General features: G+C 70.2%; 104 protein-coding genes and 1 pseudogene (1 of these 105 only partly in view). 55 read left to right on the top strand and 50 right to left on the bottom strand.

Annotation, left to right across the window (positions count from 1 at the left end):
• Positions 1–72: 72 nt before the first annotated feature.
• The 9 genes from SSP29_RS08060 (at position 73) to SSP29_RS08020 (ending at position 8356) form a co-directional block, all read left to right on the top strand.
• Complete coding sequence (locus SSP29_RS08060; RefSeq protein WP_089099725.1) at positions 73–717, top strand: HAD family hydrolase; 645 nt, start codon at positions 73–75, stop codon at positions 715–717.
• Positions 718–810: 93 nt separating this feature from the next.
• Positions 811–1572, top strand: coding sequence for a VC0807 family protein (locus SSP29_RS08055; RefSeq protein WP_089099724.1), 762 nt, complete (start codon positions 811–813; stop codon positions 1570–1572).
• Between the two features lie 81 nt (positions 1573–1653).
• Positions 1654–2871: an MFS transporter gene (locus tag SSP29_RS08050; RefSeq protein WP_089099723.1), complete on the top strand. Its 1218-nt coding sequence runs from the start codon at positions 1654–1656 to the stop codon at positions 2869–2871.
• Positions 2822–3994: an acetoin utilization protein AcuC gene (locus SSP29_RS08045; protein WP_089099861.1), complete on the top strand. Its 1173-nt coding sequence runs from the start codon at positions 2822–2824 to the stop codon at positions 3992–3994. The genes SSP29_RS08050 and SSP29_RS08045 overlap by 50 nt, the downstream gene beginning before the upstream one ends.
• Before the next feature lie 595 nt (positions 3995–4589).
• On the top strand, positions 4590–5405 hold the full coding sequence (locus SSP29_RS08040) for a phosphatase (RefSeq protein WP_089099722.1): 816 nt from the start codon (positions 4590–4592) through the stop codon (positions 5403–5405).
• Positions 5406–5535: 130 nt separating this feature from the next.
• Positions 5536–5745, top strand: coding sequence for a helix-turn-helix domain-containing protein (locus tag SSP29_RS55130; RefSeq protein ID WP_067299677.1), 210 nt, complete (start codon positions 5536–5538; stop codon positions 5743–5745).
• 129 nt (positions 5746–5874) lie between these two features.
• The gene (locus SSP29_RS08030; protein WP_003948845.1) at positions 5875–5973 is read left to right on the top strand and encodes a 30S ribosomal protein bS22; all 99 of its coding nucleotides are present in this window, start codon (positions 5875–5877) and stop codon (positions 5971–5973) included.
• A gap of 170 nt (positions 5974–6143) precedes the next feature.
• The gene (locus SSP29_RS08025; RefSeq protein ID WP_089099721.1) at positions 6144–7241 is read left to right on the top strand and encodes an NAD-dependent epimerase/dehydratase family protein; all 1098 of its coding nucleotides are present in this window, start codon (positions 6144–6146) and stop codon (positions 7239–7241) included.
• Between the two features lie 14 nt (positions 7242–7255).
• Complete coding sequence (locus tag SSP29_RS08020; protein ID WP_089099720.1) at positions 7256–8356, top strand: lysophospholipid acyltransferase family protein; 1101 nt, start codon at positions 7256–7258, stop codon at positions 8354–8356.
• A gap of 129 nt (positions 8357–8485) precedes the next feature.
• On the opposite strand, the gene SSP29_RS08015 is transcribed toward SSP29_RS08020, so the two are convergent.
• The 3 genes from SSP29_RS08015 to SSP29_RS08005 all read right to left on the bottom strand — a co-directional run bounded on the left by SSP29_RS08015 (position 8486) and on the right by SSP29_RS08005 (position 12233).
• The gene (locus tag SSP29_RS08015; RefSeq protein ID WP_089099719.1) at positions 8486–9727 is read right to left on the bottom strand and encodes a DUF5667 domain-containing protein; all 1242 of its coding nucleotides are present in this window, start codon (positions 9725–9727) and stop codon (positions 8486–8488) included.
• 234 nt (positions 9728–9961) lie between these two features.
• A complete protein-coding gene (locus SSP29_RS08010) occupies positions 9962–10798 on the bottom strand; it encodes an ECF subfamily RNA polymerase sigma factor, BldN family (RefSeq protein ID WP_089099718.1) in 837 nt (278 codons plus the stop codon).
• A gap of 511 nt (positions 10799–11309) precedes the next feature.
• Positions 11310–12233 carry an HAD family hydrolase gene (locus tag SSP29_RS08005; protein WP_089099717.1) on the bottom strand — a complete coding sequence of 308 codons (924 nt, stop codon included), beginning with the start codon at positions 12231–12233 and terminating at the stop codon, positions 11310–11312.
• A 148-nt stretch (positions 12234–12381) separates the two neighbouring features.
• Here SSP29_RS08005 and SSP29_RS08000 point away from each other — a divergent pair, with 148 nt between their 5' ends.
• The 6 genes from SSP29_RS08000 (at position 12382) to SSP29_RS07975 (ending at position 19459) form a co-directional block, all read left to right on the top strand.
• Positions 12382–12657 (top strand): glutaredoxin family protein, encoded by a 276-nt coding sequence (locus SSP29_RS08000; protein WP_167449868.1) that lies wholly within the window; start codon positions 12382–12384, stop codon positions 12655–12657.
• Positions 12658–12937: 280 nt separating this feature from the next.
• Entirely contained in the window at positions 12938–13693 is a 756-nt protein-coding gene (locus tag SSP29_RS07995) for a redox-sensing transcriptional repressor Rex (RefSeq protein ID WP_089099715.1), read from the top strand.
• Complete coding sequence (locus SSP29_RS07990; protein WP_089099714.1) at positions 13690–15384, top strand: glutamyl-tRNA reductase; 1695 nt, start codon at positions 13690–13692, stop codon at positions 15382–15384. Before SSP29_RS07995 ends, SSP29_RS07990 begins: the two co-directional genes overlap by 4 nt.
• On the top strand, positions 15381–16340 hold the full coding sequence (hemC, locus tag SSP29_RS07985) for a hydroxymethylbilane synthase (RefSeq protein WP_089099713.1): 960 nt from the start codon (positions 15381–15383) through the stop codon (positions 16338–16340). The genes SSP29_RS07990 and hemC overlap by 4 nt, the downstream gene beginning before the upstream one ends.
• Positions 16337–18040, top strand: coding sequence for a bifunctional uroporphyrinogen-III C-methyltransferase/uroporphyrinogen-III synthase (locus SSP29_RS07980; RefSeq protein WP_089099712.1), 1704 nt, complete (start codon positions 16337–16339; stop codon positions 18038–18040). The genes hemC and SSP29_RS07980 overlap by 4 nt, the downstream gene beginning before the upstream one ends.
• Positions 18041–18199: 159 nt before the next feature.
• A complete protein-coding gene (locus tag SSP29_RS07975; RefSeq protein WP_089099711.1) occupies positions 18200–19459 on the top strand; it encodes a hypothetical protein in 1260 nt (419 codons plus the stop codon).
• Between the two features lie 34 nt (positions 19460–19493).
• On the opposite strand, the gene SSP29_RS60875 is transcribed toward SSP29_RS07975, so the two are convergent.
• Positions 19494–19616, bottom strand: coding sequence for a hypothetical protein (locus tag SSP29_RS60875; protein WP_275539749.1), 123 nt, complete (start codon positions 19614–19616; stop codon positions 19494–19496).
• Positions 19617–19720: 104 nt separating this feature from the next.
• On the opposite strand from SSP29_RS60875, the gene SSP29_RS07970 reads away from it, so the two are divergent.
• The 3 genes from SSP29_RS07970 to SSP29_RS07960 all read left to right on the top strand — a co-directional run bounded on the left by SSP29_RS07970 (position 19721) and on the right by SSP29_RS07960 (position 22049).
• Positions 19721–19933, top strand: coding sequence for a hypothetical protein (locus SSP29_RS07970; protein WP_145968867.1), 213 nt, complete (start codon positions 19721–19723; stop codon positions 19931–19933).
• Between the two features lie 95 nt (positions 19934–20028).
• On the top strand, positions 20029–21021 hold the full coding sequence (gene hemB, locus SSP29_RS07965; RefSeq protein ID WP_089099709.1) for a porphobilinogen synthase: 993 nt from the start codon (positions 20029–20031) through the stop codon (positions 21019–21021).
• A 125-nt stretch (positions 21022–21146) separates the two neighbouring features.
• Entirely contained in the window at positions 21147–22049 is a 903-nt protein-coding gene (locus tag SSP29_RS07960) for an SAM-dependent methyltransferase (RefSeq protein WP_089099708.1), read from the top strand.
• Here the strand turns inward: SSP29_RS07960 and SSP29_RS07955 are convergent.
• Positions 22022–22219 carry a hypothetical protein gene (locus SSP29_RS07955; RefSeq protein WP_089099707.1) on the bottom strand — a complete coding sequence of 66 codons (198 nt, stop codon included), beginning with the start codon at positions 22217–22219 and terminating at the stop codon, positions 22022–22024. The genes SSP29_RS07960 and SSP29_RS07955 overlap by 28 nt on opposite strands.
• Positions 22220–22542: 323 nt before the next feature.
• Between SSP29_RS07955 and SSP29_RS07950 the strand changes: the two genes are divergently transcribed.
• Positions 22543–23730 carry an aminotransferase-like domain-containing protein gene (locus SSP29_RS07950; protein ID WP_089099706.1) on the top strand — a complete coding sequence of 396 codons (1188 nt, stop codon included), beginning with the start codon at positions 22543–22545 and terminating at the stop codon, positions 23728–23730.
• Positions 23731–23874: 144 nt separating this feature from the next.
• Here the strand turns inward: SSP29_RS07950 and SSP29_RS07945 are convergent, their stop codons facing one another.
• Positions 23875–24648, bottom strand: a complete 774-nt coding sequence (locus SSP29_RS07945) for a DUF4253 domain-containing protein (protein WP_089099705.1) — start codon at positions 24646–24648, stop codon at positions 23875–23877.
• A gap of 84 nt (positions 24649–24732) precedes the next feature.
• On the bottom strand, positions 24733–26490 hold the full coding sequence (gene argS, locus SSP29_RS07940) for an arginine--tRNA ligase (RefSeq protein ID WP_089099704.1): 1758 nt from the start codon (positions 26488–26490) through the stop codon (positions 24733–24735).
• Positions 26491–27043: 553 nt separating this feature from the next.
• On the opposite strand from argS, the gene lysS reads away from it, so the two are divergent.
• Positions 27044–28777, top strand: a complete 1734-nt coding sequence (lysS, locus tag SSP29_RS07935; RefSeq protein ID WP_089099703.1) for a lysine--tRNA ligase — start codon at positions 27044–27046, stop codon at positions 28775–28777.
• Between the two features lie 62 nt (positions 28778–28839).
• On the opposite strand, the gene SSP29_RS07930 is transcribed toward lysS, so the two are convergent.
• The 3 genes from SSP29_RS07930 to SSP29_RS07920 all read right to left on the bottom strand — a co-directional run bounded on the left by SSP29_RS07930 (position 28840) and on the right by SSP29_RS07920 (position 32172).
• Complete coding sequence (locus SSP29_RS07930; protein ID WP_089099702.1) at positions 28840–30195, bottom strand: DUF2637 domain-containing protein; 1356 nt, start codon at positions 30193–30195, stop codon at positions 28840–28842.
• Between the two features lie 99 nt (positions 30196–30294).
• Complete coding sequence (locus SSP29_RS07925) at positions 30295–31179, bottom strand: DUF3558 family protein (RefSeq protein ID WP_089099701.1); 885 nt, start codon at positions 31177–31179, stop codon at positions 30295–30297.
• A 132-nt stretch (positions 31180–31311) separates the two neighbouring features.
• Positions 31312–32172, bottom strand: coding sequence for a hypothetical protein (locus tag SSP29_RS07920; RefSeq protein ID WP_089099700.1), 861 nt, complete (start codon positions 32170–32172; stop codon positions 31312–31314).
• 227 nt (positions 32173–32399) lie between these two features.
• On the opposite strand from SSP29_RS07920, the gene SSP29_RS07915 reads away from it, so the two are divergent.
• The gene (locus SSP29_RS07915) at positions 32400–33593 is read left to right on the top strand and encodes an RtcB family protein (protein ID WP_089099699.1); all 1194 of its coding nucleotides are present in this window, start codon (positions 32400–32402) and stop codon (positions 33591–33593) included.
• A gap of 222 nt (positions 33594–33815) precedes the next feature.
• Here the strand turns inward: SSP29_RS07915 and SSP29_RS07905 are convergent, their stop codons facing one another.
• From SSP29_RS07905 to SSP29_RS07885, 5 genes are all read right to left on the bottom strand, one after another.
• The gene (locus SSP29_RS07905; RefSeq protein ID WP_107436147.1) at positions 33816–34610 is read right to left on the bottom strand and encodes an LAGLIDADG family homing endonuclease; all 795 of its coding nucleotides are present in this window, start codon (positions 34608–34610) and stop codon (positions 33816–33818) included.
• Positions 34611–34784: 174 nt separating this feature from the next.
• Entirely contained in the window at positions 34785–36050 is a 1266-nt protein-coding gene (locus SSP29_RS07900; protein ID WP_089099697.1) for a tyrosine-protein phosphatase, read from the bottom strand.
• An 11-nt stretch (positions 36051–36061) separates the two neighbouring features.
• On the bottom strand, positions 36062–36244 hold the full coding sequence (locus tag SSP29_RS07895) for a hypothetical protein (RefSeq protein ID WP_089099696.1): 183 nt from the start codon (positions 36242–36244) through the stop codon (positions 36062–36064).
• Positions 36244–37002 carry an SDR family NAD(P)-dependent oxidoreductase gene (locus SSP29_RS07890; RefSeq protein WP_089099695.1) on the bottom strand — a complete coding sequence of 253 codons (759 nt, stop codon included), beginning with the start codon at positions 37000–37002 and terminating at the stop codon, positions 36244–36246. Before SSP29_RS07890 ends, SSP29_RS07895 begins: the two co-directional genes overlap by 1 nt.
• A gap of 166 nt (positions 37003–37168) precedes the next feature.
• On the bottom strand, positions 37169–37501 hold the full coding sequence (locus SSP29_RS07885; protein WP_089099694.1) for a YnfA family protein: 333 nt from the start codon (positions 37499–37501) through the stop codon (positions 37169–37171).
• A 95-nt stretch (positions 37502–37596) separates the two neighbouring features.
• On the opposite strand from SSP29_RS07885, the gene SSP29_RS07880 reads away from it, so the two are divergent.
• Entirely contained in the window at positions 37597–38094 is a 498-nt protein-coding gene (locus SSP29_RS07880; protein WP_150133738.1) for a hypothetical protein, read from the top strand.
• A 186-nt stretch (positions 38095–38280) separates the two neighbouring features.
• On the opposite strand, the gene SSP29_RS07875 is transcribed toward SSP29_RS07880, so the two are convergent.
• The gene (locus SSP29_RS07875; RefSeq protein ID WP_089099693.1) at positions 38281–39078 is read right to left on the bottom strand and encodes a maleylpyruvate isomerase N-terminal domain-containing protein; all 798 of its coding nucleotides are present in this window, start codon (positions 39076–39078) and stop codon (positions 38281–38283) included.
• A 31-nt stretch (positions 39079–39109) separates the two neighbouring features.
• Positions 39110–40495: an NADP-dependent succinic semialdehyde dehydrogenase gene (locus tag SSP29_RS07870; protein ID WP_089099692.1), complete on the bottom strand. Its 1386-nt coding sequence runs from the start codon at positions 40493–40495 to the stop codon at positions 39110–39112.
• Positions 40496–40705: 210 nt separating this feature from the next.
• Here SSP29_RS07870 and SSP29_RS07865 point away from each other — a divergent pair, with 210 nt between their 5' ends.
• Positions 40706–41782, top strand: coding sequence for an NAD(P)-dependent alcohol dehydrogenase (locus SSP29_RS07865; protein ID WP_150133737.1), 1077 nt, complete (start codon positions 40706–40708; stop codon positions 41780–41782).
• A 12-nt stretch (positions 41783–41794) separates the two neighbouring features.
• On the opposite strand, the gene SSP29_RS07860 is transcribed toward SSP29_RS07865, so the two are convergent.
• A complete protein-coding gene (locus tag SSP29_RS07860) occupies positions 41795–42490 on the bottom strand; it encodes a type 1 glutamine amidotransferase domain-containing protein (protein ID WP_089099691.1) in 696 nt (231 codons plus the stop codon).
• Positions 42491–42673: 183 nt separating this feature from the next.
• On the opposite strand from SSP29_RS07860, the gene SSP29_RS07855 reads away from it, so the two are divergent.
• A complete protein-coding gene (locus SSP29_RS07855) occupies positions 42674–43210 on the top strand; it encodes a YbhB/YbcL family Raf kinase inhibitor-like protein (RefSeq protein ID WP_089099690.1) in 537 nt (178 codons plus the stop codon).
• Positions 43211–43229: 19 nt separating this feature from the next.
• Here the strand turns inward: SSP29_RS07855 and SSP29_RS07850 are convergent, their stop codons facing one another.
• Together SSP29_RS07850 and SSP29_RS07845 are read right to left on the bottom strand one after the other, a co-directional pair.
• Positions 43230–44123 (bottom strand): alpha/beta fold hydrolase, encoded by an 894-nt coding sequence (locus SSP29_RS07850; protein WP_089099689.1) that lies wholly within the window; start codon positions 44121–44123, stop codon positions 43230–43232.
• Positions 44124–44258: 135 nt separating this feature from the next.
• Complete coding sequence (locus SSP29_RS07845) at positions 44259–45290, bottom strand: thaumatin family protein (RefSeq protein ID WP_245883023.1); 1032 nt, start codon at positions 45288–45290, stop codon at positions 44259–44261.
• 173 nt (positions 45291–45463) lie between these two features.
• On the opposite strand from SSP29_RS07845, the gene SSP29_RS07840 reads away from it, so the two are divergent.
• A complete protein-coding gene (locus SSP29_RS07840) occupies positions 45464–47434 on the top strand; it encodes a sigma-70 family RNA polymerase sigma factor (protein ID WP_089099687.1) in 1971 nt (656 codons plus the stop codon).
• A gap of 74 nt (positions 47435–47508) precedes the next feature.
• Here the strand turns inward: SSP29_RS07840 and SSP29_RS07835 are convergent, their stop codons facing one another.
• Positions 47509–48537, bottom strand: a complete 1029-nt coding sequence (locus tag SSP29_RS07835) for a thaumatin family protein (protein ID WP_089099686.1) — start codon at positions 48535–48537, stop codon at positions 47509–47511.
• 236 nt (positions 48538–48773) lie between these two features.
• Here SSP29_RS07835 and SSP29_RS07830 point away from each other — a divergent pair, with 236 nt between their 5' ends.
• The 9 genes and pseudogenes from SSP29_RS07830 to SSP29_RS61525 all read left to right on the top strand — a co-directional run bounded on the left by SSP29_RS07830 (position 48774) and on the right by SSP29_RS61525 (position 63677).
• The gene (locus tag SSP29_RS07830) at positions 48774–49895 is read left to right on the top strand and encodes an LLM class flavin-dependent oxidoreductase (RefSeq protein WP_089099685.1); all 1122 of its coding nucleotides are present in this window, start codon (positions 48774–48776) and stop codon (positions 49893–49895) included.
• Positions 49892–50488, top strand: a complete 597-nt coding sequence (locus tag SSP29_RS07825; RefSeq protein ID WP_089099684.1) for an FMN reductase — start codon at positions 49892–49894, stop codon at positions 50486–50488. Before SSP29_RS07830 ends, SSP29_RS07825 begins: the two co-directional genes overlap by 4 nt.
• Before the next feature lie 345 nt (positions 50489–50833).
• Positions 50834–51577 carry a response regulator transcription factor gene (locus SSP29_RS07820; protein ID WP_089099683.1) on the top strand — a complete coding sequence of 248 codons (744 nt, stop codon included), beginning with the start codon at positions 50834–50836 and terminating at the stop codon, positions 51575–51577.
• A gap of 84 nt (positions 51578–51661) precedes the next feature.
• Positions 51662–53080 carry a sensor histidine kinase gene (locus SSP29_RS07815; RefSeq protein WP_089099858.1) on the top strand — a complete coding sequence of 473 codons (1419 nt, stop codon included), beginning with the start codon at positions 51662–51664 and terminating at the stop codon, positions 53078–53080.
• Entirely contained in the window at positions 53077–53751 is a 675-nt protein-coding gene (locus tag SSP29_RS07810; RefSeq protein ID WP_089099682.1) for a GNAT family N-acetyltransferase, read from the top strand. The genes SSP29_RS07815 and SSP29_RS07810 overlap by 4 nt, the downstream gene beginning before the upstream one ends.
• A 36-nt stretch (positions 53752–53787) precedes the next feature.
• Positions 53788–55056, top strand: coding sequence for an ArgE/DapE family deacylase (locus tag SSP29_RS07805; protein WP_089099681.1), 1269 nt, complete (start codon positions 53788–53790; stop codon positions 55054–55056).
• Between the two features lie 137 nt (positions 55057–55193).
• Positions 55194–55436 (top strand): annotated as a pseudogene (locus SSP29_RS61530) (HD domain-containing protein); the annotation flags it as partial.
• Positions 55437–55549: 113 nt separating this feature from the next.
• Entirely contained in the window at positions 55550–63415 is a 7866-nt protein-coding gene (locus tag SSP29_RS07800) for an RHS repeat-associated core domain-containing protein (RefSeq protein ID WP_089099680.1), read from the top strand.
• Position 63416: 1 nt separating this feature from the next.
• A complete protein-coding gene (locus SSP29_RS61525) occupies positions 63417–63677 on the top strand; it encodes a DUF6959 family protein (RefSeq protein ID WP_438363777.1) in 261 nt (86 codons plus the stop codon).
• A 31-nt stretch (positions 63678–63708) separates the two neighbouring features.
• Here SSP29_RS61525 and SSP29_RS07795 read toward each other — a convergent pair whose 3' ends face one another.
• Both SSP29_RS07795 and SSP29_RS07790 read right to left on the bottom strand, forming a co-directional pair.
• Positions 63709–65508, bottom strand: a complete 1800-nt coding sequence (locus tag SSP29_RS07795; RefSeq protein WP_089099679.1) for a phosphatidylglycerol lysyltransferase domain-containing protein — start codon at positions 65506–65508, stop codon at positions 63709–63711.
• 131 nt (positions 65509–65639) lie between these two features.
• Positions 65640–65927 (bottom strand): hypothetical protein, encoded by a 288-nt coding sequence (locus SSP29_RS07790; protein WP_089099678.1) that lies wholly within the window; start codon positions 65925–65927, stop codon positions 65640–65642.
• Positions 65928–66005: 78 nt separating this feature from the next.
• Between SSP29_RS07790 and SSP29_RS07785 the strand changes: the two genes are divergently transcribed.
• Complete coding sequence (locus tag SSP29_RS07785; RefSeq protein WP_089099677.1) at positions 66006–66836, top strand: M55 family metallopeptidase; 831 nt, start codon at positions 66006–66008, stop codon at positions 66834–66836.
• 15 nt (positions 66837–66851) lie between these two features.
• Here SSP29_RS07785 and pstB read toward each other — a convergent pair whose 3' ends face one another.
• From pstB to SSP29_RS07740, 9 genes are all read right to left on the bottom strand, one after another.
• A complete protein-coding gene (pstB, locus tag SSP29_RS07780; protein ID WP_089099857.1) occupies positions 66852–67673 on the bottom strand; it encodes a phosphate ABC transporter ATP-binding protein PstB in 822 nt (273 codons plus the stop codon).
• Positions 67674–67768: 95 nt separating this feature from the next.
• Positions 67769–68683 carry a sortase gene (locus SSP29_RS07775; protein WP_089099676.1) on the bottom strand — a complete coding sequence of 305 codons (915 nt, stop codon included), beginning with the start codon at positions 68681–68683 and terminating at the stop codon, positions 67769–67771.
• A gap of 77 nt (positions 68684–68760) precedes the next feature.
• Positions 68761–70752 (bottom strand): Ig-like domain repeat protein, encoded by a 1992-nt coding sequence (locus tag SSP29_RS07770; protein ID WP_089099675.1) that lies wholly within the window; start codon positions 70750–70752, stop codon positions 68761–68763.
• A 176-nt stretch (positions 70753–70928) separates the two neighbouring features.
• A complete protein-coding gene (locus SSP29_RS07765) occupies positions 70929–73550 on the bottom strand; it encodes a hypothetical protein (protein WP_089099674.1) in 2622 nt (873 codons plus the stop codon).
• Complete coding sequence (locus SSP29_RS07760) at positions 73547–75253, bottom strand: substrate-binding domain-containing protein (protein WP_089099673.1); 1707 nt, start codon at positions 75251–75253, stop codon at positions 73547–73549. The genes SSP29_RS07765 and SSP29_RS07760 overlap by 4 nt, the downstream gene beginning before the upstream one ends.
• The gene (gene pstA, locus SSP29_RS07755) at positions 75253–76716 is read right to left on the bottom strand and encodes a phosphate ABC transporter permease PstA (protein WP_089099672.1); all 1464 of its coding nucleotides are present in this window, start codon (positions 76714–76716) and stop codon (positions 75253–75255) included. The genes SSP29_RS07760 and pstA overlap by 1 nt, the downstream gene beginning before the upstream one ends.
• Before the next feature lie 2 nt (positions 76717–76718).
• Positions 76719–77693 carry a phosphate ABC transporter permease subunit PstC gene (gene pstC / locus SSP29_RS07750; protein ID WP_167449866.1) on the bottom strand — a complete coding sequence of 325 codons (975 nt, stop codon included), beginning with the start codon at positions 77691–77693 and terminating at the stop codon, positions 76719–76721.
• A gap of 360 nt (positions 77694–78053) precedes the next feature.
• A complete protein-coding gene (locus tag SSP29_RS07745) occupies positions 78054–78716 on the bottom strand; it encodes a hypothetical protein (protein ID WP_150133733.1) in 663 nt (220 codons plus the stop codon).
• 171 nt (positions 78717–78887) lie between these two features.
• Positions 78888–79475, bottom strand: a complete 588-nt coding sequence (locus SSP29_RS07740) for a hypothetical protein (RefSeq protein WP_089099669.1) — start codon at positions 79473–79475, stop codon at positions 78888–78890.
• Between the two features lie 154 nt (positions 79476–79629).
• Here SSP29_RS07740 and SSP29_RS07735 point away from each other — a divergent pair, with 154 nt between their 5' ends.
• On the top strand, positions 79630–80631 hold the full coding sequence (locus SSP29_RS07735) for a cytochrome c oxidase assembly protein (RefSeq protein ID WP_089099668.1): 1002 nt from the start codon (positions 79630–79632) through the stop codon (positions 80629–80631).
• 191 nt (positions 80632–80822) lie between these two features.
• Here the strand turns inward: SSP29_RS07735 and SSP29_RS07730 are convergent, their stop codons facing one another.
• The gene (locus SSP29_RS07730; RefSeq protein ID WP_089099667.1) at positions 80823–81734 is read right to left on the bottom strand and encodes an AraC family transcriptional regulator; all 912 of its coding nucleotides are present in this window, start codon (positions 81732–81734) and stop codon (positions 80823–80825) included.
• 97 nt (positions 81735–81831) lie between these two features.
• Here SSP29_RS07730 and SSP29_RS07725 point away from each other — a divergent pair, with 97 nt between their 5' ends.
• The gene (locus SSP29_RS07725; protein ID WP_167449865.1) at positions 81832–82590 is read left to right on the top strand and encodes a nuclear transport factor 2 family protein; all 759 of its coding nucleotides are present in this window, start codon (positions 81832–81834) and stop codon (positions 82588–82590) included.
• A 24-nt stretch (positions 82591–82614) separates the two neighbouring features.
• Here the strand turns inward: SSP29_RS07725 and SSP29_RS07720 are convergent, their stop codons facing one another.
• Together SSP29_RS07720 and SSP29_RS07715 are read right to left on the bottom strand one after the other, a co-directional pair.
• On the bottom strand, positions 82615–83037 hold the full coding sequence (locus tag SSP29_RS07720) for a TOBE domain-containing protein (RefSeq protein ID WP_089099665.1): 423 nt from the start codon (positions 83035–83037) through the stop codon (positions 82615–82617).
• Positions 83038–83300: 263 nt separating this feature from the next.
• Entirely contained in the window at positions 83301–84149 is an 849-nt protein-coding gene (locus SSP29_RS07715) for an alpha/beta fold hydrolase (protein ID WP_089099664.1), read from the bottom strand.
• A 363-nt stretch (positions 84150–84512) separates the two neighbouring features.
• On the opposite strand from SSP29_RS07715, the gene SSP29_RS07710 reads away from it, so the two are divergent.
• Positions 84513–85202, top strand: a complete 690-nt coding sequence (locus SSP29_RS07710) for a M24 family metallopeptidase (protein ID WP_089099663.1) — start codon at positions 84513–84515, stop codon at positions 85200–85202.
• A 117-nt stretch (positions 85203–85319) separates the two neighbouring features.
• A complete protein-coding gene (locus tag SSP29_RS07705) occupies positions 85320–86108 on the top strand; it encodes an SAM-dependent methyltransferase (RefSeq protein WP_089099662.1) in 789 nt (262 codons plus the stop codon).
• Positions 86109–86180: 72 nt separating this feature from the next.
• Here SSP29_RS07705 and SSP29_RS07700 read toward each other — a convergent pair whose 3' ends face one another.
• Entirely contained in the window at positions 86181–86570 is a 390-nt protein-coding gene (locus SSP29_RS07700; RefSeq protein ID WP_089099661.1) for an ArsR/SmtB family transcription factor, read from the bottom strand.
• A 132-nt stretch (positions 86571–86702) separates the two neighbouring features.
• Here SSP29_RS07700 and SSP29_RS07695 point away from each other — a divergent pair, with 132 nt between their 5' ends.
• The 4 genes from SSP29_RS07695 (at position 86703) to SSP29_RS55120 (ending at position 91026) form a co-directional block, all read left to right on the top strand.
• A complete protein-coding gene (locus tag SSP29_RS07695) occupies positions 86703–88697 on the top strand; it encodes a heavy metal translocating P-type ATPase (RefSeq protein ID WP_089099660.1) in 1995 nt (664 codons plus the stop codon).
• Positions 88694–89092: a hypothetical protein gene (locus tag SSP29_RS07690; protein ID WP_089099659.1), complete on the top strand. Its 399-nt coding sequence runs from the start codon at positions 88694–88696 to the stop codon at positions 89090–89092. Before SSP29_RS07695 ends, SSP29_RS07690 begins: the two co-directional genes overlap by 4 nt.
• A gap of 130 nt (positions 89093–89222) precedes the next feature.
• Positions 89223–90068, top strand: coding sequence for an MOSC domain-containing protein (locus SSP29_RS07685; protein WP_089099658.1), 846 nt, complete (start codon positions 89223–89225; stop codon positions 90066–90068).
• Between the two features lie 268 nt (positions 90069–90336).
• Positions 90337–91026 (top strand): IclR family transcriptional regulator, encoded by a 690-nt coding sequence (locus SSP29_RS55120; protein ID WP_089099657.1) that lies wholly within the window; start codon positions 90337–90339, stop codon positions 91024–91026.
• Between the two features lie 33 nt (positions 91027–91059).
• Here SSP29_RS55120 and SSP29_RS07675 read toward each other — a convergent pair whose 3' ends face one another.
• Complete coding sequence (locus SSP29_RS07675) at positions 91060–91593, bottom strand: GNAT family N-acetyltransferase (protein ID WP_089099656.1); 534 nt, start codon at positions 91591–91593, stop codon at positions 91060–91062.
• A 41-nt stretch (positions 91594–91634) separates the two neighbouring features.
• On the opposite strand from SSP29_RS07675, the gene SSP29_RS60870 reads away from it, so the two are divergent.
• The 4 genes from SSP29_RS60870 to SSP29_RS07655 all read left to right on the top strand — a co-directional run bounded on the left by SSP29_RS60870 (position 91635) and on the right by SSP29_RS07655 (position 94566).
• Positions 91635–91757 carry a hypothetical protein gene (locus tag SSP29_RS60870; RefSeq protein ID WP_275539748.1) on the top strand — a complete coding sequence of 41 codons (123 nt, stop codon included), beginning with the start codon at positions 91635–91637 and terminating at the stop codon, positions 91755–91757.
• Between the two features lie 110 nt (positions 91758–91867).
• Positions 91868–92560: a sigma factor-like helix-turn-helix DNA-binding protein gene (locus SSP29_RS07670; protein ID WP_089099655.1), complete on the top strand. Its 693-nt coding sequence runs from the start codon at positions 91868–91870 to the stop codon at positions 92558–92560.
• Between the two features lie 691 nt (positions 92561–93251).
• The gene (locus SSP29_RS07660) at positions 93252–94019 is read left to right on the top strand and encodes a hypothetical protein (RefSeq protein ID WP_150133724.1); all 768 of its coding nucleotides are present in this window, start codon (positions 93252–93254) and stop codon (positions 94017–94019) included.
• A complete protein-coding gene (locus SSP29_RS07655; protein ID WP_089099654.1) occupies positions 94000–94566 on the top strand; it encodes a mobilome CxxCx(11)CxxC protein in 567 nt (188 codons plus the stop codon). Before SSP29_RS07660 ends, SSP29_RS07655 begins: the two co-directional genes overlap by 20 nt.
• 719 nt (positions 94567–95285) lie before the next feature.
• Here the strand turns inward: SSP29_RS07655 and SSP29_RS58340 are convergent.
• Positions 95286–95444 carry a hypothetical protein gene (locus SSP29_RS58340; RefSeq protein ID WP_167449864.1) on the bottom strand — a complete coding sequence of 53 codons (159 nt, stop codon included), beginning with the start codon at positions 95442–95444 and terminating at the stop codon, positions 95286–95288.
• 189 nt (positions 95445–95633) lie between these two features.
• Here SSP29_RS58340 and SSP29_RS52465 point away from each other — a divergent pair, with 189 nt between their 5' ends.
• Positions 95634–96755 (top strand): hypothetical protein, encoded by a 1122-nt coding sequence (locus tag SSP29_RS52465; protein WP_145968866.1) that lies wholly within the window; start codon positions 95634–95636, stop codon positions 96753–96755.
• An 84-nt stretch (positions 96756–96839) separates the two neighbouring features.
• Here SSP29_RS52465 and SSP29_RS07645 read toward each other — a convergent pair whose 3' ends face one another.
• From SSP29_RS07645 to SSP29_RS07615, 7 genes are all read right to left on the bottom strand, one after another.
• Positions 96840–97802: a DUF4238 domain-containing protein gene (locus tag SSP29_RS07645; protein WP_275539752.1), complete on the bottom strand. Its 963-nt coding sequence runs from the start codon at positions 97800–97802 to the stop codon at positions 96840–96842.
• Positions 97803–97992: 190 nt separating this feature from the next.
• Positions 97993–98793 carry a phosphotransferase family protein gene (locus SSP29_RS07640; RefSeq protein ID WP_245883046.1) on the bottom strand — a complete coding sequence of 267 codons (801 nt, stop codon included), beginning with the start codon at positions 98791–98793 and terminating at the stop codon, positions 97993–97995.
• Between the two features lie 107 nt (positions 98794–98900).
• Positions 98901–99113, bottom strand: coding sequence for a hypothetical protein (locus tag SSP29_RS07635; RefSeq protein ID WP_089099650.1), 213 nt, complete (start codon positions 99111–99113; stop codon positions 98901–98903).
• On the bottom strand, positions 99110–100270 hold the full coding sequence (locus tag SSP29_RS07630) for a radical SAM protein (RefSeq protein ID WP_150133723.1): 1161 nt from the start codon (positions 100268–100270) through the stop codon (positions 99110–99112). The genes SSP29_RS07635 and SSP29_RS07630 overlap by 4 nt, the downstream gene beginning before the upstream one ends.
• A 232-nt stretch (positions 100271–100502) precedes the next feature.
• A complete protein-coding gene (locus SSP29_RS07625; protein ID WP_089099649.1) occupies positions 100503–100739 on the bottom strand; it encodes a DUF7848 domain-containing protein in 237 nt (78 codons plus the stop codon).
• Positions 100736–101116, bottom strand: coding sequence for a hypothetical protein (locus tag SSP29_RS07620; protein ID WP_150133722.1), 381 nt, complete (start codon positions 101114–101116; stop codon positions 100736–100738). Before SSP29_RS07620 ends, SSP29_RS07625 begins: the two co-directional genes overlap by 4 nt.
• A gap of 32 nt (positions 101117–101148) precedes the next feature.
• The gene (locus SSP29_RS07615; RefSeq protein ID WP_150133721.1) at positions 101149–101565 is read right to left on the bottom strand and encodes a hypothetical protein; all 417 of its coding nucleotides are present in this window, start codon (positions 101563–101565) and stop codon (positions 101149–101151) included.
• A 119-nt stretch (positions 101566–101684) separates the two neighbouring features.
• Here SSP29_RS07615 and SSP29_RS07610 point away from each other — a divergent pair, with 119 nt between their 5' ends.
• The 4 genes from SSP29_RS07610 to SSP29_RS07595 are packed head-to-tail and all read left to right on the top strand — an operon-like array spanning position 101685 to position 104707.
• A complete protein-coding gene (locus SSP29_RS07610) occupies positions 101685–102728 on the top strand; it encodes a helix-turn-helix domain-containing protein (protein WP_089099646.1) in 1044 nt (347 codons plus the stop codon).
• Positions 102725–103414 carry a YdcF family protein gene (locus SSP29_RS07605; protein ID WP_089099645.1) on the top strand — a complete coding sequence of 230 codons (690 nt, stop codon included), beginning with the start codon at positions 102725–102727 and terminating at the stop codon, positions 103412–103414. The genes SSP29_RS07610 and SSP29_RS07605 overlap by 4 nt, the downstream gene beginning before the upstream one ends.
• Positions 103415–103442: 28 nt before the next feature.
• A complete protein-coding gene (locus tag SSP29_RS07600) occupies positions 103443–104150 on the top strand; it encodes a WbqC family protein (protein WP_089099854.1) in 708 nt (235 codons plus the stop codon).
• Positions 104147–104707: a flavoprotein gene (locus tag SSP29_RS07595; RefSeq protein ID WP_089099644.1), complete on the top strand. Its 561-nt coding sequence runs from the start codon at positions 104147–104149 to the stop codon at positions 104705–104707. The genes SSP29_RS07600 and SSP29_RS07595 overlap by 4 nt, the downstream gene beginning before the upstream one ends.
• On the opposite strand, the gene SSP29_RS07590 is transcribed toward SSP29_RS07595, so the two are convergent.
• The 4 genes from SSP29_RS07590 to SSP29_RS07575 form a co-directional block, all read right to left on the bottom strand.
• On the bottom strand, positions 104708–106381 hold the full coding sequence (locus SSP29_RS07590) for a relaxase family protein (RefSeq protein ID WP_089099643.1): 1674 nt from the start codon (positions 106379–106381) through the stop codon (positions 104708–104710).
• On the bottom strand, positions 106378–106827 hold the full coding sequence (locus SSP29_RS55110) for a plasmid mobilization protein (protein WP_245883021.1): 450 nt from the start codon (positions 106825–106827) through the stop codon (positions 106378–106380). Before SSP29_RS55110 ends, SSP29_RS07590 begins: the two co-directional genes overlap by 4 nt.
• A 356-nt stretch (positions 106828–107183) precedes the next feature.
• Entirely contained in the window at positions 107184–108350 is a 1167-nt protein-coding gene (locus tag SSP29_RS07580; protein ID WP_174855924.1) for a DUF3631 domain-containing protein, read from the bottom strand.
• A 679-nt stretch (positions 108351–109029) separates the two neighbouring features.
• Positions 109030–109263, bottom strand: a complete 234-nt coding sequence (locus SSP29_RS07575; RefSeq protein WP_150133716.1) for a helix-turn-helix transcriptional regulator — start codon at positions 109261–109263, stop codon at positions 109030–109032.
• 667 nt (positions 109264–109930) lie between these two features.
• Between SSP29_RS07575 and SSP29_RS07570 the strand changes: the two genes are divergently transcribed.
• Positions 109931–111268 (top strand): tyrosine-type recombinase/integrase, encoded by a 1338-nt coding sequence (locus SSP29_RS07570; RefSeq protein WP_089099641.1) that lies wholly within the window; start codon positions 109931–109933, stop codon positions 111266–111268.
• A gap of 67 nt (positions 111269–111335) precedes the next feature.
• On the opposite strand, the gene SSP29_RS07565 is transcribed toward SSP29_RS07570, so the two are convergent.
• A complete protein-coding gene (locus SSP29_RS07565) occupies positions 111336–112019 on the bottom strand; it encodes a hypothetical protein (RefSeq protein WP_174855923.1) in 684 nt (227 codons plus the stop codon).
• Positions 112020–112321: 302 nt separating this feature from the next.
• On the opposite strand from SSP29_RS07565, the gene hemL reads away from it, so the two are divergent.
• Positions 112322–113650, top strand: a complete 1329-nt coding sequence (hemL, locus tag SSP29_RS07555; RefSeq protein WP_089099639.1) for a glutamate-1-semialdehyde 2,1-aminomutase — start codon at positions 112322–112324, stop codon at positions 113648–113650.
• Positions 113647–113797, top strand: partial view of a histidine phosphatase family protein gene (locus SSP29_RS07550; protein ID WP_089099638.1) — the 5' end (the start) only. The gene runs 542 nt beyond the window's last position; only the first 151 of its 693 coding nucleotides appear in the window; the start codon lies at positions 113647–113649; its stop codon lies off the right edge, out of view. Before hemL ends, SSP29_RS07550 begins: the two co-directional genes overlap by 4 nt.

Genomic DNA, 113797 nt, shown 5'->3' with positions numbered 1-113797 from the left:
AAATATTGAGAAAGGCCCACGCCGTCATGGCGTGGGCCTTTCTGCGTTTACGGGTGCGTTTAAGCTCGGGGCATGCGCTACGACTTGGTTATCTTCGACAACGACGGCGTTCTCGTCGACAGTGAGCCCATCTCCAACCGGCTCCTGGCCGGCTATCTCACCGAGCTGGGGCACCGGACCTCCTACGAGGACGCCATACGGGACTACATGGGATCCGCGATGCACCGAATCCATGACCTCGTCCAGGAGCGCACGGGGCAGCGGCTGCCGGACGACTTCGACGATGTCTTCCATGCACGTGTCTTCGCCGCCTTCGAGGAGGAGTTGAAGCCCGTGGCGGGGGTCGCGGAGGTGCTGGAGCAGCTGGCGGCGGACGGGGTGCCGTACTGCGTGGCGTCGTCGGGGAGTCATGAGCGGATTCGGGTGGGGCACCGGACGACCGGGCTCGACCGGTGGTTCGACGAGTCGCGGATCTTCAGTTCGGAGGACGTGGGGCGCGGGAAGCCGGCGCCGGATCTGTTCCTCCACGCGGCTGCGCGGATGGGGGTCGCGCCGGGGCGGTGTGCCGTCGTGGAGGACAGCCCGCTGGGGGTGCAGGCGGCCGTGGCGGCCGGCATGGACGTGTACGGGTTCACGGCCATGACACCGGCCGAGCGGCTGCGGGGTGCCACCCAACTCTTCTCCGACATGGGCCAGTTGGCTGACCTGCTGGAATGACCCGGGGCACGGCGGCGGCGCTGACAATTGTCATGCCGAGCTCCGGACGATCGTTTCTACTGGGGGACCCCGCCCGGACGCGAAGCTGAGGGCATGACGAAGACGACGAACACCGGGTCCCGGAACAACGACGAAGGCAAGCAGCAGCAGCCCAGCGTGCTGGAGAACTTCAAGCCGCTGATCGTGGACGTGGCGGTTCCCCTCGGGTCGTACTACCTCTTCAAGGGCGCCTTCGGGATGAGCACCTTCGCGGCGCTCGCCTGGAGCAGTGTGGTACCGGCGGCGCGGACGGTGTGGAGTGTGGTCAAGGAGCGTCGGGGAAACGCGTTCGCAGGGCTCATCCTGCTGGTGAACGTGGTGTCCCTGGCGCTGAGCTTCGTCTCCGGCGACCCGCGGCTGATGCTCGCCAAGGACAGCGGGGTCAGCAGCGCCATCGGGATCGCGATCCTGGTGTCGGTGGTGATGGGCCGGCCGATGATGACCGAGGGGCTCAAGCCGTTCGTCGTGAAGGGCGACGCGGCCAGGGAGGCGGCCTTCGAGCGGCTGCGGTTCGGGTCCGCGGCGTTCCGGCGGGCGGAGCGGGTCTACTCGCTCGTGTGGGGCGTGCTGCTGCTCACCGAGTGCGTGGTGCGGGTCGTGGGGGCGTACACACTGCCCGTCGACACCATGGTGTGGCTCGGCACGGTCATCCTGGTCGGTGCGATCGGGATCGGGATGGTGGTCAGCGGTGGGCTCGCCGCGGAGCCGATGGCCCGCATGATCTCCGCCGAGGTCACGGCCGCGGAGGAGGCGACGGAGGAGACGGCGGAGGACGTCGAGGACGGTGCGCGGCGCGAGGCGGCTGTTGCCGCCTGAGACCGCCGGAGGTAAAGCTGAAGGAAATTCATCTTTGGCTGGATCTACCCACGAGTACGCCGGGGCCCTACGCTCGCCGCCATGACAGATGTGCTGCGGCGCGGTAGGGCCTCGCTGGCGTTCAGCTTCTTCACTCAGGGTGCCACCTTCGCGCTGCTGGTGACGCGCATCCCCGCGATCCAGGACCGGTACGGCGTCTCCGACGCGCTGCTGCCGGTCTTTCTCGCTGCCGTGCCGATCCTGGCCGGCGTCGGCAGCGTCACCACCGAGCAGTTGGTGAAGCGAATACGGCCGAGCCGGCTGCTGCGCTGGTCCCAGCCCGTGGTGATGCTGGCGCTGCTCGGGGCCGGGGCCGGCGGGAACATGGCAGAACTGGCGGTGTCGCTGGCCGCGTTCGGGCTGGCGGTGGGTGCGCTGGACGCCTCGATGAACATGCTCGGGGTGAGTCTGCAGCGGACGTACGGGCGCAGCATCATGCTCAGCTTCCATGCCGTGTACAGCCTGGGCGGGATCCTCGGGGCCTCGCTGGCCTGGGTGGGGGCGCACTGGCATCTCGCGCTGTGGGTGTCGTATCTGCCGGTCGTCGCGGTGCTGCTGCCGGCCGCGCTGGTGGGGAGCCGCTGGTATGTGGACGGTGATCCCGCGCCGGTGGAGGACGGGGCGGTCGGCGGGGCCGGGGGCGGTGTCGTCTTCAAGGTGCTGCTGCCGCTGTGCCTGGTGATGACCTTCGCCTATATCGGGGACTCGACCGTCTCCAACTGGAGTGCGAAGTACCTGAAGGACGTGCTGGGCAGCAGTGAGCAGCTCGCCACCGTGCCGTACAACGTGTACATGGTGACCACGCTGGTCGGGCGGGGCATCGGGGACTTCGGGGTACGTCGGTTCGGTGCCGTACCCGTCGTACGGCTGGGGGCGGTGGTGGCGGCCGTCGGGTTCGCGGTCGTGGCGGGGGCGCCGGGGGCCTGGGTCGGCATGGTCGGGTTCACTCTGCTGGGGCTGGGGTTGTGTGTCCTGGTGCCGCAGACCTTCGCGGCGGCGGGCAGGTTGTTCCCGGGAGCTTCGGACGCGGCCATCGCTCGGCTGAACATCTTCAACTACGTCGGGTTTCTGATCGGTTCGCCGTTGGTGGGTGCGCTGGGCGACGCGTGGAGTTATCGCGGGGCGATGCTGGTGCCGATGGTGTTGGTGCTGGTGACGCTGGTGTACGCCCGTTCGTTCGCGACCAGGTCGGACCGATACGGTGGCGGGCATGAGCGGCCGCGCACAGCTGATGTGGGACGAGGCAGTAACGGGCTATGACTTCGGTCCGGGCCATCCGATGGATCCGGTCCGGCTGTCGTTGACCCGGAGTCTGGTCAGTGCCTTCGGGCTTGATCGGGCGGTGGATGTGGTCGCGGCGAAGCCGGCCGGGGAGTCGACGCTGCGGCTGGTGCACCGGGAGGACTACATCGAGGCCGTGAAGGCGGCCTCGGCGGATCCGGCGGCGGCCGACCAGTCGTACGGGCTGGGGACGGAGGACGACCCCGCCTTCGCCGGGATGCACGAGGTGTCCGCGCTGATCGCCGGGCAGTCGGTGGGGGCGGCGGAGGCGGTGTGGCGGGGGGACGTCGATCACGCCGTGAACTTCGCGGGCGGGTTGCACCATGCGATGCCGGGGGCCGCGTCGGGGTTCTGCATCTACAACGACGCCTCGCTGGCGATTGCGCGGTTGCTGGAGCTGGGGGCCGAGCGGGTCGCCTATGTGGATGTGGACGTGCATCACGGGGACGGGGTGCAGGCCGCGTTCTGGGAGGATCCGCGGGTTCTGACGATCTCGCTGCACGAGCATCCGCGTACGTTGTTCCCGCAGACCGGGTGGCCGGAGGAGGTCGGTGCCGGGGCGGGGGAGGGTGCCGCGGTGAACGTGGCGCTGCCGGCGGGGACCGGGGACGCGGGGTGGCTGCGGGCGTTTCACGCCGTCGTGCCGGAGCTGGTCGCCGACTTCCGGCCGCAGGTGCTGGTGACGCAGCACGGCGCCGATACGCACTTCGAGGATCCGCTGGCCCATCTGGCCGTTTCGCTGGATGCGCAGCGGGCGGTGCAGGTGGCGTGTCATGAGCTGGCGCATGAGTACGCCGGGGGGAAGTGGGTCGCGTTGGGTGGGGGCGGGTACGAGGTGGTGGATGTCGTGCCGCGGTCGTGGACGCATCTGGTGGGGATTGCTGCGGGGCGGGAGGTTGCGCCTGAGGCGTTGGTGCCTGAGGGGTGGCGGCAGGAAGTGTTCGCTCGGACTCGGCAGTTGGGGCCTGGGCGGATGACGGATGGGCGGTGGCCGGTGGGGTGGGCGGGGTGGGAGGCCGGGTACGACCCCGCTGATCGCTTGGATCAGGCCGTGCTGGCTACGCGGCGGGCTGTGTTTCCGCTGCGGGGGTTGCTGGCGTAGGCGGGTTCTCGCCCCCGCCGCCCCTACCCGTCCCGTCCTCCAGGGGGTGGACCCCCTTCGACCGCCCGTTCCGGGGGCTGCCGCCCCCGCACCCCCGCTTCGGCCTGAACGGCCTCGTCCTCAAACGCCGGACGGGCTGGGAGGGGGGGCGCGGGCCGGATCTCGTCCTCGAATGCCGGGCGGGCTGGTGGGTGGGGGTGCGGGCCGGCTCTCGTCCGCGGACGCCGGGCGGGCTGGTGGGTGGGGGTGCGGACCGGGTCTCGTTCTCAGACGCCGGACGGGCTGGAGAGTGGTGCCCGCCGGTCTTCGTCCGCGGACGCAGGACGGGCTGGAGAGTGGGGGTGCGGACCGGGTCTCGTTCTCAGACGCCGGACGGGCTGGAGAGTGGTGCCCGCCGGTCTTCGTCCGCGGACGCAGGACGGGCTGGAGAGTGGGGGTGCGGACCGGGTCTCGTCCTCGGACGCCGGACGGGCTGACTTAGCCGGCGTTATGCCGGCAGACGCCGGACGGGCTGGCTTAGTCGGCGTTACGCCGACTGTGCGGTGTTCGGCTGTTCTGGGGGTGGGGTGGGGCGGGGGGCGTCAGGATTTCTGGTGTGTTGAGTGGTGGTGGGCTTCGGGGTTATTTGGTGGCTGCTGGGCTGGCGGGGGTGGTGGGGACCTCGCGGGAGCGGAGTCTTCGTAGTTATCGGCTGTTCGCTGCTCGGGATCCTCGGGTGTTGATCGGGATTGATCCGCAAGGGGGGTGGGGAGAGGCGGAGTTGGTTCGGTTGATGGCTGCCAAGTGTGGGGTTTCGGACGATCCGCGGTGTGTTTCAGGGCATGATGTGATCGATCCCGACTTGACGGTCGCGGGGCTGGATGCGTTCGCCGAGCGGGTGGGGGCCGTCGCCCGGCGGCGGGCGCCCGTGTTGTTCGGGACCGGGCATCCGCACCGGCTGATCGGGTTCTACGCCGGTCTCGCGGACGCGCTGTCGGCGGCGGGATGTGAGGTTCTCACCCCCGCGCAGGGTCGCTGTGTCGACATAACGACCCGGTTCGGCCTACGTACGTGCAGCCTGGATTACGTACGAGGCGTCGGGTTCATGAGAGAAGTGGGCCGTGAACGCCCCGGTTGTGCGCCGGGTGCGCATACGCATTCGCCGCTGCCGGTTCGGGTGGCGCTGGATGCGGCGGCGGGGGGTGGAGGGCCCTTGCCGGAGCTGGTGGTCGGGGACCATGGGTGGGTCTGCGGTGCAGGTCAGCTCGGGGTTGAGGCCATTGGGCTGGCGGATACGGATGACCCCGCGCTCTTTGTGGGGGAGGCCGAGGGGGCCGTGTCCGTCGCCGTTCCGGTTGATGACGGCGTGCGGTCTGATTACTACACGCCGCTTACCCGCTACGTACTCAATCGAGCGTGTCTGTCACAGTAGGCCGCCGATGGGTGCACCTCTTCCCCACTCGCATCACCCGCCCCTACATTGGGGAGTGAGCACGCAACGACGAAGAGTCACCGGAAGGGGAAGCCGGTGGCCCGTCGAGTGCGGAAGGTTCAGGTGTGTCATGGCAGCTGGCGAGAGGCCTCTGAACGAGGTTGTGTTCCTGACCGTGGCGGAGGTCGCCGCGGTGATGCGAGTGTCGAAGATGACCGTGTACCGGCTGGTGCACAGCGGTCATCTGCCCGCGATTCGGGTGGGGCGGTCCTTCCGCGTCCCCGAGCAAGCGGTACACGAGTACCTTCGCGAGAGCTATGTGGGGGTGGAGACCGCCTGACGACGGTTTCGGGATACCCGGAGCACCTCGATTACGAGCTCAGCGCTCGGGCGGGTAGGCTAGCCCCTCGTAGGTCGTATGGGCCCATGATGCCCAGCACCGAGTGATGAGAAGTGAGCGAGGGTAGTCGTGGGCTCTGTTATCAAGAAGCGGCGCAAGCGGATGGCCAAGAAGAAGCACCGCAAGCTGCTCAAGCGCACGCGTGTTCAGCGTCGTAACAAGAAGTAATTACGGCGCCGAGCCGCGAGAGCTTGTGTGTGGCCCCCCACCAGTACGGTGGGGGGCCACTGCATTTTCCGGCCGTTGCGGCCTGTCGTGGCCTGCTGGGGGTCATGCCAGCGCAACATCAACCCGCTAAGTTGGCCCGCATACGGGAACACGGAAGAAAGGCGCTGATCTTGGGGAAGGTCGTGCTCGTGACCGGAGTGGCCCGTCAACTCGGGGGCCGGTTCGTACGGCGGATCCAGCGTGATCCCGAAGTGGACCGGGTGGTCGCCGTGGACGCGGTGCCGCCCGAGCATCATCTGGGCGGGGCGGACTTCATCCAGACCGACATCCGGCAGCCGACCATCGCCCGGGTGCTGGCCGAGAGCGGCGCCGACACCGTCGTCCACATGGACGTGACCGGAACGCCGCTCGGCAGCGGGAGCCGGGCCACCGTCAAAGAGACCAACGTCATCGGGACGATGCAGCTGCTCGGCGCCTGCCAGAAGTCGCCGAACGTGAAGCGGCTGGTGATCAAGTCCAGTACGAACGTGTACGGCTCCGCGCCGAAGGATCCGGCCGTCTTCACCGAGACCACCCCGCCGAAATCGCTGCCCAGCGGCGGGTTCGCGAAGGACACGGTGGAGGTGGAGGGGTATGTGCGGGGGTTCGCCAGAAGGCGGCCCGACGTGGCGGTGTGCGTGCTGCGGTTCGCCAATATCCTCGGGGCGACCGCGGATACCCCGCTCGCTTCCTATTTCTCGCTGCCCGTGCTGCCCACCGTCTTCGGGTACGACCCGCGGCTGCAGTTCGTGCACGAGGACGATGTGATCGACGTGCTGCGGATCGCCTCGCACGAGCCGGAGCGGGGGACTCTGAACAGCGGCACGTTCAACATCGCGGGTGACGGGGTGCTGCTGCTCTCGCAGTGTTCGCGGCGGCTGGGGCGGCCTACCGTGCCGTTGCTGCTGCCGGCGGTCACCTGGGCCGGGTCCCTGGTACGGACGCTCGGCATGAGCGACTTCTCGCCCGAGCAGATCCGGCTGCTGACGCACGGCCGGGTGGTGGACACGGTCCAGATGCGCGAGACGCTGGGATTCCGGCCGAAGTACACGACGGCGCAGACCTTCGAGGACTTCGTGCGCGCCCAGGCCCCGGGGCTGCTGCCGCCCCAGGCCGTGGCCGCGGCGGTCGACCGGATCGCCGCGCTGCCCGCCCTGAGCGGTGGGAAGTCGCCGGCGCAGACCGCGGCGCGGACCCCGACGAAGAACCCGACCCAGAGCGCCAACTGAGGAGCGCAGCAACGATGGCGGACGCCAAGGTCATTCCGTTCGACGACGACCGGTCCCGCGGGGCTGCGGTGCAGCGGCCGGCCCGGCGCCGGGCCGCGGCAGGCCGGCGCAAGGGCGGTGGCGAGCAGGCGGGGGTGCGGGAGCCTGCGGCGGTGCGTGATCCCGCCGTGGTGCGTGAGGTCCAGCCTCTCGCCGGGCGGATCCCCGCGCAGGAAGATGTGCATGTGACCCGGGAGAACCCTGAGACGGGCGTGGAGCAGCCGCCGCACGACGAGGCCGGCCTGGAGCAGCGCGTCGCGCGCGGACTCGCGTTTCTGCGGCGGCGGCTGACCGGCGACTACGAGGTCGACGACTTCGGGTACGACGAGGAGCTGACCGACCAGGTCCTGATGTCCCTGCTGCGGCCGGTGTACGAGAAGTACTTCCGCGTGGACGTGAAGGGCATGGAGAACATCCCGGCCCAGGGCGGTGCGCTGATCGTCGCCAACCACTCCGGGACGCTGCCGATGGACGGGCTGATGATGCAGGTCGCCGTGCACGACCAGCATCCGGCGAATCGTCACCTCAGGCTGCTCGCGGCGGACCTGGTCTTCGTGCTGCCGGTGGTGAACGAGCTGGCGCGGAAGCTGGGGCACACGCTCGCGTGCGCCGAGGACGCCGAACGGCTGCTGGGGCAGGGCGAGCTGGTGGGGGTGATGCCGGAGGGGTTCAAGGGCATCGGGAAGCCCTTCAGCGAGCGGTACAAGCTCCAGCGGTTCGGGCGGGGTGGGTTCGTGTCCACCGCGCTGCGGCAGGGGGTGCCGATCATTCCCTGCTCGATCGTGGGGGCCGAGGAGATCTACCCGATGATCGGCAACGCGAAGACGCTGGCACGGGTGCTGGGGATTCCGTATTTTCCGCTGACGCCGACGTTTCCGTGGCTGGGGCCGCTGGGGGCGGTGCCGTTGCCGACGAAGTGGACGATTCAGTTCGGGGAGCCGATCCGTACGGACGGCTATCCGCCGGAGGCGGCCGAGGATCCGATGCTGATGTTCAACCTGACCGATCAGGTGCGGGAACAGATTCAGCACACGCTGTACAAGTTGCTGGTGCAGCGGCGGTCGGTTTTTTTCTGAGCCGCGATGCGTTGAGTGTTGCGTGCGGGTGGGTGGGGGCTGGTCGCGCCCACGCGGCGGAGCCGCATATCAGATACAGCCCCGCGCCCCCAAGGCGGCGGCTTCGCCGCCTTGGGGGCGCGGGGGGTGTTAGTTGCTGCTGTCCTCGCTGTCGATGCCCAGGCCTGGCAGGAGACCTGGTAGGAGCGGGGGCAGGGTGACGTCCGGTGCGCTGGATGCGCTCTTGGACGGGGACGGGGTGCTCGAACCGGTTTTCGGGGGGTCGAGGAGGCCGCCCGTGCTGCCGCCGATGAGGCCCTCGCCGATGTTGCCGGAGGCCGAGCCGCTCGGGCTGCTGGTGCCGGAGTCGTGGCCCGAGGCGGAGCTGCCGGAGGTGGACGGGGTCGTCGACCGATGGCTGCCGGAGGAGCCGGTGGACGCCGCGCCTGAGCCCTGCTTGCCGGTGCCGCCGGTGTTCTGGGACGGCTGGGGGAGCAGGGACTGCAGCGGGGCGACCTCCTGGTCTATGGCGTCGAAGACCGACGACACCTGCTGACTGACGTCCCCGAGCTGGACCGGGAGCTTCTCGCGCAGGGCGCCCCAGGCCTCGCGGTGGGACTGGGCGAAGGCGGACAGGGCCTGGATGGGGCCCAGTGAGTCCGGATCGCGCTCGTACGCCTCGTGCAGCAGCCGGTGGCCCTCGGTGACGTCCTGCTGCATGCCGGACAGGGTGCGGCGGATCTCACCGATGGACTCGTGGTCGAGGTGGCCGCCGCGACCGCGGTCCATCAGCCGGCGGGCCTCCATCAGCCTGGTCGAGGCCTGGTCGAGGTAGGTCTGGCCGCGCTGGTCGTTGCCGTCGGCCAGATAGTTGAGCTTGAAGTCCTCGATGCCGCGTTTGAGGCCGTACAGCGAGTCGCCGGGCAGGGCGTCGGAGCTGGCGGCGGCTACCCCGCCGAAGGCTCCGGCGGCCACGCCGACGCTCAGTCCGCCCGCGGCGAGCCCCTTGGTGAGCCGGGAACGCGGCCGCAGCTTGCCCAGCGGGCTGGCCCGGTGTGCGCCCTTGGAACGGGGCGCACGCTGCTCGGGAACCGAAGCGTCCGCCGCCCTGCCCAGGGTGCCCTCCGCCAGCATGGCCTCCATCGCGGCCACCAACTGGGCCCGCTGGACGACCTTGACCTTCGGGTCGAGCTCGGGCTTGGGCAGTGCGGCAAGCTCCGTCGCCAGGGCCAACAGCTCGCCCCGCTCGGTCCGTTCGGCCCGGTCCGGGGCGGCCGGTGGATCGCCCGCCGGTTCCCCGGACGGCTCGGCCGCCGGGTCCCGGTCGGGCTGCTCCTCCAGAGCCTGGGCGAAGGCGTTCGCCCGCCGGTGGGCCGATACGTTCGTGATCACTGGCGGCACCTCCTCTCGTCATGACGGTCGACTCCCCAGGGGGTCCTGAGGGTTGCACGCCCCCGACCAATCCACACGATCGGGTGATCAGGGACTGGTCGGACGTGACCACAGGGAGCCTGTATCCCGCACAACGAGCGGCTCGGCACTTGGGTTACGGACGACCGGTGATCGGCTGAGAAAGGCAACATGCTTTCACGGAACGTGAGTTGAATGTCGCCCAGGGTGGCCGGTTCAGCGCGCGTCGTCCGGGAGGAGCCGGGCGAGGGTGCGCACGGCCCGGTACTGGAGGGTCTTGATGGCACCCTCGTTCTTGCCCATCACCCGGGCGGTCTCGGCGACCGAGAGGCCCTGGAGGAAGCGGAGCGTCACGCACTCCTGCTGCTGGGGGTTGAGGCGCCGCACGGCGTCGAGCAGGGCCGCGTTGGAGAGGGACTCCAGGACGGAGTCCTCCGGGGAGCGCTCGACCTCGTTGGCGTCGAGCATCTCGCCGGTGGTGACCTCCAGGCGGAAGCGGCTCGACTTGAAGTGGTCGGCGACCAGGTTGCGGGCGATGGTGACCAGCCAGGCGCCGAAGTCGCGGCCCTGCCAGGTGAAGGTGCCGATCCTTCTGAGAGCGCGCAGGAACGTCTCGCTGGTGAGGTCCTCGGCGGTCGCCCTGCCGCCGACGCGGTAGTAGATGTAGCGGTAGACGGTGTCGCTGTACTGGTCGTAGAGGCGGCCGAAGGCGTCGGCCTCGCCGGCCTGGGCGCGCTCCACGAGGTCCATCATCCGGGCGCTGTCGCTGTCCGCGGCCGGGCGGCGGGCGGTGGTGGTGGGGCCGGTGGTGCGGCCGCGTCTGCCCACGCCGCGTCCGTCGCCGGACCGGCGGCCCTCGGCGACGGCGCTGCGGGCAGGCACCTGTTCCATGCCGTCGGCCAGTGCGTAGCACGGGCCGACGGGTGCGGCGGTGGCGAAGGCGGGGGCGGCGTACGCGGTCGGGACAAGGCCGCGCAGCGTCTCTTTGACCGTCGCGACTGTTGCGCGCAGCGTAGCCAGGCCCGAGGCGTCAACCCCGACGTGTGGGTACACGGGACTCCCAGAGGCAGAGCTTCCATCACGTGCAGTACGGAACCTTTCACCCGTCGTAGCGACGGAGGGGTACCGGTTTGCGTCTGAGGAGAATAACGCTTCGTGCAGGCACTGCTACACCGAGTTGCTCAAATCATCGATTGCGTCGCTTCTGTAACTGTTTGGCGGCGCCTCAAGGGCCCTAGAGTGATCGGTTGTTGAACGTAAACGTGCGGGTTTCGGCGATGTGCGGGGCGTGTTGGGGTGACCGCGCGATAATTCCGGGCGCGCGGCGGGTGGGGGCCGGGGGTGGGGACGCTTACCGGCGCTGGCAGGGTGCCGCTGCGCCCACCCGTGCCGCCCTGCGGCACGCCTGCCCGCAGCTATGTAGGGCACGGTTGAGCAGCGCCCCGTCAGGGGCGCGGGGCTGTATTTGATGTGCGGCTACCGCCGCGTGGGCGCGATCAGCCACATCGCGCCCGCAGCCGGGAACCGGGCCGCAGTCCTACGGCGATACTCCGCCGGCCGTGCCCTACCGGCGCCGTCGGCTCAACGCGATCGCGGCCGCAGTGCCACCGGCAACCGCGCCCACGCCCGCCGCCGCCGGGATGCCCACCTTCGCCGCCTTGCGGCCCGTGCGGTAGTCACGCAGGCGCCAGTCCAGTTCGCGGGCGTGTTTGCGCAGCTTCGTGTCCGGGTTGATGGCGTAGGGGTGGCCGACCAGGGAGAGCATCGGGATGTCGTTGTGGGAGTCGCTGTAGGCCGCGCAGCGGGAGAGGTCGAGGCCCTCGGCGGCGGCCAGGGCGCGTACCGCCTCCGCCTTGGCGGGGCCGTGCAGGGGCTCGCCGACCAGCTTGCCCGTGTAGACGCCGTCCACCGATTCGGCGACCGTGCCCAGCGCGCCGGTCAGGCCCAGCCGGCGGGCGATCACGCCGGCGATCTCCACCGGGGCCGCTGTGACGAGCCACACCTTCTGGCCCGCGTCCAGGTGGGCCTGGGCGAGGGCGCGGGTGCCGGGCCAGATGCGCTCGGCCATGTACTCGTCGTAGATCTCCTCGCCGATGGTCTGGAGCTCCGCGACCCGGTGGCCCTTCACGATGGACAGGGCGGAGTCCCGCGCCTCCTGCATGTGCTCGGGGTCCTCGACGCCGGCCAGCCGGAACCACGCCTGCTGCCAGGCGAACCTGGCGAGGTCGCGGGTCTCGAAGAACTTCCGTTTGTACAGGCCACGGCCGAAGTGGAAGATGGCGGCGCCCTGCATGACGGTGTTGTCCAGGTCGAAGAACGCGGCGGCCTTGTCGTCGCCGAGCACCGGAAAGTCCGGCTCCGCGGCCTCGTCGAGGGGCGCCGTCGCTTCCTGGTTCTTGCGCGCGGCCTCCGCCGAGGCCTCGCCTGCCAACACGCTCCGCGCCGTGGCGGAGCGCCTACGGGGAGTGAGCCATCCGAGAGCGGCCATGTCGTGAGCATAGCCAGTTTGTTCGGGGGTTCCGGAGTCACGGGAGTTGGATGGGTGTGAACTCTCCGCGACCAGGTCGTTAAACAAAGCGAAGAAGCCGTGCAGAAGGCGGCGGACATGCCCTGCCAGGGGCGGGACAATGGACGTCATGAGTCCCCTCTTTGGCCGGAAGGCGCCCGCGCCGAGTGCGCGATCGGTCACCCTCATCCGTAAACCCGGCTGCCATCTGTGTGATGACGCACAGGTCGTGGTCGAGAAGGTGTGCGGCGATCTCGGAGTGCCCTGGGAGCAGAAGGACATCACCCAGGATTCGCAACTGCACGATCTCTACTGGGAACAGATCCCGGTGGTACTCGTCGACGGCGAACAGCACACCTTCTGGCGCGTGAACGAGGAACGGCTCCGCAAGGCACTGACCGACTAGTCCAAACCGGCTGGAAAGTCGCTTAGGATCGACGGCGGTCTGGTCTCGGGGGCGGGATTTGTGAGGAGTGTGTACGATTTTGCCCCCATCGGAGAGGGAGCGCGAGCGGGTGTGCGCCGGTTCCGTACGGCCGCGCCAGGGGTGCGTGACCCCGGTCACGTTGGCCGGGCAAATCGGACACCATCTTTGTGCACGCGTTCACAAAGACATAGCCTGCTGTCGACGGGGCGGTCTGGGTACGTGTGACCGTCCGCAGCCCCGCTCAACCCGTTGGAGCACCGTGGCAACTGGCCGAACTCACCGACCGGCGACCCGCAGCCGAGGGATCCCCGAGGCCACCGTCGCCCGGCTTCCGCTGTACCTCCGCGCTCTGACCGCACTGTCGGAGCGCTCGGTCCCCACGGTCTCCTCGGAGGAGCTGGCCGCGGCCGCGGGGGTCAACTCCGCGAAGCTGCGCAAGGACTTCTCCTACCTGGGTTCGTACGGAACGCGCGGTGTCGGCTACGACGTCGAGTATCTCGTCTACCAGATCTCCCGTGAGCTGGGCCTGACCCAGGACTGGCCGGTTGTGATCGTCGGTATCGGAAACCTGGGTGCCGCCCTCGCCAACTACGGCGGGTTCGCCTCCCGCGGCTTCCGGGTCGCCGCGCTGATCGACGCCGATCCGGCGATGACCGGACGGCAGGTCGCCGGGATCGCCGTGCAGCACAGCGACGACCTGGAGAAGATCGTCTCCGACAACGGCGTCTCCATCGGCGTGATCACCACCCCGCCGGGCGTCGCCCAGCAGGTCTGCGACCGGCTGGTGGCCGCCGGGGTCACCTCCATCCTGAACTTCGCGCCGACCGTGCTGTCCGTCCCGGACGGCGTCGACGTACGCAAGGTCGACCTCTCCATCGAGCTGCAGATCCTCGCCTTCCACGAGCAGCGCAAGGCCGGCGAGGAGCACGAGGGGACGGTCCCGCCTGTCGCCGCGCACCAGGACTCCAGCGAGCAGGGGCCCGACGGGGACGTACCCGCCGTGATGCCGGCATGAGTCTCCTCGTCGTCGGGCTGAGCCACCGCAGCGCCCCGGTCAGCGTTCTGGAGCGGGCCGCGCTCAGCATGGACGCCCAGGTCAAGCTGGCCCAGGACACGGTCGCCGCCGAGCCGGCCACCGAGGCCGCGGTGCTCGCGACCTGCAACCGCATCGAGCTCTACGCCGACGTGGACAAGTTCCACGCCGGGGTCGCCGAGCTGTCCACGCTGCTCGCCCAGCACAGCGGGGTGGGACTGGACGAGCTCACCCCTTATCTCTACGTGCACTACGAGGACCGCGCGGTCCACCACCTGTTCTCGGTGGCCTGCGGGCTCGACTCGATGGTCGTCGGCGAGGGGCAGATCCTCGCGCAGCTCAAGGACTCCCTCGCCCGGGCGCAGGAGCTGCACAGCGCCGGGCGGCTGATGAACGACCTGTTCCAGCAGGGGCTGCGGGTCGGCAAGCGCGCCCACTCCGAGACCGGGATCGACCGGGCCGGACAGTCCCTGGTCACCTTCGGGCTGGAGCAGCTGGCCGCCGGCGGCGACGTGCAGGACTGGGCCAGGGGCAGGAAGGCGCTGGTCATCGGCGCCGGATCGATGTCCTCGCTGGCCGCCGCCACGCTCGCGCGGGCGGGGGTCGCGGAGATCGTCGTCGCGAACCGCACGTTCGACCGTGCCGAGCGGCTGGCGCAGATCCTGACCGAGAACGACGAGACGGACGTGACGGCCCGCGCGGTACCGATGGATGCGGTGCCGGGCGAGCTGACACGTGCCGACGTCGTGGTGTCGTGCACGGGGGCGACGGGGCTGGTGCTGACCGCCGAGGCGGTCGCGGCGGCGGTCGAGGGGCGGACGGGTGAGCCCGCCGCCGAGATCGACGTGGCGTCGGCGCCGAAGCAGCTGCCGGCCGCTACCGGTACCGGCCTCGGTACCGACGAGAACTGCCCCCTCGACCTCACCGCCGAGCAGAGCGGCTTCTCCGTGATGGGGGAGGCCGCCGTCGCTGGCATGGCCGCCGCCCAGCTGGAGCAGCACGCGGCCTGGGTGGACAACGGGACGGTGGACATCCGGGAGGCCGGCCGTCGTACCCCCGAGGCCGAGGCCGAGCTGATCGGGGCGCTGGCCGCGGCCGCCGCCCGGGTCGGCCGGATCCCGGAGCGGCGCAGGCCGGAGCCGGTCGCCGGGTTCGTCCGGCCCGCCCCCGAGCTCTTCCTCCTCGACCTCGCCATGCCCCGCGACATCGACGCGGCCGTGCACCGGCTGGCCGGGGTGCGGCTGGTGGACATCGAGTCGCTGGCGGAGGCGTCCGCGGACGCCCCGATGGCGGCCGACGTGGACGAGGTCCGGCGGATCGTTTCGGACGAGGTCGCCGCCTTCGGCGCGGCCCAGCGCGCGGCGCACATCACGCCCACCGTCGTGGCGCTGCGGACGATGGCCGCCGATGTCGTCGCGAACGAGATCGCGCGGCTCGACGGGCGCCTGCCCGGCCTGGACGAACGGCAGCGCGGAGAGATCCGGCAGGCCGTGCACCGGGTCGTGGACAAGCTGCTGCACGCGCCGACCGTACGGGTCAAGCAGCTCGCGGCCGAGCCCGGCGGCGCCGGGTACGCGGACGCGCTGCGGACCCTGTTCGACCTCGACCCCGAGACGGTTGCCGCCGTCTCCCGGGCCGTGGACAGCACAGACAAGAAGGACCGACCGGCATGAGTGACAATCCACTGAGGCTGGGGACCAGGCGATCCAGACTCGCCCTGGCCCAGTCCGGGCAGGTGGCGGAAGCCGTGAGCCGGGTGACCGGGCGGCCCGTCGAGCTGGTGGAGATCACCACCTACGGCGACACCTCCCGCGAGCACCTCGCACAGATCGGCGGCACGGGTGTCTTCGTGACCGCCCTGCGGGACGCGCTGCTGCGCGGCGAGGTCGACTTCGCGGTTCACTCGCTGAAGGACCTCCCGACCACCCAGCCCGCCGACCTGGTGCTGGCCGCCGTACCGGTGCGCGAGGACCCGCGCGACGTGATCGTCGCCCGGGACGCGCTGAAGTTCACCGACCTGCCCCGCGGGGCGCGCATCGGCACGGGTTCGCCGCGCCGGATGGCGCAGCTGAACGCGTACGCGCGGACCCACGGGCTGGACGTCGAGACGGTGCCGATACGCGGAAACGTCGACACCCGGATCGGGTACGTCCGCGACGGCGAGCTGGACGCCGTCATACTGGCGGCCGCCGGACTGAACCGGATCGGCCGCATCGACGAGGTGACCGACTTCCTGTCGGTCGACACGGTTCTGCCCGCCCCCGGCCAGGGGGCACTGGCGATCGAGTGCGCCGCGCACCACGCGGAGCTCGTCGCCCTGCTCGGGGAACTCGACGACCCGTTCACGCGGGTCGCCGTGACCGCCGAGCGATCACTGCTCGCCGCCCTGGAGGCCGGCTGCTCCGCCCCTGTGGGCGCGCTGGCCGACCTGCTGGCCGACGGGCAGATTGTCAAGGAAATGCGCCTGCGGGCAGTCGTCGGCACGACCGACGGCACCCGGATGGTGCAGTTGTCCACCACCGGTCCCGTGCCCGAGACATACGACCAGGCGACGGCGCTCGGTCGCGAACTCGCCGCCGAGATGCTTGCCCAGGGCGCGGCCGGTCTGATGGGGGAGCGAGCACAGTGAGCCCCACCAACCTTCCCGCCGGCCTCGATCACGGGCACGTCACCTTCCTGGGTGCCGGACCCGGGGATCCGGGACTGCTGACCTTGCGTGCCGTGGAGGCACTGTCCAGCGCGGACGTCCTGGTCGCCGAGCACGACGTGCTCGACGTGATCAGGGCCCACGCCAGGCAGGGCGTCTCCGTCGTGCCCACGAATCCGGATCCGTCGTCGGACCCGTATCCGGGCACAGGCGCGCCTCAACTGACGGTTGTTGACGGTGCGTCAACAACTGCTTCCCTCCCGCCCGTGCGGGATGCGGCTCATCTTGTCATGGAGGCCGCACGGGGTGGCAGGCGGGTCGTCCGTGCGGTGTCCGGGGACCCGGGACTTGATACGTACGCGACCGAGGAAATGCTCGCCTGCGCCGCAGCGGGTGTGCCGTTCGAGGTCGTGCCGGGTGTCGCGGCCGTGGTCGGGGTGCCGGCGTACGCCGGTGTGCCGCTGCGGGACGCGCAGGGCGCGGACGTCCGCTTCGTGGATGCCCGTACCGCCTCCGACCGGTGCTGGACCGAGGTGGGTGCCTCGGACGGGACGGTCGTCGTGTCGACGTCGCTCGACTCGGTGGCCGCGGCCGCCGGCGAGCTGGTCGCCGCCGGCCGCAAGCCGGACACCCCGCTGACCGTCACCGTCGCCGGTACGACGACCCGGCAGCGGACCTGGACCGCCACCCTCGGCACCATCGCGCAGACGCTGAAGCAGGCGAAGGTGCTGCCCTCGCCGGACGGCGGCCGGCCGGTGATAGCCGTGGTCGGTGAGCGGTCCGCCGCCGCGCAGCGCGACCAGTTGTCGTGGTTCGAGTCCAAGCCGCTGTTCGGCTGGAAGGTGCTCGTGCCGCGGACGAAGGAGCAGGCGGCGTCGCTCTCCGACCAGCTGCGGTCGTACGGGGCCGTGCCGCACGAGGTGCCGACGATCGCCGTCGAGCCGCCGCGCACGCCCCAGCAGATGGAGCGGGCCGTCAAGGGGCTCGTCACCGGGCGGTACGAGTGGATCGCGTTCACCTCGGTCAACGCGGTGAAGGCGGTCCGGGAGAAGTTCGAGGAGTACGGGCTCGATGCCCGGGCCTTCGCGGGGATCAAGGTCGCGGCGGTCGGGGAGCAGACCGCCAAGGCGCTGGTCGCCTTCGGCGTGAAGCCGGACCTGGTGCCGAGCGGCGAGCAGAGCGCTGCGGGGCTCCTGGAGGACTGGCCGCCGTACGACCCGGTCTTCGACCCGATCGACCGGGTGTTCCTGCCGCGGGCCGACATCGCCACCGAAACGCTGGTCGCCGGGCTCATCGAGCTGGGCTGGGAGGTGGACGACGTGACCGCCTACCGGACCGTGCGGGCGTCGCCGCCGCCGGCCGACACCCGGGAGGCGATCAAGGGCGGTGGCTTCGACGCGGTGCTCTTCACGTCGTCGTCGACCGTGCGGAACCTGGTGGGTATCGCCGGGAAGCCGCACAACGTGACGGTGATCGCCTGTATCGGGCCCGCCACGGCCAAGACGGCCGAGGAGCACGGGCTGCGGGTGGACGTGATGGCTCCGGAACCGTCCGCGGGCAAGCTGGCGGAGGCGCTGGCCGAGTTCGGGCTGCGCAGGCGCGCGAGCGCGCTGGAGGCCGGGGATCCGGTGACGCGGCCGAGTGAGCGGCGGCCGGGGGCCAGGCGGCGTCGTACCACCTGAGCGAGGTGAGGGTGCGTGGCTCGTCGGGCTGCGCACCCCTGTACCTCCGTCGGCCTATACCCCCGTCGGCCCGAAATTTGATCAGCCGTTCGGAGTCCCGCGAGTTATCTTCACATCATGTCCATGCCGTGACTGGCATGTGTGGTGATGGGGGAAAGCGTGAACGACGGGGGCGTGCCGCTTGACGGCATTGTCGCGGGCCATCGCGGTCGACGTGATCAACACCGCGACCGGCAAAGGGGATTCACCCTGCCGCTGCTGTGCGCGGCGGCGGCACTGCTGGCCTCCGGATGCGAGAGCGGCTCGGCCGCCGCCCAGGACACGGCCGCGTCCTCGTCGGCCCGCACCACCCTCACGCTCATGCCCGTCTCGCCGCTGCCCAAGGCGCTGAAGAAGCTCCGGCCCGACGGCAACCTCGGCATGCCCCGGGGCTGGAACATCGACGGCTCGGGCGTGGTCCGCTCCGGGAAGCGGCTGGTCTTCCTCGCCGTGCCGCCCGCCTCGGCCTCGACCGGCACCAGCACGGAAGAGACCTGGGTGGTGGACACCGGCACCGCGCGGGTCCGGAGGTTCGCCCAGGTCACGGCCGGCTGGTCGCCGGGCACGGCCGTGCTGGGCGGCGGCTGGCTGCTGCGGGTGGAGAGCCGGCAACTGGACGGTACGGCCTGCGGCGACAAGGCGTCACAGACCTCGGACTGTTACAGCTGGCGGCTGTACGGCCAGCAGGTGACGTCCGGCAGGCCGCGCCTGCTGGCCCAGTCCGCCCATGCCGGCCACCAGAGTCTGGTGCCCCACCCGCTGGCCGACGGCGGATCCTTCGTGTGGGAGCAGGGCCTGACCGGCGGCAAGGCCGGCCTGATGCGCTGGACGCCGGGCGCCGCCGGCCCGGCCCGTCTGCTGACCCGCTCCACCACGGGCCAACTCGACCTGGACGGCGGCACGTTGTACCTCACCGAGGGCAAGCTGTCGGCGGACGGCGGGACGAGCAGCCGGACCACCTACCGGGTCGGCCTGCGGCAGCGGTCGGCGGTCGCCGAGCGGGTGGCCGCCTTCACCGGAGGCGGCGGCTTCGCGATCCACGGCGGGCGCATCGCCTACTTCCCGCGCCCCGCCGACGAGACCGGGCGGATCCGTGTCCTGACGATCGGCGGCCGGTCCGCGCCGGTCGACGTCGGCAAGGCCGTCAACGGCTTCTACACCCTCGACTGGATCACCCCGAACCGCCTGGTCACCTGGTCCGTCAGCGGATACGCCCTGGACGACCTGCGCCACCCCGCCGCCTCGGCCGTCTTCAGCCCAGACGCGGTCGGGCTCGGCGTGCCGAGGGGGTCCGACGGCACGCTCTATGTCGCCTACCAGTTCGCGCCGTCCAGGGGAGTGAAGCCGACCGTTCTTGCCTGGCGGAACTTCGCTTCCTGAAGGCCACGTGAGGGGCGCCCCCGGCGGGCGCCCCTCACGCCGTGCCGTTGGCGAGGATCTTCTTCAGGTCCTCGACGACCGTGGGGATCTCGCGGTCGAAGGCCAGGCCGTCCACGCCCTCGTCGGTGACCACTGCCAGGAGGGCGCGGGTGCCCACCGCCGTCACTATGACGTGGCCCGCGCTGCACCGGGCCGTCAGCCGGCGGAGGGTGCCGGTGTCGGCCTGGTCGGCCGGGCGGTGGCCCAGGGACGGTGTTCTCGGTGACCAGGCGGTCGGGCGGCACCGAGGTGCCCGCGTCGAAGAGTGCCGCCCGGCCGATGACCGCCAGCTCCGCGGCGCCCAGCAGACCCTGGGCGACCAGCTCCAGGGCCAGTCGGGCCGGTTCGGTGCCGGTGGCGCGGGCGGCCGTCCGCAGCAACCTCGCGCTGGCCCGGCACAGCCTCAGGAAGCTGGAGAGCGAGCTGGAGGTCTGACCTCCCGGAGGCGTCGGCGCCCCGGCCGCGCACGGCCCGGGGCGCCGACGTCCAGTCGGTAAGCGCGCTCATGTGACGGGCGTAGCGTAGAGGCCATGACGCAATACGGCTCCTTCCCCGGCACGCGGCCGCGGCGGCTGCGGACCACCCCCGTCATGCGGCGCATGGTCGCCGAGACCCGGCTGCACCCCGCGGACTTCATCCTCCCGGCGTTCGTCCGGGAGGGCGTGAGCGAACCCGTGCCCATCAGTGCCATGCCCGGGGTCGTGCAGCACACCCGGGACAGCCTGAAGAAGGCGGCCGCGGAGGCCGTCGAGGCGGGCATCTCCGGGATCATGCTGTTCGGGGTGCCGGAGGAGAGCAAGAAGGACGCCCTCGGCACGCCCGGTACCGACCCCGACGGGATCCTCCAGGTCGCGCTGCGCGACGTGCGGGCCGAGGTCGGCGACGAACTGCTCGTGATGTCCGATCTGTGCCTCGACGAGACGACCGACCACGGGCACTGCGGGGTGCTGGACGCCGAGGGCCGCGTCGACAACGACGCCACCCTGGAGCGGTACGCCGAGATGGCGCAGGTGCAGGCCGACGCCGGCGCCCACATCGTCGGGCCCAGCGGGATGATGGACGGGCAGATCGGCGTCGTCCGCGACGCGCTCGACCAGATCGGACGCGAGGACGTCGCGATCCTCGCCTACACCGTCAAGTACGCCTCCGCCTTCTTCGGCCCCTTCCGCGAGGCCGTCGGGTCCTCCCTCAAGGGCGACCGCAAGACCTACCAGCAGGACCCCGCCAACGCGCGGGAGTCGCTGCGCGAGCTGGCCCTCGACCTGGAGGAGGGCGCCGACATGGTGATGGTCAAGCCGGCCGGGCCCTACCTCGACATCCTCGCGCGGGTCGCCGACTCCGTGGACGTGCCGGTCGCCGCCTACCAGATCTCCGGCGAGTACTCGATGGTCGAGGCCGCCGCCGAGAAGGGCTGGATCGACCGCGACCGGGCGATCCTGGAGACGCTGACCGGCATCAAGCGGGCCGGCGCGCAGAACATCCTCACCTACTGGGCGGTCGAGGCCGCCCGGATGCTGGGCTGAGCGACGGGAACGAGCGCCCCCGGCCTGTGAGTTCAGGCCGGGGGCACTTTCAAGTCGCCCGCGGCGTTAGGTTGTTGACCGTCCTTGACCGTCCTCGCCCTTCGCCGACCATCCGGGAGACGCCCATGTCCGGTGACGCCCTCAGCCAGGATCCCGCCGAGCTGAGAAAGAGGTTCGACAACACCAGGCCGCACCCGGCGCGGGTCTACGACGTCTTCCTCGGCGGCAAGGACAACTACCCCGCCGACCGCACCGCAGCGGCCGCCGCCCTCGCCACCAACCCGCGCGGCTACCTCGACGTACGGCACAACCGCGACTTCCTGCGCCGGGCGGTGACCCGGCTAACCCGGGAGGACGGCATCGGCCAGTTCCTCGACATCGGCACCGGGCTGCCCACCGCGGAGAACGTCCACCAGATCGCCCAGCGGATCAACTCCGGCTCCCGGGTCGTGTACGTCGACAACGACCCGATCGTCCTCGCCCACGCGCGCGCCCTGCTCACCAGCGGGCCCGAGGGCCGGACCGACTACATCGACGCCGACTTCGAGAACCCGGCGGAGATACTCGAACAGGCCGCGAAGACCCTGGACTTCGACCAGCCGATCGCCCTGTGCCTGGTGGCGATCCTGCACTTCATCGAGGACGACGTCGCCCACCCGGTCGTCCGCGAACTGGTCGAGGCGCTCCCCCCGGGCAGCCGGCTGGTCGTCAGCCACCTCACGGAGGACCTCAACGCCGAGAAGATCCGCGGAGTCCAGCGGTCGTACACCGAGCGGGGCCTGACCTTCGTCCTGCGGTCCAAGCCCGAGATCGAGCGCTTCTTCACGGAGAACTCCCTCGCCCTCGCCGACCCGGGCGTGGTCCCGGTCCACCACTGGCACCCCGACCACGCGGCCCCCGTCCCCGAGCAGCCGGACCCCGCGCTGCTGGCCACCCTCGACGCCATCGACCGGTCCCGGTACGCCGACATCAACGACGTCACCGACGCCGACATCAACGTCTACGCGGGCGTCGGCACCAAGGCCTGAGCCGGGTCGGCCGCGGGCCGGAGGCGGGCGGCGGCGGAGGGGCCCTCGTCGCGTACGCCCTCTCCGTCCCGGCACCCGCCGAGTGCGGTCGCGGCGACCAGCGCGAGGGCTGCCGCCGCCAGCAGACGGCGACGGCGGCCGGGGGCCGGGGTGCGGTGCGTGGCGGACATACGAGGGCTCCCTTGACGATCTCGGCGCGGTGGCGGTGGCGGTGGCGGTGGCGGCGAAGGCGGGGCTGGGCCGGGGCGGCGGGGTCGATGTGCCCTCAGCCTGTGGGCGGGGCCGCCCGGACCGCCAGACCTGACCGGGGATTCGGGACGCCTGGTCCCGGTCCACCCCTGTGACCTGCGCGTATCCCATCCCGTGGGACGCCGCTACGGGACGGCCCAGGCCCACCCGCACCCCGTCCGTCCGGATCGCGGAATTACGGGTGTAAGCGGCACGTACCTCTCTACGCTCCCGCCAAGACGAGGATCAGCCCAAGGAGCCGTCCATGACCCCCGCCCCCGCCCCGCTTCCCCCGCTCGCGGCCCGCGCCCGCACCGTCGGCGGGTCACCCGTGCGGGAGATCCTCGCGGTGACCGCCCGCCCCGAAGTGATCAACTTCGCGGGCGGACTGCCGGCCCCCGAACTGTTCGACCGGGACGGCATCGCCGCCGCCTTCCGGACGGTGCTGGAGGAGTCGCCCGAGCGGGCGCTGCAGTACTCGACGACCGAGGGCGAACCGGCCCTGCGGCAGCCACTGGCCGCGCGCATCTCCGCCCGGGGCCTGCCCACCGAGGCCGACGACCTCCTCGTCACCACCGGCTCCCAGCAGGCGCTCTCCCTCCTCGCGAGCGCCCTGATCGACCCCGGGGACACCATCCTCGTCGAAAGCCCCTGCTACCTGGCGGCACTTCAGGTCTTCGGGCTGGCCGGGGCGCGCGTGCTGCCCGTGCCCGGCGACGAGGACGGCGTGGACCCGGCCGCCCTGGAGGCACTGATCCGCGCCGAGCGGCCCAAACTCCTCTACCTCGTCCCCACCTTCCAGAACCCCACCGGCCGCACCATGCCCGCCGCCCGCCGCGCCGCCCTCGCCACGGCCGCCGCCCGGCACGGCCTGTGGATCGTCGAGGACGACCCCTACGGCGAACTGCGCTACGACGGCGCCCACGTCCCCTGGATCGCGTCCTTCCCCGGCGCCGAGGACCGGGCGGTCCTGCTCGGCTCCTTCTCCAAGGTCATGGCGCCCGGCCTGCGGCTCGGCTGGCTCCGCGCCCCGGCCGGACTGCGCCGCGCCTGCGCGGTGGCCAAGCAGGCGGCCGACCTGCACACCCCGACCCTCAACCAACTCGCCGCCGCCCGCTACCTGGACGTGCTGGACGCCCATGTCGCCAAGGTGCGCGCGGTCTACGGCGAACGCCGCGACGCCATGCTCGCGGGGCTGCCCGCCGCCCTCCCGGCCGGCTCCACCTGGAACCGGCCCGAGGGCGGCATGTTCCTCTGGGCCAGGCTCCCGAAGCCGTACGACACCACCGCCCTGCTCCGCCGGGTGGTGGAGCAGAACGTGGCCTACGTCCCCGGCGAGCCCTTCTACGCCGCCGACCCCGACCGCTCGACCCTGCGCCTGTGCTTCGTGACGCAGACACCGGAGGAGATCGGCGAGGGCCTGCGAAGGCTCGCCAAGGGCCTCAACGGCTGAACGCTCCGCCGGAAGTGCCGCGACAGGCCGTCTGCCGACTGCGGCGGCGTCGTGGCTGGTCGCGCAGTTCCTCCCCCAGCCTTCGGCTGGGGGTACCCCCAGCGCCCCTTCGGGGCGCTGCCGAACTTGGCCCGGCTGGTCAGCTCAGTCCCACCAGAAGTGCCACAGCCGCTCGCCGACCAGCTGCTCGGCGTACGACGACAGGGTGTCGTCGGCGCCGGGCAGCACGGTGTGCGGGCAGAACGCGAAGTGCTCGGCGGCGACCGCCTCCGCCTCGTCGAGGTCGGCGGGCGGGGCGGCGACGGAGAGCGCGAGGTGGTCGAAGCCCAGGGCCACCACGCGGATGCCGAACCGGTCCTCCCAGGAGCGCAGCACCGCGCACAGCCGGCCCGTGTCCTCCTCGTAGTTCACCGGGCCGCTCCAGCCGATGGCCGCCGGTATGTCCGCGCTGCGCCGGGCGGACACCAGCGCCAGATGCGGCTCCTTCAGCCAGGGCCGCCCCTGGCTGAGCGCGTCGGCGACGTCCGCGGCCCGCGTGTCCGGGTCGGCGACCAGGGCCGGCGCGGCGGCGAGCCCCGGGAACTCCTCACCGTCCGGCGGGTCCTCGTCCCAGTAGTCCTCCAGCACCTCGTCGGCGTCGTGGTCCCCCGGGTAGGACGTCTCCCCGGGGGCGAAGTCCCAGTCGTCGACCTCGGACACGTCGATGAGCACCGGCAGCAGCCCCGCACGGGCGGCCGGCACGCCCAGCGCGGTCCAGGTCCCGGGCCCGGCGGACTGCCCGGCGTACCACAGCAACGGCTCGTGCCACGAGCCGTCCAGCGTGTCGTCGAGCAGTGTCCCGGGCGGGAGTTGGAGCCCCAGGGACCGACCACTCGGGTCGGTCGCCAGCTTGGGCAGCGGGTTGGGAAGAGTCGCCATGGCGATGACTGTAAGGGCGCCCACTGACAACGACACAGCGGCCCGCCCCTTCACCAGGAGGGGACGGGCCGCCGCGCACCGCTCTCAGAGCCGCTCAGGCGTCCTGATGCCCAGCAGGGCCATGCCCTGGTGGAGGGTGCGGGCCGTCAGGTCGCACAGGAAGAGGCGGTTCTCCACCTGCTCCGTGGTGTCGGCCTTCAGGACCGGGCACTTGTCGTAGAACGACGTGTAGAGGGATGCCAGCTGGTACAGGTACGCGGCCAGCTTGTGCGGGGCGTACTCCGCCGCCGCCTCGAAGACCGTGTCGCCGAAGGCGTCCAGGTGCAGGCCCAACGCCCGCTCCGCCGCGTGCAGTTCCAGCTCCGGGTGGGCGGCCGGCCGGACCTCTCCCGCCTTGCGCAGGATCGACTGGATACGGGCGTACGCGTACTGGAGGTAGACGGACGTGTCGCCGTTCAGCGAGACCATCTGGTCCAGGTCGAACTTGTAGTCCCGGTTCGGCGACGTCGACAGGTCCGCGTACTTCACGGCACCGATGCCGACCTGCTGGGCCCGCTCCTGGATCTCGTCCTCGGTGAGATCCTGCGCCTTGTCCCGGACGACCTCGGCAGCCCGCTGCACCGCCTCGTCCAGCAGGTCCTCCAGCCGTACGGTCTCGCCCGCACGCGTCTTGAACGGCTTGCCGTCCGCGCCCAGCACCGTGCCGTAGCCCATGTTGTGCGCGGTGACGTCGTCGGTGAGCCAGCCCGCCCGCCGCGCCGTCTCGAAGACCATCTTGAAGTGCAGCGACTGCCGCACGTCCACGACGTAGAGCAGCGAGGTGGCGTGCAGGTCGGCGACCCGGTTGCGGATCGCGGTCAGGTCGGAGGCCGCGTACCCGAAGCCGCCGTCCGCCTTCTGCACGATCAGCGGGACCGGCTGGTCGTCCTTGCCCCGGATGTCGTCGAAGAAGACGACGAGCGCGCCCTCGGAGCGGACCGCGACGCCGCTCTCCTCCAGGAGCCGGGCGGTCTCCGGCATGCCGTCGTTGTACGCCGACTCGCCGACGATCTCGTCGTCCCGGATCTCCATGTCGAGCTTCTCGAAGACCGAGTAGAAGTACACCTTCGACTCGTCCACGAACCGCTGCCACAGGTCCAGGGTCTCCTTGTCGCCGGACTGGAGGGCGACCACCCGCTTGCGGGCCCGCTCCTTGAAGTCCTCGTCCGCGTCGAAGACCGCCCGGGACGCCTTGTAGACCCGGTTCAGGTTCGACATGGCCTGCTCGCCGTCCGTGTCGGTCTCCGGGGACAGCTGGTCCGGGTTCTCGATCAGGTACTGGATGAGCATGCCGAACTGGGTGCCCCAGTCGCCGATGTGGTGCCGGCCGATCGTCTGCTCGCCGGTGAAGTCGAGCATGCCGCGCAGGGCGTCACCGATCACCGCGGACCGCAGGTGGCCGACGTGCATCTCCTTGGCGACGTTCGGCTGGGCGTAGTCGATGACCGTGATACCCGGGTTCGCCTTGGCGGCCACGCCGAGACGGTCGCCGTCCGTGTACCGGGCGGCCAGGTTCTCGGTGATCGCCTTGTCGGAGAGGGTGAGGTTGAGGAAGCCGGGGCCGGAGACCTCGACGTCCTGGATCAGGTCCGCGCCGGTGGTGATGTTCGAGACGACCTGCGTCGCCAGCTCCCGGGGGTTGGCCTTGGCCTTCTTGGCGGCGGCGAGGATGCCGTTCGCCTGGTAGTCGGCCCGGTCGCTGCGTCGCAGCAGCGGATCGACAGAGGCCTCCGGCAGGGTTGCCGAGAGGGCGCTCGCGAGGCGCTGATTGACGAGATCCGTGAGCGACGTGACCGAGGCCATGGGGTGGGAGCCGTTCTCCTCGTGGGTGCGGGTAGACGGGACCAGTATTTCACGGGGGGTAAAGGGGTTTTCGCGGGCGAGAGCTCGGGGGGTGCGGCGCGTTGCCGGGTGCGGCGCCGTCGGGGCTGGTCGCGCAGTTCCCCGCGCCCCTGGGTCGGCTGCCCAGCCCGGTGCTGCCAGGCAGCGTCGGCGCCCCTGGGTCGGCTGCCCACCCGGCAACGATCCATCGCCTCGCGGTCGCGCCCGCGCGGCGGAGCCGCACATCGATACAGTCCCGCGCCCCTGGGTCGGCTGCCCAGCCCGGTGCTGCCAGGCAGCGTCGGCGCCCCTGGGTCGGCTGCCCACCCGGCAACGATCCATCGCCTCGCGGTCGCGCCCGCGCGGCGGAGCCGCACATCGATACAGTCCCGCGCCCCCCAAAAGGCGGCTGCGCCGCCTATGGGGCGCGCTTGCGTAAAGCCGTTTTCGTGGATGCCGTAGGGCCTGGGAGAATGGAGCGGTCAGCCGTGCGACCGTACCGGCTGCCCCGTGCCAGAAAGAAGGACGTGCCGACGTGGCTCAGAGCACCGAGACCACCGACTGGGTCTCCCGTTTCGCGGATGAGGTCATCGAGGAGTCGGAGCGTCGGGCCCCGGGCAAACCGGTCGTCGTCGCGTCCGGGCTCTCCCCGTCGGGGCCCATCCACCTCGGCAACCTGCGCGAGGTCATGACCCCGCACCTGGTCGCCGACGAGGTCCGGCGGCGCGGCCACCAGGTCCGGCACCTGATCTCCTGGGACGATTACGACCGCTACCGCAAGGTGCCCGCCGGCATCGCCGGGGTCGACGAGTCCTGGGCCGAGCACATCGGCAAGCCGCTCACCTCGGTGCCCGCCCCGCAGGGGTCCTCGTACCCGAACTGGGCCGAGCACTTCAAGGCCGCCATGGTCGAGTCGCTGGCCGAGCTGGGCGTGGAGTTCGACGGGATCAGCCAGACCGCCCAGTACACCTCCGGGGTGTACCGCGAGCAGGTCCTGCACGCCATGAAGCACCGCGGGGACATCGACGCGATCCTCGACCAGTACCGGACCAAGAAGGCCCCCGCGAAGAAGCAGCAGCAGAAGGCCGTCGACGAGGCCGAGCTGGAGGCCGAGGAGGGCTCGGGCGCGGCGAGCGAGGACGACGGCTCCTCCGGCTCCGCCGGGTACTTCCCGTACAAGCCGTACTGCGGCGGCTGCGGCAAGGACCTGACGACCGTCACGGCGTACGACGACGACAGCACCGAGCTGACGTACACCTGCAACGAGTGCGGGTTCTCCGAGACCGTCCGGCTGAGCGAGTTCAACCGGGGCAAGCTGGTCTGGAAGGTCGACTGGCCGATGCGGTGGGCCTACGAGGGCGTGATCTTCGAGCCGAGTGGTGTGGATCATTCGTCGCCGGGGTCGTCGTTCCAGGTGGGCGGGCAGATCGTCGGGATCTTCGGCGGGCAGCAGCCCATCGGGCCCATGTACGCCTTCGTGGGCATCAGCGGGATGGCGAAGATGTCGTCGTCGAGGGGTGGCGTGCCCACGCCTGCCGACGCGCTGAAGATCATGGAGCCGCAGATCCTGCGCTGGCTCTACGCCCGGCGCCGGCCCAACCAGTCCTTCAAGATCGCCTTCGACCAGGAGATCCAGCGGCTCTACGACGAGTGGGACAAGCTGGACGGCAAGGTGGCGGAGGGTTCCGCGCTGCCCGGTGACATCGCCGCGCACGCGCGTGCCGTCCGTACGGCCGGCGGCGAGCTGCCGCGGACGCCGCACCCGCTGCCGTACCGCACGCTGGCCTCGGTCGCCGACATCACCGCCGGGCACGAGGACCAGGCGCTGCGCATCCTCAGCGAGCTGGACCCGGCGAACCCGCTGGGCTCGGTGGACGAGGCACGGCCGCGGTACGACAAGGCCGAGGCCTGGATCAACACCCAGGTACCGGCCGACCAGCGGACCATCGTCCGCGACGAGCCCGACGCCGAACTGCTGAAGTCCCTCGACGAGGCTTCCCAGCAGTCCGTACGACTGCTGCTCGACGGGCTTGCCGAGCACTGGTCGCTGGACGGGCTCACCCACCTCGTCTACGGCGTGCCCAAGGTCCAGGCCGGATTCTCCGCCGACGCGACACCCAAGGAACTGCCGGCCGAGATCAAGACGGCCCAGCGGACGTTCTTCGCGCTCCTGTACCACCTGCTGGTGGGCCGGGACACCGGCCCCCGGCTGCCCACCCTGCTCCTCGCCGTGGGCCAGGAGCGGGTACGGCTGCTGCTCGGCGAGTAGGCCGACACGGAGAAGGGGCCCTCTGGTTTCCAGAGGGCCCCTTCTCCGTGTGCCTGTGCCTGTCAGGCGATGTGCTCTTCCGCCAGCTCCGCGTTGAGACGGTTCGAGAAACGGGCCACCATGCGCTTGGACTCGGCCTCGTCGAGGGCGACCCCGTAGGTCGCCTCCACATCGGCGATGAACCCGCGCGGGGTGGGTGCTCCGTTGCCGGTCTTTATCGACTCACGGAAGACCAGGTAGTAGTCCTCCTCCGACGGCGCCGGGGGCTCCGGAGGGCCACCGCCCTCGCCCAGCTCACGGGTGCGGCCCGGGCCGGAGGGGATGGGGAAGCTGCCGGTGGTCTCCGACGGGGATTCGCCGGGGAGAGACTGCTGCTCCTGCGGGAACTGGTCCTGGGGGAACTGGTCCTGCGGAAACTGTTCCTGCGGAAACTGTTCCTGCGGGAACTGCTGCTGCTGGTACTGCTGGTACTGCTGTTGCTCCTGCTGGTACTGCTGCTCTGCCAGCCAGGCGGCGTACCGCGGGTCGTACGTCGGGTCGTAGCCGCCCTGGTACTCGATCTGCTGGGGGTCCCTGGCATGCAGCCAGGGGTTCAGCTCCGGATCGGACGCCGGCACCGGCTGCTGCGGGATCTCCGGCTGCCCGGCACGGGGGCCGGGGACCAGCTCGGCGCGCTGCTCGCCGGACTGCGCCGCGTCGGCGGCACGACCGCCCACGGCCACGGCATCCCGCGCCGCCGGCAGCAGGACCGGGATCTCGATGCCCGCCGCCGCCAGGCCCTCCGGGGCCGTCTCCGCCAGCGGGACGCCGTACCGGGCCAGCCGCAGCGGCATCAGCGACTCCACCGGCGCCTTCCTGCGCCAGGCCCGCCCGAAGCGGGACCGCAGCCGCGCCTGATAGACGAGACGTTCCTGCTCCAGCTTGATCACCTGGTCGTAGGAGCGGAGCTCCCACAGCTTCATCCGGCGCCACAGCAGGAAGGTCGGAACCGGCGAGAGCAGCCAGCGGGTGAGGCGGACCCCCTCCATGTGCTTGTCCGCCGTGATGTCGGCGATCCGGCCGATCGCGTGCCGTGCCGCCTCCACCGACACCACGAACAGGATCGGGATCACCGCGTGCATGCCCACACCCAGCGGGTCCGGCCAGGCCGCCGCGCCGTTGAAGGCGATCGTCGCCACGGTCAGCAGCCAGGCCGTCTGCCGCAGCAGCGGGAAGGGGATGCGGATCCAGGTCAGCAACAGGTCCAGGGCGAGCAGGACGCAGATGCCCGCGTCGATACCGATCGGGAACACATAGGAGAAGTTCCCGAAGCCCTTCTTGATGGCCAGCTCACGGACGGCCGCGTACGAGCCGGCGAAGCCGATACCGGCGATGATCATCGCGCCGGTCACGACCACACCGATGAGAACGCGGTGCATCCGAGTCAGCTGTATTCGCTCGGCCACCCGTACTCCCCTCCCCTTGCGTGTTGTTGCGCGCAACAGGGTGGCACATCAGTGCGGCGCACGTACGGCCGGTCAGCTCTTCTTGGATGACGACTTGGACGCAGAGGCACTCGCCGAGGGCGACCCGGACGCCGACTTCGAGGGTGTCGCCGCAGGTGAACTCGGCGCCGTACCCGAGACGTTGGCCGTCGTGACCGACGCCACCGCCTCCTTGGCCGCCTTCTCCGCCGCCTTCGTCAGAGAATCCGCGTCCGGCGTCTTCTCACCCGCCAGACCCGCACCGTTGTAGTCGACGGTGACGACGACGTTCGCGACGCGCGCCACGACCGTCTGCTGCCTGAAGGCGCCCTCCTTCTTCTTCAGGTCGTAGCGCACCACCGTCGCCTGGTCACCCGTCCCGGCCACCGGCACCGTCTTGGTGTTCTTGGCGCCGCTCACCGACTGGGCACCCTGCACCTGGCTCGCGTAGTACGCCTCGGCCTGCTTCTCACCGGAACCACGGCTGGAGTCCGAGTCGAAGCGGAGGAAGGAGATGTTCAGCCAGCGGAACTGGGAGCCCTTCACACCGTTGTTGTCCAGGCTGCTCCAGGAACAGCTGCCCCGCGTGGCCACATCGTCCGACGTGCCCTCCTTGCCCGACTTCGCGCCCTTCGGTACCAGTGCGGTCAGCGTCTTCGTCGACAGCACCGCGCACGGCTCCGGCAGCTTCTGGTACTTGGCCGCCTGGACCGTGGGCGAAGGGGCCACGGAGCCGCCCGCAGCGGTGACGGGATCCGAACTGCCACCCGTCCCCTGCGCGGCACCGTCCGAGCCCGAGGAACAGGCCGTCGCGAACAGCGCCACGGCGGGGACGGCGGCCGCGCAGACCAGGACGCGGCGCAGGCGCCCTGCCCGTCGCTGTACGTTCCGATCGTTCCGGGCGCGCTGGTCGTCTGACTGGACTGCTACTCGCTGCATGGTTCCTTCACTCACACGTTCGGGGTTCCTGCGGTCGGATCGGGTCCGAGGGGCCACGGTACGCGGTGAGGAAGCTGTGCGGTTTCGGTTCGCGTGCTTTGCGGGCGGGGTGCGGAGGGTGTGCCGGAGGCCTCAGCCGTTGAGGGCCTCGGCCAGTTGGGCGGCCAGATTCTGCGCCCTGTCCTGCATTTCCTTGCTGTCCGGCACGGTCCCGGTGGCCATCGGCTGCTCCTCGTACACGATGGTCACGACGACGTTGGACGTGCGGAACACCACAGTCACCGTCCGCTGTTCGGCCGTCGAACCGGAGCCGCTGAGCTGGTCGTCGAGATACGCCTCGTCGCCGAGATCGGAGAGAGTGCGGGGCTGGAGACCCGACGGGGTGGTGGACGGCGAGGCGGAGGCGGAGCCGGAATCCGAGGAGGACGGGTCGCCGGAACCGGCGGGGGACGCGGACGTGGACACGGACGCGGACGCGGATGCCGACGGGGAGCCCGATACCGAATCGGACGGCGACGCCGACTCGGCGGGGCTCGGGGACGCGGACTCCGGGATGTCGGCCGCCGCCTCCAACCGCGTGTAGATCGTCTGCGCCTCGCTGTCGTCGCTGACCGCGTTGTCGTACGACACCACGCGCTCGAAGTCGACGGACAGCCGGTCCGTGGCGTCGGTGGACTCGATCTTCCAGTGGCAGCCGACCTTGCGGTCGGTGTCGTAGGTGAGCGTGGCATCACCCGCGTACGCCTTCGCGCGCTGCTCCTCGTCGGTGATCTGGGCGATGCCGGGGAGCAGCGAGTCGAGGGTGTCGTGGCTGACCGCGCCGCAGGCCTCCGGGAGGGTGCGGTACTTGCCGGGCTGGGCGGCGACGGTGGAGGTGCTGGTGTCCGCGTTCTTGTCGCTGATGTCGTCGCCACCGCTGGAACCGCTCGTGCAGCCGGCCAGCAGGGCCGCGAGAAGGGCGGCGATGCCGGTTGCGTACGCCTTCCGCTGCACGGTCAGGCTCCTTCCGTTCACTGGTCCGCTCGGTCCTGCTCCAGTGTCCCCGCTGGTTAATCGCTTGCCGCAGCGGGGCGCCCCCTGGAGACAATGTGTATCGCACGCACTGCTGTGAACGCCGGTCCGCTGTCTGGTTTCCGGGCCTCTGGCGCCGCATTTGCGTTTTGTTGGATTAAAGACCTTTGTCCTTTTTGGATTGTTGCCCGCGGGGGAATGAGGAAGACATGTCGTACGTGGAGATACCGGGCGCGAAGGTGCCCATCCGGATGTGGACCGACCCGGCGACCGTCGAGGACGTGGCGCTCCAGCAGCTGCGCAACGTCGCGACCCTGCCGTGGATCGAGGGCCTGGCGGTGATGCCGGACGTCCACTACGGGAAGGGGGCGACGGTCGGGTCGGTCATCGCGATGCGGGGTGCGGTGTGCCCGGCGGCGGTCGGGGTCGACATCGGGTGCGGCATGTCCGCGGTCAAGACGTCCCTGACGGCGAACGACCTGCCGGGGGACCTGTCCCGACTGCGGTCGAAGATCGAGCAGGCGATTCCGGTGGGGCGGGGGATGCACGCGGACCCGGTGGAGCCGGGGGACTTCCACGGGCTGGCCACGGCCGGGTGGGAGGGGTTCTGGGGGCGGTTCGACGGGGTGGCCGATGCGGTCAAATTCCGTCAGGGACGGGCTCATCAGCAGATGGGAACGCTCGGATCCGGAAATCACATGATCGAATTGTGTCTTGATCAGTCAAACTCGGTCTGGCTCATGCTGCACTCCGGTTCCCGCAACATCGGGAAGGAGCTGGCCGAATACCACATCGGTGTCGCGCAGAAGCTTCCGCACAACCAGGGACTGGTTGACCGGGATCTGGCGGTGTTCGTCTCGGACACTCCGCAGATGGCGGCTTACAGGAACGATCTCTACTGGGCTCAGGAGTACGCCAAGTACAACCGCATGCTCATGATGGCGCTCCTGAAGGACGTCGTCCGCAAGGAGTTCAAGAAGGCCAAGCCGACTTTCGAGCCGGAGATCTCCTGTCACCATAACTACGTCGCTGAGGAATGCTACGAGGGCATGGACCTGCTCGTCACCCGCAAGGGGGCGATCCGGGCCGGCTCCGGCGAGCTCGGGATCATTCCTGGCTCGATGGGCACCAGCTCGTACATCGTGAAGGGGCTCGGGAACGAGAAGGCCTTCAACTCGGCGTCGCATGGTGCCGGTCGGCGCATGAGTCGTAACGCGGCAAAGCGCCGCTTCACGACCAGGGACCTGGAGGAGCAGACGCGCGGTGTGGAGTGCCGTAAGGACTCCGGGGTGCTGGACGAGATTCCGGGCGCCTACAAGAACATCGACCAGGTGATGGAACAGCAGCGCGACCTGGTCGAGGTCGTGGCGAAGTTGAAGCAGTTCGTGTGCGTGAAGGGCTAGGGCCTGTCTGACAATTCCCGTCTGCCTCGCGACGCCATGCACGCACTCTCGCCGCACCGGGCACAGACCCAAGTACGTCCAGTACGAGGGCCTACGCCCGGCACGCCGAGAGCACGCACCTGACGCCGCGAGGCCGCCCTCCGGGCGACGACGGGAATTGTCAGACAGGCCCTAGGTCGGTGATGGGCGCGACGATTGCGCGCCGCGCCCATCATGTGCCGCTCAGTCCGGCAGCCGCACTACGCCGTGCAGCAGCTGCCAGCGGCGGTTCTGGCAAGGACTTTTGGAGTAGCCAAGTTCCGCTGCCGCGTGGGCGATGGTTGGTGCACTGAGCAGGATCCGGTCTATTTCGCGAGTCCACTCGATGCGTGGCGGCCTGCGATCCATGCCTGCCGGGCGCACCCAGGTCCCGAGTGAATGCGCGGCCGTTCGTTTCCGGTCCAGTGAGAGGCAGCCCGGGTAATAGAGGTCGGCTGCCGACTCCCGCGCACTTTCGTTTGCGTAGAGGACGTTGTAGATGCCGTCGCGCGCGTTGCGCTTGAGGCTGCGCTCGGCTCCCGTCACGTCCTTGCTGTACTCGCGCAGATAGGCCGCGATGGCGCTGCTGGCCGTGGTGAGCGAGACGAAGGGAAAACCCTTGCTGGTGAAGCCGACTGAACCGTCTGCGTCGATCAGGCCTCGCAGATAGTCGCGGCGGGAGAACTCGACGGTCGGCGGCGCGATCGTCTTGGACTTGCGGCCGTACGGAAGGCCGAGTTCGTTGATCCTGGTCCTGGCTTCCAGAGAGCACATGCTCCAGGCGGCGGCGGTGTGGGTCTCGGCGAAGTTGGTGGAGCGGGTGCGTTCGGTGATGCTGCTGTAGTACGGGGTCAGCTTCTGGAATGCGCGCAGGAGATCTGCATCTCGTGCGCTGATCTCGACAGTCAGGCGGCCCTTCTGGCCCACGCCCTTTGCCAGGTGCCCATCCGCCTGCAAGAAGCCGAAGATGTACGCGTACTCCGGGACCGTGAGGTCCATGAACCGCTGGGCGTTAGGCTCGCATTCAGCCACCGGGAAGCTCCACTTCCATGCTGGTCAGGCCCTCGGCTGGGGTGCATCCCTGCCGAGGGCCGTCGAGTTGATGGTGTGGTGCGAGCCTAGGTCTGGTGTTCAGGTGGCGTTCGGGTGATCGATCATGTTCACCCTTGTGAGTTACCGGAGCCGTTTCTCCATCAGCGTCACCGAATACGGGCTGCCCGATCCGCCGTCCTTTGCGGGCTGTTCGCCCACGACCTGGTAGCCCGCCGCCTCGTAGTACGCGCGCAGGCGGGGGTTGGAGGTGAGGCAGTCGAGGCGGGCGTAGGGGCGGCCCGTTGCCGCGATGCGGGATTCCGCTTGGGTCAGCAGGTGGCGGCCGGTGCCCGGCGGGGCCGTGTGCGGGGTCGTCATCAGGCGGTGGAGGTAGCCCGCGTCGGCGGGGCGGGGGCCCCAGGCCGCCGGGTCGTCCCACCAGAGTTCGTAGGCGCCGGCCAGGTGGGTGCCCGCGTGGGCCAGCCATACCTCGCCCTCCCGCATGCGGGTGCGGAAGTGCGTCTCGTCCTTCTCTCCCGGCTTCCACTGGTCGATCCCGCGGGCCAGTTGCCACAGGGCCGCGGAGTCGCGGAGGCGGACCAGGGTGCGGGCGTCGAGCGGGGTGGCCTTGCGGTAGGACAGCTGCGGCCAGGTGGCGGGGCGGGGTTCGAGGAGGGTCTTGCGGAGGGAGTCGCGCAGCGCGTCCGTGTCCAGGCCCAGTGCTCGCGTCACGTACTCCTCGATCGAGCCGTGGCGGGCCTTCAGCGAGGACAGGAACAGGCGCATCGCCGATTCCGGGGCGCGGCCGAAGCCCAGCCAGGTCGGCTCGCGGCCCTCGTTCCTCGCCTTCCAGCCGGCCAGCAGGGCGGGCGTGGCCAGTTCCGTGAGGGTGTAGTCCTCGACGACCGTCGGTTCGGGTACCCCGGCCAATGTCAGGACAAGCGCCGCCAGTTGGCCCGTGCGGTCCTTGCCGGACGCGCAGTGGAAGACCAGGGGGGTGTCCGATTCCGCCGACAGGGCCACCAGCTCCAGTGCCCTGCGGATCTCCTGCACCCCGTCTTCCGCCACCTCCATGTAGCGCTCCGCCAGGTACGGGCCGGGGTCGATGTCGGGGGCCAGGGCCGCCTGGTCGTAGGGGCGGTGCTCGATGCTGAGGTTGTGGTACCCGAAGGAGGCGTCGGACGGGATACGGCCCCGGCCCTCGGCCTCCCAGGGGTGGCGGAGGTCGATGACCGTGCGGATGCCCAGGGACAGGAAGCGGTCCCAGTCCCGCGTGCCCTTGTGCAGCTTTCCCAGCGAGTCCGCGCGGTAGAGCCGGCCGGGGCGGACTCGACGGCCGTCGGCGGCCGGGTAGCCGCCCAGGTCACGGAAGTTGTGCAGCCCGTCGAAGGATATGTGTCTGTCCACGGGCCGCGAGCCTACTTCGCGTGCCGTACCGCGTAGATCATCACGAAGGCGATGATGTGGATGCCGAACAGGAAGTAGGCCAGGAAGTACCAGACCTGGCGTTCGTTCTTGGTCTCCTGCTTCAGGCGGCGTTCTTCCAGTTGCCTTTCCAGGGTGGCCGCGGGGTCCTCGTCCGGCATCGCGGTGTCCGGCATCACAGGTCCCGGTGGACCTTGGTGTTGGAGGCCTGGGCGCGGGGGCGGACGACCAGGAGGTCGATGTTGACGTGGCTGGGGCGGGTCACGGTCCAGGCGATGGTGTCGGCGACGTCGTCGGCGGTCAGGGGCTCGGCGACGCCCTGGTAGACCTTCGCGGCCTTCTCCTCGTCGCCGCCGAAGCGGGTCAGCGCGAACTCGTCCGTCTTGACCATGCCGGGGGCGATCTCGATGACCCGGACCGGCTTGCCGACGATCTCCAGGCGGAGGGTCTCGGCGAGGACGTGGGCGCCGTGCTTGGCGGCGACATAGCCGGCGCCGCCCTCGTAGGTGCCGTGGCCGGCGGTGGAGGAGACGACGACCACCGTGCCGTCGCCGCTCGCCTCCAGCTTGGGGAGCAGGGCCTGGGTGAGGTTCAGGGTGCCGATGACGTTCGTCTCGTACATCGTGCGCCAGTCGGCGGGGTCGCCGGTGGCCACCGGGTCGGCGCCGAGGGCTCCGCCGGCGTTGTTCACGAGGACGGCGACCGCCTTGAAGGCCGTCGCGAACTCGTCGACCGCGGCGCGGTCCGTCACGTCGAGGGGGTAGGCGGTCGCCTGGTGGCCCGCCTCGTTGATCTCCTTGGCCAGTGCCTCGATGCGGTCCGCCCTGCGGGCGGTGAGGACGACGCGGTAGTCGGCCTCGGCGAGCCGGCGGGCGGTGGCGGCGCCGATGCCGCTGCTGGCGCCGGTGACTACCGCGATGCGGGACGGGGCCATGGGTTGCTCCTCAGCGGGGTTATACGTGCGGCTTGCTTTGGAGAGTCTAGGCGCCGTGGTCGGGGCGGAATCGGGCGGCTGCGGGCCGGTGGGGGTTGTTCGCGCCCACGCGGCGGAGCCGCATATCGATACAGCCCCGCGCCCCTTTCGGGGCGCGAACCTCAGGTCAGTTTCTTGGTGCCCACATGATCAGGGCCATTCCTGCCAGGCAGATCGCCGCTCCGGTGAGGTCCCAGCGGTCCGGGTGGTAGCCGTCGGCGACTACGCCCCACAGGATCGAGCCGGCGACGAAGATGCCGCCGTAGGCCGCCAGGATGCGGCCGAAGTGGGCGTCGGGCTGGAAGGTGGCGACGAAGCCGTAGGCGCCGAGGGAGAGGATGCCGCCGGCGACCCAGAGCCAGCCGCGGTGCTCGCGTACGCCCTGCCAGACCAGCCAGGCGCCGCCGATCTCGAAGAACGCGGCGACGACGAACAGGGCGGCGGAGCGGAGGATGAGCATGCGTGCAGCGTGCCATGGCCGGCGGGTGTCACCTGATGGGGGGCGCCTGCGGCGGGGACCGGGTGGCATACATCCGTATGGATGCCGGAGTGCGGATGCCGGACACGGACGGGACGGGTGGTGTGGCGATGCGTTGTGGTGGCCTGGCGGTGGTCGGTGCGGTGGCGGTGGGCGCGTTGGTCTTGGGGGGCGGCGGTACCGCCTGGGCCGGGAACGCCGATCTTGAGGTGCACGGGTCCGCCGTGCTGAGCGGGGACCTGGTGGAGGTCCGGGTGATCCCGCTCAACCACGGGCCGGACGGCGTGACGGCTGCCAGCGTGCGGCTGGCCTCGTCGGCGGCGCTGGCGGACACCCAGCAGCTGCCGGGCGGGTGCGCGCGCACCGGTGACCGGGAGGTGGTGTGCGACACCGGGCCGCTGGCGGTCGAGGTGCCCGGCGCGGAGCTGGTGGTTCCGGTACGGCTGCGGGATCAGCCGGAGGAGGTGCGGCTGGAGGTGGACGTGGCGTGGGGCGGGGGTGCGGTGGACCAGGACCGGACGAACGACAGGCATCGGGTGCTGGTGCTGGCGACCGGGGATTCGTACGCGTTCTGATCCGGGTCGAGCGAGCTGAACGGGTCGAACGGGTCGAACGGATCGAACAGGTCGAACGGGTTGAACGGGTCGAACGGGTTGAACGGGTCGAACGGGCTGAACGGGCTGAACGGGTCGAACAGGCCGTCCGGGCCGTCCGGGCCGTCCGGGCCGTCCGGGCCGTCCGGGCCGTCCGGGCCGTCCGGGTCAGATGATGTCGAGGCGGTCGAGGAACGGGACCGCGTCGGCCGGATCGCCCGTGATGCGGCAGTGGTCGCGCCAGGCTTTGCGGGTGGTGGCCCAGGCGATGAAGTCGAGCGCCGTGCTGTGGACCCGGGTGGGGGCGTCCGCGCCGGGTGTCATCGTCAGTCGAGCGTCCGGGCCGGTCGCGGGGTGGAGGGTGACGGTGGTCGCGCCTGGTCCGGTCAGGTCGAGGACGAGGGGCCGGCGGAGGGTGGCGGTGAGTTCGGGGCCCTGCATCTGGGGGAGGCCGGCGAGCATGAAGTCGATGGCGGGGGCGACCTGGTCGTCGGTCGGTTCGGGCAGGGCGAGCGGGAGCGGACCGTCCGGGGCGAGCAGGTCGTTTCGGAGGTGGCAGAAGACGTTGAACGCCATGGTGTTCGCGAGGAGGTGGCGGGGGTAGGTCCCGAGCCCGGGGACCTCGACGGGTTCGTCGGCTCCCGGGGGTTCCTGAGCCGCCGCCAGGAGGTCCAGTTGGCGGGGGGTGCTGTGCCGCCACTCGTCGAGGACCTCGGCGTGGCCGAGGCCGCGGCGTTCGTCGACGCGCAGGTCGTGGTAGCGCTCGCGGTTCCTCGGCAGCGCGGGGTCGGGCGGTGGCGGGGCGACGGCCTCGGTGGCGAGCGCCGCGAGGTGGGCCACCACGTCGATGACGCGCCAGCCGGCGCAGGCGGACGGCAGCTCCCACTGGCCGTCGTCCACCTGGGTGGCGATCTCGGCGAGTTGTGCCGTGCTGGAACGCGCGGCGGCCAGGCCGGCCCGGGTCATCGTGCCTCCCTCAGCGTTCGGGCCGTCCGTTTCAGGCGGCGTTCCGGCCGATCCAGACGGTCTTGGCGTTCATGAACTCCCGCATGCCGAGGTCGGACAACTCGCGTCCGTAGCCGCTGCGTTTGACGCCGCCGAAGGGGATCTCGGGGTAGCTGGTGGTGTTGCCGTTGATGAAGGCCATGCCGGACTGGATGTCGCGGACGAACAGCTCGCGTTCGGCCTCGTCCTCGCTCCACAGGTTCGATCCGAGGCCGTAGGGGTGGCCGTTGGCCTCCCGCAGGGCTTCCTCCAGGGAGGAGACCGTCCACACCTGTGCCACGGGGCCGAAGACCTCCTCGTGGTACATCCGCATCTCCGGTGTGATGCCGGTCAGGACGGTGGGCGGGTAGAACCAGCCGGGCCCGTCGGGGCGTTCGCCGCCCAGCAGTACCGTCGCGCCCTTGGCGACGGCGTCGTCGACGTAGGACTCCACGTCCTGCCGGCCGGACTCGGTGGCCAGCGGTCCGACGTCGGTGCCCTCGGACATCGGGTCGCCGATCACCAGTGCCCCCATCTTCGCCACGAACATCTCGATGAACGCGTCGCCGATGGCCTCGTGCACGTAGAAGCGTTTGCCGTTGATGCAGGACTGCCCGTTGTTCAGGGTCCGTGCCCTGACGGCGACATCGGTGGCCCGGTCCAGGTTCGTGGAGGGCATGACGATGAAGGGGTCGGAGCCGCCGAGTTCGAGGACCACCTTCTTGATCTCGTCACCGGCGATGGCGGCCACCGAGCGGCCGGCCGGTTCGCTGCCGGTCAGTGTCGCGGCGGCCACCCGCGGGTCGCGCAGCACCTGTTCGACCCGCCCCGAGGAGATCAGGAGGGTCTGGAACACGTCCTCCGGGAAGCCCGCCTCGCGGAAGAGCTCCTCCAGGTACAGGGCGCACTGCGGCACGTTCGAGGCGTGCTTGAGCAGTCCCACGTTCCCCGCCGTGAGCGCGGGTGCGGCGAACCGCATGGCCTGCCACAGCGGCAGGTTCCACGGCATCACCGCGAGTACGACGCCGATCGGCTGGTACGTGACGAACGTCTGCTGCGCGCCCACGCGTTCGCCGTCGCCCTCCAGGTCCCGCAGGAACGCGGGGCCCTCCGTGGCGTAGAAACGCAGCCCATGCACGCACTTGACCACTTCCTGCTCCGCCGCCCGGAAGGTCTTGCCCATCTCGGTGGTGATCATTTCGCTGACGCTCTCGACCTCCTTCTCCAGGCGGTCGGCGGCATGGTGCAGCCACTCCGCTCGCTGCTCGACGCTCGTCAGCCGGTACGAGGCGGCCGCTGCCGCCGCCCGGGCGAGCTTGTCCTCAAGTTCCTCGGGGGTCAGTTCGTCGAACCGCCTGAGGACCTCACCGGTCACCGGACTCGTCGTTGCGATAGCCATGAATCCACCGTATGGCCGGCCGACAAGTCGAGCAATTCACCCATTTGTACCACCAATGGATGCGGCGGCACCGGATGCGTGGCAGGCGCGGGCGCGCGACCATGGTGAGGTCCGAAGCGGCGGCCGCGGTGACCGGCGCCGGGACCTGTTTCCTGCCCGTGTCGCGCGCGCCGAGCCGCTTTTCCGCTGGTCGGCGAGAGCGAGACACCCATGACGCAGATGCGGGCAGCCCGGATGCACGGATACAAGGAACCCCTTCGGATCGAAGAGGTCCCGGTGCCCGAGCCCGGGCCGGAAGAGATACTCCTGAAGGTCGCCGCGACCGGCATGTGCCGAAGCGACTACCAGCTCCTCAACGGCTACTTCGAGGGGCCGTTCCCGGTGGACCTGCCCTACATCCCCGGTCACGAGGTCACGGGCCGGGTGGCGGGACTCGGCGGCGAGGTGCCCCCGACGGTGGGCTACTCCGAGGGCGACATGGTCGTGGTCAACCCCAGCTGGGGGGACGGCACGTGCCGGCAGTGCCGCGAAGGCAACGAACAGCTGTGCAGCGGCGACGGCCGGTGGGTGGGCTTCGGCCCGCCGGGCGGTTTCGCCGAGTACATGGCCGTGGAGTGCCGCCATGCGATCCCGGTCTCGGAGGAGGCCGCGCGGGCGCCGGAGCTCCTCGCCCCGATGACCGACGCGGGCATGACCCCGTACCGGGGGATGCGCAAGCTCCGCGACGCGGGCAAGCTCGGCCCCGGCCGGACCGTCGCGGTCACGGGCATCGGCGGGCTGGGCAGCTACGCGATCCAGTACGCGAAGCTGCTCGGCGGCGGTGCGACCGTGGTGGCGTTCGCGCGGACGGACAGCAAGCTGGACGTGGCGAAGGAGAACGGCGCGGACCACGGGATCAACGTGCGGCACAAGTCCACGGAGGCCATCCAGGACGAACTGGAGAGGCTGACCGGCCGCAGAACGGTCCACGCCATCCTGGACTGCGTCGGCAGTGAGTCGTCCGTCTCCATGGGCTTCGACCTGCTGGGCCCCGAGGGGGCGCTGGCGGCGGTCGGCCTGATGAGCCAGCGTGTCGAGCACCGGCAGTTCCCGTTCGTGGGCACCGAGCTGTCCTACCTCGGTTCGTTCTGGGGCAACCACCTGGACCTCGTCGAGGTGCTCTCACTCGCCGAGGCGGGCCTGGTCAGGCACAACGTGACCAAGGTGGCCCTGGAGGACATCAACGAGAACCTGGACGCCCTGGGCCGGGGTGACGTCGTCGGACGCCAGGTCATCGTCTTCCAGTGACTCACGGCTGACTCACGACAGTGCCGCTACGAGCTCCTGGGCGAGGGGGCCGGAGGACGCGGGGTTCTGCCCGGTGAAGAGGTTGCGGTCCACGACCGTGTAGGGCTCCCAGGCGGGACCCCGCGAATACTCGGTGGGCAGCTTCTTCAGCTCGTCCTCCAGCAGCCACTTGGCCTTGTCGGCGAAACCGACACCGGCTTCCTCCTCGTTGCAGAAGCCCGTCAGCCGGTAGTTCGCGAAGGGTGTGTCACCGTTCGCGTCACGGGTGGCGAGGATGGCGGCGGGGGCGTGGCAGACGATGCCGAGCGGACGGCCGGAGGCGAGCGCCTCCCGCAGCAGCGCGCCGGAGTCCGGGTCGGCCGAGAGGTCCTCCATCGGGCCGTGGCCGCCGGGGTAGTAGACCGCGTCGTAGTCCTCCAGGCGGATGTCGGTGAGGGGGACGGCGTACCGCAGCTCCTCCGCGTCCTCGATGACGGCCTCCTCGCGGAGGGCGTTCTCCTCGCCGCCCGCCATCCGGGGCCGCAGGCTCATCGTGTCCACCACGGGTACGACTCCGTGCGGGGTCGCCACGGTGACCTCGTGTCCGGCGTCGGTGAACACGCTGTACGGGGCCACGAACTCCTCGGCCCAGTAGCCGGTGGGATGTCGGTGCCCGTCCTTGAGGGTCCAGTAGCTCGCGCCGGTCACCACACACAGGATCCTGGCCATGGGACGCTCCTCCGGGACATGTTTCCGGGATACGTTCAAATGTGCCCATCAAGTCTGGGCGGGTATTCCGGGGGCCGCAACTCGTGGCCGCCGTGCGGGAAATGCGCCGGTCATTCCGGTGACGCGTATGGTTGTGACGTGTTTTCCTGAGGTGCGGCAAACCGACGGTGTCGAGGGATTGCCATGATCAGACCCTATGGTCCTTACGATTTCCTGCCGCCGATCAGGGCCTTCTCGGTGGCCTCGGAATCCGTGGCCAATGGTGGGGAACTGGCCCGCGAGCAGGTGAGCGGCATTCTCGGCGCCGGCGGGTCGGACGTCTCGCCGCAGCTGAGCTGGGCCGGTTTTCCCGAGGAGACGCGGAGTTTCACGGTGGCGATGTTCGATCCCGACGTGCCCACCGCCTCGGGATTCTGGCACTGGGCGGTGGCCAACCTGCCCGCCTCCGTGACCGGCCTTCCGGCCGGGGCGGGAGACGGCAGGCAGCTGCCCGGCGCGGCGGTGACGCTGGCCAACGACGCCGGCTACCGGAGATACCTCGGTCCGGCGACTCCGCCGGGCAACGGCCCGGACCGCTACTTCCTCGTGGTGCATGCCGTCGACGCCGAGGAACTGGGGGTGTCGGAGTCGACGACCCCTGCCTACCTCGACTTCCTCCTGTTCAGCCACGCGATCGCGCGGGCGACGATGTACGGCACATTCGAGCGCGCCCGAACGTGACGGCCCCGGGTGTCCTGCCCTATTTCCACATGTAGTCCTCGGCGGCGTTGACGATCAGGTCCTTGACCGCCTGCGGGTGGGAGACGAGGGACACGTGCGAGGAGTCGATCTCCACTGTCTTCCGGGCGTTCGCCCGCTTCGCCTCGAACAGTTCCAGGCTCGGGTTGACCGCCCGGTCCTTCTTGCCGACGAGGGCGTACACGGGTTTGGTCCGCCAGGCGGCGCCGGTGAGCTTGTCGGCGAACGCCGACATCGCGATCGGACGCTGGGTGGCCGCCATGATGTCGGCCTGGCTCCTGGGCAGGTCGGCGGCGAAGACCTGGCGCAGCCGGTCCGGCTGGATGTACACGTCCGTGCCGGTGGTGCCGTCGGCGTTGCGGAAGGGCACCTGCTTCAGTGCCTGGGCGAGCGGGGCGGGGGCGAACTTCGCGGCGAGGACGGCCTGCGACTCTCCCGCGTCGGGCATGATCGCGTTGATGTACACGAGGGCCTTGACGTTGGCGTTTCCGACGGCGGCCTGGGAGATCACCTCTCCGCCGTAGGAGTGGCCCGCCAGGATGATCGGTCCCGTGATGGACTTCAGGAAGCTCGCGAGGTAGGCCGAGTCCTGGGCGACACCGCGGAGCGGGTTGGCCGGTGCGGCCACCGTGTAGCCGTTCTGCTGGAGCCGCTGCACGACACCGCTCCAGCTCGACGCGTCGGCGAAGGCGCCGTGCACGAGCACGATGGTGGGCTTCGCCCGGCCCGGGTCGCCACTCGGACCGCCGGCCTGCGCGGTCACGGGGGCCAGGACGGAGGTCGTCCCCGACAGTGCCAGCAGGGCCGCGCCCCAGCGGGCGGCTTTCACGGTGCGGAGGGAGGCGCGGGAGGTGCGGGGCTTACGGGGCTCGCGGGAGACGCGGGATATGTGCATGCCGGTCCTTCGGTGCGGGGGCGTCGGGAGACACCCGGGATTCCAGCGTCCGGGGCGCCTGCCCGTGTGTCCCCGTGCACGGGCCGTCCGGGTGAACCGCCCCGGGGGCCCGTGCTCCGGTGCCGTCCGTGGTGATCAGCTGGAGCCGGCTGTCGTGCCGAAGGTCACCCGGTAGTAGCAGGCCCCCTTGCAGGGCATGGTCGCCCCGTCGTCGAAGGCGTAGGAGTAGGCGTAGGGCTCGGCGCGCTTGAAGACCTGGGTGTAGTCGACGGGCCACTTGGAGGGGACGCAGTTGTCGCGGCCCGCCCAGGCGCCGCGGCAGCAGTAGGTGTCGCCGCCGAACGCCGCACACGGCGGTTTGCAGCCGATCTCCTGGCCGTTGGAGAGAGCCTGCATGGCCTTGGGGCAGTCGACCTCCGTGGTGCAGGTGCCCTTGTAGCAGCCCGTGGAGCCGACCGGGTCGGTGGTCGTGGTGTGGGAGACGTTGATGTACATGGGCAGGTTGGAGCCGTCGACCATGCTCACGTCGTAGAAGTCCATGCCCGCGTAGGCGTCGAAGGTGAACTCGCCGAGGGTGGTGGGCGGGTTGCCGCCGCTGCACACGCTGGTGCAGTCGCCGGAGGCGCAGGGACCGGCGGCCGTGCCGGTGCATCCGGTACGGCCCCAGATGCGGCCGCCCCAGTTGTTGGCGACGGTCACCGAGAGGCTCTGGCCGGGGGCGAGCCTGCGGCCCGCCGGGTAGACGGAGGTGTTGGTGACGACCGCCCACACCGTCTTCTGGGTCCTGTTGACGACGGTGATCAGGCGTTTGCCGGCGGGGGCGGTGGTCGGTTGCGTGGTCTTGGCGGCCTGGTGGGAGGCGGCGGCCGTCGGCTTGCGGGTGGTCTTCGCCGACGCGGACGCCGAGGTCTTGGCGCTCGCGGAGACGGAGGCGGAGGGGGAGGTGCTGGGGCGGCTCGGTGACGGGGAGAGCGGGGTGCCGGACGGCGCGGACGGGAGGGCCGCGGCCGTCGGGCGGCGGTCCGGGTGCGCGGCCTGGGTTCCGGCCGGGGTCCACATCCCGTAGGTGATGAGTACGGTGGCCGTCGTCGCGAGGGCGGCCGCGCCGGCGTACCACCAGCGGCGTCGCGGTGGTCTCGCGCCGTGTCTCCTGCGTCCTCGTGCCATCCTTGTGCCTTCCTCGGGCTGTGCCAGATGTGTGCCTGCCTTTCGGTGACCTCCTCGACGGGGGCCGTACAACATAAATTGCGCAGCCGACTCGCCGGTTTTTCTGTTGTCCCCGCGTCTGGCGCGGGGTCTCCGTTCCGACAGCCGGACTCTGCGCGGAGGAACAGACCCACATGACCGAGAACCATCGGAGCGGACCCGACCCCGGCGTGGTGACGGCCGCTCGCGCGGGTGACAGAGCGGCCCTGGAGCACCTCGTGACCGCGTGTCTGCCGCTGGTCTACAACATCGTCGGCCGGGCCCTGAACGGTCATGCCGATGTCGACGACGTCGTACAGGAGACGCTGTTGCGCATGGTGCGCGGGCTGGAGAAGCTGCGGGATCCGTCCGCGTTCCGGTCGTGGCTCGTCGCCATCACGATCCGGCAGGTGCGCAACCGGGAGCAGTCGCGGGCCACGGACCGGGACCGCAGGGCGCGGCTGGACGACGCGGAGGCGATCACCGACCCGGCGCTCGACTTCGCCGGGCTGACCATCCTGCGGCTGGGCCTGACCGAGCAGCGCCGGGAGGTCGCCGAGGCGACGCGCTGGCTCGATGCGGACGACCAGGAGCTGCTGTCCCTGTGGTGGCTGGAGGAGACCGGCGACCTGGAGCGCGCGGACCTCGCCGGTGCGCTGGGGCTGTCCGACCGGCATGCCGCGGTGCGGGTGCAGCGGATGAAGAAGCAGATGGAGGTCTCGCGGTGTGTGGTGCGGGGGCTGGGGGCCGACCCGCGCTGTGCGGAGCTGGACGAGATCGCCGAGCCGTGGGACGGCACGCCGAGTTCGCTGTGGCGCAAGCGGTTCGGCCGTCACATACGTGGCTGCGGGGTGTGCGCGGGTCTGGAGCGGGGGCTGCTGCCGATGGACCGGTTGCTGAGCGGTCTGCCGCTGGTGGCCGTACCGGCCGGGCTCGATCCGGCGCGGGTGCTGGCCCATGTCACCGCGCACCATGTCACCGCGTCGCAGGTCGGCGGAGCTCATGCCAGCGGGGCGCATGGCGCCGCGTCCGCCGATGCGAGTGGCGGGGGCGGCGGGGGTGGCGGGGGCCGGGCCCTGCGGCGGCGGCACGGGCGGGCGGGCAGGCGGGCGAGCAGTCGTCTCGTGGGCAAGCAGGCCGTCGTGGGCGGTTCGGCTGCGGTCGCGGTCGTCGCGGCGGTCGCGCTGGTCGCGGCCCGGATGACGGCGGGCCCGTCGGTCCCGGCCGCGGAGACGCATGCGCCGCCGACGCCGGTCGCCGTGGCGTCCCCGAGCCCGAGCCCGAAGCACTCCGCCTCGCCGTCGCCGTCCCCCTCCCGCAGTGCGTCCCCGAAGCCGTCGGTCAGGCCGACCCCCTCGAAGCACACCGCGGCTCCGGTGCAGGTGGCCTCCGGTGCCAAGAAGGGCGTCGGCGTCTGGTCGTTCAACGGCGTGAGCCAGGCGCTCGCCGCGAGCGGGGCGAGCTGGTACTACACCTGGAACACCCAGCACCAGGGCGTGACGACCCCGTCCTCGGCCTCCTTCGTGCCGATGGTCTGGGGCGCCGCGTCCGTCACCGACGCGTCGCTGGCGCAGGCGCGTGCCGAGGGGCCGTACCTTCTGGGCTTCAACGAACCCGACATGGCGCAGCAGTCGAACATGACCGTCGACCAGGCACTGGGGCTGTGGCCCAAGCTGATGGCGGCGGGCAAGGTGCTGGGCAGCCCGGCGGTGGCGTACGGCGGGGACACGGCCGGCGGCTGGCTGGACCGGTTCATGTCCGGGGCGAAGGCGAAGGGGTACCGGGTCGACTTCATCACGCTGCACTGGTACGGCGGTGACTTCCGCACCCCGCAGGCCGTGGACCAGCTGAAGCAGTACCTGGCGGCGGTGTACGCGCGGTACCACAAGCCGATCTGGCTGACCGAGTACGCGCTGATCGACTTCTCGCAGGGGACGCGTTTCCCGTCGGCGCAGCAGCAGGCGGACTTCGTCACGGCGTCCACGAAGGCGCTCGACGCGCTGCCGTACGTGCAGCGTTACGCGTGGTTCGGGCTCGGTGCGGACCCGGCGAAGGCGAGCAGCGGGCTCTTCACCAGCGGTACGGCGGCCACGGCGGCGGGCCGGGCCTTCCAGACGGCGCGCTGAGCGGGGCGCTGAGCGGCGCGCTGAACGGAGGGGGGCCGGTGCGGCGGCTGCCGTCGACACCGGCCCCCCTCCGGCTATGGGCTCACGCCCCAGGTGACGCGGTAGCCGCACTCGCCGGAGCAGGTGAAGACGCTGGTCGCGTCGTCGTTGACGTAGGAGTAGGCGTTGGGGTCGGCCGCCTTGAACACCGCGGCGGAGTTCACGGGCCATGAAGAGGGCACGCACTGGGGGCGGGCGGCGTAGGCGCCGGTGCAGCAGGTCTGGTCCGTGTTGAACACCAGACAGGCGCTCAGGCAGGCGACGACATGGCCGTCCCGGACACGTTGCAGCTTCTTGGGGCAGGTCGCGATGGTGTCCTTGACGCAGCCGGCCGCGGTGCAGCCTTTGCTGTCGACCTTGTCGGTGGAGGTGCCGCCGTAACTGTTGATCCACATCGGCAGGTTGTAGCCCTCGACCTGGCTGACGTCGTAGAAGTCCATGCCGTTCCAGGCGTTCAGGTTGAACTCGGCGAGGGTGGAGGGGAATTCGCCCCAGGTCGAGCCGCACTGGAAGTGGCCGCAGCCGCCGCTCAGGCAGGTGCCGTCGCCTGCGGCGTCGAAGGAGCAGCCGGTGCGGGCCCAGAGGCGGACGTCCCAGTGGTCGGGGATGGAGAAGCTGAGGCTGGCGCCGGGGCGCAGGACCCAGCCGGTGGCCTCGACCGGGTGCTTGGGGTCGGCGGCGATGGCCGGCCAGATGGTCTGGTCGAGCCGGTTGACGAGGGTGATGGTGCGTTTGCCGGGGGCCTTGGCGGCGGCCGTCGGCTGCTGCGCCGCCCTGTGGGAGGGCGAGGCCTTGGCCGAGGGCGAGGTGCCGGCGTGTGGGGCCGCCGAGGCCGAGGCCGAGCCGGACGGTGACGGTTTCCGGGAGGGGCTCGCGAGGGGGGTGGCGGCGGCCGTCGTACGGGGTATGGCCGCCGGGCCGGCGGTGGTGGTCCGCCGGTCCGATGCCGGGCCCGACTGCATACGGGCCAGCACCACGCCGGTCACCAGGGCGAGGCACGTGAAGAGTACGGCGGCGGTGGCGGCCAGGCCGGAGTACCGGCGGCGTCGGCGTCGGCGGTGCATGTCACAAGACTCCTGTCCGTTCCCACGGGCGTGGGCTTTCGTAGCGGAGACCTGGACGGGGGCCGCGGATAACGGAAACGGGGTGGGCGAGGGCGGGGAAAGGGCGTGGGCGAGGGCGGGGAAAGGGCGTGGGCGAGGGCGGGGAAAGGGCGGCGGCGGGGTCGGGGAATAGGTGGCGGCGGGGTCTCGTTTTGTGGGTATAGTTGAATCGTAAACAACCTGGAGGGTGAGCGAGCATGCAGTTCGGGATCTTCACGGTCGGCGACGTCACGCCGGACCCCACCACGGGGCGGACGCCGAGCGAGCGGGAGCGCATCAAGGCGATGGTCGCGATCGCGCTGAAGGCCGAGGAGGTCGGTCTGGATGTGTTCGCGACGGGTGAGCACCACAACCCGCCGTTCGTGCCGTCGTCGCCGACCACCATGCTCGGCTACGTCGCCGCGCAGACGGAGAAGCTGATCCTCTCCACCTCCACCACCCTCATCACCACCAACGACCCGGTGAAGATCGCCGAGGACTTCGCGATGCTCCAGCACCTGGCCGACGGCCGGGTGGACCTGATGATGGGCCGCGGCAACACCGGGCCGGTCTACCCGTGGTTCGGGCAGGACATCCGCGAGGGCATCAACCTCGCCGTCGAGAACTACGCCCTGCTGCGCCGGCTGTGGCGCGAGGACGTCGTCGACTGGGAGGGCAAGTTCCGCACGCCGCTGCAGGGCTTCACCTCCACCCCGCGGCCGATGGACGACGTACCGCCGTTCGTCTGGCACGGCTCGATCCGCTCGCCCGAGATAGCGGAGCAGGCCGCCTACTACGGCGACGGCTTCTTCCACAACAACATCTTCTGGCCCGCCGACCACACGAAGCGGATGGTCGACTTCTACCGGAAGCGGTTCGCGCACTACGGGCACGGCACGCCCGAGCAGGCGATCGTCGGCCTCGGCGGCCAGGTGTTCATGCGGAAGAACTCGCAGGACGCGGTGCGCGAGTTCCGGCCGTACTTCGACAACGCGCCGGTCTACGGGCACGGGCCCTCGCTGGAGGACTTCACCGACCAGACGCCGCTGACGGTGGGCTCGCCGCAGCAGGTGATCGAGAAGACGCTGGGCTTCCGCGAGTACGCGGGCGACTACCAGCGCCAGCTGTTCCTGATGGACCACGCGGGGCTGCCGCTGAAGACGGTCCTGGAGCAGCTCGACATGCTCGGCGAGGAGGTCGTCCCCGTGCTGCGCAAGGAGTTCGCGAAGGGCCGTCCGGCGGACGTCCCGGAGGCACCGACGCACGCGTCGCTGCTGGCCGCCGCCGCTGAGGAGAAGGCCGCGGAGAAGGCTTCGGACAAGAAGGAGGTCGGGGCATGAAGCTCGTCGTCGTCTCGGCGGGGCTGAGCGTGCCGTCGTCCACGCGGCTGCTGGCGGACCGGCTGGCAGCGGCGGTGGGCCGGCAGGCCCAGGTCGAGGTCGAGATCGAGGTGGTGGAGCTGCGCGACCTCGCGGTCGAGATCGCACACAACTTCACGAACGGGTTCCCGGGGCGGAAGCTGGCGGCCGCGCAGGAGGCGGTGACCGGGGCGGACGGGCTGATTGCGGTCACGCCGGTGTTCACGGCCTCCTACAGCGGGCTGTTCAAGTCGTTCTTCGACGTGCTCGACAAGGACGCGCTGGCGGGGAAGCCGGTGCTGATCGCGGCGACCGGGGGTACGGCACGGCACTCGCTGGTGCTGGAGCACGCGCTGCGGCCGATGTTCGCGTACCTGCGGGCGGTGGTCGTGCCGACGGGCGTCTACGCGGCCTCCGAGGACTGGGGTGCGGAGGGGCTGGAGGGCCGGGTCGAGCGGGCGGCGGGGGAGCTGGCGGGGCTGATGCAGGGGCTGAGCCGGGCGGCGCACGAGGAGCCCGAGGCTCTGCCGGTCATCCCCTTCGCGGAGCAGCTGGCGAGGCTGGCCGCGAGCTGAGGGGGGCCGGGGCGGGGGGTGGGGACGCTTACCGGCGCTTGCGGGGTGCCTCCCCCAGAGGGGGGACCCCCAGCGCCCACCCGTGCCGCCTGGGGGCACCTCCCAGGCCCTTAAGGCACTGGGGGAGGCACGCCTGCCCGCAGCTACGACGTGCCCCGTAAGGGGCGCGGGGAACTGCGCGACCAGCCCCCACGCACCCGCAGCCGAACGACCACGGCCCCCCACTCACCCGGACCCGAATCGCGGCGCCCGGTTGCCTCTGTGACGGTGAGAGGCAGGTAAAAAGGGTGATCGTAGGCCCGCTCACCACGGCAGAACCGCCGGAGGCCTTGGCAGACTGGGGAGGTGCCCCAGACTGTGCTGCTCGCCGAAGACGACCGCGCCATCCGCCACGCCCTGGAGCGGGCCCTCACCCTGGAGGGTTATGAGGTGACGGCGGTCGCTGACGGTGTGGAGGCCTTGGCGCACGCCCACCGCACCAGCCCGGACGTCCTCGTCCTCGACGTGATGATGCCCGGCATCGACGGCCTCCAGGTCTGCCGCGTCCTGCGGGCGGAAGGGGACCGTACCCCGATCCTCATGCTGACCGCGCTGGTCGAGACCGCCGACCGGATCGCGGGACTGGACGCCGGCGCCGACGACTACGTCGTCAAGCCCTTCGACGTCGAAGAGGTCTTCGCCCGGCTGCGGGCGCTGCTGCGCCGTACCCTGCCGGTGACCACCGGCGGCGGCAGCGGCGGTGGCGGCGGTGTCGCCGCCGAGCCCGGCCGGGAGCCGCAGGTCTCCGACCGGCAGGTCGAGGCGGCCGGCCTGCGCATGGACCTCCAGGCCCGCCGGGCCTGGCGCGGCAAGCGTGAGCTGGAGCTGACCCGCACCGAGTTCGAGCTGCTTGAGCTGCTCGCGCGGAACGCGGGCATCGTCCTCGACCACTCCACGATCTACGACCGCATCTGGGGCTACGACTTCGGCCCCGGCTCCAAGAACCTCGCCGTCTACGTCGGCTACCTGCGCCGCAAGCTCGACGAGCCGGGCGCCCCGCAGCTGATCCACACCGTCCGGGGCGTGGGTTACGTGCTGCGGGAGGACTGAGTGGGCCTCCGCCTCAAGCGGCCGGGCCGGCCGGTTCGGCCCGGGCGGCCGGGGCGGGTCGGGCTGCCCGTGCGGCTCAGGCGGATGCTGGCCCGGCGCCGGCCCAAGCTCGTCTCCCTGCGTACCACCTTCGTCGTCTCCTTCGCGGCGATCACCGCCGCCGTCACGATCGTCGTCGGCATCCTGTCCTACAACGCCGCCGCCCGCCTGGTCCGCGTCGACGAGCAGTCGGTGTTCACGCAGGTCGTCTCCGACGTCCAGGACGAGGTGCGGCAGCACAGGATGGAGCCGATGGACTTCTCCTCCTCCCGGCGCGGCCACGACCTGCTCCGCCCGGCCCGCACCGACGTCCAGGTACTCGGCGCGCAGGGCGAGATCGTCGACCACGGCAGCCCGGTGCTGCCCGTCACGGACGCGGACCGGGCGGCCGCCACCGCCACGACGGCCGGGAAGTCGGTCCAGCACAAGGACGTACGGGCCGGCGAGGACCTGTTCCGGATCGCCACGGTCTCGCTCGGCGGCGGGCGGGGCGCGGTGCAGGTGGCGCAGGAGTTCAGCGACACCGAGGACCTGCTCAACGCGCTCCAGCAGCGCACCCTGCTGCTGATGTCGGCCGTGGTGGTGGCCGCCGGGCTGTTCGGCTGGTGGCTGGCGAGGCGGATCACCCGCCGGCTGGTGATCCTCACCTCGGCCGCGGAGAACGTGGCCCGCACCCGGCAGCTCGGCATCCAGGTGCCGGTGACGGGACTGGACGAGGTGGGCAGGCTGGGCCGCGCCTTCGACCGGATGCTCGGCCGCCTCGCCCAGTCGGAGGAGGACCAGCGGCGCCTGGTCCAGGACGCGGGCCACGAACTGCGCACCCCGCTGACCTCCCTCCGTACCAACATCTCCCTGCTCCGCCGGATCGACGAGCTCCCGCCCGCGACCCGTGATGAACTCGTCGCCGACCTCGGCCAGGAGGCGCGCGAGCTGACCGACCTGGTCAACGAGCTGGTCGACCTCGCGGCCGGGCAGTCCGACAACGAGCCCCCGCTCCACGTGGACCTGGCCGACATCGCGGAGGACGTGGCGGGGCTGGCCCGGCGCCGTACCGGCCGCGAGATCGTCCTCCGCGCCGCCGGCGACACGACCACCGACGGCCGCCCGGGGATGCTCCAGCGGGCCGTCTCCAACCTCGTCGAGAACGCGGCCAAGTTCGACCGGGACGGCAAGGCCCCCATCGAGATCAGCGTCACCGGCCCCGCCCGGCCCGGCACGGTCCGCGTCGAGGTCCTCGACCGCGGCCCCGGTATCGCCGAGGGCGACCTGATCCGTATCTTCGACCGCTTCTACCGTGCCGCCGACGCCCGCTCCCTCCCCGGCTCCGGCCTCGGTCTCTCCATCGTCCGCGAGGTCGCCATGGCCCACGGCGGCGCCCCCTTCGCCTTCCGACGCGAGGGCGGCGGCGCGGTGATCGGGTTCACGGTGGGCGGCGGCCTCGCCGGCGGGGTGCGGCGCGGGTGAACCACCTGGTGTGGGCCCGTACCCCGCACGCCCGTGTCTTCCGCCACGGCACGGCCACCGCCGTGGCCGCCCCCGCCCTCTCCGGGCGCGACCGGATCGCCGTGGCCGGGGCGCCGAAGGACGCGCTGCCCCTCGTACGGGACGTCCTGGCGGAGGTCGGCCCGGCCTACCGCCCCTTCGGGCGGTCCGAGCTGATCGACGAGCTGGTACGGGCGACACCCGGCCTGGTGCCCGGCGGGCGCCGCTTCCTGTGGATGGAGACGGCGCGCCGGCCGGCTGATCCGGCACCCGGGGTGGCGTGGCTCGACGAGCGGGGAGAGGCAGCGACGGCCGCGCTCTTCACCGGCCACTTCCCGGACTCCTACGCGCAGCCGGGCCGCGCGGGCGTCCGCCGCTGGGCCGGTGTGCACGACGACTCGGGCCGCCTTCTCGCCGTGGCCGCCGACGCCTGGTCGGCGGCCGGGTGCGGCTTCATGGCCGGGGTCGTGACCCGCCCCGAGGCCCGCGGGCGGGGACTGGCGGCGGCCGTCTCCCGCTTCGTCGTGGACGCGCTGGTACGGGACCACGGCCGGGCCGCGCTGATGGTGGACGCCGGCAACCCGGCCGCGATCGCGGTGTACGGGCGGGTCGGCATGCGCGGGTACCTGTTCGGGGCGGCCGCGGTCGGGTGATGATCGGGGCACCGGGTGACTTCTGGGGAGGAACTCATGCTGACCGATCAGGAGGCCGCGGCCCTCGGCTGCGTCGACGAGGCGGCCGTCGGCCGGACCCTGCTGGAGCTGATGGCGGTGCCGAGCGTGACCGGGAGCCCGGCCGAGTCGGAGCTCCAGCATCTGCTGGCCGGCCGGCTCGAACGCCTCGGCCTCGATGTCGACCTGTGGTCCATGGACCTGCCGGCGCTCCTCGCCGACCCCGGGTTCCCGGGCCTGGAGGTGGCGCGGGACGAGGCGTGGGGGCTGGTCGGGCGGACGCCCGGGGACGGCGACGGGCCGACGCTGATCCTCCAGGGGCACGTGGACGTCGTACCGCCGGGGGACCCGGCCGCCTGGCAGGGCGATCCGTTCGTGCCGAGGGTGACGGGCGATGTCGTGCACGGGCGCGGGGCCTGTGACATGAAGGCCGGGCTGGCCGCGCACCTCGCCGCCCTGGCCGCGATCCGGGCGGCGGGCGTCCGCCTGCGGGGCCGGGTGGCCGTGCACTTCGTCGTGGGCGAGGAGGACGGCGGTCTGGGGGCCTTCGGGACCCTGCGCAGGGGGTACGACGGCGACGCCTGCGTGATCACCGAGCCGACGGCGGGGACGCTGATCACGGCGAACGCGGGCGCGCTGACGTTCCGGCTCTCCGTGCCGGGCAGGGCGGCGCACGCCAGTTCGCGGGACGCCGGGGTGAGCGCGATCGACGGATACCTCGCGATCCACCGGGCGCTGGCCGACCTGGAGCGGGCCCGCAACCACGCCCCGTCGCCCCTGATGGCCGAGTACCCGATCCCGTACGCCCTCTCGGTCGGCACCCTGCACGCCGGCGACTGGGCGAGCAGCGTGCCGGACCTGCTGACCGCCGAGGGCCGGCTGGGGGTTCGGCTGGGCGAGGAACCGGCGGACGCGCGGGCCGAGCTGGAGCGGTGCGTGGCGGAGGTGTGCGCGGCCGACCCCTGGCTGCGGGAGCACCCGGCGACGGTGACCTGGCCGGGCGGGCAGTTCGCGAGCGGGCGGCTGAAGGACGGGCATCCGCTGCGGGAGACGGTGCGGGACGCGTGCACGGACGCCAACGGCTGGGCGTCCCGGCCCCGGGAGCGCGGGGCGCCCTACGGCAGCGATCTGCGGCTGTACGCCGGGGCCGGGATCCCGACGCTCCAGTACGGGCCGGGGGACGTGCGGGTGGCGCACAGCGCGCAGGAGCGGGTGTCGGTGCCGGAGGTGGTGGCGGTGGCCCGGACACTGGTGGTGACGGCGCTGCGGACGGTGGGGGTCGAGTAGAGGGGCAGGGCATAGCCGTCGCCCTACCGCTTGCCCCGCAGCGCCCGCACCGCCTCGGTGGACGGCGGTGAGGATCCTCGCCCTGTCCTTCGAGTCGACGTCGCCGCGCGCGGTATCCGTTCCCGGTCGAAGCCGGTGGCGGGGACTGGCCGGAGGTCCGGGAGAACCTGGTCGGACCGCTGTTCGCCATCGCCCATGCCATGGCCATGGAGGCGACCGACCTGCCGTCGACCGTTGTCGAACACGTGGGTATCCCGGACCCCTTGGCGGCCGAGCCGCTGCTGAGCGCTGAACGAGGCCAAGTGGAGGCTGAACGGGGACGCCCTCGGCCTCCGGGCGACCTTCGACCACTCGGCCCTCGATCCGGAGATCCTGTGTAAGAGCTGAGCAAAATCTGTTGCCAGTCTGTTTGCTTGCTGTTCATTCATTCTGGCCGAATTGGCATGGACATGGATGATCTGCTCTCTCGAGGTCCACACCACCTGGGGGAATCGTGCGCCCTGCCGCCGTACGGGTCCGGCTCGTCTTCGTTCTTGCGCTCGCACTGCTCACCGGCCTGCTGGGCCCGAACGTGGGGCACGCCGGTGCGTCTGCGGTGGTGTCCAAGCCGCTGCCGCCCGGTGTGGTCTCCGCGCCGGCCAAGCCCGACCCGAACCGGCCGACACAGAGCCGCGGCAAGCCGGGAGACGCCTGGCACAAGGCGCTCGCCCGCTTCGACGCCGCCGAAAAGGCCCAGAAGACCCGGCACGCACCGGTCCGCGTCCCGGCGTCCCCGGCCGACCGCAAGGCCCAGCGGAAGCTCGCCGCCCTGCGTGCCGCCCACCCGCTGCCCAAGCGGCCCCCCTATCTGAAGGGGCCGACCGGCAGCCGGAGTCCGTCGGCGCGTCGGAGCACGTTGAGCACGGCGACGACCAACGCGTGCCTCAACGAAGGCCCCGTGCCCCCGGACCCCACCCCCTACCGCGCCACTTACGCCCCCGAACAGCCCTTCGCGGTGCGGCCCGCATACGACGTCAACGGCGCCATGTGGGTCACCGTCAAGAACACCTCGACCAAGGACTGGGCGGCCAACTCCGTCATTCTGGGCTACCACCTTTACCGGGGGGACCAGAGCGCCTACGACTGCAACGGCTACGGCACCCAGATCACCGTGGCCGTGGCCCGAGGCCAGTCGGTCCGGGTCCTGGCCAATGTGGAGGAGCTGCCGGCGGGCGCGTTCAGCATCGTCTGGGACGCCAGACTGAACACCGACGCCTCCGACACCTGGTTCTCCACCCACGGCGTCCCGGTGAGCGCGGCCTACGCGTTCAACGTCCCCCACTCCGCGCCGAGCGGCGGCAGCCTGGTCTACCCGCGGTGGGGCGAGACCGTTGCCACGCTCACCCCGCAGATGGAGTTCGTTCTCGCGGCGGACAAGACCCAGCCGGTGCAGTCCGAGTTCGTGGTGTGCGAGGACCAGGAGGCAACCAAGGGCTGCCACGACTCGGGCTGGCAGGACGTCACCATGGGTGACGGCTTCCAGGCGGCCGCCCTGTGGACGGTGCCGCCGGGGTGGCTCAAGTGGAACACCACCTATTTTTGGCGGGCCCGGGCCAGGGACTCCCTCACCGGGCTCTGGTCGCCGACGAGTCCTTTCACCCCCGTGGTCACCCCGGCCGCCTCCCAAGGCTCCCACTACGGCGTGGACCCGGCCACCCTCGACCCGGCCGGGGTGAACCTCTTCGCGGGCAACTACACCCATGACGAGACCGACCTCAGCGTGCCGGTCCCGGACGGGGCGCAGCCGCTGGCCGTGGAGCGCGTCTACAACTCCGTCAACACCGTCAACGGCGCGTTCGGCACCGGCTGGTCCTCGATCCTGGACATGGCGATCGACCCCACCTCCGAGGGCTGGGTGCGGGCCTCCTTCAAGGACGGCAAGCAGATCCAGTTCGGCAAGAACCCGGACGGCAGCTGGGCAGCGTCGTACGGCGAGGGCGACTCGGTGAAGTACGAGGTGGAGCACGACACGGGCGTGCCCTGGCTGCGGTTCAAGGACGGCTCGTCGGCCGAGTTCTCGCCGACCGGCGGCCACCAGCCCGTGAAGCGGTTCTACGCACCCGACGGCAGCCAGCTGTACTTCGGTGTCAGCGGCGGCCACATCACGGAGATCGACGAGGGCCCCTCCCAGCGGTCGATCTTCCTGACCTGGACCGGCAGCCATGTCACCGCGGTGTCGGCGGGCCTGGCCTCCGGCGAGCGCTGGAACACCTGGAAGTACACCTACACCGGCAACCAGCTCACCCAGGTCTGCGACGCCGAGCCGACCCCGCGGTGCACCAGCTACGCGTATGGCGCCACCGACTCCTCCCACACGGTGCCCCGGCTGACCCAGATCACCCGACCCAACACGGCCGCCGTCACCAAGCTGACGTACAGCGGCGACCGCCTCTACACCATCGCCTATCCCTCGGACCTGGTGAGCGGCGGCTGGGACACCTGGTTCTACCGGCGTATCAACCCGCCGAGCGGCGACACGAACGCCTCGGACGTCATCCACACCACCGATCCGACCGGCGTCGACGTCTACTACGAGTTCGACGCCCACGGCAGCCTGCTCTCCCGGTGGACCGGCGGGACCACGCCCACCCACGGCGACATCCGCAGCTGGCAGTACGACAACATCGGACGGGTCGCCGCCCTGACAGACGAGAACGACAACATCACCGAGTACCACTGGGACAGCATCACCGGCCGGCTCCAGGACCAGAACCGCAACCGGGACACCACCGGCACGATCGTCAACACGCACTACGAGTACGACTCGACGCCGTACGCCAACACCCTCTCCGTCGCCGACGGCAACCACCACGCCGTCACCATGACCTACAGCGGCGAGCGCCTGAAGACCCGTACCACCCCGCCGACCAAGGCGGCGCCCAACGGCGCGACGACCACGTACGGCTACACCTGTGACTCCGGCACCCAGCCGCCGGTGGTCAACGACCCCGCCGCACCCGTCGGCAGCGTCCAGCCCTGCGGCCTGCTGGCCACCGTCACCGACCCGGACGGACACGTCACCCACTACGGCTACGACCGCTTCGGCGACCGCACCCTGGAACAGCTGCCCACCGGCGGCACGGTCAACAGCTACTTCGACAGCCACGGCCTGATGAACCACCAGACCGTCTCCGACACCCCGGGCGGCTCCGGGTACACGACCTCGTACACCTACGACACCCACGGGCGGGTGCTGTCCGCCATCGGCGACACGGTGCACAGCCCGACCTCGAACCAGGACCACCAGCTCCAGGTCTTCAACACCTACGACGCGGACGGAAACCTCGCCTCCGCCTCACGGGTCGACTACCTCGGCCTACCCGAGGAACCCAACGTCACTCGCTACCAGAGCTACGCCTACGACGCCCGGGATCACCTCACCAGCACTACCCAGGACGGCCACGTCCTGTCCCATCAGCTCTACGACGGGGTGGGCCACGTCGCGGACTCCTGGGACGCCAACAACATCCATTACCACTACACCTACGACTCGCGCGGCCAGCTCAGCTCCGTCGCCATCCCCGCGTACACGGACACGCCCGGCCAGAGCGGCGCCGCCACGCGCAGCGTGCGCTTGAAGGCCTACGACTACGACAACGCGGGCCGCCTCTCGGACTTCTGGGACGCCAAGGGCCACGTCGTGTCGTACACCTACACCCACGACGACCTGCTGAAGTCCGAGACGTACATCACGCACGCCGACCCGGACAACCCGGACTCCACCCGGGACGTCCCGCTGCACTCGTACACCTACGACCTGGCCGGCAACCTGCTCAAGGACGTGGAGGGCGGCGGCAGCGACGCCCGCACGACGACGTACGGCTACGACGACGCCAACGAGCGCACCTCGACGACCGTCGACCCGGACGGCTTGAACCGCACCACCGCCTACAGCTACGACAAGGCGGGCCTGCAGACGGGCACCACGGTCTCCGACGGCACCCGCACCGAGTCCACCAGCCAGTCCTACGACCCGGTGACCGGTGCCATGACGCAGTCGGTGGTCCACAACGACGTCACCGCCGACCTCGTCACCACGTACACCCGGGACGCCTTCGGCCGCGTCCTCACGGTCACTGACCCGCGCCAGAACACCACCTCGTACACGTACGACCCGATGGGCCGCACCTCGACCGTGACCGGACCCGCGGTGCCTGTCGAGGACGGTTCCGGCGCCGGGGCGACGATGACCAGGCCCGTCAGCAAGTACGGCTACGACGCCTTCGGCGAGTCCGAGGGTTTCCGCGATCCCAAGGGCGGTGGCACGGGCTTCACCTACGACACGCGCGGCAACCTGACCGACGTCATCAGCACCGACGGCTCGTTCGAGCACCGCACCTACGACTACGCCGGGAATGTGCTGTCCGAGACGAACAGCGAGTCCGGCCGCAGCGACTACACCTACGACGCCCGCAACCGGGTGCACACCGCGACCCGCTGGAACCGGGACACGAACAAGGCCGATGGCGCCCCCGCCACCTACGCCTACGACGACAACTCCAACCTGCTGTCGGCCATCTCCTTCACCGGTGCCCAGACGCTGAGCACCTACGACGACATGGACCGCCGCCAGACCCTGGACGAGGTCGTCCGCAACGGCACCGCCACCCCCGACCAGGAAATCACCCAGTACCGCTACGACGACTTCGGCGAGCCGACGCACAGCTGGCAGACGATCGACGGCAAGGTCTTCGAGTCCCGCTCCGGCTACAACGCCGCCGGTGAGCTGAGCTCCGAGTCCGAGACCGGCCGCGGCACCACGAACTACCTCCACGACGTCGCGGGTCGGCTCACCCTGGTCACCGATCCGCTGCAGCGCTCCACCGAGACCGACTACGACCTGGCCGGTCGCCGCACCGCGGTCATCGCCAAGGACGCCGACGGCAACGAGGTGGCCCGCACCGACTACACCGTGGACCCGGCGGGCAACGTCACGGCCGTCAAGGACCCCAACAGGAACGTCTGGCAGGCGAGTTACGACGCCGGCAACCGGCTCACCGCCCTGACCGACCCGGCCCCGACGGCCGCGGACGGCACGGTCGCCGCCAACCCGGTCACCACCATCGGCTACGACGTGCTCGGCGACGCCACTCGCGTCACCGACGCCGACCAGCACACGACGTACCAGACGTACGCTGGCAGTTGGCTGCAGACCCGGGTGGAACCCGCCACCAGCGCCCAGCCGGCCGCCGCCGACCGCACCTGGACCTACGAGCACAGCTCCGGCGTGGGCGGCCGCCTCACCAAGGTGACCGAACCCGGCGGCGTCTCCACGTCGTACACCTACGACACCTACTACCGGAACACCGGCCAGACCGGCACCGGCGGCGCAGGCGGCACGGTGAACCGGTCGTTCGGCTACGACCTGGACGACCGGCCGACCTCGATCGGCACCCCCGGCGGCACCGAGAACTTCACCTACGACGACCGCGGCCTGCTCACCGGCAGCAACGGCGCCCTGGGCACCTCGACATACCACTACGACTCACTGGGCCGGCTCACCTATCAGCAGGACCCGGCGACGTCGGTGTCCTACGGCTACAGCGGCCTGGAGGACGTCGGGAGCGTCTACGACGGGCTGACCGGCGCCAGCGTGTCCTACACCCGGGACACGGCCGGCCAGGTCAAGAAGATCACCGGCAGCGTGCCGGGCGAGGGCACCTACTACCCCGCCCAGGACCTCACCTACGACGGCCTCGGCCGCCTCACCTCCGAGACCGTCACCCCCGACGCCCCCTTCCAGGACCAGAAGAGCACGCTCTCCTACACCTGGGACAAGAACGGGAACCTGAAGACCGCCACCCGCACCGGCCGCTACATCGCCGCGGGCACCACCAGCTACGACTACGACGAGGACAACCGGCTCGTCCGCTCCTCGACGGACGGTGCCACACCGACCGGCACCGACTACACCTGGGACGCGGTGGGCAACCGCACCTGGACCACCCCGTGGTCGGGCAGCGCGCACACACCGACCGGTGCGACGACGGCGGCACAGTACGACGAACGCAACCGCCTGACCCGGTCCGCCGCCAACGGCGGCGACACCACCGGCTACGACTGGACCCCGCGCGGCACCCTGGCGAAGACCACCACGACCATGGCAGGCGGCGCGACCTCCGCCGCCGCGTCACTCTTCGACTCCTTCGACCGCCTGGTCGGCGACGGACAGCACACCTACTCCTACGACAGTCTGGACCGCCTCCTGTCGGTCTCCGACGGCATGACCACCCGTCAACTCGGCTACGGCGGGCTGTCGAAGGAGCCTGACAGCGACGGCAGCTGGACCTACGCCCGCGCCGCGGACGGCACCCTGCTGTCCGGCAAGCCGGCCGGCGGCACCGCCATGCCCCTGGTCCAGGACGTGCACGGCAACGTCGTGGCCTCGCTGGACACGACCTTCGGCGACGTGTTCGCCTCCCGCGCCTACGACCCCTTCGGCAAGGTCACCGCCCAGTCCAACGCGGCGACCATGACCGTCGGCTTCCAGGGCAGCTGGACCGACTCGACCACGGGCCGGGTCTCCGCCGAGTCCCGCTGGTACGACCCGGGCAGCGGCACCTTCGCCTCGGCGGACACCGCCCCGGTTCCGGTCACCGACGCAACCTCCACCAACGACTACCTGTACGGGAACGCCAACCCGACCAGCCGCCTCGACCCCGACGGTCACATGTCGCTCACGGACGTCGTCAGCGGGGTGAAGAACTGGACCCAGGCCCAGTTCGACGACGAGTTTTGGTCCATGGCCCGGAACTACGGCTCCGAGGCCGTGGGTGCCGCCGCCGAGGCCGCGGGCGCCGTCGTCGAGGGCGCGGAGGTCGTGGCTGGGGCCGCCGCCACCGTGGGCGCCGGCGAGGTGCTCCTCGTGGTCGGCGGCGTCGTGGTGGTCGTCGCCGCGTCCGCCATCCTCTACGACGCCGCCACCGGGACCGCCACCTTCGACGCCTCCGCCATCCGCACGCCCGCGGTACCGCCGCCCCCGACCACCACGGTGCCGCCGCAGCCGCCGCATCCCACCAAGCCCGTTGTCACCAGCACCAAGCAGCAAACCAGCACCACCAGCTGGCAGACCACCAGTAAGTGGCTCGATGACGGCTACCTCTACACGCGCACCGACTACTACAGCTACACCACCACCCAGCAGTGGACGTACTACGACAACGGCACCACCGCCTATCGCTGGTGGCGCAGTCCTACGCGCCACCGCTGGACCACCGAACGTCAGCCGATGATCGACCTCGATCACCCGATCAGGATCGCCGACGCCGCCCCCCGCAAACCGACCGCCCCCACCATTACAGCCGCCGCCGACGACAGCGCCACCTGCGGCAGCCAGGGCTCCAGCACGAACAGCTGTATCGCGGGCGTCCGCGGCGGCGGACTGCCACCGGGTGCCGGGGACGGCGGCGGCGGATTCTGTGTCGGCGGTCTGCTCGGATTCAGCTGCTCGGCGAGCGGCAACCTCCTCGACATGGTCACCGGCGCCGTGGCCTGCGGTCTCGGCGACGCGGTCCTGGGGTCGGTGTGCCAGGGCGGCACGGACAGCACGGATGACACGGCGGGCGGGCAGTGCAGCTTCCGCGCCGACACGCCGGTCCTGATGGCGGACGGGAAGACCAAGCCGATCGGCGAGGTAAAGCCGGGCGACGAGGTGGAGGCCGCCGACCCCGGCACCGGCGAGCACCGCGGCACCCGCAAAGTCACCGCCCTCCACCGCAACCTCGACAACGACCTGGTCGATGTGACCGTCCACACCCCGGACGGCCACACCGAGACCCTCCACACGACGTCGCAGCACCCGTTCTGGGACGAGACCGACCACGCCTGGGTCCCGGCGGCCGACCTCAAGCCCCACGACGCCCTCGCCACCGCGGACGGTCACAAGGCCTACGTCGTCATCGTCCGTGGGACCCCCGGCGCCGGCGAGCGGTACAACCTCACTGTCTCCCAACTGCACACCTATTATGTGCTGGCGGGGGAGACTCCGATACTCGTTCACAACTCGGGGCCGTGCAACGTAGTTGTGGGCAACGGGGCCTCACTGGACAACCTCACTGGATCCGAGATCGCTAGAATCCAGAATGCGGCAGACCGTATCGGCCATCCGATCTCCGTCGTGGGGAGTCGCGCGACGGGGAATACTCACGCACTGTCCGACTGGGACTACGTGATCACTGGGATCAACAGCAGGACCAAGCACTCCGTCAAGAGCTCTCTGCCCCAGGGGTCGATAGAACTCGGCCGTGGCGGAAGAATTGACATCTTCACCTGGGAGCTCGCCGAGGGAGCGCCGCACATCACCTTCTACCCGCGAGGATGAAATGACTGAGGTTGAACTACTCCAGGAGACGGTGGCCTGTGCGCTTGTCCGACGCTCAAGCCGCAGATTCCCAGGACTGCTGGTACAAGGGGACACCCTCCGATCCTTGAAGGGTGTGGCCGACGAGTTGCTGGAAGAGCTGAGTTCGGGCGATTCCGAGAATGCCAGGTACTCGGCTCGGGAACTTCAAGAAGGGCTTGCCGAGTTCGTCGCGCATTACGAAGAGATGATGCGTGCGGCTGGCTGTAAACTGCCATATTGAAGGGCGTCCGTAGTTATGCTGCCCGGACTCGTTATGACCCCCAGGGCACCGTGAGGAACCCCTCCGCCCGTGCGCTCGCCAGACCGATCCTCGGCAGGTCGCTGCTCTTCGTGAAGAGGATGTAGCGGGGCTCCCACACCGGGCGGTACTTGGCGTTCGCGCGGTACAGGGACTCGATCTGCCACCAGCGGGAGAAGAACGTCAGGGTCGTGTGCCAGAGGCGCAGGACCGGGCCCGCGCCGAGGCGGGAGCCGCGTTCGAAGACCGAGCGGAACATCGCGAAGTTCAGGGAGACGCGGTCGACCTTCAGCTCGGCGGCGCGGAGGAGGAGTTCGACGACCATGAACTCCATCAGGCCGTTCTCGGAGTCGCGGTCGCGGCGCATCAGGTCCAGGGAGAGGCCCTGCTCGCCCCAGGGGACGAAGCTGAGGAGGGCGCGGGGGGTGTCGTCCGCGTCCCGGCACTCCAGCATCACGCAGCGGCCGTCCGCCGGGTCGCCGAGGCGGCCGAGCGCCATGGAGAAGCCGCGTTCCGTGGCGCCGTCGCGCCAGTGGTCGGCCCGGTCGATGAGCGCTGCCATCTCGTCCGCGGGGATGTCCTCGTGGCGGCGGATGCGGACCGTGTAGCCGGCGCGGTGGACCCGGTTGTGGGCCTGGCGGACGACGCGCATCGCGCGGCCCTCCAGGGTGAAGTCGGCGATGTCGACGAGCGCCTCGTCGCCCAGTTCCAGGGCGTCCAGGCCGTGCCGGGCGTAGACGGTGCCCGCCTCCTCGCTCGCGCCCATGACGGCGGGCGTCCAGGCGTGCTGCCGCGCCTCCGTCAGCCATGCGTCGATCGCGCCGGGCCAGGCCTCCGGGTCGCCGATCGGGTCGCCCGAGGCGAGGCTGACGCCGCCGACGACGCGGTAGGTGACCGCCGACTTGCCGGTGGGGGAGAAGATCGCCATCTTGTCGCGGCGCAGCGCGAAGTAGCCGAGGGAGTCGCGGGCGCCGTGCTTGTCCAGCAGGCACCTCAGCTTCGTCTCGTCCTCCGCGCTGAGCAGGCGGCGGCCGCGCGGCGAGCGGAAGCCGGCGTAGAGGACGAGGCAGAAGGCGGCGGCGAGGAGGACGTTGATGACGATGTCGGCCCAGCGGGGGGCGTGCACCGCGGTGACGTGGTCGGCGAGCGGGCCGACGCTGACGCCCCTCAGGAGGGTGTAGGCGATCTCGTCGGGCAGGGTGGCGCCGGGCAGCTTGTTCGTGGCGTCGACGAGGAGGGTGCCCAGGCCGCCGGTCACCAGGACGCCGGCGGCCCCCACCGCCAGCGCCGTCTTCGGGTTGGACGGGTCACCCACCGCGTTGAACTCCCGGCGGCTGATGAGCAGCGCGGCCACGAAGAGGCCGGTGAGGGCCGCCGAGACCCAGTTGAAGGCGTGGGCGCGGTACTCGTGCTGGGTGAGGGCGAGGACGTAGAGGGCGAAGAGCGGGGCGGACAGGAGCAGGTTGACCACCCAGGCCGCGCGCTTGCGGCGGCGCATCACCAGGACGAAGAAGATGGCGAGGGCGGCCGAGACCAGGCCCGCCGTGGCCAGGTACGGGGTGAAGAACTGGCCGCTGTGGTGCGCGTGCTGCCGGTGCAGGTGCAGGGTGATGCGGCCGTTGTTGTGCTCGTCGACCTCCTGGCGGAAGGGGAGCGACATCACCGCCACTATGTTCAGCACGGCGATCGCGCGCAGGTACCAGACGGTGAAGTCGGCGGCCCGCCTGCGCAGCGTGCCGCCGGAGGCGCCGGAGGGGGCGCGGAGGGCGGCGGAGACGCGGGTCGGGATCAGGGTCGACAGCTGTGCGGGCATGGGGACCGGTCACCTTGGGGACGGGGAGCGGGTTGACGGAGGGCTGACCCTACAGTCTGTAAGGTAACTGTGGGAGACGAGGGAGGGATCCGCCTCGGTCGGGAATACGGTGTGAAAGGGCGTACGGCCTCTTACGGACCCACCGGAGCCTGCGCCCGCGCCCGTTCCCGCTCCACCCGCCGCCGGGCCGCCAGCATCCACGCCAGGTTGCCGATCGCCGCCCCGGCCGCCACCGCCGCCACGATAACCCCGCCGGTCGCCAGCCCGTCGCTGAACAGGTGCGGGCGCCGGTCGAGGGCCTGCAGACCGAAGCCGGACAGCTCGTACACGCCCACCGCCGCGACCAGCAGGCTCGCCACCAGCACCGCCACCGTGGGGGCGAGGCCGCGCCGCGCCTCCTGTGTGTCCGTGCCCTGCATGGAGTACCCCCGTGAGCTGACGAGCCGCCGTGGCCGATGGGGAACCTACAATACGTAGGGTCCGGATAGCCTCAGGACGTGCGTATTTTCATCAGCGTGGACATGGAAGGCATCACCGGGCTCGTCGACCGGGACGATGTGCAGCCCGGCGGCCGGGACTACGAGCGCGGCCGGTCGATGATGGCCGAGGACGTGAACGCGGCGGTACGCGGGGCGGTGGCAGCCGGCGCCACGGAGGTGCTGGTCAACGACGCCCACGGGCCGATGCGGAACCTGCTCCCCGAACACCTGCACCCCGCCGCCCGCCTGGTGCGCGGCAAGCCGAAGAAGATGCTCATGCTGGAGGGGCTCACGGCGGAGCACGACGCGGCGGTCTGTGTCGGATACCACTCCCGGGCCGGGGCCCTCGGTGTCCTCAGTCACAGTTTTATGGGCCACGAGATCGAGGACATCTGGCTGGACGGGAGGCCCGCCGGGGAGATCGGGCTCGCGCACGCCACCGCCGCGGCGCTCGGCGTTCCGGTCGTGGCACTCACGGGTGACGACGCGGCGTGCGCCGAGATGACGGCCTGGGACGAATCGGTCGTCACCGCGCCCGTGAAGTACGCCCGGGACCGGTTCGCCGCCGAGCTGCGCCCCGCGGAGGAGGCCCGCCGGGCGATCGAGGAGGCGGTCATGGAGGCCCTCTCGCCCGCGCCGAAGCGGCCCGCCGCGCCCGAGGGCGAGTCGGTGCTCGCCGTGCGCTGGCAGTCCGCCTCCGTCCCCGCCGTCCTCCTCGGCATCCCCGGCGTGACGGCCGTGGACAGCCGTACCGTCCAGGCCCGAGGTCCGCTTCCCGCCCTCTACCGCCAGTTCGGCGTCTGGATGCGGGTCGCCTCCTCGCTCACCGACCAGCCCCCGTACTGCTGAGCCCGTTTCCCGGGCTCAGCCGAACCGGCCCGCCACGTAGTCGGCCGTGCGCTGGTCCTGCGGGGAGTTGAAGACGGCCTCCGTGTCGCCGTGCTCGACGATGCCGCCCGGGGTGCCCTGCTCCGCCAGGAAGAACGCGCACTGCCGGGAGACACGCGCCGCCTGCTGCATGTTGTGGGTGACGATGACGATCGTCACCTGCCCGGCCAGGTCGTGGATGGTCTCCTCGACGCGGCGGGTGGAGGTGGGGTCCAGGGCCGAGCACGGCTCGTCCATGAGGAGGACCCGGGGGCGGACCGCGAGAGCCCGCGCGATGCACAGGCGCTGCTGCTGGCCGCCGGACAGGGCGCCACCGGGCTGACGGAGGCGGTCGCGGACCTCCTTCCACAGACCGGCGCGGGTCAGGGACTCCTCGACCAGGACGTCCTTCTCCCGGCGGTTCACCTTGGTGCCGGTCAGCTTCAGGCCCGCCACCACGTTGTCGTAGATCGACATCGCCGGGAACGGGTTCGGCTTCTGGAAGACCATGCCGATCCTGCGGCGGGCGTCGGTCAGCCGCCAGGACGGGTCGTAGATGTCCTCGCCCTCGAAGAGCACCTCGCCGCCGAACTGCGCGGACGGGATCAGCTCGTGCATCCGGTTGAGGGTGCGCAGGAACGTCGACTTGCCGCAGCCGGACGGGCCGATCAGCGCGGTGACCTCGCCCGAGGGCATGGTCAGCGACACCTGGCTGAGCACCTGGTGGGAGCCGAACCAGGCGGAGACGGCACGGGCTTCGAGCGTGGCCGGTGCGGGTCCGTCCACCACGGCGGGGGGGAGTACGACGGTGTCGGTCATCTCGGCAGTCACGGCAGTCTCAGCGGTCTCGGCAGTCTCGGTCATTTCGGTCACTTCAGTTACTTCGGTTGCTTCAGACACTTCACTCACCTCGGTCACAGCAGGTTCGGCAGCAGTTCGGTGGTCCGCGTCGCGACCTGGAGGCCGAGCACCGCGACGACCGGGGCGAAGACGATCCACGTCTGGTGGCGGCCCCAGCGGTGCCAGGTCCAGACGGCGGCCACGGCGGTGAGCAGCAGCGCCTGCAGCCACATCACCAGCGGCCACGGCACCCCGGAGGGGCGGGCCAGCGGTTCCTCGGAGCTCGGCAGGGTGCCGGCCCGGATCACGGCCGACGGGGTCTGGAACGTGTCGGAGACCAGGTCGGCGTCGACGCGCAGCACCCCGGAGGGGATGTACTTGGTACCGGTGGCGGTGATGAGGACCAGCCGGCTCTTGCCGGAGGCCAGCGCCGTCGGCGCCGGGTCGCCGGCCCGCCGTACGTCGATGACCTGGAACTTCGCCTTGCCCTGGCCGGTGGTGACGGAGAACGTGTCACCGGTGGCGAGCTGGGAGAGCTTGCCGAACGGGCCGCCGTACGCCGCCGCCCGGCCCATCAGCACGCTGGTGCCGGCCTGGCCGGGCATCGGGGTGTCCCGGCGGTGACCGGGGCCGTCGGTCATGACGGAGGAGTCGGTGCCCTCCAGGACGACCTGGCTCAGGCCCAGCTTCGGTATGTCGATGAGCGCGACCGGAGTGCCGGGCGCCAGCAGCTTGCCGTCCTGGTCGGTCTGCGCCACCGGGGCTGTGCCCAGGGCGAGTTGCTCGCGCAGCTGGTCGAAGTCGGCGTGCTGGGCGGAGTGTTCCTGGGCGCCGCTGAACACCAGCAGCTGGGCGGTGATGCCGAGCAGCAGGGCGGCGAGGCTGAGCAGTCCGCCGCGCGAGAGGTGGCGGACGAAGGTGAGGCTGCGGACGGGCCTGCGGGGCACGGCCGGAGCCAGGGTTTTCGGTGTCGGTACGGCGACGGTCATGGCGGCCCGCCTCCTTCGAAGAATCAGTGAGGGGCCGCCGGGAGCCGTACGAGGCTCCCGGCGGGCCCGTCAGACGGTCACTTGGAGGTGATGGTGAAGTTGGCGCCGGTCTTCGAGTTCACGGTCGAGGAGCCGACGTAGAAGGCGTGCAGGGTGTGCTTGCCCTTGGCGAGCTTCGGCAGGGTGATGGTGACCTTGCCGCTGCTCAGGGTGCCGGTCGCGATGACCTTGGTGCCCTGGTAGATGCGGACGGTGCCGGTCGGGGTGGTGCCGGTCGCGGTGACCTTGACGGTGACCTTGGCCTTGGCGGTGTGGCTCACCGAGGTCGGGGCGGAGGTGGAGACCGCCGCCGACGCCTTGGTGATCTTCAGGGAGACGGTCGTCGAGGACGCGTTCAGGCTGGTGCTGCCCGCGTAGGAGACCGACAGGGAGTGCGTGGCGACCTTGAGGTGGTTCGACAGGCCGATGGTGACCTTGCCGGACGAGTCCAGGGTGCCGGTGCCGAGGACGGTGGTGCCGTCCTTGACGGTGACCTTGCCGGTCGGCGTCACGCTGTGCGTGTCGGTGACCGTGACGGAGACCTTCGGGGTCTTGCCGTACGCGGTGGTGGCGGTGATGGCCACCGTCTTGCTCGCGTACTTGACCGAGCCGGTCCAGGTGGCCGCGGCACCGGTGCCGTTGACGTTGTTGGCGGTGACCGCGGCGGTGTAGGTGCCGGTGGCCAGGCCGGTGAAGGAGTACGACGTGGTGGAGGTGTCGACGTCCTTCGTGGCGACGACGCCGCCGTCCGCGTCGGTCAGCGTGATCCGGTAGTCGGTCACCGGCATGGCCGGGACGGTGCTGCTCGGGGTCCAGCTGAGCTTGAGGCTCGCGTCGCCGATCGTGGACTTCAGGGTGGGCGCGTTCGGAACCGAGTGGTCGAAGGAGCTGGACTCCTCCAGGCCGCCGAGCTTGGCGTGCTTGGCGACGGAGATGGAGCCGTTGTAGGACTCGTTGACGAAGCCGAACTTGGCGATGACCGACTCGGCGGCGTCCGACGCCAGCTCGGCGGTGTGGCTGCCGCTGGTGACGAAGACGTCGTACAGGTCCTTGTCGTAGAAGATGCTGGTCGGGTCGATCGACCGGCTCGGCACGACGTTGTAGACGTCACGGCCGAACGTTGCGTTCTCGTAGTAGGCGTTGACCGGGGCCAGCTTGCCGTTCACCGTGGTGATCGGGCTGGTGGCACCGTCGTCGCCGGGCAGCTGCACGGAGGCCAGGTGACCGCCGGCGGCGGCCGCCGTCTTGCTGTAGTCGGGGGAGACGCCGTTGTTCTGGGCGATCCAGGAACCGACGGAGAACGGGACGAGCGCGCCGTCCTCGGTGAGGGCTGCGTTCGCCTGGTTCTCCTGGACGACGCCGATGCTCGCGGGGACGTCGCTGTCGGCCACGCCGATCGCGTTCAGGAAGAACTTGCGGGTGCCGGAGCCGGACTGCGGGATCTTCGGGTGCACGGTCTGGCCGTTCACCTCGGTCAGGCGGCCGATGTAGATGTCGTGCAGCTGCTGCACGGTCAGGGTGTCCAGCCCCGAGCCCTTGACCGCGACGCCGACCGCGTCACGCGCCATCGGGATGTAGGTGAGCGCGGTGCCGGAGGCGGACGGACCGCCGGAGGAGCGGGCGAAGTCGACCTGGCCCTTGACCGAGGCACCGGAGGCGTCCAGGTCACCGGTCAGCGACTCGCTCAGGGCGGTGCGGCCGGCGCCGGAGCCGTTCGGGCGCAGGAAGGTCGTGCCGCCGGTGCGGGTGGTGATCTTCGTGCCGGTGGCGCCGGTGCCGGGCTGGATCGCGTCGTACGACGCGATGCCCGCGCCGTTCGTCGACTTCACGGCGGTGGCAGAGTAGCTGGTGCTGTTGACGGTGTCGCCGGCCAGGGCGTTGAGCACGTCCTGGGTGGTGTCCGAGCCCACGCCGACCAGCTGACGGAAGGCGCCGGCGTCCGGGTCGGCGACCGCCGGGCTGGCGAGGGCGATGCCGCCGGCCACCACGGCCGCGGCGACGAACGCCGCCTGAGAGCGCAGTCTGCGCATCGAGAGTCTCCTGACGAGAGCTTGCTAGCTGGGGTGTTGCCAGAGGATCTGGCAGGGTGGTGCGGGCCGTCCGCCCCGACTGCCTTTCGGGGCGGACGGCCGTCTTCGGGAACACCGGGCGGTGTTCCGGTCGGTGGGGAGCGCCGGTCAGGCGCTCGGGGTGTGGGGGTGTGGGGTTACGGAAGGCGCCGTCGGAGTCGTTTGAACTGCTCCGTCAGCTCCGACAGTTCAGGCACGACAGTCACGCTCCGCCCGCCGGGCAGCGGGAGGCGCAGCGGCAGCCGCAGTCGGCCGCCGCCCGCGAAGGGCGCGCCCACTCCGGCGACCGCGCCGAGAGCGGCCCCGACCGGGACGGCGTACCGCAGTGGGTTGGCCGGGTCGGCCGGGGTGTTGCCGGCCGCGGTGGTCTCCAGTGCCTTGCCGCCGTCGAACGACGCCTTGGCGCTGGGCGTGGCACTCGCGCCGCCTCCGGTACCTGTACCGGCGCCGCCCGTGGTGCCACCGGTGTTCCCGGCGCTGCCCGGGGCGCCGCCACCGCTGGTGTCGGTGCCGCCGCCGTCGGCCGAGCCGCTGCCCGTGGACGTCGGACCGGTGTAGTCGAGGAGCGCGTCGGCCGCCTTGACGGTCTGGGCGCGCAGCTTCTTCGAGAGCGGGGCGTAGCCCTCGGGCAGCCGGCCCGGGTCGGCGCCCGGCGTCTGGCCGGTGGCCGAGGCGTACCGCAGCAGGGCCGCGTAGTCCTGGCGGGCCGCCTTGGTCACCTTGCCGGGACGGACCGCCGCGTAGACCAGCTCGGCCAGCGGGTAGGCGTCCTTCGCCGTGGCGTTCGCCGGGGTGATCTCGGCGACGCCGGAGCCGGTGGCGGTCGCGGCGGCCGCGGTCAGGCCGGCCGTGGTCGGGGCCACGTACTTGCCCGCGGAGTTCTTCAGCTCGGCCGTCTGGAGGCCGTAGCGGGCGGCCGAGGCGGCGTCCGTGATGGTGATGACGAAGCGCGAACCGACGATCTGCGGGCCCGCGGTCTTGTACGCGGGCGGGGTGGCCAGCGGGTCCCAGGTGGACTTCCACAGGACGTCCGCGCGGCGGGCGTGCAGGGCGCCGGCGTGCATGTCCTCCACATAGGGGTGGAAGTCGATCATGCACTGCTTGTTCGTGGCGGGTGCGTCCGAGCCGGGCGGGACCGTGCACCACGGGTCGCTCTTCGGGTACTCGTCGGTGTTCGACGGGTCGAAGGAGATGTTGAGCGGGTTCAGATCCGCGTTGGTGCTGTAGTACGGGTTGACCCGCATGCCGTCGTCGTCGGGGACACCGGCGAGGAACTGGCGGGCGTCCTTGTCGGCGTAGATCCACTGCCAGATCGCGCGGGCGGTGTCGGAGTGGCCGAGCGAGGTCAGCAGGTCGGTGTCGGTGGCCGGGGTCTCGGCGACCGACAGGTACGCGAACTCCGGGTTCAGCGCCAGGAACTCCGGGTCCGTGGCGAGCCCGGACGGGTTCTTCTTCGCCCAGCCGTATCCCTTGGCCGCCGTGCCGTTGATGACCGAACCCCAGGTGGAGCTGCGGTACGACTCGGTGAGCAGCTTGGCGACCAGTCGGGGGTTCAGCTTGATGGACTCGACCTTGGTGCCGTCGAGTTTCTCTTCGGACGCGGGTGCGTCGGACGAGGCTCTGCGTTCGATCGTGAACCCGATGACGGCTCCGGAGAGCGCGACCGGCGCGTACGTGGTCGTACCCGACGGGGCCGGCGCGGCCGGATCCGCCCCCAGTTTCCGGGTGGTGAACGCGAGTCCGGAGGAACCGTCCGCGATCACCCGGGACCGGGTGTCCGGCTCGCCGAGCTCGGTGTAGCCGAACACCTTGCCGACCGAGCAGAGCTGGGCCTGCCAGCTGGTCATCGCGTCGGCGGCCAGCTCGCTGCCGGTGGTGGGGCGTTCGTCGGCGCCGAGGGCGCAGTTGTTGCCGACGCTGTTGAAGTCCAGCTTGACCGCGATCCGGTTCTGCCAGTTGGTGGAGGAGACCGGGGAGCCCGCGTTGACCTGGCTCTTGTCCGCGTAAGGCTTGCCGTCCAGGTCCAGGTGGCCCTGCGGGACGATCACCAGCCAGCAGGAGCGGGGCTTGGTCACGCCGTCGGTGGTGACGGGGATGCCGCAGCCGAGATGGGGTGCCTCGTTGGCCGTCTGGACCTCGAAGAACTCCTTGCCGGTGCCGCCGGCGCCGGTGCGGGCGAAGTCGATCTCGTTGGTGGTGTTGTAGCTGTAGAAGGCGTTGTTCTGGGTGTTCGTGGTGATCGTGGTGCCGTCGACCGACTTGAAGGGGACCTCGCCGCCGGCGTTCGGGTTGGCGGCGCCGTACCGGTTGTCCTGGCCGTAGTTGGTGGGGTCGGCGTTGTAGAAGACCTGCCGGGTGTCGTCCTGGCCGTTGCCCGGCCACGTGGAGCGGCCGGTGGTCGGCGAGGCACCGTACTGGCACTGGGTGCGAGCCGGGCCCGGGTTGGCCGGGACCGTGCCGTCGTCGTCGCCCCAGCACTGCATGATCTGCACGAAGTCGGTGTTGAACTGCGTGCCCGCGAACGTGGTCGGCGTGCCGCCGGTCCAGCTCACCGTGACGGCCTGGCTGGTGAGGTTCTTGGTCTGGCTGACCGTGAACTTCATGTCCTTGAACTCGCCGCGCCCGGAGACGGTCACGGCGGAGCCGGTGGCCGCGGTGGCGGTGGGAGCGGTCTGGGCGACCGCGAGTCCGGCGAGGGCGCCGACGGTGGCGCCGGCCAGCAGGCGTATCAGCGCGTTGCGTATCCGGGTGCGTCTCATCGCGAACTCCCGTCGTCGGAGCGGCTGTTGCCGGTGCCGGTGCCGGTTCCGTCGGCCTTGGTTCCGACCAGGCGGGAGACCAGCGAGGGCAGCAGGAGCAGGCCGAAGACCAGGACCGCGGCCAGCAGCATCAGCGTCTGGGTGCCGGTCCAGCCGTGCCCGGTGGCCACGGCGACGGGCTGGGCGAGGGCCACCGTGCCGTCGGCGCCCGTACCGGTGCCGCCGGAGGCGGAACCCGTAGCGTCGCCGGGGGAGATGGTCTGGCCGGTGTCGGGGTCGACGGACGGCTGGGCGCTGCCGCCGCCGGCCGAGCCGGAGCCGTTGCCGCCGGTGGTGCCGCCGCTGGTGCTGGTGCCGGTCGAGCCGGTCGAGCCGCCGGAGGAACCGCCGCTGCTGCTGCCGGAGCCGGTGGTGGCGCCGCCGCTGCCGCTGGTGCAGGGCGCGGCGCCCTTCTTGTCACAGGCGGCCGGGTAGGGCGCGGTCTGCGCGAGCTTGTTCTCGCCGTTGGCCGTGAAGGTCGGGTTGTTGCAGTTCTTGATGTTGATGTTCTGCGCCTGCACGCCCGGGATCCGGCGGATCTGGTCGAAGCCGGCCCGAACGAGGTTGATCGGGAGCGGCGAGTACCCGAGCTTCGGCGCCTGTTGCTGGCCCTGGCACATGAAGTAGTACGAGAACGCGCCGAGCGTCTTGCCCTTGGCCTTGGTGAAGGTGCCCTGCACCTTCAGCGGCAGGATCATGTACGAGTAGCTGGACAGCGGGTAGTTGCGCCGGTCGGAGTCGTTGTAGACGCCGTCGAGCTGCTGGGTGAGGTAGTCCGCGGAACTCTTGTTGGTGTTGATCTTCGCCTTGAGCAGCGAGACCGCCACGTTCTGCGGGGTGGGCTCGGTGTAGTAGCCCGCGTGGTTCAGGATCTTGGCGACCGGGTAGTGCGCGTTGAGCGCGTACGAGTAGTTGACGTACCCGATCGCGCCCTCGCCGTAGTTCTGGGCGACGTAACCGGCGACGCCGAGGTCACCGGACTGGGCGATCATGCCGGAGACGGTCGGGTAGTACGACGTCTGCCCGCACGCCCCCGAGCGGCCGACCTTGGCGCAGTAGGCGTTCCACAGCGCCTTGTGCTGGTTCGCCATCCACATCGTGAACTGGGCGGTGGAGCCGGAGCCGTCGGAGCGGACGACGGGGACGATGGTGCGGTGGGGGAGTTGCAGCCCCGGATTGTCGGCCTTGATGACCGGGTCGTCCCAGGTCTTGACGACCCCGGTGAAGATCTTGGTGACCACGTCGCCGGAGAGGCGGAGGTTGGTGACCTTCTTGCCGTTGACGGTGAGGTGGTACATGAACACCGTGCCGCCGGCCACGATCGGCATGTAGGCGTACGACCCGGAGGCCGGGCGCTCCGCCGCGCTGCCGTCGGTGGGGTTCGTCTGGAACGGGATGTCGGAGACGGCGAAGTCGACGGTGCCCGAGAGGAACTGGCGGCGGCCGTCGGAGGAGCCGGTGCCGGCGTAGCTGATGCGCATGCCGTACTGGTTGACGGCGCGACGCCATTCGTCGACGGCGTTCTCGGCCCAGGTGGAGCCGGCGCCGGCGATGGGGGTGTAACTGTCGGCGACGGCCGGAGTACCGGCGATGGTGCCGAGGATGCCTATCAGTGCGGCCAGGATGCCCAGCCGTCGGAGGGCGTTGATGACTTGGCTGGACATCAGTGACTGTCTCCTGTTGCGAGGTCTTCGTTCCCACCCGCACCACCCGTGACAGTTTCGTCGTCGGGTGCGAGTGGCCCCTGTGGGGCGGATTCGCCGTCGGCGGGTGCGGGCGCGTTGTCTGCGGGGGATTGCTCGCCGTTGTCGGCCGCGGGTGCGTCGGGGCTGGGCGCGCCGTTCCCCGCGCCCCTGGGTTCGTTGCTCTCGCCGGAGTTGTCACGGTCGCCGGTCTCGAACAACTCAAGTCCCGGCGTGTGGAGTTCGGCGAACCTCGTGGTGTCCCGGCGGGACGCTCGCACCGCTCGCCGCGCCTGGCGCTTGTTCTGGTGGCCGGGGCCGCGGCCGCCGATCACGCGGGCAATGACGAAGAGGACCAGGACCAGCGCCATCAGGACCGCCGCCGCGCCGAAGCCGCGCGCGATCATCGTGGGCTCGGGGGACTTGACGAAGTTGAAGACGGCCAGCGGGAGGGAGACCATCGGGCCGCTCGTCGGGTCGCCGTTGAGCGCTGCCGTGAACCCCGCCGTGAGCAGGACCGGCGAGGTCTCGCCGATGCCGCGGGCCGTGCCGAGGATGACGGCGGTGGCCAGGCCCGAGCGGGCGGTCGGCAGCACCACGTGCCACACCGTCCGCCAGCGCGGGGCGCCGAGCGCCTCGGACGCCTCCGTGAGGGTGCCGGGCACCAGGCGCAGGACGACGTCCGCCGCGCGGATCACGATCGGGAGCATCATCACGCTGATCGCGAAGCCCGCCGCCAGACCCGACTTCTGCATGCCGAGGTTGAGGATCCAGACGGCGTACACCATCAGGCCGGCCACGATCGACGGCAGCGCGGTCATCGCCTCGACGATGGTGCGGACGAAGCGGGAGAAGCGGCCGGGAATCTGGTTCAGGTACACCGCGCAGGCCAGGCCCAGCGGCACCGTGATCGCCAGCGCGATCGCGATCATGATGAGCGTGCCGAGCATGGCGTGCGCGATGCCGCCGTGGGTCAGCGGGTCGAGGGGACCCGCCGCCTGCATGTCCTGGGTGAAGAAGTTGGCGTGCGGCAGGGCCTCCCGGCCGCGCCACGCGGTGAAGCCGACGACCATCGTGAGCGCGGTGAACATCAGCCCGCCCGCCGTCCACAGGACGACGGTCATCACCCGGTCCCGTACCGCCTGCCCGTCCTCCTCAAGCCCTGTCAACACCGCGTAGATACCTAGGAAAGAGAGGTATGCGGTGATGAAGAACCCCAATGCGCCGGAGAACGGCGCGAGTTCACCGAAGAGCAGGACGGTGACGCACAGCCCGGAGGCGGCGGCGCCGAACACCGACAGCACACCGGAGCGGGTGACCCCGCCGATCCGGCGCGGCACGTCGGGGAGCGCGGCGGCGGCGGCCACGGCGGTGTCCGCGGTGTCTGCGGAAGCGTCCTCGGGGGCTTCCTGCGGGACGCCCTTCTCAAGGTCTACGACGGTCATCGTCACGCCTCGCTCTGTGCGCCGGACCGTGACCGCGCCACGATCGAGGAGGCGGTGAAGTTGACCGCCAGGGTGAGCAGGAACAGCGCCAGGCCCGCGGCCATCAGCGCCGACATGCCGAAGGTGGAGGCATCGCCGTAGTGCAGGGCGATGAGGGAGGAGACGGAGTTCGAGCCGGTCTGCAGGATGTGCGGCTGGATGGTGAAGACCGGGGAGATGATCAGGTAGACCGCGATGGTCTCGCCGAGCGCCCGGCCCAGGCCCAGCATGGTGCCGCCGATGATCCCGCCCATGCCGTACGGCAGCACGACCGCGCGGATCATGCCCCAGCGGGTGGCGCCGAGCGCGTAGGCGCCCTCCCGTTCACCGGCCGGCGCCTGCGCGAACACCTCGCGCATCACCGAGCACTGGATCGGCGCGACCATCAGCGCCACGACGATGCCGGCGACGAAGGTGGAGGCGGTGTAGACGCTCTGGGAGGCCAGCGGTTCACCCGGCTGCGTACCGTCGACGTGCAGGAACGGGATCCATCCGAACCAGTCCGACAGCCACCGGGACACCCCGATGACGTGCTGCTGGAGGAAGAAGAGCCCCCACAGGCCGTAGACCACGGACGGCACGGCGGCCATCAGGTCGACCATGGAGACGAGCGTGCGGCGCAGCGGGCGGGGCGCGATGTCCGAGATGAACAGGGCGGTCCCGAGGGCCAGCGGCACACTGATCGTGACGGCCACGGCGGCGATGAGCAGAGTGCCGGTGAGAACGGCCGCGATGCCGAAGCGGTGCACGTCCGGCTGCCATTGGGCAGTGGTGAGGAAGTCCCAGATTCCTCTGGTCCGCAGCGCCTGTCCGGCCCGGAGCAGCAGGAACAGCCCTACGGCGGCCATAATGGCGAGGACGATGACCCCGGAGGCCGTCAACTGGACCCGGAAGATCCGGTCCCCGAGCCCACGGGCGGGCGACGGCCGCCTGGGCACGGGTCTTTCGGATTCCGCCCCGGCGGAATCCTTGAGCGCGGACACCACTGTGCCCCCCTATACGAAGCGATTCTCCCCTACACGGCTCCGAATCGGGGTGCCGCGACCGAGAGTCAATGGCCGGTTCCTTGCGCACCAACGCGTCGAACATGGAGAGCAGGTGAACTGTTCATGCCATTTCAGTGGGGGAGGTGTGGGTGCCTGTGTACTGGAGGGTCGGGCGGGACGAGTCCCACGAGGCACCCGTACTGCTCAGGAGGCGTCGGGGCAGGGCGAGTTCGGTCGGATCGCGCCTGCTCGGGCGGGGCGGGGGCGGTCGTGCCGCGGCCCGGCCGGGCCGGGACGGGCGGAGGGCGAGGTTCAGCCGCGGCCCGCGCGGTCCAGGGCGCTCTTGACGGCCTGCTCGTCCTGCCCCAGCAGCGCCTTCTCCAGACTGTGGTCGTCGTGCCGGGAGAAGTGTTCGCCCTCGGCGACGTCCTCCTTGCTCAGCACGCGTCCGCACCACTCGCCCTGGTCGCCGGTGTGGTCGTCGAAGGGCACGGCCGCGCCCTCGCCGAGGACCGTCCAGCCGCCCTCGTGCCAGCGCAGGGCGAGCAGATAGGTGTGGCCGACCTGGAGACGGGGCGCGTCGGTGGCCATCTCGGCGACGCGGGTGCCGCTGGACCGGTAGACCTCCCAGCCGGGGGCCGCCATGTCGAAGGCGGTGCCGAGTGCGTGCCGGGGCGAGCTGCGCGACCACAGCCTGCTGTCGGTCCGGAAGCTCACCAGCCGGTCCATCGCGTACGCCACGGACCCCTTGGCGTAGGTCCGCCGGTTCGTCTCCCGCTCCCCGGTCGGACTGGCGACGACGACGTGATCGGCGTACGACACCCAGTCCTTCGCGGTCCGCGACGGATACGGGTCCCCCGACGTCCCGCACCCCGCCACCGACTCCAGCCCCGGCCTGCCGACCAGTACCCCGGCGACGATCCCGGCGGCGGCCAGCAGCGCGGCGACGGGCCGCGTCTGCAGGCGCCGGGGCATGACGAATCGTTCCCCCATGATGAAAGAGCCCCCGTGATCTCTGCGTCCCCTGTACGGCGGCGGAGGTGATCAAGATCCGCGAGCCGCGTTGATCACTTTAAGCACGGCCGAACGAAGGTGAACAAGGATCACCTTGGCCCGGCACAGAACTGTGACGCGGGGGCGGGCGGCTCAGCAGGCGTCGGCGACCGGGGAGAACTCCAGCCGGGCGCGGTCGTCCGCGGTCCGGGCGTCGCCGTAGACCGAGCGGCTGACCTCGTACCAGACGTCGTCCCGCCGCTTGTCGCCGTTCACGTCGTCCAGTTCCACACACCACTTCTCGGCGCGGACGGTCTTCCGGTAGGTCTCGGTGCCGCTGCGGACCTTGGTGCAGGACCGGTACCGCTCGGTCGTGTACCAGGTGCGGGTCGTGCGTCTGCTGCCGGTGCCGCTGCTGGAGGTGTGCCGGACCCGGCGCGTCGCGGTGGAGCACTTCCTGACCAGGCGGGGCCGGGTGGCCCGGACGGTCCTCGCGGTGACGTGCCGGACGGAGTCCTTCAGTCCGTGGACGGTGTCGTCCTGGGCGGAGGCGGAGCCGTCCGGGGCGGAGCCGGTCCCGGTGCTCGCCCCGGTGCCGGTGCCGGTGCCTGTGTCGTCCTGTCCGTAACTGACGCCGTTGTCGACACCGTTCCCGTCCCGGTCCCCGCCCCCGGAGCACGCGCCGAGCGTGCCGATCAGAATCGCGATGGCTCCGCTCACTATGAGCCGCTTTCCGAACATGAATCCCCCACCTCGCGAACAGTGCCGATCACCGGTCGGTGATCGCGCCGATTCTGCACGAGCCCCGATGCCGGGCCGGGGCAGGCCGGGTATAGCGTCGCCCAGTGGACCTGACCTGACCCGTTTCGTCCCCGACCGAAGGAGGGTGGGCCGCATGGCCGAGCTGACCGTGGGCCGGCTGCTGACGTCATGGCAGCCGGACCTGCCGGCGCTGCTGCTGGTCCTGGCCCTGGGCGGGCTGTACGGCTGGGGCGTGCTGCGCGTGCGCGGCAGGGGCGGGTCCTGGTCGCCGGCCCGGGCCGCCGCCTTCGCGGTGCTGGGCCTGGGCGCGCTGGTCGTCGCGACGATGTCCGGCCTGGCCGTCTACGACCATGTGCTGTTCTGGCCCGCGGCCGTGCAGAACATCCTGCTCGACCTGGTGGCCCCGCTCGGCCTGGCCCTGGGCGACCCGCTGCGGCTGGCGGCGGAGGCGCTGCCGGCGGGCGCCGCGGCGCGGGTCCGCCGCGCGATGACCGGCCGCCTGGTCCGCCTCCTGACCTTTCCCCTGGTCAGCACGGCCCTCGTACTCGCCACCGAGCTGACGATCTACTTCACCCCGTACTTCGCCACCGCGCTGCGCGTGGGCTGGCTGCACGAGCTGATGTACCTGCACCTGCTGGCGGCGGGCAGCCTCTTCGTCGTACCGGTCCTGACCCGCGAGGAGACCCTGCCGGCCTGGTGCACCCATCCGGTGCGGGCGGCCCTGGTCTTCCTGGACGGTGTGATCGACGCCGTCCCGGGAGTCGTCGTCATGACGCACGGCACGCTGATCGCCGGCGCGTGGTACCTGCACCACCACCCGTCCTGGGCCCCCGACGTCCGGCACGACCAGCAGATCGGCGGCGGCGCGATGCTGGGCATCGCCGAACTGGTCGCCCTGCCGTTCCTGCTGGCGATCCTGTTCCAGTGGGCGCGGACGGAACGCGTCCAGGCGGCGGCCCTCGACCGCCACCTGGACGAGCAGCTCGCCGTGGTCCCGGCGGTTGCCACGGCGTCCGCGGGTCTCCAGGCCGCTTCGGCCACCCCCGCCCCTGCCACCGACCGGGTCCGCCCCTGGTGGGAGACGGAGGAGAACGAGGTCGCCGCGAGAATCCGCCGCCAGCACGGCGAGAACTGACCGTTCGGCGGCGCAGCCGCCGTTCTGGGGGCGCGGGGCTGTATTGCATGTGCGGCTACCGCCGCGTGGGCGCGACCAGCCACGACGGCGCCGCAGACGAACGACGGCGCCGCGGACGAACGATGGCGCCGCGGACAACCGACGGCGCCGCGGACAACCGACGGCACATCGCGGCCACTCCAGCGGAGCGCCTAGCGCTGGTCGGCACGGAAGGTACCCGGGGTGCGCCCGGTCTCGCGGGTGAAGAACTTGCTGAAGTTGGTGGGTTCGGTGAAGCCGAGCCGGTGGCTGACGGCGGCGACGGGCAGGTCGGTGTGGGCCAGCAGCCGCTTGGCCTCCAGGGTGACGCGGGCGTCGATGAGCTGCCTGGCGGTGTGACCGGTGGCGCGCCGGCAGGCACGGTTGAGGGTCTTGAGGGAGTAGCCGAGCCGGGCGGCGTAGTCGTGGGCCTGGCGCAGGGTGGTGAAGGAGCGCTCCAGTTCGTGCTGGAAGAGGCGGTACGGCTCCTGCGCGGCCGGCACCAGCGCGGGACCCCCGGGGCCGGGCAGCCGGGCCGTGCGCAGGAGCACGCCGGCGAGGAGCTGGCGCAGCAGCTCTCTGGTGATCTCGGAGTCCTCGTCCCGCGTCGTGTACGCGCCGTATTCATCGGCCAGTTCGGCGAACGCGTGGCGGAAGCGGTCGTGGTCGGCGGGGCCGAGCTGCCAGGCGGCCGGGCCGAAGGGGTCGTCGGTGACGCGGGCGGTCGCCGGGAGCCGGGGCGGGAAGTCCGGGGTGAACAGGACGAGGGTGGCGTCGAGGCCGGCGGGGGTGCCGTCGGCCGCCGTGGGCAGGCGCTGCACCTGGCCGGGGCGGATGTGCAGCAGGGTGCCCGGCCGGCACGGACGGTCGACGAAGTCGACCATGGCGGTGCCGTGGCCGCGGTGGACCAGGGTGAGGTGGTGGAAGTCGGGCCGGTGGACCCGCCGGTACTCGTCGCCGGGCAACCGGCGGCGCAGGTCGGCGAAGGACAGCAGCTCCAGGCCCAGCCCGGGCCGGGTGGGGTTGCGATAACCCCGTTCGAGCACCAGCGGCACCGAAGGTTGTCCCGTTTCGACCATGGCCATGCCCGACTCTACCGTGCGCGCGGCCAGGCCCGCCGGGAGAGTGGGGGCGTGCCGACGGACCGACGTCGGCGAGAATTACCAGATCGGAGACATGGTCATGAGCAGCAAGGACATCGTCCTCAAGGCGGCCGGCGAGTTGTTCGGGGACCGCGACCCGGGTGCGGTGGACCGCTGGGTGGCCGCTGACTACCGTCAGCACAGCAGCCTGGCGGCGGACGGCCCGGAGGCGCTGCGCGCTCTGGTGGCAGGCCTTCCGGAGGACTTCCGTTACGAGGGCGCGCGAGTGATCGCCGACGGTGACCTGGTGGCGCTGCACGGCACCTACCACGGCTTCGGCCCCGTACCGCTGGTGGCGTTCGACCTGTTCCGGGTCGACGCGGACGGCCGGCTGGCCGAGCACTGGGACGCGCTGACGCCGGTGGTCACGGACACCGCCTCGGGCCGCTCCCAGACGGACGGCCCGAGCGCGCCGTCGGACCCGGACCGCACGGAGGCCAACCGTGCGCTGGTGGCCGAGTTCGCGCAGAAGGTGCTCGTCGGCGCCGACTACTCGGTCCTGACCGACTACATCTCCACCGACACCTACCGCCAGCACAACCCGGAGGCCGCCGACGGCCTGGACGGCTTCGGCGCGGCGGCCGCCAAGTGGGCGGAGCAGGGCAAGAACCTCGTCTACAAGACGGTTCACCAGGTCGTCGCCGAGGGCGACCTGGTCCTGCTCCAGTCCGAGGGCGAGTTCGGCGTCCCGGTCGCCTACTGGGACCTGTTCCGGGTGGCGGACGGCAGGATCGTCGAGCACTGGGACGTCATCGCCCCGGTCCCGGCCGAACTCCCGCACTCCAACGGGCTGTTCTGACGGACCGTGCCGAACCGGGCGCGGTCACGCGGTCGCGAGGGACACCTCGGTCGCCTTGATCAGCGCCACGACCGGTGCGCCGGCCGTCAGGCCGAGATCGCCGACCGCGTCCTTGGTGATCGCGGCGGTGAGGTCCTGGCCTCCGTCCACGGCGACCTTGACCGTGGCCATCGCCCCGCCGGTGGCCACGTCGCTGACCGTGCCGGGCAGCTGGTTGCGGATGGAGACGCCCGGCACGCGGGCGGTGGCGAGCGCGACCTCGGTGGACTTCACCATCGCGCGTACGGCCGAACCCTCGGCGAGCCCCAGCTCCCGCACCGCCTCCAGGGTGATCGCGGCCGTGAGCTCCTGGCCGCCGTCGAGACGGACCTTCACGGTCGCCATCACCTCGCCCGGCGTGACGGCGGTGACGGTGCCGGGGATCTGGTTGCGGATGCTCAGGCTCATGACGGGCCGCCTCACGGGGAAGGGAAAAGAGCTGAATTGATGGAATTTTTACCGACTTCGGCTCTCCAAGTTAGCGGGTTGGGCAGTCGGGCCGGTTCAGCGGCGCAGGCCCAGTGCGTCGGCGCCCGCGTAGCGGGCCTGGGGGCCCACATGAACCCGTCCGCCCAGCGATCCCGGGCGTGCCGGCAGGTCGAGGGGGCGGACGGACCGGTCGCGAGAGTGCCCCGGTCCGTGGTGGCGGACCGGGGCACTCGTCGCGAGGGTCAGCTGGTCGCCTCGGCGGCGTCCTCGATGAGATCGGCGACGATCCTGGGGTGGCTGATCATCACGACGTGGGACGAGCGCGGCACCTCGACGACCTTGCGCGCGTTCGCACGGCTGTACATCCAGCGCTCGCACGCCGGCGGGATCGCCTTGTCCCGGCCGGCGACCAGTCCCCACGACGGGATCGTCTTCCAGGCCGCGGCCGTGGTCGGGTAGATGAAGGAATCGGCGTCGAACGGCCGCTGCGTGGCCTGCAGGACCTGGAAGTCAGCGGTGGAGATGTCGGCGGCGAAGGCCGCCTGGCCGTCCTTGCCCAGGTACAGATCGATGCCGGTCGTGCCGTCGGCCTTCGTGTACGGGACCGGCACGCTCACCGGCTCGACCTCGCTGCCGGGGAACTTGGTGATGAGCTCCCCCTGCGTCTCGCCCACGTCGGGCACGAACGCCGCGATGTAGACCAGCGCCTTGACGTTGGTCTTCCCGGCAGCGGCGTTCGTGATGACCGTTCCGCCCATGGAGTGCGCGACCAGCACGACCGGTCCGCTGATGGAGTCCAGCAGACTCGCGATGTACGGGGCGTCGGTCGGAATACCCCGCAGCGGGTTCGACCCGCAGACCGTGGTGTAGCCCTTGTGCTGCAGCTCCTTGATGGTGGCGTTCCAGCAGGACGAATCGGCGTAGCCGCCATGCACCAGCACGACCGTGGGCTTCACCTTCGGCTGCTCCTCACCGGTACCGGCAGGAGCCGCCGCGTCGGCCGTTCCTGCCGCGCCGGCTGTCAGCGCCGCCGACCCGGCCAGCGCCGCTCCGGCGGCCAGTACCTGACGGCGGGAAACATCGGTGCTCATGGGACTCCTCGCACATGGGGTTGGGCAATGGGTCTGCCAGAGAGCTCGCCGCTGAGCTGCTGCCCGAGGGCGGCAGGCACCACCTGAACGGTGTGCCGTCAGGAGTTCGGCTCGGTCGGCTGGCTCAAGCGCACGGCCGAAATTGATCGGTGTGGCCTGCGATGGACCCTATGAAGACGCCTTTTCGGTGGCATCCGTCATGTGACCTGGATTCCGGGGCCGGGGGGACGGTGCGCGGCTCCCCGCACAGCGAGCCGCAGCGGTGACTCGCAGCGGTGACTCGCAGCAGTGACTCGCAGCGGCGACCCGCAGCGGTGCGGAATCCCGTTGCCATGGACGATCTCGCTGGTTAGCTTCGGCGCCATGGCGGATGACGAACCCACGCGCGCGGCGCGACTGCTGGATGCCCAGGCGAAGGCCGAGCGGCTCTTCGCGGAGATCGAGGAGCGCGGGCTGGTCGCGCCGGGCGAGGGGGAGCGGGTGGTCAGCGACCGCGTCCGTGACCTGGCCGACGAACTGTTCGGCACGACCCGGCACTGGCACAAGCGGATCGTGCGTTCGGGGCCGAACACGCTCAAGCCGTACCGGGAGAACCCGCCGGACCGGGTGATCGGCGCGGACGACATCGTGTTCGCCGACTTCGGGCCGATCTTCGAGGCGTACGAGGCCGACTTCGGCCGGACCTTCGTCCTCGGCGACGACCCGGTCAAGCACCGCCTCCGCGCCGACCTGGGGGAGATCTTCGCCGCGGGCCGCCGCTTCTTCGAGGCCGCCCCCGACATCACCGGGCAGCAGCTGTACGCGGAGGTGGAGCGGCGGGCCGCCGAGGCCGGCTGGGAACTGGGCGGCTGGCACGCCGGGCACCTGGTCGGCGAGTTCCCGCACGAGACCATCGACGGCGCCGACACGGAGTCGTACATCGCCCCCGCCAACGACACCCGACTCCGCCGCACCGACAAGGCCGGACGCACCTGCCACTGGATCCTGGAGATCCATCTCGTCGACCGGCAACGGGAGTTCGGCGGCTTCTACGAGGAACTCCTCACCCTCTGAGCCGAAATCACTTCGCGGAGAGCTCAAGTCGCCCCTCGCAAAAGGCATATGAGAGCCCCGAGTACGATCATCGCGAACTCGCTCTCTCCTACCTTTCACCGGCGCGACGGAGCTGCCATGACGACCAACCCACAGCCGTCTTTGTCGATCGACACCAGCAGGGCTCATCCCGCGCGGGTCTACGACTGGCTGCTCGGCGGCAAGGACAACTACCCGGTCGACGAGGCGGTCGGTCAGAAGCTGCCGCCCGAGGCGCGGGACGCCGCCCGGCAGAACCGTCAGTTCATGCACCGGGCGGCCGCGTGGCTCGCCAAGGAGGGCATCGACCAGTTCCTGGACATCGGCACCGGAATCCCCACCGAGCCGAACCTGCACCAGATCGTGCAGAACGTCGTGCCGTCGGCCAAGGTCGTCTACACCGACAACGACCCGATCGTCCTCCGGCACGCCGAGGCGCTGCTGATCAGCCGCCCGGAGGGGGCCACCGACTACATCCAGGCCGATGTGCGCGACCCGGAGGCGATCGTCCGGCATGCCCGGCACGTCCTGGACTTCGACCGCCCCGTCGCGCTGTCCCTCATCGCGCTGATGCACTTCATCAGCGACGAGCAGGGCGCCCACGGCATAGTCCGCGCCCTGCTCGACACGCTGCCCTCGGGCAGCTACCTGATCCTGTCGCACGCCGCGTCCGACCTGTATCCGGACCTCGTCGAACAGGTCGTCGCCGAGTACGCCAGGGGCGGCATCAGGCTCGCCTTCCGCACCCGCCCGGAGGTGGAGCGCTTCTTCGACGGCCTGGACCTCGTGCCGCCCGGCCTGGTGACGGCGACCGAGTGGTTCGCCACCACCCCGGCCCCGGAACCCGAGGGCAGCGGCATCTACTCGGGAGTGGCCCGCATCCGCTGACCCCCTCGGCTGCCACCTGCCGAGCAGCCGCCATCCGGCCTGCACGGCACATCAACTGCTTGCGAGAGACGTTCAGCCCAGCTCGGCCACGGGGTGTGCCGTGGCCGAGGTGTCGCGCAGGCCGAGGCGCAGGTGCTCGACGTGGTAGAGGGCCTGGTCCAGGAGTTCGGCGACGTGGTTGTCGTAGAGGGCGTAGATGACCGAGCGGCCCCGGCGCTCGGTGGTGACCAGGCCGAGATTGCGGAGCAGACGCAGTTGGTGGGAGCACGCGGACTGTTCCATGCCGACGGCGTCGGCGAGTTCCGTCGCCGCGCACGGGCCCTCCTGGAGGCGGGTCAGGATGCGCAGCCGGGACGGGGTGGCCAGCGCCTGGAGCGTGGCGGCCACGTCGCCGGCGCCGACGGCCTCCAGGCGCTCGCGTGCGGTGGCGGTGGTGGTCCGTCCGTCAGCTCCATGGCCCATGGGCTCCATCCTACGGAGAACCATCCATGAACACATGAATGGGTCTTCATGTGGTCCTGTACGGTGGAGAGCGCGGTGCCGGGGTTCCGGTTGCCCGCAGATCCGTCATGCCCTCGTGAAGGACCCCGCCCGATGACCTCCACCCTCGTCACACCGCCGGTCCCGGCCGACCGGACCGCCGATGCGCGCAGAGCCGCCGTGCCCCGGCGTCGCACCCGGGTCCTCGCACTGTCCGAGGCACGGTGGGCGGCGGTCGCCCTGCTGCTGTTCCTGGTGGCGCTGCCCCTCCGGCCGACCGGCGCCCCGGCCTGGACCTGGGGCCCGCTGTACGCGCTGACCTACGCGGCCGGCGGCTGGGAACCGGGCTGGGCCGGGCTCCGGGCGCTGAAGGAGAAGACCCTCGACGTCGACCTGCTGATGGTCGTCGCGGCACTCGGCGCGGCGGCGATCGGGCAGGTGACGGACGGCGCACTGCTGATCGTCATCTTCGCCGTTTCCGGCGCCCTGGAGGCACTGGCCACCGCCCGCACCGCCGACTCGGTACGCGGTCTGCTCGACCTGGCCCCGGCCACCGCCACCCGGATCACGGACGACGGCGCCGAGGTCGCGGTGGCCGTCGGGGAACTGCGCGTCGGCGACACGATCCTGGTGCGGCCCGGCGAGCGCATCGGGGCGGACGGCCGCGTGGTGGACGGGGCCGGTGACGTCGACCAGGCGACCATCACCGGTGAGCCCCTGCCGGTGGCCAAGGAGCCGGGCGACGAGGTCTTCGCCGGGACCCTCAACGGCACCGGCTCGCTCCGTGTCCGGGTCGGGCGCGACCCCTCCGACTCGGTGATCGCCCGGATCGTGCGCATGGTCGAGGAGGCGTCGGAGACCAAGGCGCCCACCCAGCTGTTCATCGAGAAAGTCGAACAGCGCTACTCGCTCGGCATGGTCGCCGCGACCCTCGCCGTCTTCCTCGTGCCGCTCGCCTTCGGCGCCGCACTGACCGGCTCGCTGCTGCGGGCCATGACCTTCATGATCGTCGCCTCGCCGTGCGCGGTCGTCCTCGCGACGATGCCGCCGCTGCTGTCGGCGATCGCCAACGCCGGACGGCACGGTGTGCTGGTCAAGTCCGCGGTGGTCATGGAGCGGCTCGGCGAGGTCGACACGGTCGCGTTGGACAAGACCGGCACGCTGACCGAGGGCACCCCGCGCGTCACCGACGTCCGGCCGCTGCCGGACTCCGGCCTGGACGAGGCCGCGCTGCTCACCGTGGCCGCCGCGGCCGAGCACCCCAGCGAACACCCGCTGGCCCGAGCCGTCGTGGACGCGGCACGGGAGAAGGGCCTCGTCCTTCCGGCGGCCGACGGCTTCGGTTCGACGCCCGGGGTCGGCGTACGGGCCACCGTGGACGGGCAAACGGTCGTGGTCGGGGCTCCCGCGCGGCTGCTCGCCGGTGCCGGGGGTGCCGGGGGCGCCGGCTCGGCGCGTGCGTCGGTCCTCGCCGCCGAGTTGGAGGACGGCGGCCGGACCGCCGTTCTGGTCATGGCGGACGGCGAGCCCCTCGGTGTCCTCGGCATCGCCGACCGTCTCCGCCCGGACGGCACGGCCACCGTCGCCTCTCTCGCGGCTCTGACCGCAACGGCGCCTGTCCTGCTGACCGGGGACAATCCACGCGCCGCAGCCCTGCTGGCCGCCGAGGCCGGCATCGAGGACGTGCGCGCCGGATTGCTGCCCGAGCACAAGGCGCAAGCGGTCCGGGAACTGGCGGAATCCGGCCGCAAGGTGATGGTCGTCGGCGACGGCGTCAACGACGCGCCCGCGCTGGCCGCCGCCCACACCGGCATCGCGATGGGCCGGGCGGGCTCGGACCTGGCGCTGGAGACCGCCGACGCGGTCATCGTCCGTGACGAACTGGCCACCGTCCCGGCCGTGATCTCGCTGTCCCGGCGGGCACGCACGCTGGTCGTCCAGAACCTGGTGATCGCGGGCGTGTTCATCGCCGCCCTGGCCGTCTGGGACCTGGCCGGGACTCTGCCGCTGCCGCTCGGTGTGGCGGGCCACGAGGGATCCACCGTCCTCGTCGGCCTCAACGGACTCCGCCTGCTGCGCGAGACCGCCTGGAAGCGGGCTGCCCGATGAGCCGCCGCAGGACGCCGGTCGCGCAGCCGGCACCCCGGTGCACGGTCACCGTGTGCCGAGGTTGCTGCTGCGGTACGGCCAAGGTGCCCGGTGTCGACCACGCTGCCCAACTCGCCACTCTCAAAGCCGAATTGGCCGGCGTGGCGCAGGTCCGGGTCGTGAACTGCCTGGACGCCTGCGAACAGGCCGACGTCATCGTCGTCCAGCCGTCCCCGGCCGGGCGAGCGGCCGGCGGCCGACCGGTGTGGCTCGGTCTGGTCAACGACCCTGACGCGACGGCCGACATCGCCGCCTGGGTCCGCGCCGGGGGCCCGGGTCTGAGCGAGCCGCCGGAGATCCTGGACCTGTACGAGTTCAGCCCGTCGCGGCGGGTTCGGCGCGGCGTCGAGGACTGACACCGCTCCGCCTGTCGGCCGAACGCGTGCAGCGCGCCCGCGAGGTGGGGCGCGAAGCCTCACGATCGGGAGCGGGAGTTCGCGGGCTTCCACGGGGAGCTGCTCATCCTCCGACACCCATACTCGATCCATGGGGACTGTGACAGCGTTGTACCGATATCCCGTGAAGTCCATGCTGGGTGAGGCCGTGATCGCCGTGGCCGTCACTAAGCGCGGATTCACCGGCGACCGGGCGTACGCCGTACTCGACGAGACGGGTGCCGTGGGCAGCGCCAAACACCCGCGTAAATGGGGAGCCCTGCTGCGCTGCCGAAGCCGTGTGGACGAGTCCGGAGTCGTCCAGGTCGTACTGCCCGACGGTACGGCCCTGCCGGTGGAAGACCCGGACCTGGACGTGCGGCTGTCCGAGTTGCTGGGCCGTCAGGTGTTCGTTTCGGCCGTCGTCCCGGAACACGGCAGGCTGGAGCGCGCTGTGCCGGAGTACGAGGGCGGTGTCCCGGAGGCCGTGCGGGAGACCGCTGCTGTCGATGCCACAGGGGCGAGCATCACGACCGGCAGCGTGGCCCCCGGGACCTTCTTCGACTTCGGCCGGGTCCATCTCGTCACCACGGCGTCCCTTGCCCGGATGCGAACCGTCCACCCCGGCGGAGACTTCGACGCGCGCCGCTTCAGGCCCAACCTGGTCGTGAACACCGACGGGGAACCGGGCTTCCCGGAGGACGCCTGGCCGGGATCCCGCCTGCGGGTGGGCGAGGCACTGTTCCGGGTGGTGGTGCCCACGCCGCGCTGCGTGATGCCCGCCCTCGCCCACGACGAACTGCCGGCCGACCCCGGCATCATGCGCGCGGTCGCCCGTGAACACCGCGTTCCGGTGTTCGACCTGGGGCGGCTCTCATGTCTCGGCGTGTACCTCGACGTGCTGGAAGCGGGAGCGGTCCGTGTCGGCGACACGATCACCGTGCAGGAAGCCGCCTGACCATACGGAGCCGGAGGACGCGTCGGACTGGTTGGTACTGGTTCCCGGGCTCGTGTGCCCTGGACGTGCCCTGGACGTGCCCTGGAGTCCGCCGGGGTTACGGCCGAGGACCGGGGGCCCGGCAAGCGCGTCAGGCGGGCTCTGCCGGTGCGGGGACCGGTTCCGCCCGTTGAATGCATGGCACACTCACCCCCGCGGTGCCGTGAACCGGCGCCTGCTCAGGGTTTCGGCGCCCCTCGGCGTCGGCCGAGTCGGAAGAGGTGGCTGCGTGTCAGATCCCATCCAGTCCGTGTCCCGAGCCGCGGCCGTACTGCGGCTTCTCGCCACGGGGCAGTGCCGGTTCGGCCTCTCCGACACCGCTGCCGCCCTGGGGCTGCCGAAGGGCACGGTGCACGGAATTCTGCACACGCTCCGGCGAGAGGGCCTCGTCGAGCAGGACCCGGCGTCCGGCAAGTACCGGCTGGGCGCCGAGTCGGTGAGGCTGGGCGGTGCTTACCTCCAGCGCCACGACTTACGTGCCCGCGCGCTCCCCTGGGCCGACGACCTGTCCCGGACCACCGGCGAACAGGTGTTTGTGGGCGTGCCGCACAGGTCGGGCGTACTGATCATCCATCACGTCGTCCGGCCCGGCGAGACGAGGCAGGTGGTGGAGACCGGCACCATGGTGTTGGCCGAGGGAACGGCACTGGGCGCGGTCCTCGCCGCTCCGGCAACCCCGGCCGGCCTTCTGGAGGCCGCCCGGGAGCGGGGCTGGGCCTGCGCTCCTGAACCGGCACGGTACGGGGCGGTCTCCCTCGCCGCACCGATCCGCGACATGCGGGATGCCGTCGCCGCGGTGAGCATCACGGGAGCCGTCGACCGCATCTGCGACGGCGGCAAGGCACGAGGCTCGCTGGTCTCCGCGGTCAGGAACTGTGCCCGCGCCATCTCCCACGATCTGGGCGCCGACCGCCCGTAAGGCGACGGCCCGTAAGGCGACGGCTCGGCCGGCTCACGCCTGGAACTCGGTGAGATCGATGGTGTGAACGTGCAGCGGATAGCCGTACACCGGGTGCGCCGTCTCTCGCTCCAGCGTCATGCCGAGCTTGCGGATGACGTTCTCGGAGGCGTCGTCCCCCACCCGGCTGATGCTGATGACGCGGTCGAGGCCGCGGTCCTGGAGCGCGAACTCCAGCGTGGCCTGGGCGGCTTCGGATGCGTATCCCTGGCCCCAGAACGGTGAGCCGAGCCGCCAGCTGATCGCCACGGCGGGCAGGACCTCCGGCAGGAACTCGGGCACGGACAGACCCGTGAAGCCGGCGAGCTCACCCGAAGCGAGCAGCTCGACGGCGAAGAGTCCGAACCCCTCCTCGTCCCATTCCTCCTCCCACTGCTCGATGGCTTCCGCCGTGTGGTCCAGGTCGAGCACCGAGCCGTCGTCGATCCAGCGCATGACCTGAGGGTCCGCGTTGATGTCCGCCATGGACACGAGGTCGTCGTCATACCAGCGACGGAGGAGGAGGCGGGGGGTACGGATCTCGGTCATGGCGCTCATCCTGCCGAAGGCAACGGCCTCATGGGTAATCGGTGCTGCGCAGGGGCTCGGACGGGTACGCGGACGGCTGGATCGCCGAGCAGCGTGCGCGGGCCGAGGCCGACCGCCTGTTCCTGGCACTGCCGAGGTTCATGACAGCGGCGACCGTACGGTGAAGCGGTGGCCGCCCGGTGCGGACCCGGGGCGGCGGTGGCTGTCACATGCGGGGGCCGGACGGTGTCTTCATGCCGAACAGCCCACAGGGACGCGTGCAAGGAGAGACATCATGACGCTGCGCCTGCCGAAGGCCGAGCTTCCCGCCGAGCTCAAGGAGAACATGATCAAGCAGTTGGGCGTCGTGCCCGAGAACGTCGAGGTGCTGTGGCACAGCCCCCGGGTGACCCAGGACAACCTGGAGTTCGGTGCCAGGGTGGGGGCGTGGGACGCGGTGGACCCGGTGGAACGCGCGGTGTTCGTGCTCCGTGAGGTCTTCGACATGCCGCATGACGAGGTGGCCGAGGCGGTGGGCAGGACCCCCGCCGCGGTCCGGCAGATCGCCCGGCGGGCCCGGAACCACGTCGCCGCCCGTCAACCACGCGTCAACGTGAGCCCGATGGAGCACAAGGCCGTGCTGGACCGGTTCCTCGCCGCGCTGCACACCGGTCGCATCCAGGACCTTCTGGAGATCATGGCGCCGGATGTGATCCTCGTCGCCGACGGAGGCGGGCTCACGGCCGCCGCACTGACCCCCGTCCACGGGGCCGAGCTCGTGGCGACGATGCTCGCCGGCACGGAACGGCGCGAGTCCGAGACCATGCTGGTGTGGCTCAACGGCGCCCCCGCGATCCGGATCCGATCCGACAGCGGACCGGCCGCGGTCAGCCTCCTGATCGAGAACGGGCGCATCACCCGGATCTATGCGACATCCAACCCACAGAAACTGACACGAATCGACAAACCGACCGATCTCACCAGGTAGCACACGGGCAGGTGTTCCGGACATGCCGCACCCGGAACACCACCCACGGCGGGATCGGCTGAGGATCAGGACAGGCGCCCTGGCCGCCTGACGCCCCACTCCGGCACCAAAAAGGGCGAGGCCCGAAGACCCCGCCCGCTACCACCGAAACCCCAGCTCAGGGCCACACCAGGCAATACGGCTGATGCCCCGCCTCATGCAGCCGGTGCGAGAAGTCCTGCCACTCGTGCAGCGATTGGTGAGGTGAGGGCGCTGACCTGGGACTTCGCAAGGGAATGTGCGTTGACCTGGGAAAACTCCTCTCGGTAGTTCTCGCGGGTCAACGGCGTTTCCCAGGCTCATGTGCCCTGGATGTGCCCTCGCGCGGGTAGTCCACCAGTTGCCACTGCTGAAGCGCCGCCCATCCTGCGCCGTCTGAACGACACCGGGACGCTAAGCGGCGACACCGCCGTGGGCGCGTTCGTTGCCCGCGGTGCCTTCGCCCGCGCCCTGAAGAACCTGACTAAGCTCATCGACGCACTGGGGCACTGACCGCCTACCCCTGCTCGGCCCACCGCTATGCCCATGCTGCCGAACAACAGAGGGCGGGGGCAGGCGGTGATCGCAGAGACCAGGGCTCGTCCGCCGTCGATTGTCGGTGCCGGGCGTCATGCTGGTCGCTGTGACGATGACACCGTACGGGCGTCCTGTCGTGGACGCCGACGACCCGGCCACCTGGCCCGGCCCTCTGGCCAAGCTCGTAGACGAACTCGCCAGGGACTCCGAACGCACGGGCCTGGCCGACTACAGGGACCTGTCCCTGTACGAGTACGAGGACCAGATGCACCGGCTCCTGGACGGACACCTGGTGCGCGCGTGGCACTGCACCCGTCTCCTCGACCACGAAGTTGACGCTATCCGGAGCCAGGGCCTGCGGAGGCTGGACGCGAACCTCGTCGAAGGCCGGCTCAGTGAAGCGCACCGACGTGGTCTGCTCACGGACGAGCAATACACGGCGCTGAAGGCGAAGCACAGCCTCGCTCCCGGTGTGAAGAACAGGGGGCGGCGCGAGGGGCAAGTCTGCCTGGCCTTGTCCACAGCTGCGTTCCATGACGAGCCGGACGGGTTTTGGCGTCTGCTGGCCCACTGGGGCGGCGAAAGCCTCTACGCCTACCACGAGCAGGACCCAGACCTGGCGGGCGTCCTGCGGAATCTGGGAAAGCCCGCCGTGGTGACGGCGCTCATCGACCTGTCCGATCCGCGTGCCCACTCGGTGTACACCGCTCTGCCGAACCTCTTCGTCGGTAAGGCCCTTGGCACTCAGCCAGCCCACGCGGAGGTCTTCTACCGCTTCGCCATCCCGGCCGAACACATCGAGTCCATCGCCCACCCTGGTGACGACGACTACGATCGCTTCCCTCGGTCTGGATGGTGCGACGACGGACAACGAGGGAAGCCAGATGGCGGCAGGCATCGGTGACTACCAAGGCAAGTGCCGGGACGGCGCCTTGCACGCCTTCGGGACTGCGCGCATCTTCGAGCAGCGGGCCAACCGTCTGAAGCGCAAAACCGACGCGCTTACCTGGGTTGGTCTCGTTGTCCCCCTGCTTATCGGAGCACTCGTGGGGACGTTTGGCCGGAACAAGCTCTGGGGCCTCGTCATCACCATTGCTGCGGTGATCGCGGCCGTGCAGCTCGCAATGAGCCTGTGGTCCCTCATCAAGCGTTGGCCGGAGGAACTGGCCTACTCCTCAGGCTCAGTCGCGGCCAACGACTCGTTGGCTACAAGATACACCGCGCTGGCTGATGACCCGCCGGCGCTCGCAACGTTGCGGGTTCAGTTCGAGAAGCTTGAGGTTGAAGACACCTCAAGGCGGGACAGGGACAGCGAGAAGGGCGTAACGGAGAAGGAGCGCCGTATGGGCATGCGGGCTGCGCTCCGCAAGTACCAACGCGCGTGCGCGGCCTGCCTAGTAGTCCCCACGACGATGGAACCGTCAACCTGCGGTGTCTGTGGTCAGTTTTAACTGCGAGCAAGGGATCAATAGATGGACAACCAGGTATCGACCGTAATGCGAGGTTTCCTCGCTCTCACGCCAGCTCAGCAGAACGAATACATTGCCGCCCTCAGTGAGTACGTCCAGGGCGGTCCCCTTACTCAGGACCGCATCCGCCGTGAATCCACACGGAACTGGGGCCCGATTACGAAGGTCGACCTCGGCCCGACGACTACCCACACTTGCACTTGCTGCGGTAGGTAATGCAAGGGGAAGCAACGTCTAACCGCCAGTTACGCGTCGTGCCTTTCCCCGTGCTGCCCGGGTGCTACATGGTGGTTCTGAAGGCAGCGCAGCAATCGCCGGTCCTGTCGGCACGCGGTTGTTGCTCGTGCAGCCAGGCCGGCCTCAAGGGGCGGCGAACGGCCACTGCTCCGGCCGTCTACGCGGCTGGAGTTGCTCCTGCGGGCGGGCCGCAGACCGCCCGCAGTGCGCACTCGAAGAGCACGTTGATGTCGGCATCCAGGCGGGCGACCTCGTACAGCGCCTTGATCACATCGAACGGGAGGGTGAGCTCCTGATGCGCCTCGGTCTCTAGGTTCGGGTATTGGACAAGGCCGAAGTTGCAGGAGCGGGCCTGATCCGAGTCGGCGACACGCTATTGGGCTTGGCGGGCTGCCTCGAATCACGACGCGGATAGTGCTGGCGTTGACCCACAGGTTCTCGTCCAGGGAGGCCCCGGCGACCGCCTACTCGGCGCCCGCCCTGCCACCGAGGTTCCCAACCGTCAGCGCGGTGGGCACCACCACGTTGTCCCGGTTGTCTAGGAGGTTGGCAGGCGGGTCCTGGTCCGCGCTCATGGGCGGGATGGACTGCGGGATGGACCTCACCGTGATCGGGTCGTCCACTGCACGGCACGGTGCTGCAAACCCAGGTGTGTCGCGGTTCAGCACACCCCGCGGTGTCACGCGACGGTTTGCCCTCAATCGCCAGAGGCCATTGCAGGCGAACCATTGGATCGATCAACAATCCACCCCACTGACAAGCGAGGATGAATTTGGTAGCCGCGATCATCCCCTAGGATTATACTCGGATCCATGGATATTCGGGCGAGTGTCATTCGGCAGGGCATAGCGAACGACGCGGCCTGGGTAGGTCGGCTTGCCGCTGACTTCGGAGACCCTGAGCGCGCCGAATGCGCTGGCGTGATCTCCCTCTGTGTAATGCCGTACATTGCACTATTCGTTCACGAATCATATGCGAAGCTGGCCACGAGCGATCCGGTGCTGGCGGCACATGTGTCAACCGACTTCAAGGCGATCGTGGCTCGCGCCCGCCACAGTCTGAAGCTATTTGAGGATACGAACCGTGGAATTGGCGGGCAGCTCGACTACTTCCGCGACGAGATCCGCGCGGCACACGCGGGCCACTTCACCAGTAATGCGCCACGAACCTTCCGATTCCTCGAAACTGACCTTGGTCTGTTTTCATACGGTTCGCGACTTATCTCGACAACTCACGCCGCAAACTTCCACCTCGGAATTTCGCCACGTGCCACGCTGGCGATGACTGGCCAAGAGATCATGGCGATTACTGAACAGTATGGTCGGTACTTTGGGCATCTGGGTGCCCAGGTGCCAGCCGGGGGCGGTGCGACATTCTTCAGTAAGATCGACCCACGGGAAATGGGCGAGATCGAAAACGATACTCACTCTGCCGACTACTATGGCCGAGGTTTCGATGGTCCCGGGAACATGGATCTCAATGCCCTTCTGGCAGTGTTTCGCTGCATGGTGAATTTCGTCAGTACGGCTATCCCGTCGGTCGATTCCGATGGGGGGTTCGACTATACGGAGTTCAAGATCAGATTCCTGACGATCTATCAAGTGCTCGGCAGTCTGAAAGTCCTGCGCACCGATCAGAGGTACCCGCTAACGCCTCGGTCGACCCGGGCTCTTCAGGAAATTCTCGATGCACCTGCTGCGCGGGTGATCATGAATCGGAGCGCAAGGCCATTCCGCAACACTCTGGTACATTACAACCTAAATCGGCACATCGACCTGTCAAAGGTCGACTTCAATGCCCCCATGTTTAATCTAGCCTCGGTCTACTTTCCATCCTGCAATGACCTCGACGATCTCGCCGAGATCGTCGAACAGGCGCTGGAAAACACCGCGGCGGTCATCGACGAGTGGGCCGATCCGGAAGGTTCCGTGTAGAACGCCGACTGTAGAATTTGCTCAAATTTCCCGGGCGGTCTGCAGCCGGTTCTGGCTCTTTCGGGCTTCGGAACTAAGACCCGGTTACCTGAGCGAGCCGGTACCGCTACTTGTGCTTGCCATTGCGCACAACGGATCGCAAGCACGGTCCACTGTCGACGTCCCGTGCCCCCAGGTGAAGTGGATCCTGCACTTGCGTGCGGTCGGAGCCACGGGCGAACAGTCGACCTGCAGCTGGGGCCGCCTGCCCAGCCGCTTTCCCACGGGCAAGTCGAAGTCGGTGGGCTTGGCAATGATCACTGACTCGGCACCTCTCACGACGGCCCGGCGCACCCGGTCGACCGTCTGGCGATTTACGATCCTGTGAACGACTTTGATGCCTTGAAGGTCCGAACTGAGGACGGCAAGGCGGCCTGGGCTGATTGGCCACCACAGGCTAGAGCCGGTAGTTGTGGAGGAGTAGTCCTGCCCGGCCTCGGGCGACAGCTGGACTGGCTGGTCGCTTGTGATGAAGCGGCCTTTAGGGTCGTCCCACAGTTCCAGTTGCCGGGTCGAGTGTTCGTCGGCGGCGTGGAAGACGCTGTCAAACATCGCCGTGACGTGGCAGTCGGCTGTCAGTGGCCGGATGGCCTGAGCGGCCCGATCCCGTTGCCAGGTGTTGATGGCCGCGAGGTGGCGTCTGACCTGAGGTGTCCGGTTGCGTTGGAACGCGAGTATGACCGCGAGTGACATGAAGTCGTCGAAAATGAAGTCATCTCCCGGCGCCCAGGAGTGCAGTGTGCGTAGGAGCCGCGCGGTTTCGTCATCAATGACGGCCAGCATCGCCTCGGCCTGATTGTGTGCCTCACCGCCCTCGGCGAGCCGGTAGAAGTTCTCCCTCACACAGGTATCGCGCAGGCCCTGGAGCCGTTCGGTGCCGTTTCGGGTGTCCAGGACCCGCACTCGCCGACCGTCCGGGCTCCACGCCCGTAGGTAAGACTGCGGCACGTAGTGGTGGCGACGGGAGACACAGTCCCGGCGGCTGGCCTCTTCCCTGACCCGGGCCATGTAGCTGGCGACTGGCGCCACCACGCTTCTGCCGCCGTCCGATACCGGCACCTGCCCCCAAGGATTGGGCACTGTCTCCACGAGCCTCCACCCCATGCCGCAATCCTTTCCGCGGCCTACCAGCCGGTGACCGCCCCTTCCTCATGTCCATCCACCCACCGGAACCACCTTCCGGGCGATGCTGCGCTATCTACCCGTTGGCAAGGACATCCGCGAGTGCCGCCGCCCGCTCTGCCATCCCCCGCTTCCACGGGATCTCGTCTTCCTCGGCGATCTCTCGCCACAGTGCCGCGGTGGCCGCGCCGAACGCCGCGAGGGCTGCTGGTTCGGCGTCCCGCCATGACGGGAAGCGGCCCGCGAAAGCGACCGCCTCCTCCACCGGGTGGCCGGAGTCCGCGAGTTGCAGTGCCAGGGCGCCCGGGTCGATCCATGCTGCACCTCGCGTCGGCCATGCCCAGTCGACGAGCCGGGCCCGTTTGCCGACGATCAGTACGTTATCCCTGGCGAAGTCGGTGTGCAGGAGGATGTCACCGCTGAAGTACTGCAACGTCCCCGGTGGGGCGTAGTCCGCCCACCGGTCGACAGCGTCCTTGATCTCGATGTCGGCCGGGGCCGTGACTGCTTGTAGTTCGGTGAGCGCGGCTTCCACGAGCGGCAGGTCGGGTGAGCCGGGCGCGTAGTCGGCGTGGCGGCCGTCGACCACCTCGTAGCCGAGAAGGCTCCAGCCATCGAGCTCCAGGTGCCAGTACAGGCGTGGGCAGGACGCCGGAAGATGCGGGGCGATCGCCGCCTCGCGGCGCTGTGCACCGACCTGGGGGTGGTCGGTCGGGATGCCCTTCACGAAGACCCTGCCGCTTTCGGTCTTCAGGACAGAGGCGATGCCGGAGTTCATGCCGCCCGGGGTGGTGGCTGCCTGATGGACGGCGCCGGTTTTGTCGGAGATGGCCCGTCGGATGCCAGCGGGGAGCTGCTGGAAGGGGATGCGGGACATGGACACGCGGGGTTCCTCAGGGGTGCTCGGGTATGGGGAATGCCGCCCCGGCCAGGGTACGGCCGAGGCGGCACTGAGAGGGGGAACGAGCGCCGCCCGTGATGGATCTAGTACGGCTGGTCATCCCCAGCCGAGCAGCTGCACTCGGCGCCCTCGGTAGCCTCGTCCAGGTCGGCGATGATCTGGAACTCGTCGTCCTTGATTGACGCGGCGATCAGCGACACCGGCAGGGCGCTGGTCGGGTTGTCCGCTGGACGTCGGCCGATGGTGAGCATGACCGGTTCGCGAGGCGGGGTCAGGAGTGCGGTGGGCGGAGTCATGATCCGTAACCTCCATGTTGGCAGTAGAGCTCTCGTCGGTCCCCCGCCTCCTGGTAGAGCCTGGCCAGCGGTCGGCACGTGCGGCACGTGCCGACCTTCGTGCAGCCGGAGCATCCACCGGTGCGGAGCTGTAGGGACTCGGCGACCGCGCCGAGTCGGGGGAGGGCTTCGACGCCCTCGGTGATGAGGTTCACGCTCGGGTCGCGGCCGACCTTGCAGATCGACGCGATGCCGTGCGGGTTGACGTGGAAGAACGTGTGGCCGGCGTTGCAGCCGGTGAAGACGCTACGGGCCTTGAGATGGTCCAGTGCCTGCGTCGCCAGGGGGTTCGCGTCGCCATCGATCGTGGGCGACATGTTCGTGAAGACCTGATGCGGGAAGCCGTACGACTTCGCGAGGCACACCATCGCGTCTGTCTCGTGCGCGTTGCCGTCCGAGACGATCACGTTCAGGCGGACCGGCAGCCTGTCCTCGCGAGCGGCGTCCAGGCCCGTCAGGAACCGGCCGAACGCCCCGCGGTTCCGCGTCACCTTGTCGTACGTCTCGGGGGTGGCGCCGTAGACGCTCAGGGTCAGCCGGTATGGCCGGTGGCGGGCGAACAGGTCCCGGATCGGCTGCTTCCGCAGCGAGGAGCCGTTGGACGAGACCTGGACCATCATTCCGAGCCGGTGGGCGTACTCGTACGCCGCGCCGAACTCGCGGTCGATCAGCGCTTCACCGCCGGTGATCTGCAACCACAAGACACCGGCGTCCCTCAGTGTCTGCAGTAGCGCCTGCTTACCGGTCCAGTCCAGGCCCTCGAACCGCTTCTCCCCGAGGTAGCAGAACTCGCAGTCGTAGTCACAGCCGAGGTTGATCTCCCATGACGCCTTGCCGTACCCGTACCGGGACCGCTCACGGACGAGCACGACGTTCCCGACCGGCGACGCGGGCAGCTCGGTCCCCCACGCTTCCCGCGCCGCGTCGGCCAGCCAGTCCGGGACGGATCGGCCTTCCGTGCCCGAGGCCCGCAGCTCCTCGTAGCGGACTTCCGGGATACGCACGCCGGCTGCCCGGCCGGGCTGGACGAGGAGGTACTGGGCGAGAAACGGGCTGGCCACGAGCCGCGGAGCTGTTTTGGCCCCCTGCCTCTCGGCGCTGGTGTTCGTCTCGGTCATGGAACCTCCGCTGGAAGGGTATGAGTGGTGGGTCGGGCCTGGTAGTGGGCGGCGATCAGGTTGGCCGCCAGCTCAGCCGGTGGACCCCCCGCCAAGCGCGGGTCAGGGGTTTGATCCGTGCGTGTCGAGGCGGTCACGTCGATCGCGAAGCCTTACGAGGCGGACACGAGCACGATCAGCAGTGGTCCGGCGTAGCGGTCACCCTGCGTGACCTGGGCGCTGAGAAGGCCGTTTACGGCTTCCACCAGGCCCTCCACGAGCGGGTGATGATCTCCCGGTACGTATGGTGCGAGGGATTGTGGCCACCGTGCGTGAACACCCAGCTCTGCGGTTCGGCGAAGTCGGTGCCGGGCGGCGAGGTCTCGCCACAGACCGCGCACTGCATCGCGTACGTGGTGGGCTCTGCGTCGGGTTCCCGGTCGGGCTGGAGGGTCCACTCCTGGTGGCGCATGATCGTGCGGCTGGTCATCGAACCGCCTCCAGAGCTGTGGCGACGTAGGGGTGCTGGAGAGCAGCGCGGAGGGCCTCCGTGTCGGTGAGGGTGTCGTCGTCAGGCAGCTCGCACCACCCGCCGAACCAGTCGTCGAGCAGCTCCAGGCCGGGCGCGACGAGCCAGGAGTTGGTGGAGAGGTGCCGTACCGGCAGATCGTCCCAGCTGGCTGCGGAGCCGGTCGGGACGGCGTAGTAGAGACGCCCGTTGGGCCTGTCGTAGAGCACGGGGCCGACGGAAGTACCAGTGCAGCGCAGGAAGGCCAGGGCCAGGAGGCCGATCTCGGCGGAGGTGCGCACGACGTCCCAGCCGTCGCCGACCTTCAGCAGCCGCAGCCCCGGCACGTCGTTCACCATGGGAGCCTTTCGCAACGCATCGCGCACGGACATCACGAATCCGCCTGCGGCCAGAAGCTGTGGCTCGCGTCGAGCGAAGAAGTGGATTCCGTGGTCGGCGTGAAGTGGCGGACCACGATCAGACGAGCGCCTGCTGCTGTTATCTGCCGCTTGCGCTCGGTGCCGAGGCCCTTCGGGCCGAGGTGGCTGACAGCCGGAACCACGGCACCGTAGGCATCGGGGAGTTCGAGCGTGTCGAGCAGACCGACGCAGGCCGGGGACCGGATGATCACCGTGGAGTCGCGTTCGGTGAAGACACCGCACAGGGTCAGTTCGTGCCGTTCACAGTACTCGGTGAGGCAGTCGACGAGCGCCGCGTGGCGGGGCAGCCCGCCGGTGACGTGGCGTAGGTAGCCGAAGACCTGGGGGAAGGCGACGGGGCGGCGTTCGGTGATGAGGTCGTCGTCCATGCCCATAGCGTCGGCCGTCGTGAACGGCCTCGAAATGACCTGCTGTTGTACTTCCGTTGCACTTCCCATCCCACGTCGTCACCGACAGTGCTTCCATACGTGACGGAGGGAGGTCATCCGTGGTCAGCGTGCAGCAATGGACAGGTCGGGAGGCGAGCGCCCTGCGCGCCGCGTTGCGTATGAGCACGCGCGCTTTCGCCGAGCACCTCGGTGTCGCGCTGCGCACGGTTGCGAAGTGGGAGAGCCTTGGCGCGGAGACACAGCCCCGACCGGACACCCAGGCCATCCTCGACACCGGACTCGCACGGGCGGATTCCGCCGCCCAAGCCCGCTTCGAGGCAATGCTGTTCCCTGAGCGGAAGAGCGCGCGGTCGGCGGACTACGAGACCTGGACCGAGGACATCGAGCGCGCTGTTGTCTGCATCAGCCGTCAGGACTTCCCGTTCGCCTCAACCCTGTTGAACCGCTGGTTGGGCAGCCGTGCACCCCAGCAGCTGGACGACAAGGGTCTCTATTTGTACGGCCGTTCCCTCGTGCTCCTGGGCGACCTCCAGCGCGATCAGGGCGCGATCCTCGGCCCACTCTCCGCCCGCCACTCCTACCTGACCGCCCGCGGCATGTTCACCGAGCTCGACATCCCACGCCGGGTGGCTCAGATCGAGCTGTCCCTGGCCGTCGTTCAGGAGATGTCGGGCGAGTTGGAATCCTCCGCTCGCCACTACGAACTCCTCGCCGGGGACCAGCGCCTGAGCCCGCGTGACCGTGCCAGGGCGCGGCTGTGGGTGGGTACGGCGCTGAGCAAGGAGGGCGACAACGAGTACGCCACCAACGCGATGACGGCCGCCACTCGTGCCTTCGAGGACCTGGGCGAGCCGGAGGACTGGTCGGTCGCCCACCAGAAGCTGGCCCTGGCCCATCGCGGTGCCGGCGACCTGAAGCAGGCACTGCATTACATCGACATCGCGCGCACCACCGGCACGGTCGACTCCCCGATGCAGCGGGTGCGGCTGGACACCGCGTACGGGCACATCCTTCTGTCGGATGCGGCGACCCGGAATGATGGGCTGTCCGTCCTCGACCAGGCGGCACAGGTGGCCCGGCAGTACGGGCTGAGCCACCAGCTGCGCAGTATTGAGGGCATCCGAAAGGGCCAGCAAGGATGAGCCAGGGAGTGCCAGTGCCGGAGCACCAGCAGCGCCAGATCACCGACGAGCAGTTCCACGACGCTACGCTGATCTGGAATTACCACCAGATGGGCCACGAGCTGCGGCCCTGCTCGGCGGCGATCGGCCTGGGCAGCCACGACCTCGGGGTCGCGACTACTGCGGTCGACCTTTATCGCGCTGACCTTTTCCCGGTCGTGGTCTTCAGCGGCGGCAACAGCCCCACCACCCGCGCTCGCTTCCCGCGCGGCGAGGCCGTCCACTACCGCGAGCACGCGCTGAGCCTGGGGGTGCCGGACGAGGCGATCATCGTGGAGTCGAAGGCCGCAAACACCGGCCAGAACATCACCTTCTCCCGCGAGCTGCTGGCCGAGGCCGGGGTGGAAGTGCAGTCGCTGCTGCTGATCTCCAAGCCGTACATGGAGCGCCGCTCGTATGCGACCTGCCGCAAGCTTTGGCCCGAGGCTGAGGTTGTGTGCGCCTCCGAGCCGCTGGAGTTGGACGACTACATCAAGTCCATCGGCGACGAGAAGCTCGTCGTCGACATGCTCGTCGGGGACCTGCAACGGGTGATCGAGTACCCGAAGCTCGGCTTCGCCGTCGAGCAGGACGTACCGGGGGATGTGTATGACGCTTACGAGCGCCTCCTGGGCGCCGGCTTCGACAGCCGCCTCATCAGTACCTGAGCCGCCCAGCGCCGATGCGTTGGACGGGCTGTGCGCGATCCACCAACCGAACCTGTTTCCCCGGCTGTCCACGCTGGCGAAGCTGTTCTGCGCCGACCTGTGGATCGTCCTGGACGACGTGCAGTTCGCCCGGCGCGACTACCAGCACCGCGCCCGTCTCGCCGCCCTGGACGATCCATCCCGACAGCAGTGGCTCACGCTCCCGACGCACCTTCCCCACGGGCGCCCGACGCTGATCAGCCAGGCACGGCTTGTTGATCCGCGTCGCTCGCGCCGGACGGTCCAGCTTCTCGTCCGCCAGTACTACGGCCGCAGTCCCTACTGGGGTGCTGTGTCCGAGGTGCTGGCCGCGCTCGACGAGTCGGACCGTGTGGCCGACCTGGCGAGGACATCGACGATCGCCCTGCTCAGCGCTCTCGGCTGGTCGGGCAAGGTGCGGGACAGCAGCGGGATCCCGACCCGGCAAGGCCGCTCCGAGCGCCTTGCCGACCTCGCGGCAGCCACCGGCAGCACCCACTATCTGTGCGGCACCGGTGGTCTGCGTTACCTCGACGCTGGTCCTTTCGACGTCCACGGCATTCCCGTGCTGCCCTTCCACACCCCTGTGGACAACCCGCTCTGGCGGTGGGCACGTCGATCCAGCAGCCTGTGGGCCCTAAGCAAGATCGGGCCCGATGCGCTGGCCGATCAGCTGGCCGCCCAACGAGAAGCCCACCATCCTGGAGCCCACGCGTGACAGAGCCCACCGCCAAGGAACCGGCCAAGAAGCCCTTCCTGTACGTCATCGTCTGCGCGTGCGGCATCGCCGGTGACGTCGGCAAGCTGATCACCGCCGCGCAGGAACGGAACTGGGGCGTCGGAGTCGTCGCCACCCCGCAGGGCCTCGGCTTCCTTGAAACCGAGGCGATCGAAGCCCAGACCGGCCACCCGATCCGCTCCGCTTGGCGCGCGCCCGGCGAGGCTCGGCCGCTGCCACCCGCGGACGCGATCGCGGTTGCGCCAGCCACCTTCAACACGGTCAACAAGTGGGCCGCCGGCATCTCCGACACTCTCGCTCTGGGCATCCTGTGCGAGGCATACGGGATGGGCATCCCGACCGCTGTCCTGCCGTACCTGAACTCGGCCCAAGCCGCCCACCCCGCATACCGCCGGAGCCTTGAACACCTGCGCGAGATGGACGTCCTGATCGGCTCGTACGAACTGCACCGGCCCAAGGCCGGCGGTGGCGCGGATCGATACCGCTGGGAGGAGGCGTTGAGGCTTCTCGCCCCTGTGGTGTCCGTGGCGACGTGATCAGCGCTGTTGTCCCCTGGCCTCCGGAGCGGGTGGGGGCGGGCTTGGGCGTTGGGCGGCGTGTCGGGCGTTGGCTGCCTGGGCCTGGGGACCAGGCGCGTGACGCTCGCCAAGTCGACGGATCCGCCAGGTCAAGGCGCGAGCGGGACTGCGCGCGTCGTCCAACGTGCGTTGGCTGAGCGCCTGGTCGAGGAGCGTGGACACGTTGTGGCCTGCGGACTCTGCCTCGGCGAGCACGGTGGCCAGAGCATCCCAGGCTCGGTCGTTGAGGATGCGTTCGGCGTGCTCGGGGACTGCCTGCTGTAGGTGGGAGGCGTAGCGGCGCTTGATCTGAGTCCCCGGCGCTCGGGCGGCAAAGCGGGCCAGAACCGGTTCGGTGATCTGCACGTGAGCCGCCTGCAGGTGGACCAGCGCCTCTTCGGCCGCGGCCTCCTGCTGGGCGTGCTGCCGGGTGCGATGCCAGTGCACGGCGTAGGCAACCGCGGTCAGCGCCACGTCGATCAGCATCGCCAGTCCGGCACCGTCGCCGTGTCGCGCGGCGTCGTTCCAGATCATCTGGACACTTCGCCGCAGGACTCTGGCGCTGGAGTGGTCGGCGGCGATGCGGGAACGAGTAGCCCGCTCGAACGCCACGGCGGCCCGTTCCAGCTCGACCCGTGCTGCTACCTGGGCCGTGACGGGCAGCAGGTCGAGTACTCCGCCGAGCGCGGCCAGCTGGCCCTGAGCCACACCGTCGTCGCTGCGGTTGAGGTGGTGTGGGATGCGTTCGGTGGAGGCGGTGGCCTGGTGCCAGGGGTTGCCCGGCTGGACGGTGACCGGCTCGGGAGCGGCCGTCGCCAGGCGCTTGCGGACCTGGGGCAGGGACAAGTCGCCGGAGAGGGTGGAGCCCGCGTACCAGATGGGTTCGCCTTGCTTGTTGACGTCGCCGGGCAGGCTGACGCTGTAGCCGGTCACGTCCCCGGACGGTTCGGTTTTGGGCCGCACCGCCACACCCGATGCCTCCAGCAGAGCAAAGAACTCGGTCTCCGTGGAGGCGGCGGCCATCGCGCGACGGACACGTCGGCGCAGGATCTCTCGGGACGTGGCGTCCTGGTCCAGGCGATTGGCCTTGAAGTGCTCCTTGCTGGTGGGGCGTTTGGTGGCGGTGCCGTCGCCTGATTTCAACCGCCTCAGTCCGTAGTCGACTTCGATCTGGCGGGCCTCGCGCTGCACGGCTCGGATGTCGTAGTCCCGTTTGGGGCGGCGGCCGTCCTGGCGGACGAGGGTGGCGGCGATGTGGACGTGGTTATCGGCGTGCCGTACTGCTACCCAGCGGCAGGCTTCGGTGTCCCCGGCGGGGGCGATGCCGGCGGCGGCCACGATCCGGCGGGCGATCTCCGCCCACTGGGCGTCGGACAGGATGAGGTCCTCTGGGGCCGCGCGGACCGGGCAGTGCCAGACCGTGGTCTGGGGAGCCTGGCGGCCGAGCATGGACACCGGTTGGTCGAGCTGTGTGTAGAGCTGCTTTTCCACCTCCTTCGGGTCGCGGTGCGGGCTGCGGCCGGGGTCGGGTGCGAAGCCGTTCCAGGACGCGACCAGGTGGGGGTCGACGTGCTCGTTTGCGTCGCCCTTGCCGAAGAGGTAGGCGATCAGACGGCGGGTGCTGCCCTTGCCGGTGATGATCTTCGATATCACCGGCCCTGCCTTCCCTCGGTGACCTGGGCGATGGCGGTGTCCACGTCGCCGATCGATGCTTCGACGCGGGCCAGCAGCCGGTGGACGACTTCGGGCTCGGGCCAGGCGCCGTCCTTGTGGAGGTGCCAGGTGAGCTGGTTGAGATTGTTGCCGAGGCCGCCGAGCTGCCGATTGGCGGCCAACAGCGCTTTCACCATGGCGCGGTAGTCGGCGATCGCAGCCGTGGGGTCTTCAGCGCGGGCCGCGGCGAGCGACGCCTCGGCAACGTAGCCGCCGATCTGCATTCGGCTGAGCGCGGCGGCGTGGGCGAGGTCGGTGAACTCGCTGTCGCTGTAACGCGGATGGACGCGGCGCTCGCGTAGGCGCGGCTGACGCAGACGGCGCTGCGGCGTCGGCGTCAGCGCGGCGTGTGGCGACGGTCTGGTCGCTCCCGTCTCGGTCGGCACCGCCGGGCCGCCCGACCCCGGTGCCCCCTCGGTGCCGGGTGCCTTCGCCACCCCAGGGGCGGCGGCCGGGTAAGGACTCCTTACCCGACAACTTGCTGCGCTGTCTGGGGCTGAGGTGGCGTGCATCTGCTGCTGAGCTGTGGGCAGTTCGTGGTGCTGTTCGTGCATGGTGGTGCTCCGACGGTGAGGGGGCGGGAGGCGTGTCATGTGCGTCGCATCCGTCCCATGCCTGGTCAGGACAGGTACGGACACTCGGGCAGGTACGGAGAAGTCCGTCCCGGCGAGGACATCCGTCCCCGCGCTGACCTGCGCGGGGACGGATGCGACGCAGTGATACGGACCCAGGGGGAGGCGGGTCAGCGGGCGCGTTTGGTGCTGGCGGGGCCGCCGGGCGGGCCGATGGGCAGCTGACCTGCCGGGGCGGCGGGCGGCTTGCCCTGAGCCGGGCGCGTGGGTGCGGAGTCGTGCGCGGGGGCGGGCGCCGTCTCGGTGAGGTCGGGGCAGTGCCGGGCCCAGCTGTCGAGGAACCGGTTACGGGCGTACCCCTTGGCCTGCCTGCCCTTGTCGAAGCGGTAGTTGGCCGGGCGGATGTCGAAGTCCCGCAGCATTCTGCCCAGGTGGTAGGCGTTGAGCCCGTTGGTGCCGTGCTCTGCCCAGGGGGCGTCGGCGTCCTGGAGCAGGGCGGTGACCAGATCCAGGGAGGACAGGGCCTCAGGGTCGCCGTGTGTCTCGAAGACGTGGTGGATGTCGCGCAGCAGCCGTGTCTTCAGGTTGGTCTGCTCGTCCTGGACGGCCTCGAAGCGGGTCATCGCGACACAGGCCGCACGGGCGCTGGCTGGCCAGTGGCCGCCGGCCAGGTCGGCGATGATGACCAGCGGTTCCCAGGTGTCCGCCGCTCGGTCTTCCACCGGCATCGTCGGCGCCATGCGGCCCGCCGTGCCGCGCAGCGGTCCCAGCCAGGCGGCCAGCTTGTCCCGCAGTGCGTTCAGCTCCGGTGTGGCGTAGCGCGAGCGGAACGGGGTCACCTTCTCGCCCGGCTTGCGCTTTTGCATGCGGAGCACGACCGCCCGGTCGGTGATCGTGTCGGGCAGGTCGCCGATCGAGGCCAGTGCGGCCATGGCGAAGGTCGGATACGGGGTCGGCTTGTGCTCCGGACCGGAGATGCGCCAGGCGGGCTGGTTGCGCTGGTGTCCGGCGTTCAGCAGGCCGCGAAGTTCCTCGTTGTCACCGGCCTTGCTGAAGATGGTGTCGGCCTCGTCCACCAGGATCGTGCGCGGGTTCTTGCCGATAATGCGGAAGAGCACCGCCGTGGACATGTTCACCGTCATGATCGGCTGGTGCACGGTCTCGTGGAGCACGTCCAGAACCCGGGACTTGCCGCAGCCCTTCGTCGGGCCTACGACCGCCAGACGCGGCGCGTGCTGCAGAACGGTCTGGATGTGCGTGGCCGCCACCCACAGGGTGACCGCTGTCAGCGCCTCGTCACTGGGCAGTACGACGTACTTGCCGATCGCCGACCGCAACTCATCCAGCAGTTCCGCACCCTCACCGGAACCCCGTTCCCCAGGGTCTCCCGGTCCCCGAGGAGACCGGGAGCCGGTCCCGTGATCCGGTCCCCGTACGTCGACGGGACCGGTCCCCTCCTGCTGGGCGGTTCCCGCCACGGGGTTGTCAGTCCCCAGCGACTGGCGGGGACCGTGATCACGGTCCCTGTTGCGGTCCCCTGGTGCAACTGCAGCCTCTTGGGGACCGGTCCCCATTTTGACGCCGCTGACCTGCAAGTTTGCGCCGGATGCCGATACGGAGACCGGGGCGTGCGGGGACCGAGCAGCGGGGACGTCGCTGGGACGGTCCCCAACAGCGGCATCAGCAGGCGGCTGGGGACGGTCCCCGTCTGCTTCCACATTCGCCGAATGCTCGACGGTCCCCGACGCCGGGGACCGTGTGTCCGCCTGATCCCTGCGGCGCCAGGGGACGCCCTCGCCGGGGACCGCGGGAGTGGGCCAGCCGGTCGGGGCGGTGTTCGTGGAGTTGGGGGACGTAGGGTCCTCCATAGGCGTTCCTCTCCGGTGAGGGGCAGGACGGGCAAAGTCCCGCCCCTCACCAGCTCGTTCGTTCAGGGATGGGCGATCAGTTGGGAAGTCTTCTGCCCTCGGCGTTGGCGCGCCGGGGGCCGCTTCGTTGTCCGCGCCAGACGCGGGGTCAGGCCGTGAGGTCGTACGACGTCTGGGCATCCAGCCACGCGTCCACCTCCCGCCAGCGGTAGCGCAGGTGACGGCCGACCTTGTGGACGCTGGGGCCGATGCCCCGGTACTTCCACTGGTAGAGGGTCTTGACCGGTACTCCGAGGTACGCGGCCACGTCGGCGGGAGCGGCGAGCTGGTCACGCTCGGCCCTGGCAAGGCGCGGGGAGTGGTTCGGCAATGAGGTCTCCATATAGGAATCAGGGTTTGGATGGCAGGTGTGGGCGACGCAGCCACACCACCTGGGAAGCGTCCAGAGTGAATTCTGAAACTCCCGGCTACTTCCCTCGGCGTCGCCGGGGGAGACCAAAACAGTAAGGGCGAATCCCCGGTTGCCGAAATCGCTCCTGCGGAAGCCGAAATTTTCTGTGGCGAAGCAACCAGCCGAGGTGCCGGAATCCGGTACCTCAGCAGATCAGAGGCGGCGTGCAGCAGTCAGAAGTGACACGGCCAGCCCGCCGGACACTGCATCTGATAGGTGCTCAAATCGCCCGCCTCATTGACGCGGAGGGAAGGTAGCACAACCTCCCCGCTGAAACGGCTCGTGATGTGCCGGAATTCGACGAGACGAACACCACTTCGCCTCCGGGCGACTTTTGGAGAGTTTAAGAACTAACTCTTGCCATGACGGTCGACTGCAAGTTACAGCTATTTGTCATGCCCAACCGACCTGTCGAAATAGGCCCCGCCAGCCTCCACGCCGCCCGCGCCATCAAGCATCCACGCCTTGCGCCGACCTGCCCCAGCACCAGCTCGCCGCCCCTCCCGCAGCCCTACTGCTCCCGTGGCTGACGCGCGCCGCTGCGACCCACGCCACCCCCAGTCCCCAAACCCCATCCAGGAGGCCCTTCTTGGCTGACGTGTACGACCGCTGGCACAAGTCCCACCCCAAGCCCACCGAGGCCGAGTGCGGCGAGCACAAGAGCCGTACGAAGCGGATGGCTCCCACCGCCGACCACGGAATCGGCAAGCGTTGGCAGGTCCGCTACCGCGACCTGGAGGGCCACCAACGCAAGGAGAACTTCCACACCAAGGCGGAGGCCGACAACCGCGCCGCCGAGGTGGACGTCGAACTCCGGCATGGCTCCTACGTCGTACCTGCCGAGACGAAGCAGACGCTCGACGCCTACGCGCAGAAGTGGCTCGCGGCGAACTCCGTCGGCCCGACGACCGCCCTCCGCTACGAGGCGACCGTCCGCAACCACATCGTCGAGCACCTTGGCCGACGCGAGCTGCGGTCCCTCAACCAGCCCTCGGTCATCCAGGGGTGGATCCGGGCCCTCCAGGACGGCGGCCTCGAAGTGCCCACGATCGAGGGCATCTTCGACATCCTCTCCAGCATCCTCGGCGCGGCCGTGGAGGACGGGTTGTTGCCGAAGAACCCCTGCAAGGCGAAGTCGGTCAAGCTGCCGACCGCGACCAAGAAGAAGATCGTCCCCTGGTCGTTGGAGCGCGTCCGCGCCGTCATCGCCGGTCTCCCGAAGCGCTTCCAGGCCGGCGGCAAGCTCGCCTTCGGCTGCGGTCTGCGTCAGGGCGAGGTGTTCGGCTTCGCCGTCGAGGACATCGACTTCAAGGGCGGCTGGATCCACGTCAACCGCCAGGTGCGACTCGTCGGCACGAAGCCCGTCTTCGCCCTACCCAAGGGCAACAAGATTCGCTCGGTGCCCCTACCCGCGCAGCTCGCCGCCGCCCTCAAGGCGCACATGAAGGAGTTTCCGCCGGTCGAGGTTGCCCTGCCCTGGGCCAAGCCGGACGGTGAGCCGAAGACCTTCTGTCTCTTCTTCGTCGACCAGAAGGGGCGGGCCTACAACCGCAGCGTCTTTAACATGGGCGACTGGAAGCGCGCCCTGGCCGCCGCCGGCGTGATCCCTCCCCGCGAGCGCGGCGCGCGCTACCTCCAGGCGGCCCCGGAAGACGGCATGCACGCCCTCCGGCACGCCTACGCCTCCGTACTCCTGGACGCGGGGGAGAGCATCAAGGCGCTCTCCGAGTTTCTGGGCCACTCGGACCCCGGCTTCACGCTGCGCACGTACACGCACCTGTTGCCGTCCAGCGAGACCCGTACCCGCAAGGCGATCGACGACGCCTTCACGGATACGGAAGCCGAGGCGGAAGACGACGGCGACCCGCTCGCAGCCCAGGGCACATCAGTGCCCCCGCCGAAACTCATGTGCCCTCAATGTGCCCTGGCCGCCTGACGGCCCCTCCGGGGACATGAAGAAGGCGAGGCCCGAAGACCCCGCCCGAAACCCCCGAAACCCCAGGTCAGGGCCACACCAGGCAATAAGGCTGATGCCCCGCCTCATGCAGCCGGTGGCTGAAGTCCTGCCACTCGTGCAGCAGCTGGTACACGTTGAACGCGTCTCTCGGGCCGCCCCGGTCCGGGACCGTCGACCAGATGAAGGCCGCCGCGCCGACCGCTTCCTCGCCGATGCCGCGCAGGGGGTCGACCACCGTCATGGGGAGCTTGACCACGGCGTAGTCCGGGTGCAGGACGACCAGCTCCAGCGGCGGCACCTTGTGCAGAGGCACGCCTTCGATGCCCGTCAGCACCATCGCGGCCATCGTCTCCGGCTTGATCTTGGTGAACATGCCGTTCATGCCGAGCTCGTCGCCGCCGAGTTCCTCGGGGCGCATCGAGATCGGGACACGGGCCGCGGTCGCGCCGTCCGGTGCGCCGAAGTATTTGTACGTCACCCCCACCCGACCACCATTCCTGCTCCCGGTCTGAAGACGGTCGATCCGCCGATCGCTCCGCTGGTCCCGATCCCTCTGATCGCGGTCCCGCTGATCGATACGTCGGTCGCGCCGCTCCGACTCACTCGGTACGCCCTGTTCCTGACGTGCTGCCTCGGCCGATTCCTCCGCGTCGCGCCGGTGCCTTCCCCGATGGGCACGTCGAGGACCCAGGTCATCGGTCCCCTCGCCCAGTCCGCCACCGCGATGCATATCTCCACCCGACTGCTTTTCTAGGACGCGTGGCCCCCGCCGCGCAACCCGATCATCGTGTCAGTGACCTCCCCCACGGCCGCCCGCCGAAACGTGCGTCGAAACATCAGTCCGCAGGATCTTTACAGCCTCCGGCCGCCTGCGTGCCGGATGAGCTGGGTGTATCGGGTCACAGTCTCGCAGATGCCCCGGGCGCTGCGCGGGGACCGCCGTCCTCCGCTGCGAGGAGACCGCCGTCCTCGGCCTACCCTGAGGAGGTCACCAAGCATCCGGAGTCCGAGAAGTCGGAGAAGCCGCACGTCATGAGTGCCCAGAGCGAAACGCCCTATCCCTACGACGCGCCCGTCTCACAGGCGCTCTTCGACCGCGCCTCCGTCGTCACGCCCGGCGGCGTGAACTCCCCGGTGCGCGCCTTCCGTGCCGTCGGCGGCACCCCCCGTTTCATGGTCTCCGGCAAGGGGCCCTACCTGACGGACGCCGACGGGCGCGAGTACGTCGATCTTGTGTGCTCCTGGGGGCCGATGATCCTCGGGCACTCCCACCCCGAGGTCATCGCCGCCGTCCAGGAGGCCGTCTCCCGCGGTACCTCCTTCGGTACGCCCGGTGAGGGCGAGGTCGCCCTCGCGGAGGAGATGGTCGCCCGGATCGAGCCCCTGCAACAGGTGCGGCTCGTCAGCAGCGGGACGGAGGCGACCATGTCCGCCATCCGGCTCGCCCGCGGATTCACCCGGCGCACCAAGGTGATCAAGTTCGCCGGCTGCTACCACGGACACGTCGACAGCCTGCTGGCCGCCGCCGGGTCCGGCGTCGCCACCTTCGCGCTGCCGGACACCCCCGGTGTCACCGGTGCGCAGGCCGGCGACACGATCGTGCTGCCGTACAACGACCTGGAGGCGGTGCAGGAGGCCTTCCACCGGCACCCGGGGGAGATCGCCTGTGTGATCACCGAGGCCTCGCCGGGCAACATGGGCGTCGTGCCGCCCGCGCCCGGGTTCAACCAGGGGCTGAAGAACGCCTGCCGCGAGAACGGCGCGCTGTACATCTCCGACGAGGTCATGACCGGGTTCCGGACGAGTCGGGCCGGGTGGTTCGGGATCGACGGGGTGGTGCCTGATCTGATGACCTTCGGGAAGGTGATGGGGGGCGGGTTCCCCGCCGCCGCCTTCGGCGGGCGGGAGGACGTCATGGCGCACCTCGCCCCGGCCGGGCCCGTCTACCAGGCCGGCACCCTCTCCGGGAACCCGGTCGCTACCGCCGCCGGTCTCGCCCAGCTGCGGCTGCTCGACGACGCGGCGTACGACAAGGTCAACGCGGTGTCGGAGCAGATCCGGGGGCTCGTCAGGGAGGCGCTGAGCAAGGAGGGCGTCGCGCACCAGGTGCAGACCGCCTCCAACATGTTCTCCGTCTTCTTCACCAACCGCCCGGTGCGGAACTACGAGGACGCGCGGGGCCAGGAGTCGTTCCGGTTCACCGCCTTCTTCCACTCCCTCCTCGCCGACGGCGTCTACCTGCCGCCGTCGTCCTTCGAGTCCTGGTTCGTCTCCACGGCCCACGACGAGCGGGCCGTCCAGAAGATCGCCGACGCCCTCCCGGCGGCGGCCCGAGCGGCCGCGGAGGCCACGGCAGCATGAGCGAGCAGAGCGAGCAGCAGGACATCACCGTCGTCCATGTGATGCGGCACGGGGAGGTGGCCAACCCGGACGGGGTCCTGTACGGCAGACTCCCCGGCTACCACCTCTCCGAGCTCGGGCGGCAGATGGCCGACCGGGTCGCCGAGC

The organism is Streptomyces hyaluromycini (genome assembly GCF_002217755.1).
Lineage (GTDB): Bacteria > Actinomycetota > Actinomycetes > Streptomycetales > Streptomycetaceae > Streptomyces > Streptomyces hyaluromycini.
This window is presented reverse-complemented; position numbering and strand designations above follow the sequence as displayed.

Coding starts and splice junctions, on each gene's coding strand:
- SSP29_RS08060 (WP_089099725.1), top strand. CDS start 73: ATGCGCTACGACTTGGTTATCTTCGACAACGACGGCGTTCTCGTCGAC.
- SSP29_RS08055 (WP_089099724.1), top strand. CDS start 811: ATGACGAAGACGACGAACACCGGGTCCCGGAACAACGACGAAGGCAAG.
- SSP29_RS08050 (WP_089099723.1), top strand. CDS start 1,654: ATGACAGATGTGCTGCGGCGCGGTAGGGCCTCGCTGGCGTTCAGCTTC.
- SSP29_RS08045 (WP_089099861.1), top strand. CDS start 2,822: ATGAGCGGCCGCGCACAGCTGATGTGGGACGAGGCAGTAACGGGCTAT.
- SSP29_RS55130 (WP_067299677.1), top strand. CDS start 5,536: ATGGCAGCTGGCGAGAGGCCTCTGAACGAGGTTGTGTTCCTGACCGTG.
- SSP29_RS08020 (WP_089099720.1), top strand. CDS start 7,256: ATGGCGGACGCCAAGGTCATTCCGTTCGACGACGACCGGTCCCGCGGG.
- SSP29_RS08005 (WP_089099717.1), bottom strand. CDS start 12,233: ATGGCCGCTCTCGGATGGCTCACTCCCCGTAGGCGCTCCGCCACGGCG.
- SSP29_RS08000 (WP_167449868.1), top strand. CDS start 12,382: ATGAGTCCCCTCTTTGGCCGGAAGGCGCCCGCGCCGAGTGCGCGATCG.
- SSP29_RS07990 (WP_089099714.1), top strand. CDS start 13,690: ATGAGTCTCCTCGTCGTCGGGCTGAGCCACCGCAGCGCCCCGGTCAGC.
- hemC (WP_089099713.1), top strand. CDS start 15,381: ATGAGTGACAATCCACTGAGGCTGGGGACCAGGCGATCCAGACTCGCC.
- hemB (WP_089099709.1), top strand. CDS start 20,029: ATGACGCAATACGGCTCCTTCCCCGGCACGCGGCCGCGGCGGCTGCGG.
- SSP29_RS07960 (WP_089099708.1), top strand. CDS start 21,147: ATGTCCGGTGACGCCCTCAGCCAGGATCCCGCCGAGCTGAGAAAGAGG.
- SSP29_RS07955 (WP_089099707.1), bottom strand. CDS start 22,219: ATGTCCGCCACGCACCGCACCCCGGCCCCCGGCCGCCGTCGCCGTCTG.
- SSP29_RS07950 (WP_089099706.1), top strand. CDS start 22,543: ATGACCCCCGCCCCCGCCCCGCTTCCCCCGCTCGCGGCCCGCGCCCGC.
- SSP29_RS07945 (WP_089099705.1), bottom strand. CDS start 24,648: ATGGCGACTCTTCCCAACCCGCTGCCCAAGCTGGCGACCGACCCGAGT.
- argS (WP_089099704.1), bottom strand. CDS start 26,490: ATGGCCTCGGTCACGTCGCTCACGGATCTCGTCAATCAGCGCCTCGCG.
- SSP29_RS07930 (WP_089099702.1), bottom strand. CDS start 30,195: ATGCACCGCGTTCTCATCGGTGTGGTCGTGACCGGCGCGATGATCATC.
- SSP29_RS07925 (WP_089099701.1), bottom strand. CDS start 31,179: ATGCAGCGAGTAGCAGTCCAGTCAGACGACCAGCGCGCCCGGAACGAT.
- SSP29_RS07915 (WP_089099699.1), top strand. CDS start 32,400: ATGTCGTACGTGGAGATACCGGGCGCGAAGGTGCCCATCCGGATGTGG.
- SSP29_RS07905 (WP_107436147.1), bottom strand. CDS start 34,610: ATGGACCTCACGGTCCCGGAGTACGCGTACATCTTCGGCTTCTTGCAG.
- SSP29_RS07895 (WP_089099696.1), bottom strand. CDS start 36,244: ATGCCGGACACCGCGATGCCGGACGAGGACCCCGCGGCCACCCTGGAA.
- SSP29_RS07890 (WP_089099695.1), bottom strand. CDS start 37,002: ATGGCCCCGTCCCGCATCGCGGTAGTCACCGGCGCCAGCAGCGGCATC.
- SSP29_RS07885 (WP_089099694.1), bottom strand. CDS start 37,501: ATGCTCATCCTCCGCTCCGCCGCCCTGTTCGTCGTCGCCGCGTTCTTC.
- SSP29_RS07880 (WP_150133738.1), top strand. CDS start 37,597: ATGCCGGACACGGACGGGACGGGTGGTGTGGCGATGCGTTGTGGTGGC.
- SSP29_RS07875 (WP_089099693.1), bottom strand. CDS start 39,078: ATGACCCGGGCCGGCCTGGCCGCCGCGCGTTCCAGCACGGCACAACTC.
- SSP29_RS07870 (WP_089099692.1), bottom strand. CDS start 40,495: ATGGCTATCGCAACGACGAGTCCGGTGACCGGTGAGGTCCTCAGGCGG.
- SSP29_RS07865 (WP_150133737.1), top strand. CDS start 40,706: ATGACGCAGATGCGGGCAGCCCGGATGCACGGATACAAGGAACCCCTT.
- SSP29_RS07860 (WP_089099691.1), bottom strand. CDS start 42,490: ATGGCCAGGATCCTGTGTGTGGTGACCGGCGCGAGCTACTGGACCCTC.
- SSP29_RS07855 (WP_089099690.1), top strand. CDS start 42,674: ATGATCAGACCCTATGGTCCTTACGATTTCCTGCCGCCGATCAGGGCC.
- SSP29_RS07850 (WP_089099689.1), bottom strand. CDS start 44,123: ATGCACATATCCCGCGTCTCCCGCGAGCCCCGTAAGCCCCGCACCTCC.
- SSP29_RS07845 (WP_245883023.1), bottom strand. CDS start 45,290: ATGGCACGAGGACGCAGGAGACACGGCGCGAGACCACCGCGACGCCGC.
- SSP29_RS07840 (WP_089099687.1), top strand. CDS start 45,464: ATGACCGAGAACCATCGGAGCGGACCCGACCCCGGCGTGGTGACGGCC.
- SSP29_RS07835 (WP_089099686.1), bottom strand. CDS start 48,537: ATGCACCGCCGACGCCGACGCCGCCGGTACTCCGGCCTGGCCGCCACC.
- SSP29_RS07830 (WP_089099685.1), top strand. CDS start 48,774: ATGCAGTTCGGGATCTTCACGGTCGGCGACGTCACGCCGGACCCCACC.
- SSP29_RS07825 (WP_089099684.1), top strand. CDS start 49,892: ATGAAGCTCGTCGTCGTCTCGGCGGGGCTGAGCGTGCCGTCGTCCACG.
- SSP29_RS07815 (WP_089099858.1), top strand. CDS start 51,662: ATGCTGGCCCGGCGCCGGCCCAAGCTCGTCTCCCTGCGTACCACCTTC.
- SSP29_RS07805 (WP_089099681.1), top strand. CDS start 53,788: ATGCTGACCGATCAGGAGGCCGCGGCCCTCGGCTGCGTCGACGAGGCG.
- SSP29_RS61525 (WP_438363777.1), top strand. CDS start 63,417: ATGACTGAGGTTGAACTACTCCAGGAGACGGTGGCCTGTGCGCTTGTC.
- SSP29_RS07795 (WP_089099679.1), bottom strand. CDS start 65,508: ATGCCCGCACAGCTGTCGACCCTGATCCCGACCCGCGTCTCCGCCGCC.
- SSP29_RS07790 (WP_089099678.1), bottom strand. CDS start 65,927: ATGCAGGGCACGGACACACAGGAGGCGCGGCGCGGCCTCGCCCCCACG.
- pstB (WP_089099857.1), bottom strand. CDS start 67,673: ATGACCGACACCGTCGTACTCCCCCCCGCCGTGGTGGACGGACCCGCA.
- SSP29_RS07775 (WP_089099676.1), bottom strand. CDS start 68,683: ATGACCGTCGCCGTACCGACACCGAAAACCCTGGCTCCGGCCGTGCCC.
- SSP29_RS07770 (WP_089099675.1), bottom strand. CDS start 70,752: ATGCGCAGACTGCGCTCTCAGGCGGCGTTCGTCGCCGCGGCCGTGGTG.
- SSP29_RS07765 (WP_089099674.1), bottom strand. CDS start 73,550: ATGAGACGCACCCGGATACGCAACGCGCTGATACGCCTGCTGGCCGGC.
- SSP29_RS07760 (WP_089099673.1), bottom strand. CDS start 75,253: ATGTCCAGCCAAGTCATCAACGCCCTCCGACGGCTGGGCATCCTGGCC.
- pstA (WP_089099672.1), bottom strand. CDS start 76,716: ATGACCGTCGTAGACCTTGAGAAGGGCGTCCCGCAGGAAGCCCCCGAG.
- SSP29_RS07745 (WP_150133733.1), bottom strand. CDS start 78,716: ATGCCCCGGCGCCTGCAGACGCGGCCCGTCGCCGCGCTGCTGGCCGCC.
- SSP29_RS07740 (WP_089099669.1), bottom strand. CDS start 79,475: ATGTTCGGAAAGCGGCTCATAGTGAGCGGAGCCATCGCGATTCTGATC.
- SSP29_RS07735 (WP_089099668.1), top strand. CDS start 79,630: ATGGCCGAGCTGACCGTGGGCCGGCTGCTGACGTCATGGCAGCCGGAC.
- SSP29_RS07730 (WP_089099667.1), bottom strand. CDS start 81,734: ATGGCCATGGTCGAAACGGGACAACCTTCGGTGCCGCTGGTGCTCGAA.
- SSP29_RS07725 (WP_167449865.1), top strand. CDS start 81,832: ATGAGCAGCAAGGACATCGTCCTCAAGGCGGCCGGCGAGTTGTTCGGG.
- SSP29_RS07720 (WP_089099665.1), bottom strand. CDS start 83,037: ATGAGCCTGAGCATCCGCAACCAGATCCCCGGCACCGTCACCGCCGTC.
- SSP29_RS07715 (WP_089099664.1), bottom strand. CDS start 84,149: ATGAGCACCGATGTTTCCCGCCGTCAGGTACTGGCCGCCGGAGCGGCG.
- SSP29_RS07710 (WP_089099663.1), top strand. CDS start 84,513: ATGGCGGATGACGAACCCACGCGCGCGGCGCGACTGCTGGATGCCCAG.
- SSP29_RS07705 (WP_089099662.1), top strand. CDS start 85,320: ATGACGACCAACCCACAGCCGTCTTTGTCGATCGACACCAGCAGGGCT.
- SSP29_RS07700 (WP_089099661.1), bottom strand. CDS start 86,570: ATGGGCCATGGAGCTGACGGACGGACCACCACCGCCACCGCACGCGAG.
- SSP29_RS07695 (WP_089099660.1), top strand. CDS start 86,703: ATGACCTCCACCCTCGTCACACCGCCGGTCCCGGCCGACCGGACCGCC.
- SSP29_RS07690 (WP_089099659.1), top strand. CDS start 88,694: ATGAGCCGCCGCAGGACGCCGGTCGCGCAGCCGGCACCCCGGTGCACG.
- SSP29_RS07685 (WP_089099658.1), top strand. CDS start 89,223: ATGGGGACTGTGACAGCGTTGTACCGATATCCCGTGAAGTCCATGCTG.
- SSP29_RS07675 (WP_089099656.1), bottom strand. CDS start 91,593: ATGACCGAGATCCGTACCCCCCGCCTCCTCCTCCGTCGCTGGTATGAC.
- SSP29_RS07670 (WP_089099655.1), top strand. CDS start 91,868: ATGACGCTGCGCCTGCCGAAGGCCGAGCTTCCCGCCGAGCTCAAGGAG.
- SSP29_RS07655 (WP_089099654.1), top strand. CDS start 94,000: ATGGCGGCAGGCATCGGTGACTACCAAGGCAAGTGCCGGGACGGCGCC.
- SSP29_RS52465 (WP_145968866.1), top strand. CDS start 95,634: ATGGATATTCGGGCGAGTGTCATTCGGCAGGGCATAGCGAACGACGCG.
- SSP29_RS07645 (WP_275539752.1), bottom strand. CDS start 97,802: ATGGCCCGGGTCAGGGAAGAGGCCAGCCGCCGGGACTGTGTCTCCCGT.
- SSP29_RS07640 (WP_245883046.1), bottom strand. CDS start 98,793: ATGTCCCGCATCCCCTTCCAGCAGCTCCCCGCTGGCATCCGACGGGCC.
- SSP29_RS07635 (WP_089099650.1), bottom strand. CDS start 99,113: ATGACTCCGCCCACCGCACTCCTGACCCCGCCTCGCGAACCGGTCATG.
- SSP29_RS07630 (WP_150133723.1), bottom strand. CDS start 100,270: ATGACCGAGACGAACACCAGCGCCGAGAGGCAGGGGGCCAAAACAGCT.
- SSP29_RS07625 (WP_089099649.1), bottom strand. CDS start 100,739: ATGACCAGCCGCACGATCATGCGCCACCAGGAGTGGACCCTCCAGCCC.
- SSP29_RS07620 (WP_150133722.1), bottom strand. CDS start 101,116: ATGGTGAACGACGTGCCGGGGCTGCGGCTGCTGAAGGTCGGCGACGGC.
- SSP29_RS07615 (WP_150133721.1), bottom strand. CDS start 101,565: ATGGACGACGACCTCATCACCGAACGCCGCCCCGTCGCCTTCCCCCAG.
- SSP29_RS07605 (WP_089099645.1), top strand. CDS start 102,725: ATGAGCCAGGGAGTGCCAGTGCCGGAGCACCAGCAGCGCCAGATCACC.
- SSP29_RS07575 (WP_150133716.1), bottom strand. CDS start 109,263: ATGGAGACCTCATTGCCGAACCACTCCCCGCGCCTTGCCAGGGCCGAG.
- SSP29_RS07565 (WP_174855923.1), bottom strand. CDS start 112,019: ATGCATCGCGGTGGCGGACTGGGCGAGGGGACCGATGACCTGGGTCCT.
- hemL (WP_089099639.1), top strand. CDS start 112,322: ATGAGTGCCCAGAGCGAAACGCCCTATCCCTACGACGCGCCCGTCTCA.